This window comes from Rheinheimera sp. (assembly GCF_037442345.1).
Lineage (GTDB): Bacteria > Pseudomonadota > Gammaproteobacteria > Enterobacterales > Alteromonadaceae > Pararheinheimera.
The window spans coordinates 21,717-137,059 of sequence record NZ_JBBIQL010000007.1 but is presented as its reverse complement, the minus strand read 5'-3'; the positions used below and the strand labels follow the sequence as shown (position 1 = coordinate 137,059).

Sequence of the window (115,343 nt, the reverse complement as noted above, 5' to 3'; positions counted from 1 at the left end):
GGTAAAACGCCAGAGCGGAAAGCGCTGTGCCAGATACAGCAGCTCTTCGCCTGTACCGACACCAACACAAAGCAGATGCGCCTGTTCAGGCAGTTGCAACAGGCACTGCTCTGCCAGGAAAAACAGCGCTGATTGCAGTGGCGCCAGCCGCAGCCACTGCTGATCGTACCGACTGGCTTGCTGCTCAAAAACCGCTTTTAATTGTTCAGCATCCATCAGGCATGCTCCGCGGCCTGATACTGCAACATCAGGTACCGGTGAGCCGCTCCCCCCGCCAACACCCCTGCCGCTGAAGCCAGCGTGGCGTTGTGCATTGGGCTGCTATTGTCACCGGCGACAAAAACTCCTGGCACCGAGCTGTGTTTCATCTCATCAGCAACAACAACAGGCCCGGTCATTCCGGCCTCAACAGCCAGCCCCAACTGCTCCGCCAGTTGATGGCCAAAGCTGGTTTTTGGCGCCAGATAAACAGCGGCCGCCGCCAGACGCCGTCCGTCGGCCAGCAGCACAGCGTCAATCTGCACCCCTGCGCCTTCCACCGCCACGACGGGGCTGCGTTCAATCTGTACACCGCGTTTTTCCAGCATCATCATTTGTTCGGCATCCGGTTCAAACTGGCCTTGGGTGCAATACATGGTCGGGCCCCAATCCGGCAGTATCGCCGCCTGATGCACCGAATGGGGAGAACTGGCGATGACCACAGCTGGTTGATTACGCAGCTCGTAACCATGGCAATAGGGGCAATGGATCGCCGTTTTGCCCCAGCGTTCAGCCAGACCAGGAATAGCAGGTAAGGTATCCGTCACCCCAGTCGCCAACACCAGGCTTTTCGATGACCAGCTTTGGCCCTCAGCGCTTTCCACTGAAAACCCCCTGGCGGTTTTCTCCGCCCGTACAGCGCGCCCCCACACCCGTTCGACGGTCGGGTAGGCCAGCAGTGGTGTCCAGGCACGCTGCAGGATCTCAGCAGGGCTGACGCCGTCCAGTGTAAAAAAACCATGCGAGTGAGTGGAAAAACGATTGCGCGGCTCCCCTGCATCCAGCACCACAACAGACCGTTGCCCACGCGCCAGCTGCATTGCTGCCGACAAACCGGCAAAGCTGCCTCCAATAACCAGACAATCCAGCATAGTTCCGTACCTCTGTGACGACTTAACTTACGATACATTATAAGTTACATAAAAAATCAAATTCAACTCATGAAACATTATTTGTTTCATGAAAATTCAGCGTACACTAGGCAAAGATCCAACCAGCATCAGAAAAAGATGAGAAAAGACAGCCGTTTATCCCGCATGTTGCATGTATTGGTGCATATGCATTACCAGCAACAACCCGCTACATCCGAGCAGATCGCCCAGATGCTGCACACCAATCCTGTGGTGGTACGCCGTACTATGGCCAGTTTAAAAGCTCAGGGTTATGTCAGTTCCGGCAAAGGCCATGGTGGCGGCTGGACACTGGCCAAACCGCTGGCAGAAATCAGTCTGTTGGATATTCACAGAAGTCTGAAAGAAGGCTCATTATTTACCATAGGGCTGACCGATGAGCACAATAACTGCGCAATAGAACAGGCCGTCAATGCCGCAATTGATGATGTATTGCAGGACGCCGAACGCCTGGTATTGCAGCGCTTCAGCGAAGTGATGCTGGACCAGCTGGCTGCAGGTTTTCCCGGGCCGGCGTCAGCGCAGTAAAAAAAACCTTGGTATTAACGGGTCGGCAGACCTGCAGCCAGATACAGACGGTCTATCCACTGCATTTGTTGCAGTGCATCCTGGCCGCCGGTTAAAGGAGTCGCGCTGCCTCGCAGGCAATCCAGCCAGTGTTTCAGCTGGTAGTAGTAAGTGCTTTCGCCTTCCAGCTGCTCTGTCTGGCTTTGGCCATTGAGCTCCAGACGAATCTGATGGCCCTGATGAGGCGCCACCAGATTAAAGACTTCCAGCTTGCCCTGTGAGCCCTGCAGCTCCAGGTAAGCTTCATGCTGACGGCTTAAATGTTCGGCCATGGAGCAGCCGAGGTAAATCTGCTCACCCGCCGGCCCCAGCAAACGGGCACTGAAACTTTCATCCACACCTTGGGTGTGGCAGATGGCGGCAGCCTGCTTTAGCTGCAGCTCATTGCCCAGTAACTGACGCACCCAGTGCAGCGGGTAACAGCCCAAGTCCATCAGGGCCCCCCCCCCAACGCCAGCTGGTGCCGCAGTGAACCCGCGGTTTCAGCAATACGCACCGAAAAGTTGCTGCGTACTGTCAACAGAGGCCCTAACACACCGGATTGCAGCAGTTGCTGCACCTTGAAAAACACCGGATGGAAGCGGTAGTGGTAGCCTTCCAGCAACAGCTGACCACTTTGTTCCGCTGCCGCCAGCATAGCGCGTACTTGCGCCGCATTGAGTGCAAAAGGCTTTTCGCAGAGCACTGATTTTCCTGCAGCCAGGGCTTTTATACTCCATTCAGCATGGGCGGATGCTGGCAGCGCGTTGTAGATCAGATCGATATCGTCACGGTCCAGCAGCGCCTGATAACTGCCTTCCCAGGCAGCTAACTGGTATTGCTGTGCATAAGCCTGGGCTTTGGCTGCGCTGGACGCGCCGACCGCCCGCACTTCTACTTCACTGGCCAGCAGCGCAGCCGGCTGCAATATGGCTTTTTCTGCAATGCGTGATGCGCCTAATAATCCAATCCGCAGCCTGGTCATGGGTTACGCCTCCAGTGGCAGTAGTAAAGTCAGTTGATAATGATGCCCGGCCTGAGGTTTTGTCAGCCTTAACTCTGGCAATTGATGTCCATCCTGCCACAGTTGCGCCTTGGTCAAACCAGCCTCGCGGCGGATATGCAGTTGAATTTCAGCCCCACGGAATTGCCGTGTCACCTGTGCCGCTGGCCAGTGTGCCGGCAGTTGTGGCTCAATACGCAAATCGTCGCCGTCCCCTGTTAAGCCAAACAAGCCTTCAATCAGGCAGCGATACACCCAATGCACTGTGCCTGTATTAAACAGCTGACTGGAACGGCCAGCGGTGCGGGGCAACTGCTGATAAGCGCCACGGTAGTAATTCGGAATAAACACAGGCAATTGGCCACGTTGGCGCTGATCCGCCTCGTCATCAGACGGCAACATCTGCCGCAGCACCTGATAAGCACGGTCCGCCTCGCCGGCCTGGTACAAGGCGTACAGATAAAATGCAGCGGCATGGTTGTACACCGAACCGTTTTCGGCTGACCCCGGGTATTTCTGCGTGACCCGGCCCACATCTTCCCGCATACCGGTATAAGCTGGCGCCAGCATTTGCGGACCATATGGGGTATGCAATTGCTCGGCCACTGCAGCCAGTAATTGTTGCTGTTGCTCTGGACTGGCCGCGCCACTTAATAAGGCCCAGCTTTGTGGGTTCAGGTAAATACGGCCTTCGTTGTCTTTACGGACGCCAAACACCAGATTGTCATCGGTAATGCCACGGCCATACCACTGACCATCCCACAGATGCGTATTCACCGCCTGGTTAAAGGCATCGGCCTGTTGCTGATACTGCTGTGCCAGCTGCTGTTCCCCCTGCTTCTCGCAGACCTGTGCCCATAACTTCATCGCGTAAGCCGCCGCCAGACTGAGCCAGCCGGACACACCTTTGCCTTTGTAGCCCACCATATTCATCGGATCGCACCAGTCGCCCTGGTCGATGTAACTCAGGTTGCGTGCATCTTTTTTCAGCCAGAGCCAGCCCATAGCCCGGCAGATGTGCTCAAACACCGTGCTTTGTTCGCTGCTGTCTTTGTAGGGCAGACGCTGCTGCAAAATGCCATAGTCATTGGTTTCGTCCAGATAGGCTTGCAGACAGACCGGCAGCCAGATGCACTGGTCTGCATGCGGTACCTGATTGATGTATTTCAACTCAGCGTCTTTGTGCAGCAAAATACCATCCGGCATTTCACCGCTCTGGTGCTGCTGCGCCAAGGCGGTCAAAAAAGCATTGCGGGCAACAGTCGGCGCCAGATAAGCCATGCCCATATTATCCTGCAGGTAGTTGCGGGTTTGCGGGTCTGTGGTCAGGCGGTTGACGTCGCCATGGTAATAGACCTGACGCGCCAGCCAGTGGTTGACAAAATTATCCAGGCCAGCGTCCGGCGTCTGAATTTGCAATGCTGGCTGCAAGCGGTTCATCCAGTTCTGATACTGCTCCACGGCCCGACTGAAACCCTGAGCACAACCAAACAGCTGCTGACGGATGGCCGCCACTTCGGCTTCATCGTAAGCAGGGCCGAAGGCAAAACGGTACTGCTGCTGTTGCCCGCCCGCCAGTTCCAGCCGGTACTGCATGGCACAGACCGGGGTTTCATAGTCGGCGTCAGAACAGCTCAACTCTGCCTGTTGCAGTGCCGAAGGCGCATGCAAACCTCCTTCGCCTTCAAACAGCTGCTGCTGGGTTTCCCAGGCGACTGGCGCCTGTTCGGCCAACAAGAAGGTTTTGTCTTTAAAGTACTTATTCTTAAAGTAATCCGGGTACTTCTGATAGGGCGTGACCGACGAGCACAGCACCGCCTGCAGCTCAGGCCGATAACGTGCACTCTGGTTCATCCAGGACATATAACCCACTGGGAAATAGGGGTACAGACTCAAGCGGCGCGGTCGACTGCCGGTATTTTTCACCGACAAAGCCCACAGTTCCAGCGGCCGATCTGCACTTAACGTCAGCCGCCAGTCCACTTCAATTGCACCGGCCAGCGTCAGTTGCCAGGCAATATCCGTTTTGCCGGCTGAAAACACAAACCGCTCGGCGTAGCGGCGCACCGGCTCATGGGGGACCGACCAAATCTCCCCACTGTCTTCGTCTTTGATATAGACAAAACGGCCGGGGTGGTGCGCGTAATAGGGTTGCTCCGGTTGCATAAAGGTTTTCGCTTCCAGATTCGGCGCATGCGCATATTTGGCCGGCTCCGGCTGCATAAACTGGGCTGTGGCATAACCGCGGCAGTTCAGCTGGATCATCAGCTGTGAATTCCATAAAAAGGCCCCCGCCTGTGGCATGGCGGTTGGACTGAATAATTCATAGCGCTGCCCGTCAGCGCTGGGGCTCATGAGTGGAGTCGTCATAGGTTTCATTCTGTGGGTCCGACCGCCGGTGCGGTTAGTTTTCGTTGTTCAAGTTCATGTTGCATCTGCAACAACTGCGATTCGGTCAGCGGGTAAAACCACATCACGGCCGCGGCCAACAGGGCCACCACCCCAGGGATCACCGAAATCATCAGCAGGATGCCCAGCTGCGAACCGGCATTTTGCTCAGTATTGGCCACATACCCCATCAGCGACAGCAGCCAGCCAATACTGGCCGAAGCGATGGCGCCACCCAGCTTTTGCGAAAAGGTCGCCGCCGAGAAGGTCATGGCCGTCGCCCGGCGGCCAGTGCGCCATTCGTTGTAATCGGCGGTGTCGGCATACATGGAAAAAGCCAGCGGTGACTTAGGGCCCAGCACAAAACCTATGGCCAGGTTCACGGCAAAAATCAGCCCTATCTGATCCGCCGGCACAAAAACCAGGCTGATCGACAACAGACCGGCCAGTGCCATTAACAGCATCATCAGTTGTTTTTTTGGCAGAAAGCGGGTCATTAACGGGGTCGAAGCCGCTCCTAACGCCAGTGCCAGCATATAAGACGACAAGAACTCGCCAACCAGCTCAGGCCGCATCACATAGTATTTAAAGTAATAAACGCCACTGGCGGCCCGCATGGTGATGGTGATCATAATCACCAGCGCCAGTACAAAAAGCACCAGCCAGGGTTTGTTGGCCGCCAGATCGGCCAAATCCTGTTTTATTGGATGGCGCTCAGTTTTCACCGGCTGGATCCGCTCGCAACTGGCGGCAAAGGTCCAGAGGAACAGCAGCGCTGCCGCCACTCCAAACACTGCCATGGTCAGTTGCCAGCCCAGCGCTTCATCGCCCTGCCCCAGCCAGACCACCAGCTTGGGCGTGAGATAAGTCACCAGAATGCCGCCGGTAAAACCACCAATAAAACGGAAACTGACCAGGGTGGTGCGATCCTGACTGTTATTGGTCATCACACCGGACAACGCCGAATACGGAATATTGATGGCTGTGTAAATCAGCATCAGCAGACTGTAGGTGGCATAAGCCCACACCAGTTTGCCGTCAGCGTCTAAATCCGGTGTGCTGTAAGTCAGCACCCCGGCGCCAGCCAGCGGTAAGGCCAGCCACAGCAGGTAAGGCCTGAATTTACCAAAGCGGGTTTGGGTCCGGTCAGCCAGAGCCCCCATTAAGGGGTCGGTAAAAGCGTCGATCACCTTGGTGATCAGCATCATGGTGCCAGCTGCGGCGGCCGAGATACCAAAGACGTCGGTGTAGAAGATCAGTAAAAAGGCTGAGATATTGGCCCAATAAAAGTTAAAGCCTATATCACCGGCACCGTAGCCCAGCTTTTCCAGCCAGCCAGGTTGCTTGTTGATTGCTGTCACCCTGTCTCTCTTTTGTTATGTTGTTAGCTTGTACCATTGCACTTATCACAAAGCGCAACTCCATGATTGCGTTATCAGCCAATCAGTCTGCCCAGCACCTGTTGCAGCAATTGCTCCCTGCTTTGGCTGATATCCAGGATCAGCACATCGGCTTCCTGCTCTGGTTCCTGCATGGTGGCCAGCTGACTGGCCAACATGGACTCCGGCATAAAGTGGTTTTTCCGTTCAGCCAGACGCTGCGACAACAACTCAGCCGAGCCTTTCAGATAGACAAACAGCGGTGCCCAGGCGGCGGCACGGATCTGTTCACGCTGCGTTTTAATCAAACCAGAGTAGCTCAGCACTACAGGCTTTTGCTGCTGTTGATACTGTTTTAACACGTTACACAGGCGGTCCACCCACTGCTGGCGAAGCGCTGCCGCCAAAGGCTGGCCTGCGGCCATCATTTGTTTGCCTTCGGCAGAATGAAAGTCATCGCCTTCCAGGCATTGCCAGCCCAACCGCTCTGCCAGCAGCCGCGCCATAGTGGATTTGCCACTGCCTGCGACCCCCATCAGTACCAGGCTCTGATAACAAGTCTGTTGCTGCATCAAAAATTAAGCTCAAAAATGACGTGCCAAGAGCTTAATTCAGACAAAATGTTAGCGCAACCATTTTGACCATTTCTTTGCTTTCCGTTAAGGTGAATCCGGAACAGCAAGGCAGGATTGCATGAACAGAAAACCCAACCTTAAAGATGTGGCCCAACTGGCCGGAGTCAGCGCCATTACCGTCTCCAGGGTGTTAACCAATCCGGAAAAAGTCTCGGATAAACTGCGGCATCAGGTGGAAACTGCGATTGAACAATTGGGTTATATCCGCAACCACGCCGCCAGCGCACTGGCGTCTAACCGTTCCGGGGTGCTGGCGGTGATTATTCCGTCTTTATCCAACATTGTGTTTAACGAAGTGCTGCAAGGCGTATACAGCGCTGTGAAACAGCACCAGTTGCAGGTGATCCTGGGGGATTGCCATTACTCGCCGCTGGAAGAAGAAAAACTGATTGCCACCCTGCTCAGCCAGTCGCCTGAAGGCATGATCCTGACCGGTACAGACCAGACCGACTATGCCAAACGTTTACTGAAAAACGCCGGTATTCCGGTGGTGCAGCTGATGGAGCTGACCGAACAGCCGATTGATTTAAATATTGGCTTTTCGCATCTGGCCGCCGGACGCGATATGACCCGCCATCTGCTTGAGCAGGGTTACCGTAAACTGGGCTTTATCGGGGCCCGGATGGACCCACGCACCCAGCAACGGCTGACCGGCTTTAAACAGGCGGTTGCCGCCTGGCCTGATGCCTGCCAGACCTATGTAATCACCACGCCACAATCCTCGTCCATCAAATTAGGCGGACAATTGCTGCAGGCCGTTTTGGCTGAATCGGCCGGTCAGTGTGATGCTGTGTTTTGCTGCAACGACGATTTAGCCTTGGGTGCTTTATTTGAAAGCAAACGGATGAATTTGCGGGTGCCGCAGGATTTGGCGATTTGCGGCTTTAATGATCTGGAAGCCTCGGCTCTGGTGGAACCAGGCATCAGCTCTGTTGCCTCACCACGCTTTGACATGGGCAAACAGGCGGTTGAGCTGCTGGTGGCCCGCAATAAAGGCGAAGCCGTGCCAGAAGCGCCCATTGACGTGGGCTATCAGATTATCCGCCGCGCTTCCACCTGAGATCAGGTTCATTCTTTGCCCTCAGGCAAAAAAAAGCACTCCGGCTGGAGTGCAAAACAAGGGCAAAAGCCGCTCCGGTGAAGGAGCGGCAGGCAGGAATTAATCGAAACTGACGCTGAAGCGCACCCCAAAAGTCCGTGGCGACTGCCACATAAAGTTGGGTACTGCATCGCCATGAGTCCGGCCCTGATCGCTTTTAATGTCACGGTCTGTCACATTGTTCACAAAGGCTTCCGCACTCCAGTTGCCGTCTGATGGCTGGTAGTTCAGGCTCAAATCCAGCTTGGCGTAGGCATCCTGGCGGTCAATATCTGCCGCATAAGGCAGGTTGCGGAATCCCTCAGGGCGGTCACCACGGTTGGCCGGGTCAAACCAGACTTCTGACGAGTAGCTGACACGGGCACGTGGTGTTACAGTGGCGCCGCTGTCCAGGCCGACAAAGTGCTCGTAGCTGACAGAGCCGGAAAACTCAGGCGCCAGCACCAGGTGGTTACCACTGAAATCCAGCAGATTCGGCTGCGAAGGCATACCGGCAGACGGGTTAAAGGCGATACCACCGGCACCGTACTTGGAATCTGTGGTCAGGAACTCATCGTAAGTAGCGTCCAGAACAGAGCCGGCAAAGCTCAGCTCGCCATTGGCGCTGACCAGGTACTTGGCTTCCAGCTCCAGACCATTGATGGTGGCTTTACCCGCATTGGTTTTACGCAGCAAATCAGCTCCCGTCGCGGTCACCACGTTACTGGTGACCTGCAGATCGGTGTATTCGGTGGAGAACAAGGCACCAAAAAGTTGCAGGCTGCCGTCAAGGAACAAGCCTTTCATGCCCAGTTCAATGCTGGTGTTTTCTTCTGGCGCCACATAGGCATTGGTGCCTGCCGCTTCGTTATTGTTGGCTGCAATAATGGCGTCCAGATCGGCTTTGGTGAAAGGACCAGTGCCGGTGTATTTGTTGCCGTCCTGGATAGTGCCGGATTTAAAGCCGGTGGCGACCGAGCCATAGAACATGATGTCTTTATTCATGTCCCATTCTAAGCGCGCCATCCCGGTGGTTTTTGACCATTCAGGGCTGGTGTCGTTGTAGGTATCCACCCAGCATTGTCCCGGCTGAACCAGATATTTGTTTGGCGCCAGGCCCCCCAGCAGGTTATCCGGGTCCAGCAGGCCAACATAATCCGTGTTTGGCTCCATGGTTTCCGTACCTTTTTTCACCGGACACATAATATTGCGTCCGCCCTTGTCCCAACGTTTGTCATTGGTGTACCGTAGGCCAGCACTCACTCGCCAGTCGTCGGTCAGTTTAAAGGTGCTTTGGGCATACAGGCTGTTCGAGCGTAAACCGCGGTCTGGCTGGCGATAGGTCGACCACAGGTTCGGGTTGGGTGTAGTGCCACCTTCATAATCCACGTCCGGGTGCACTATGTCGAAAATAGTTTTGTTGCTTTCATCAAAGAAGAAATAACCCACCATCCACTGCCAGCGGGCGCTGTCTTCGTTTTTCAGCTGCAACTCGTGCTGCACGGCTTCGTGGGTGCAGTCAACACAACCACCCCATTCGTATTTGGTCAGGCTCCAGGTGCGGTCCCATAAGGATTCACGGGAAGAGTCTGTATAACCACCGATATAAGATAATTCCAGTTCGTTTTCAAACACATAGTTAATACGGGTGCGGACAGAATCAATAACAAAGTCATTAAAGCCTGGCACCTGCACATAAGAGCTGCGGTCGTCGCCTCCCGTCAGGGTTGGAATATGGCCAGTGCCCTGATCGGTAAAGTGTTCGTAAGATAAAGACCAGTCCAGTTGGTCAGTTGGCTGGTAATAGGTGCTGAAACGGGCAGCAGCCAAATCGGTCGAGCCGTACTTTTCACCCATGGCTGACCCCGGCAGAAAATCCACCACGCCGTCCGATTGATCCGTCGCAGCGGCAACTCGAAACGCCAGAGTCTCAGACACCGGGACATTCACCATGGCGCGCACGGCTTTGCGGTCATAATTGCCCAGCGTTATTTCAGCATTGCCTTCAAAACCATCCAGACGGGCTTTGGCGGTGTGCAGGTTCACCACACCTCCTGTGGCGTTACGGCCAAATAATGTGCCTTGCGGACCACGCAGTACTTCGGCGCCTTCTAAGTCAAACATCAGCGCCGATGCGCCCTGCGAACGGGCTGAGTAGACACCATCCACATGGAAAGCCACCGCCGGGTCACCACTTTCGGTCTGATCAGAGGACCCTATACCACGGATATACACCATTGGGGTGTTCTGGGTACCGTTTTGCGCAATTTGCAGGCTGGGAACAGCGCCCTGCAAGTCATCCAGCTGGATCACGTGGTTCTTATCCAGCGCTTTTTGATCATAAGCCGTGACCGCCAGCGGAGTCTCTCTTAAGGTCGTGGTCCTTTTGGTGGCAGTCACCTGGATCACTTCAATTTCACGCTCAGCAGCGGCCTGTTGTTCCGCCTGAGCTGAGGCCATACACGCCAGGGCTGCACTGATCAGCAGCGCCGCCTGCGTTGGTCTGAATTCTTTCACTTTTGTCACCTTACCCCGGTCTTTATTAGCGTGATAGCGCTAACACCTGTTGATTTATTTAGAATTTTTAACTGATTTTCTGCATCGCCACTCACAAAACCCAGCCAATACAAGCCTGAAACGTTCAAAAAACCAGCAGAGGTTAAATACCCGGCAATAAATTAACCGACACAAAATGATTGCGCAACCATTTTATATCTGGCGACAATAGAATTGCGGAAGCATATGGATTAACGCTATGAAAAACCTGGATAGCAGCGATGTGTAGTGATTTCTAAAAAACTGATCAATCTGGTAGCGCTATCAAAAACTGCCCGGCTACGTTGCTGCAGCCGGGTTCAGCCTTAGACAACCGCCTGCTCTGCCTGCAGCGCCCGGCGTTTTTGCAGGAACAGCCGGTCCAGTGTCATAAAGACCACTGGGGTCGTCAGCAATGTCAACACCTGGCTGAACGCCAGGCCGCCCACCACAGCCACACCCAGCGGTACCCGCAATTCAGAACCAGTCCCAAAACCCAAGGTCAGTGGCACAGCCCCCAGAATAGCGGCCAGGGTCGTCATCATAATGGGTCTGAACCGCACCAGGCAGGCCTGATGAATGGCCTCTTTGGCCGACAGCCCCTGTTCACGCTGCGCTGCCAGCGCGAAATCGACCATCAGAATGCCGTTTTTCTTCACTATGCCTATCAGCAGAATAATGCCAATCAACGCCATAATGGAGAAGTCCAGCCCCCAGAACCACAACAGTAAAATGGCGCCAATGGCCGCCGAAGGCAGTGTCGACAAAATAGTCAGCGGATGCACAAAGCTTTCGTACAGCACCCCCAGAATAATGTACACCGCCAGCAAAGCCGTCAGGATCAGCAAGGGCTGACTGGCCAAGGACTCCTGAAATGCCTGGGCTGCGCCCTGAAAACTGCCCAGCACAGAGGCCGGCATCGCCAGTTCTGTCCTGGCCTGCTCCAGCGCCTGTACCGCATCGCCCAGTGCGACACCAGCGGCCAGGTTAAACGAGATATTGGCGGACGGCTGCAGCCCATGGTGGTTAATCACCACAGGGCCAGCTTCGGCCGGCAGCACTTTGGCAAAGGCCAATAAAGGCACCAGCTCACCGGTACGGGGAGAGCGCAAATGGAAGTAATCCAGGCTTTGTGCTGTGCCGCGCTGATCCGGGCTCAGTTCCAGTATCACTTTGTATTGGTTAGTCTCAGTCTGGTATTCATTGATCTGACGCTGACCAAAAGCGTCATACAGCGCCTGGTCTAAATCCGCCGCGCTAAAGCCAAGGCGGGCCGCTTCCTGACGGTCTAAATCCAGCCGGACAATATTGGCGTCCCACTGCAAATCATTCGACAGGTCCGTAAAGATCGGGTTTTGCCGCAGCTTGCTGGTCAGTGCGTGGGTCCACTGTGCCAGCTCGTCGCTGTCCAGCGCTTTGAGTACGTACTGGTATTGAGCACGGGAGCCTCGGCCGCCGAGATTAATATCCTGCGCTGAACGTAAAAACACCTGTAAGCCCGGAATTTGACTGAACTGCGGCCTTAAGCGATCGATAATGGCATTGGCATCCGCCTCCCTGTCGTCCGGATCACTTAACACTATCCAGACCCGGCCTGAGCCATTGGATGCATTGCCGCCCACCAGATGATTAAAGCCTGTCACATCCGGGTCGTTGCGCAGTATCTGCTCCAGCTGTTTGTGTTTGGCCAGCATGTCCTCATACGGAATATCAGAAGCTGCCTGCGTAGTGCCAATAATAAAACCAGTGTCCTGCAGCGGGAAAAATCCCTTCGGAATGGCAATAAAACTGCCGACACTGCCCGCAATCGTCAGGAAAAACACTGCCAGCATGGTTTTAGGGTGGTCCAGCGCCCAGCTCAGCACTCTGTCATAGTGGCCGATCAGCCGGTCAAACAGCCCGGGGTTGTCACTGTGATGCGGCGCTTTGTCCATAAACAATGAGGCTAAAGTCGGTGCCAGCGTTAAGCAAACCAGCACGGAAATTAAAATGGCCGCCGCCGCGGTTAACGAGAACTCGAGGAACAAGCGGCCAATAATACCGCCCATAAACAGCAGCGGGATAAAAGCCGCAATCAACGACACGCTGATCGAAATTACGGTAAAGCCAATTTCCTCAGCACCACGCAGCGCCGCTTCTTTTTTGCTGTAGCCCAGCTCCAGATAACGATGGATGTTTTCAATCACCACTATGGCGTCATCCACGATAAAACCAACGGCTATCACAATGGCCACCAGCGTCAGGTTGTTCAGACTGAAGCCCGCCACATACATCACAGCGCAGGTGGCAATCAGCGAAATCAACAGGACAGCGGTCACGATCAGGGTGGCCGACCACTGGCGTAAAAACACCGCCATCACGCCAATCACCAGCACCACGGCAATAGCCAGCGTCAGCTCCACTTCATGCAAAGACGCGCGAATGGTGCGGGTTCTGTCGTTAAACACCTCCACTTTGACATCCGCTGGTAAGGCGGCGGTCAGCTGCGGCAAGGCGGCGGTGATCCTATCCGCTGTCGCAACAATATTGGCACCAGGCTGCCGGCGGATAATCAGCGCCACGCCGGACTCGCCATTCGGCGAAATCTCGACATAATCGTCTTCAGCACCGGCTTTCACCACCGCTAAATCCCGCAGGTACACCGGTGCGCCATTCTGATAAGTGACAATCAGGTTGGCATACTCTTCTGCACTGAACACCTGATCATTGACCGACAAGGTGGACACTTTGCTGTTGCCGTACAAGGCCCCTTTGGGTTGGTTGACACTGGCTTGTTGCACCGCAGCACGAATATCGGCCAGTGTGATACCGGCAGCCGCCAGCACTTCAGGCCTGGCCTGAATACGAATGGCCGGTTTTTGCTGACCGCCAATAAAAACTTCACCCACGCCGTTAATCTGGGTCAGTTGCCGCGCCAGCACGGTTTCGGCCAGATCGCTTACCTGGGTACGGGACAAGGTGGCCGAGGTCACACCAATAATCAGAATGGGGCTGTCGGCCGGGTTGGCTTTACGCCAGGTCGGCGCATTGGGCATATCGGGCAGGCGGCCCTGCGCCTGGTTCAGCGCCGCCTGAACTTCCTGCGCGGCCGCATCAATGTCTTTTTCCAGCACAAACTGCAGCGTAATGCTGACCGAGCCCAAGGCACTGCTGGACGTCATTTCGGCAATACCGGGCACAGCGCTGAGCGCCACTTCCAGCGGCGTTGCCACCGCCGAGGCCATAGTCTCAGCGCTGGCACCGGGTAAACGCGCATTCACTTCAATGGTCGGGAAATCCGCTTCAGGCAAAGGCGCCACCGATAAACGCGGAAAGGCCAGCAAGCCCAGCAGAACTAATGCCAAAGCCAGCAGCACTGTGCCTATCGGATGCGCCATACACCAGGCAAACACGCCTCTGGCTTTCATGGCTGCTGCTCCTTGCTGGCCGCCAGGCGAGGCTCGGCAGTCACCGCCAGTTCAGCACCCGGTTTTAGCCGGTTTTGGCCGTCAACCACCACCTGCTGGCCGGCCTGCAACCCTGAAACAACCGCCAGATCCTGCTCCTGCAACACCAGTTGCACAGGCTGCGTTTTGGCTTTGCCCTGCTCATTCAGCCAGACATAAGGCCCGTCCGGCCCCTGTACCAGTGCACGCAGCGGGACTGTCAGTGCACCTGGCAATTTCTCTTGTTGCAGCGCCACCACCACCGTCTGCTCAGGCCATAACTTGTGGTCTGGATTGGCAAAATCAGCTTTGACACGCACTGTGCCTGTGCCTGCAGCGACTTTGTTGTCCACCACCTGCAACAGCCCCTGAGCCAACAGCTCAGCACCATCCTGCAGAAAAGCCTGGACCGGAACCTGCTGTTGTTGCCTTGTTTGCTGCATCAGTTGCTGCAGCTGGGGCAGCCTGGACTGCGGCAACGCTATTTCGACACTGATAGGGTCCAGCTGTACCACCGAAAACAGGCCAAGGCTGTCGCCGGACCGCACATAGTTACCGGCATCCACATTGCGGATGCCCACCTGGCCTGTGACCGGGGAGCTGATGCGGGTAAAAGACAATTGCACTTGCTGCGCCTGAATCGCCGCTTCAACACTGCGCAACTGGGCTTCCTGTTGCTGCACCAGCGCCTTTTGTTGATCCAGCACTTGCTGTGAAATGGCCTGGGTTGTGCTCAGGTTCAGAAAACGCTGCAGGTCCAGCCTGGCCGACTCCAACTGAGCTTTGATGACCCCATGCTGCGCTTTGGCTTGAGCCAGCGCAGCCTTTATAGCCCGGTCATCCAGCACCGCCAGCAGATCGCCTTTGTTCACCATCTGGCCTTCTTTGACCAGGATGTCCAGCAGCACCCCATCCACCTGAGGACGAATATCCACACTTTGTTTTGGTTTGACCCGGCCTATGCCACGGATCCAAACCTGCATATCCTGCTGTTGCACCAGCGCCGTCCGCACCGGCACTTTAGGCACTTGTTGTGCCTGAACACCACTGATGCCAAGCAGCGCTGCCAGCAGGATCACAGCTCCATTTATCTTCATTCTCCAGCCTTTATTGTGCATTGCCTGAACCTTGGGCCGGTTTTGACCTCAAGGTCACAAAAACCAGCTATGTTTTATTTACTTTATGTTAACCAATAAGGGGTTTAAGGATGAACCCATCGCTGGTTTGCCTGTGCTTTGTTCTAATCAGTTGGCGTTTGGCTGCAGCAGCCTGTTCAGACATTGAAGTCAGACTGAACATGCTGGAGCAACAACTGAAACAAGGTTATCGCCTGAACGAATTACCAAAATTACAGCGACAACAACAACTTTTGTCGAGCCGTCTGCAAAATTGTCTCGACCAGCAGCAGGCGAAATCAGTCCAAAGCAAAAATACCCCCCCGGCAAAATCCGGCGATCTGTCGCAGCTGGCGAAAGGCCGGGCTTTTTCCAGCAGTCACTTGTTGCTGACTGCACCTTATCAGGGTGAACAACAGCAAGCCTGGCTGAAGTTTTACCGCGAGCCCGCACTGTGTTATGGCGTGCGGGACACAGCGCAAATTGCCTGGTGTGCAGAGCAGCGGCAGCAGGCAAAGCTGCAATTTGACCGACAATGGCAGCAAAAACTCGCGAAATCCCCACCCAAATGATAAGCTCCGACCAGTTAGAATATGGAGCAGAACATGAACGCATTACGCAAAGCCAACTGGCAATTATGGTGGTTTGGGTTTCGTTACATTCCCCTGATTGGCTTTTGCAGACCCAGGATTATTGAACTGGATGACCAACGCACCGTGATCCGGATGCCGCATCACCGCCGTACCAAAAACCATCTTGGCAGTATTTATTTCGGCGCTTTGGCCATAGGCGCCGATTTAGCCGGCGCCTTTCTGGTGTTTCACAAAGCCCGCCAGCGTGGCTTGTCGATCCATTTTGCCTTTAAAGACGTGAAAGGTGAGTTTTTAAAACGGCCTGAAGCCGATGTGCATTTTGTCAGCAATGACGGCGCCTTAATCGACCAGATGATTGAGCAGTCGCTGCAAAGCGGTGAACGGGTGAATCAGACGGTCACTATTCATGTGACCTGCCCTTCGCTGCATGGCGACGAAGTGATGGCCCGCTTTGAGCTGACCCTGTCGATTAAAGCGAAAAAACGCTGAGTGGTTGGCAGTCACACCGCTCAGCGCTAAAATCGCCTTTTGGCTACAACAGCAGACAGCGTCATGCAGGACTTACCAGGTAATCTCTTTATTATTTCGGCACCAAGCGGCGCCGGCAAATCCACGCTGATTAACGCGTTATTAAAAAAGCACGCCGATATGCAGCTCAGCATTTCGCATACCACCAGAGCGCCACGCCCTGGTGAGACCAATGGCGTACAGTACCATTTCACCGACGTCCCCAGCTTTCAACAGCTGATTGAACAGCAACAGTTTCTCGAGTGGGCCGAAGTATTTGGCAATTATTATGGCACCTCGAAAAGCGCCATCAGCGACCAGCTGGCCCGTGGCATTGATGTATTCCTGGATATTGACTGGCAAGGTGCCCGTCAGATGAAAGCGCAGCTGCCTTTTATCAGCAGCATTTTTATTCTGCCGCCAAGCGTTGCCGCACTGGAGCAGCGCCTGAACCAACGTGGACAGGACAGCGCTGAAGTGATAGCGGGCCGGATGGCTCAGGCCCGGGCAGAAATAAGCCATGCTGACGAGTACGATTACTGGATAGTCAACGACAATCTGCAGCAGGCCATTGCTGAATTTGAAGCGGTGATCCTGAGCCATCGCCTGCGCAAAGCCAAACAGGTGCAACGCCAGAGCGCGCTGCTGACGGGCCTGTTGGCGAATCCGGCCAAATAGAGTAGACTATGCGGTCTTAATTTGAACCTATATCACTGGAGTGGCTGATGGCTCGCGTAACAGTTGAAGATGCAGTAAATAAAATTGGTAACCGCTTTGATTTGATCCTGGTCGCCGCACGCCGTGCCCGCCAGCTGTCAGTGGAAGGCAAAGAGCCAATGGTGGATCCGGAAAACGACAAAGCCACTGTGATCGCCCTGCGTGAAATCGAAAAAGACCTGATCACGGAAGACATCCTGAACCAACAGGAACGTCGTGACCAGCTGCAGCAGGAAGCCTCTGAAATGGCTGCCGTTGCCGCCATCATCGGTTCAGACGACTAAGACCGCCTCTCCCGTGCCAACGGCGCCCTGCCGTTGGCAACTGCTCTAAATCCACGTATATTCAAAGAGCACGCCCATGCGTGGTGGTCTGGGGAGTTCTGAATGTATTTGTTTGAAGGCCTGAAGCAGCAAATCAGCGCGTATTTGCCACCGGAGCAAGTGGCTCAGGTGCAGCAGGCTTATGTGGTTGCGCGTGATGCGCACGCCCCGCAAATCCGCTCCAGCGGCGAGCCTTATATTACTCATCCTGTCGCAGTCACCAGCATTCTGGCGGATATGCGCATGGACCATGAAACCCTGATGGCCGCCTTGCTGCATGATGTGATTGAAGACACACCGGTCAGCAAAGACGAATTGGCCCGTCAGTTTGGTGCCACTGTGGCTGAGCTGGTGCAAGGGGTCAGTAAGCTTGATAAGGTCAAATTCAAGGACTTAAAAGAATTTGAAGTGACCAACCTGCAGAAAATGTTTATGGCGATGACCCAGGACATCCGGGTGATCCTGATTAAACTGGCCGACCGCACTCACAATATGCGTACCATAGGTGCCCTGAAGCCGGAGAAACGCCGCCGCATTGCCCGCGAAACCCTGGAGCTGTACGCCCCTATCGCCAACCGCCTGGGTATTCACCATATTAAAAATGAGCTGGAAAACTGGGGCTTTAAAGCTTTATACCCTATGCGTTACCGGGCGCTGGAAACCGCGGTCAAACAGGCGCGCGGCAACCGCAAAGAAATTATCGAGAAAATCCAGAACGAAATTGAACAGCGTATTCGTGACGCAGGCATTGAAGCTGAAGTGGCAGGCCGGGAAAAACACCTGTACAGCATCTACCGCAAAATGAAAAGCAAAGAGCTGATGTTTAACGACGTGATGGACATTTATGGCTTTCGCGTGCTGATCAACAGCATCGACAACTGCTACCGGGTGCTGGGCGTGGTGCACAATCTGTTCAAACCCATTGAAAGCCGCTTTAAAGACTATATTGCTATCCCCAAACAAAACGGTTATCAGTCGTTACATACCTCTTTGATCGGCCCACACGGTATTCCGGTGGAAATTCAGATGCGCACCCGCGAAATGGATGAAATGGCGGACAAAGGGGTGGCTGCACACTGGTCCTACAAAGGCGCCGGAGAGACACAAAACACCACAGCACAAATTCGGGCTCAGCGCTGGATGCAAAGCCTGCTCGAACTGCAACAAAGTTCGGGCAACACTTATGAGTTTGTGGAAAATGTTAAGTCTGAATTGTACCCGGACGAGCTCTATGTGTTTACGCCCAAAGGCAAAATTGTGGAGCTCCCTATTGGGGCCAATGCAGTGGATTTTGCCTACACAGTGCATACCGACATTGGCAACCGTTGTGTCGGAGCCAGGGTTGACCGCAAGCCTTACCCGCTGAACAAGCCACTGGAAACCGGCCAGACGGTCGAAATTATTACCAGCCCTGGCGGTAAACCCAACGCCAACTGGCTGAACCATGTGGTGACCAGCCGCGCCATTTTAGGTATACGTAACTACCTGAAAAAACAACAAATCAGCGAAGCCATTACCTTAGGTCGCCGCTTGCTGACGTCCGCTTTGGGTGACACTAAACTCGAATCCATTCCCATGGAGCGTATTGAACAGGTGCTGCAGAGCACCACACAAAAATCGCTGGACGAGCTGTTGGTGGAAATTGGTCTGGGCAACCAACTGCCTATCGCCATAGCCCGGCGCTTGTTGGGAGGCTTTGAATCCGGTGATGAACAGGCACTGCCACTGGCCCCAACCGACAAACCGAAAGCGCTGATCATTGGCTCTGAAGGCATGTTAGTCACCTTTGCCAAATGCTGCCGCCCTATCCCGGGGGATGACGTCGCCGCCAACGCCACGCCAGGCAAAGGCCTGAACGTACACCGCGTGGAATGCCGCAATATTCGTGGTTGGGAAAAAGAGCCGGGTAAATACTTCCCGGTGCGCTGGGACAAAACCGGTGATAAACAATTTCTGGCGGATATCCGCGTCTTTATCGTCAACAAGCAAGGCATGCTGGCCAAACTAACCACTGTGATTGCGTCACAGGATTCCAATATTCAGGACTTAGCCACAGACGACAGAGACACCGGCGAGTATGTGATCAAAATAACCCTGTCCGTCCGCGACCGCATTCATCTGGCCAATGTGATGCGTAAAATCCGGGTATTGCCGGATGTGATTAAAGTATACAGAAGGAAGTAACCACAGATGTCTAAAGTCATCATCAGTACAGACAAAGCTCCTGCCGCTATTGGCACCTACAGCCAGGCAGTCAAAATTGGCACCACAGTTTATCTGTCCGGTCAAATCCCGCTGGTACCGGAAAGTATGCACATGGTATCTGACGATTTTGCCGCTCAGGCCCAGCAAGTGTTCCAGAACCTGGCCGCCGTCTGTCAGGCGGCAGGCGGCAGCCTGAATGATATGGTCAAAGTGACTATCTTCCTGACTGATTTAAGCAAGTTCGCCACCGTCAATGAAATTATGAGTCAGCATTTCAGTGCGCCCTACCCGGCCCGCGCTGCAGTGCAGGTCAGCGCTCTGCCCCGGGGCGCCCAGATCGAAATTGACGGCGTGATGGAAGTTCCTTCAACCAATTAGGTGTGTCTATGTGGTCCAGGCTGCTCGCGTCGCTGTTATTGCTCAGCCACTCTGTGTGGGCAGAACAGGTGCACCCCACGCTGACCTGGTGTCTGGACCACTTTCCGCGTTTTCATGCCTATGAAGATGGCAAGGCCCCTTATGGCCCTTCGGTCGATTTGATGCAGGAACTGGCGAAACGTGCCGGTTTTACCCTGAAATTTACCGCCAGAACCCCGTCTGCCCGCTGTTTTCGTCAGATGGAAACCGGTGACGTCGATCTGATGAGCAACCTGAACTACACCGACGAACGCGCCACTACGATGTGGCTGTTTCCTTACAATGAACGTATCGCTGAATCCCTGTATTTGCTCGGGTCTGACAGCAGAGCCATCCAGGCGCTGAACCAGCTGGTCACTTTGCGTATTGCCACGGTGCGCAATTACACTTACCACCCCAGCCTGATGAAAATGATGAGCGAATCGTCCCGCCATGTTGAAATTGACAGCATCGCCACCGGCTTTGAAATGCTGTTGCGGGGCCGCGTCGATGGCCTGGTGGTTCCAACCCAAAGTTCATTGGACGTGATTGCGCAGAAGCAGGAGCTGCATTTTAAATTTCGCCGCGCCCCTGTCGATTTTTCGGTAGTCGAAAAACGTTACATTAATATTGGCCTGTCCAGAAAGAGCCCTCATTTACAGCTCAAACCACAAATCGAAGCTGCTATCGCTGCGATGGTGGCAGACGGCACTGTCAAACGGCTATACGCCTTTGATCCGCTGACCCAAGGCCCGACCTACCTGGTCGAACCCTGATGCGCCATCTTTGGTTGCTTCTGCTGCTGGTCAGCGGCCCGCTGCCAGCCAGGGATCTGCTCTGGTGTCTGGATAATGCACCGGGCCGGCATCAGTTTGATGGCGCTGAACCCAAAGGGCCCGTCGTTGATCAGGTACGGAAGTTCGTTGCGGCGGCCGGTTTTGGTGTGAGCTTTACTCCCCCAACTCCGTTATCCCGTTGTCTGCGACTGATGCAACAAGGCCAGGTCGATTTAATAGCCCGCTTAAATTATTCGGATGAACGGGCCCGTATGATGCACCTGCTTCCTTATGGCCAGGCCCAACCAGAATGGTTGTACCAACCTAAGCAGGCTAAAGCCATTCAGTCGCGTCAGGAGTTGCTCCACTACAGACTGGGTGTAGTGCGTGGCGCGGTTTACAGTGCCCCTTTACTGCAGGATTTACCCTCGCTGAAAACCACGGAAGTGAGTTCGCTGGAACAAGGGTTTGCCATGTTGGCTGCAGGCAGGCTGGATGCGATGGTGGCGACCAAAGCCCAAGCCAGAGATTTGCTGGCGGCCAAACCAGACCTGGCGTTGCAGGTGAAAGCCGCGCCATTGCAACTGGCCACGCAGGTGCATGGCGCCATTTACCTCGGCCTGTCCCGTCAGCGTCTGACCGAAGAAGAACGTGCCGCTATCCAGCGTGCGAGCGTCCGCCCATAAGCCAATTTCACAGCGCTGATTGTCCAAGCCAAGCCTGAACAGGTAAACTGAAGCCATTCAGTGAGTTATCAGGCTTTATTTTGACGGTTACCGCTTTGGATGCTGTCGCTATCCATCAACTCAAAGGCGTAGGTGCGAAAAATGCCGAACTGCTGCACAAGCTGGGTATCCAGAGCGTGCAGGATTTGTTATTTCACCTGCCGTTGCGTTACGAAGACCGCACCCGGATTTATCCCATCGCCCATCTGTTGCCAGGTATGCAGGCCACTGTGCTGGGCGAAGTGCTGTCCAGTGATGTGATCTTTGGTAAAAGACGCAGCTGGCTGGTCAGCATCCGTGATGGCAGCGGTATTCTGACCTTACGCTTTTTCCATTTCAGTGCAGCACAGAAAAATGCGGTCAGCCCAGGTGTGCTGCTGCGCTGTTATGGGGAAGTCAAACGCGGCAACCGCGGTGTGGAAATGATGCACCCGGAGTACAAGGTACAGAAAGACAGCACTGAGCCCGATATGGCGGAAAGCCTCACACCGGTTTACCCCACCACCGAAGGCTTAAAACAAGCCAGTTGGCGCGCCCTGACCGAACAGGCGCTGCAGTACCTGCAACGCAGCAGCCCGGTCGAATATCTGGCCCCAGTGCTGGGCGCCCAGGCCTGGTCACTGGCCGACGCTTTACGCTATCTGCACAGGCCCCCCCCTGATGCGTCCTTAACCCTGCTGGAGCAAGGCCAGCATCCGGCCCAACAACGGCTGATTTTTGAAGAACTGGTGGCGCAGCAGTTGTCGATGCTGCAAATTCGTAAGCAAAGCCGTCAGCAACCAGCCCGCTCCTTTCAGATCAAGATCAGTCTGGAACAACAGCTGCTGGCACAACTGCCCTTTGCGCCAACCAAAGCGCAGCAACGCGTGGTGCAGGAAATTCGTGCCGATTTAGCCCAGCAAGCCCCTATGCTGCGGCTGGTGCAGGGCGACGTTGGCTCAGGTAAAACCCTGGTGGCCGCCTTGTCGGCGCTGACAGTGTTGGGTCAGGGCGCGCAGGTGGCCCTGATGGCGCCAACCGAACTCTTGGCGGAACAGCATGCCAGCACCTTCAGGCGCTGGTTGGAACCCCTGGGGTTTCAGGTGGCCTGGTTATCCGGCAAAAGCACGGCCAAACAAAAGAAACTGCAGCAGGACAGGGTGGCCAGCGGTGAAGCCAACATGGTCATAGGCACCCATGCGTTGTTTCAGCAACAGGTTGAGTTTCATACCCTGGCACTGGTGATTATTGATGAACAGCATCGTTTTGGTGTGCATCAACGGCTGGAGCTGCGCGAAAAAGGCACCACGACCGGCTTTTCCCCACACCAGCTGGTGATGACCGCCACCCCTATACCCCGGACCCTGGCAATGACAGCTTATGCAGACCTCGACACCTCCATCATTGACGAACTGCCTCCGGGCCGGACGCCAGTGACCACAGTGGCCATTCCGGACAGCAGGCGTGCTGAAGTGACAGAGCGGGTACGTCAGGCCGTGCAGCAGGAAGGCCGGCAAGCCTATTGGGTCTGTACCCTGATTGACGAATCAGAGCAGCTGCAGTGCCAGGCCGCCGAAATTACCGCAGTGGAGCTGGCCGAAGCCCTGCCAGAACTGAAAGTGGGTTTGGTGCATGGCCGCTTAAAACCGGCGGAGAAACAGCAGGTGATGGATGCCTTTAAACAAGGCGGACTGGACCTGCTGGTGGCCACCACTGTGATTGAAGTAGGGGTGGATGTCCCCAACGCCAGCCTGATGATTATTGAAAACCCGGAGCGGCTGGGTCTGGCCCAGCTGCACCAGTTGCGTGGCCGGGTGGGCCGTGGCAATGCGGTATCGCATTGTGTACTGCTGTACCACGCACCGCTGTCCGCTACAGCTCAGGCCCGGCTGGCGGTGTTGCGGGAGAGCAATGATGGTTTTGTGATAGCGCAAAAAGATCTGGAGATCCGTGGCCCCGGTGAATTGCTGGGTACCCGTCAGACCGGCCAGGTGAACTACCGCATCGCGGATCTCAGCCGGGATGCCGACCTGATCCCTGGCGCCCAGCAAGCTGCGGTGCAGTTGCAGCAGCAGTACCCACAGCATATAGCCCCTTTGGTGCGGCGCTGGCTGGGTTACAAAGAAATTTACGCTCAGGCCTGATCACTGGGCTTAGCTTTGATAGGCTTACAGCAGAACTGCCATTGCGGGAGTAAAGTGATGTTTCAGATTAAAGGCCTTGATCATCTGGTCCTGCGGGTGCGGCAGTTGCAGCCCATGTTGGCGTTTTACCAGCAGCTGGGCTGCAGCCTGGAACGGGTGGAAGCTGAGCAGGGCCTGTATCAGCTGCGTGCCGGAGCCCAACTGATTGACCTGGTACCGGTTGACCAACCGTTAGGGGCTGCAGGCGGCGCAGCTCCCGGTGTTACAGGGCGGAATCTGGACCATTTTTGCCTGCAAATTCAGCCTTTTGAACCTGAAGCTATTCAGGCCTGGTGCCAGGCCCGGCAGATCCCCTGCTCCACTGTCGCCGAACGTTACGGCAGCCTGGGCTTTGGCCCCTCTTTGTATATTCAGGACCCGGAAGGCAACAGCATCGAACTAAAAGCCGGCGCCTGAGCCCAGAGTTAAGCCTGCGGCTTTTTCTTTTTTAGCTGCAGCACGGCATCTGCACTGTACAGCAGCAACGCAGCCCAGATAAAACCAAAAGTCACCAGCTTGCTGTCGGTCAGGGGTTCGTTATACAGCCAGACGCCAAACACAAACATAAAACTTGGGCCTATGTACTGAAAGAATCCCATAGTGGACAGCTGTAGCCGTTTGGCGGCAGCGATAAAACACAGCAGCGGCACCGTGGTGACCAGACCGGCTGCCATCAGTACCAGATTCAGGGTCCAGCTGTTTTGGCTGAAATCAGCCGCACTGCTGTTGGCAAACTGCCACCAGTACCACAGCGCCAAAGGGGCCAGTAACAGCGATTCCACAAACAAACCGGTAATGGCATCCACCGCCAGTTTTTTGCGAAACAAGCCATAGAGTGCAAAGGTACCGGCCAGCACCAGCGCAATCCAGGGCACAGAACCAAAGGTGAGCAGCTGGATCAACACCCCCGTGACAGCCAGCGACAACGCCAGCCACTGAAAGCGGCGCAACCGCTCACCAAGAAACACCATGCCCAGCAACACATTGAGCAGCGGGTTAATGTAATAGCCCAGACTGGCATCCAGCATATGGTGGTTATTGACCGCCCAGATAAACAACCCCCAGTTGGCACCGAGGATCAGGGCTGTGCCAAGCAGTGCCAAAACCAGCTTGGGTTGTTTCAGCACCGCCAGCACTTTGTCGCTCTGACGCATGGCCCAGACAATCAGTACCAGCAGCACTAAAGACCAGACTATACGGTGCACCAGAATTTCTTCGGCAGGCACAAAATCAATTTGTTTGAAGTACAGAGGCGCCAGGCCCCATAAGGTGTAGGCAGTGGCGGCAAAAGTGCCGCCAATTTTCTGCGCCGGACTAAAAGACATGAACTTTACTCAACAGAGCGACTTAAAGGTCCGTATTGTACTGAAGCACAGCGTCACACCACAGCAGAAAAAACCGGTTCTGGCCGGAAACACTGTGTTTTTGCCTGAATTGCTACAAGAGCTTTTGCCAATAGCCCACATCCAGCCATTGCCCGAATTTATAACCCACCTGACTGAAGTGGGCAACTTTGGCAAAACCGCATTTTTCATGCAGCTGCACACTTTGCCGGTTGGGTAAGGTAATGCCGCCCATCACGGTGCGAAACCCCAGCTCCTTCAGGCGTGCCAGCAACGCCATATACAACTGGCTGCCATAACCGCGGCCAGACAGATCTGCTTTTAAATACACTGTACTTTCGGCAGAAAAACGGTAAGCACTGCGCAGCCGCCATGGGCTGGCATAGGCATACCCCAGTACCTCGCCTTGTTCCAGCAACACCAGCCAGGGAAAACCGGCCTGCTGCACTTCGGCAATACGTTCCGTCATCTGAGCTTCGTTTACCTGCTCTTCTTCAAAGGTGACGCTGGTGTTCAGTACATAGTGGTTGTATATGGCGGCAATAGCAGCGGCGTCGCGAGCCGCAGCATTTCTCAGTTCGGTGCTTTGGGTGATCACAGTGTTTGTCCTTGGTCAGTGGAACACAGGGGCTGAGGTGAGCATAGTCAGCCATTTATGCATCAGACAACGTCTGGCTGGTTTTTGCAGAGTAACAGGCGTGAAACTGGCAGCAAGAATCACAGATCGAGGTAGCATCTTGCCCGGCCTTTTGCAGAGCAAAAGGCGTTCGCCCGGCAGCAAGAATCACAGATCGAGGTAGCATCCTGCCCGGCCCCTCGCAGAGCTCGGGGCGTGAAACTGGCGGAACGCAACATTGGTTGCGTTCCGAAAGACCAGCATCCTGCCCGGCCCCTCGCAGAGCTCGGGGCGTGAAACTGGCGGAACGCAACATTGGTTGCGTTCCGAAAGACCAGTATCTTGCCCGGCCCCTCGCAGAGCTCGGGGCGTGAAACTGGCGGAACGCAACATTGGTTGCGTTCCGAAAGACCAGTTTCACCCCACCATATAGGTGCCGGTGCCTAGGGCGAGGTGGGTGCCGGATTCGTTGTGCAGTTCCATCCGGCAGACGCAGACTTTATTGCCGCTGCGGATCACCACGGCACTGGCGATAAATTCTTCACCCCGGCCTGGGCGCAGGTAATCGGTGCGGATGTCGATGGTGCTCATTTTGCCGAGTTTTTCCTGCAGCTCAGCGGCCGGTACCTCACCCAAACGGCTTAAAGCGCTGGACACAGCCATCAGGCCCCCAACCACATCCAGCACTGAGGCGATCACGCCCCCATGCAGAATTTGCTGCACCGGGTTACCGACCAAATCCTGTTTAAAAGCAAAACGCACTTCAGCCCTCGCTTCATCAAAACCTGTGACTTTCAGACCCAGCAACTGGTTAAAAGGCATCTGGTCAAACACCTGGGCTATATAAGGCAATAACTGTTCAGGCTGCATCCATCAATTCCAACTGGTAAGAGGAGATTCACTTTAGCCAATACCAGGCGGTGAAACAAGCGAACAAAACCAGCTAACACAGCGCCGCAGAATTTCAGTACAATGCCCGCCTTTGCAGCACAACACCACAGCATGTCCGACACCGATTTATACAATCTGCTCAAACAAGCTTTTGGCTACAGCCAGTTCCGCTCTGGCCAGCTCGAGGTCATTCAGGCTTGCCTGAGCGGCCAGGATTGTTTTGTGCTGATGCCAACAGGTGGTGGTAAATCCTTGTGTTATCAGCTACCTGCGCTGTTGTTGCCACAGGTCACTGTGGTGGTGTCCCCTTTGATGTCGCTGATGAAAGATCAGGTGGATGCGCTGAAAGCCAACGGCATTGCGGCGGAGTTTCTCAATAGCAGCATCAGCCGCGAACAGATGCTGGACGTGTTAAACCGGTTGCGTTACGGCGAGTTAAAGCTGCTGTATCTGGCACCTGAGCGTTTGTTGCAGCAGGATTTTATGCAACGGCTGCAGGAGGTTGGCGTCAGTTTATTTGCCATCGACGAAGCGCATTGTATTTCGCAGTGGGGCCATGATTTCCGGCCGCACTACACAGCGCTGGCTCAACTGAAACAGCAGTTTCCTCAGGTGCCTGTGATGGCGCTGACCGCCACCGCCGATCCGGCCACCCAAAAAGACATCCGCCAGCAGTTGCAACTGCAACAGCCTTTTATTTCAGTGGGCAGCTTTGACAGACCCAATATCCGTTACACAGTGCAGGAAAAGTTCAGCGCGCTGAACCAGTTGGTCAGTTACCTGAAAACTCAGGAACAGCACAGCGGTATTGTCTACTGCAACTCACGGAAAAAAGTCGATGATCTGGCGCAGCAGCTGAAAGACAAAGGTTTTGCCGCCGGTGCTTATCACGCCGGGCTGAGCCATGAAGAACGCATGCAGATCCAGGACGCTTTTAAACGCGATGAGCTGCAGCTGATTGTCGCCACTGTGGCTTTTGGCATGGGTGTGAATAAATCCAATATCCGTTATGTGGTGCATTATGAACTGCCCCGCAGCATTGAAGCTTATTATCAGGAAACCGGCCGCGCTGGCCGCGACGGCGTCGCCGCGGAAGCCCTGATGCTGGTCGACCCGGCCGATATTGGCCGGATGCGCAACTGGATAGCTCAGGATCAAAGCAGCCAGACCGAAGTGGTGCTGCAACGTTTTAACCAAATGGCCGCTTTTGCCGAAGCCCAGACCTGTCGCCGCCTGGTGCTGCTGAATTATTTTGGCGAAGCCAGCCATCAGCCCTGCGGCAACTGCGATATCTGCCTCGACCCGCCGCAACGTTTTGACGGCACCGAACTGGCGCAAAAGGCCCTGTCCTGTGTGTACCGGGTCGGCCAGAGTTTTGGCATGAACCATGTGATCGATGTACTGCGCGGCAGCCATAACCAACGTATCAGCGAGCTGGGTCACGATCAGTTATCCACTTATGGCCTGGGCAAAGAGCAATCACATGACTACTGGCTCAGTATTCTGCGCCAGCTGGTGCATTGTGGTTTGCTGCAGCAGGACATCAGCCAGCATTCGGTGCTGAAATTATTGCCAGCCGCCCGGCCTGTACTGCGCAGCGAACAGCCATTGCAGCTGGCGGTGCCCCGGCTGGTGCCAGGCAAAAGCCAAAACAAAACCAGCCTCAACCTGCTGTACGACAAAGCCTTGTTTGCCCGCCTTAAAGCGCTGCGCAAACAACTGGCAGAAAAAGCCGATGTTCCACCTTTTGTGGTGTTTTCCGACGCCAGCCTGATGGAAATGGCCCAGCAGTGCCCCACCACAGCGCCGGAGTTTCTGGCGATCAGTGGGGTCGGCCAGACCAAGCTGGCCCGTTATGGATCTGAATTCCTCGACTGTATTGCTGATTATTTAGCTGGCGACTAAGAGACAGGACAGACCCAGCTGGCCTTATCGCAGGCACTGAAAATCCAGATGCCCATGCCGGCTATTTAGCGGCTGACTGAGCCGGCAGGCTGGCAAAATACGCTGCCAGGTTGGCAATATCCGCGTCGGTTAAGCCATTGGCCATAGGTGACATCACCGCATGCTTCCGGCCACCGTCCCGGTAAGCAGTAATAGCCAGCTGCAGGTACTTTTCTTTTTGCCCGGCCAGGTTCGGGTAATCCGGCATCATCGACACACCGTCCGCCCCATGGCAGGCGGCACAGACCGCGGCCTTGGCCTGACCTGCGGCTTTATCCTGCGCCAAAGCGGTAAAAGGAGCCTGCCACAGTACCAACGCCAACAGAATGACTGCATTTTTTTGCATACTTACCCTCCTCGGGTCCTTTGTTGTTGTTTGCTTTTCCACCATTAAAGTGGCAAGTGCTTGTTTATACAAGTGAGTTACCGCAGAAAAGCCGTTTTTGCCGACAAAAACCTTGAGCCTGCGCCGCTGCAGCGAGACAATACAAAGCCTTGAGCGGGAGAAACCAATGCCTGTGCAGTTACAAAATACCTTTACCGAACAGCTGGGCGATTTAGGCAGCCCTGTGGCAGTGACGCCTTTTGCCGCCCCCAGGTTGCTGTTACACAGCCCTGAAACCGCCAGCTTGTTAGGTTTTTCCGCCGATTTCTTTTTACAGCCCGACGCCGCCGATTATTTGTCAGGAAAGAAGCTGCTGCCCGGCAGTCAGCCTTTTGCGCAGAAATACACAGGCCACCAATTCGGCCAGTACAACCCGGATTTGGGCGATGGCCGGGGCTTATTATTGGGTGATGTGCAAGGCTCGGACGGCCAGCGTTATGAGCTGCATTTAAAAGGTGCAGGCCGCACGCCTTATTCGCGTTTTGGTGATGGCCGAGCCGTGTTGCGCTCCAGCATCCGTGAGTTTTTAGCGTCCGAAGCGATGCACCACCTGGGTATTCCAACCAGCAGGGCTCTGAGCCTGGTCGGCAGCACCGAAGCTGTACAGCGCGAAACCACAGAACAAGGCGCCATGATGATTCGGGTTTGCCCCAGTCATATCCGCTTTGGCCATTTTGAGTACTGCTTTTACCAGGGCGGCGAACAGGCGCTGCAGCGGCTGGTCGATTTTTGTATCAGCCAGTATTTCCCCGACTGCGCCCACGCCAGTAACCCGGCGCAAGCACTGCTGCAGCAGATTGTGTTGCGCACGGCCCGTTTAATAGCGCAGTGGCAGGCGGTAGGGTTTAACCATGGCGTGATGAATACCGACAATATGTCAATTCTCGGCATCACCTTCGACTATGGTCCTTACGCCTTTTTAGACGACTATCAACCGGGTTATATCTGCAACCACTCGGATCACAGCGGCCGTTATGCCTTTGACGAACAACCCGGAGTGGCGCTGTGGAACCTGAACGCGCTGGCCCATGCCTTTTCGCCTTTGGTGCCGGCGGATGCGCTGCGCCAGACCTTAAGCCTGTACGAAGCTGAACTGGTCAGCTGTTATATGCAACTGATGGCGAAGAAACTCGGATTGGACAGTTACCGCGAAACAGACCGGGCCCTGATAGGCCGCTGGCTGGCATTGCTGCAAAGCCAAAAACAGGACTACAGCCTGTCGATGCGCCGGTTGGCTCAGTTTAGTGCCGACAGCCAGGCCACAGTGCTGCGTGACCATATGCTGGATACCGCTGCGTTTGATCAATGGGCCAATGACTACCGGGCGCGGCTGGCGGACAATGCCCTGGCGGAGGCGGCCAGAGTGCAGCAAATTGAACAACACAATCCGCTTTATGTGCTGCGCAACTACCTGGCTCAACAGGCCATCAGCGCGGCTGAACAAGGCAACAGCCAGCCGCTGACTGAGCTTTTTACTGTGCTGAAACAGCCCTATACCGAACAGCCGGGCAAAGCGGCTTTCGCCGCCCCTCCCCCCGACTGGGGCAAGTCGATGGAAATTTCTTGCAGTAGTTAACCCCATGAGAAAAAACAGTTTTATTGTGCAATACCCGCAGTTAGATGCACAGATTTACCTGACACCTTTACAGCCACTGCGGTTCGAACACTGGCTGCAGTGCAAAGGCTGGTTCGCTGGCACTGCCATCAGCCCCCTTGCGCTGCAGTACGGTGCTGATTTGGTCGAACTGCAACTGCGTTATGCAGGTGAAGCTTTTACCCTGCATTTCGAAGATAACAGCGAAAGCTGTTGGGTCAGCGCTGACAGTGCGGCGGCAGCCATGCTATTGTCTGAATTAGCCAATCTATTCAGACAGTTGGAACTGACGGGGTTTTAATTGAACAAAAGCTGGGTCGTATTTTTCAGCCTGTTAGCAGGGCTAGCGCTGGTGTCACCCTGTCAGGCCTTTTTTGCCGAGCTGACCAAGTTTGACAAACAGCAGCCCCAGCTGGACCTGAGCCCCAGCCTCTACATGCAACAAACCGACACAGAAACCCGGCTGGAAGAGCTGGTGTCGGATCCGGAGCGGCACCACGGTTTTCGGCTATTAAGTGAAACCGGCCTGAGCCAAATCAGCACCCAACAGGCGGTCTGGTTATTTGCCCGGCTGGCCTATCAGGGCCAAAGCCCGGCTGACACCATTCTGCACTACGACTTTCCGCTGGCCGATCAGGTCGAAGTCTACAGTTATGACCGCAGCCGCAATGAAATTCAGTTGTTGCACCGCACCGGCTCACAAGTGCCGTTTCTGGAGCGGGGGCTGCCTTACCGCAGTTTTGCTTTTGCTTTTCATTTTGAACCCGGCCAGGAAGTGGATGTGTTTATCCGGGTGCTGGACGCCGGCATAGTGCCGCTGCAACTGGTGCTTTGGCAACAACAGGATTTTGTGCTGGATCAGCTGTACAAAAACATTCTGGACGGCTTGTTGTGTGGTGTATTGCTGCTGATGGCCTTTTATAAATTGTTTCTGTTTGCCGCCAGCCGCGAAGCCATTTATCTGTATTTTTCCGGTTTCTTTTTTGGCAGTGCTTTGGTGCTGGCCATTCTGAATGGTCTGGCCTTTGCACTGTTATGGCCTGGTTATCCGGAAATTAACCAGGCCATATTGTACGTCGCCACAGGTGGCACACTGGCCTGTTTAAGTCTGTTCAGCTGGGCGGTCATCCAGAAACCGCAGTTTTTGCTGGGCCGTTTCAGTTTCGCCTTATGCCTGTGCAGCGCGTTGTTGTTGTTGTTCAGCCCGCTGTATTTGTCGAATACCGACAGGTACTGGCTACTGCTGGCCAGCATTGGTTTTTCTGTGCTGGTGAATCTGTGTTTTGCCTGCTGGTATGCACTGCGTGGAGGCCGTGCCGCCCAGGCCTTTGCACTTGGCTGGTTTTTATTTTTTGGCTGTATTTTATTGCTGGCGCTGTCGCAAACCGGTTACCTGCCGGCCAAACAATCCTGGCAGGCTCTGTTACTGATGGCCGTCACCGGCAGTATGGCGCTGATGAGTTATAACCTGCTGAAGCAGCAACGGGATCTGCAAGTTGCCCCTGTGCTCAACCCGCAACTCAGACAACTGCAGCAGTACCATGATATTTTCCACAACGCCGTGGAGGGAATGTTCACCTCCACCACCGATGGTCAATTGATCAACGCCAACAGTGCCTTGCTGAGAATCCTGGGGTACGACTCATTGGCGCAGATGAAAGCCGATGTCAGCCGCAGCAGTATGAGCCGCTATTATGCCAACCCGGCCGACCGGCAACGTATGCTGCAACAACTGCAGCATGACGGTAATAAGAACTTTGAAATTAAAGGGTTGCGGGCTGACGGCACCCCATTTTGGGCACTGATGTCGGCGCGTTTGTCTGTGCACGACCAAGACCAGACGCCTTACGTGCATGGCTCTATCATTGATATCACCGAACAGAAACGTAATACAGAGCAGCTGGATTATCTGGCCAACCATGACAGCCTCACCTCGCAGTACAACAGGCACTACCTGATGGGGCAACTGCAGCTGCAGCTGGGGCAACCCTCCAGTGCAGTGCTCCTCTACCTGGACATTGACCAGTTTAAGCTGGTCAACACCACCTGTGACCATACCGCAGGTGATGCCCTGCTGTGTCAGCTCAGTAACCAGCTGCTGCGGGTATTGGCCGGGCGTGGCGTGTTGGCCCGGCTGGAGAGCGACGAATTTGCGGTATTGTTGCCAGGCCAAAACAGCCAACAGGCCTTTGCAGTGGCTTATCAGTTGCTGGATAGCGCCAAAGAATACCGTTTTATCTGGCAGGACAGCGTCTTTAACGTCAGCCTGAGTATTGGCATGGCGGAAAAACTGCCGGATGAAGCCAATGTGGAACACTGGCTGAAACGCGCGGACGCCGCCAGCTTCGTTGCCAAAGAAAAAGGCCGTAACCGTATTCATTTGTTTAATCCGGACGATGATGAGCTGAAAAAGCACCAAAAAGAGGTGTTATGGCTGAAACAGCTGCGCCAGGCGCTGGCACAGGATCAGTTTGTTTTGTATAGCCAGCAGGTGCAGGCGCTGCAACATCAGGACAAAGGCCTGCATTATGAATTGCTGCTGCGCATGCAGCTGGATGATGGCAGCCTGATCCCACCCGGCAGTTTTTTAACTTCGGCCGAACGCTACGGCCTGATGCCACAAATTGACCGTTGGGTGCTGAAACAGTATTTCCGCTGGTTGTGCAGCCAGCCGGCACATCTGGAGCAGTTGTGGCTCTGCAATATCAACCTGTCCGGCGCTTCCTTAACCGACCCTTTGTTTAAAGCCTATGTGCTGGAACTGTTTCAGAGTTACCGCATTCCGTACCATAAAATTTGCTTTGAAGTGACCGAAAGCATGGCCATCCTGAACCTGCAGCATACGCTGGATTTTATGGCCAGCCTGCGCGCCTGTGGCTGCCGTTTTGCTCTGGACGACTTTGGCTCCGGCTTTTCATCCTATTCCTACCTGAAAAACCTGCCGGTCGATTTTGTCAAAATTGACGGCAACTTTGTGCGTGACCTGCTGCAAGATCCCTTTGATCGCGCCATAGTGCAATCCATTCATGACATAGCCACAGTCATGGATATTCAGACAGTGGCTGAGTTTGTGGAAAGCCCGGAAATAGCTAAACATCTGACCGATATGGGAATTAACTTCGGTCAGGGTTATGGCATCGCCAAACCCCAGCCTTTGTACACAAACGACAAGGCGCCCCCCAGGTAGATTGGCATTGCTGCGCGGCGACAAATCTGTGTGACTGGGGCGAGCTGGAGCTGTCAATAAAGCTGCAGCGCCAAGAACGACGGGGGAAGTATATTTTCAATGCCCTCTTGCGGCCAAGAATTCGCCCTCATTACAATAGCGCCCACCCCAGTTCCGGGGTCCTTTCTTCGGAGAATTTATGCAGCGGCTGCGTGGTTTAGCGGAGCAGCTCGGCGTTGTGTACCAGCAGATCAGTGACACCTACAGCACTTATCAGCGTCAGCGCGAGTTGTTTTGTCGTAGTGGTTGTGGTGAATGTTGTCTGCACCCCGGTATTGAAGCCTCGGTGCTGGAAATGCTGCCCCTGGCAATCAGGTTGTATGACGAAGGCACAGCAGAGCAAACGCTGGAAGCCTTACAACAACATGAAAAACCAGGTTGTTTTTTTTATCAGCGCTTTTCCGAAGACGGTAAACAAGGCCAGTGTGGTGTTTACCAGCAGCGTCCGGCTATTTGCCGTTTATTTGGCGCTGCAGGTTATACAGGCCGTGAGGGCCAGGTGGAGCTGTCGGTGTGCAAAGTGATTAAAGCTGACCACCCACAGGCCTTAAAAGACAGCCTGATTGCGCTGGAGTCCGACCCTCCGCCTATGATCCGCAACGGCAAAGAGCAGGTGCGGCAAATCGATTACGAGCTGGGTGGCCGCAACCTGCCTATCAACGACGCCATGGTGCAGGCGCTGGAAAAAGTGCTGTTTGAAGGCTATTACGCCAGTATGGCCGAACCTGAACCTGTGATCCCTTTGGACGACCCGCTGGATTACGCCAGGCCGGCCTGAGTGATTTCGTCATCAAAAAGCAGCCTTCAGGCTGCTTTTTTTGGTTCTTTTTCCGGTGCAACAGGTGGTGCTGTATCTGCAGCTTTGCCCGACTCAGGCGGGCTTGCAGCAGGCTTCGCGGCAGGTACTGGCGCCGCTTTTTTTAGTGGCACAAAAGCGGCCACATTGGCATGAGGGATCAACATCACCTGCTTTTCGTAATACAACACCAAATAGCCACTGGTGCGGCTAATCAGCTGTACCGGCTGTAGCATCCGGGTTTCCTTGCCACCCGGGTTCATCGGGTAAATCAGACTCAGGCTGAATTCTGGGTTGGCTTTGTCCTGGATCTCCTGATAAATCTGCTGAGCTGCAACCAACCCGGAAAAGTAAAGATACGCCATACCACCGAAGACAGCTGACAACCACATGGGTATCCACCTGGTCATGCGCTGGGTCCATTCCATGGCCTAGGCATAACCGCCCCACCACTGACGGCATTTTTTATCCAGCACAATCAGTGAGAAATACAGCAGGAAAAATAACGCTGATATCACCAGAGAACGCGGATTCACGATGGCGGCAAGTAAAAAATCCGTCAGTTCCAGGTAAGGCAAAATACTGAAATCAAAACGGCTGAGCAGCTCAACGGTTAAAAACAACCCCAATGAACTTGCCAGTAAATAAAATAAGGTGAGCGCCAGGCTGGGATGCTTCAGCAACAGGTGCCGGCTAAAACCGAGCATATTTTTCAGACTTTGTTCAGCCCGGACAGAATGCGGGTAAAGTGGCTGCTCATCCGGCAGGTTTTCAGCAGATGCCACCGCTGAATTTTCGGCTAATTGAACTTCTGACACCTGAGTTTCCAATCCTTGTTCACTGTGAACTGTACTTTAATGGATTGGCTGCTTGAGTGACAAATTTTTAACTTTCATCCTGATATTCTTTGTCACCACTGATGAGTCCGCTTCGCCCACGCTGCTGCAACAGTTGCCGCGCATAGCTGGTGGCGGTGTCGATATGGCCAAAATACAACGGCTTATGGCTGCTGTCGTATTTAAAGTCCAGCAGCTGTTGCTGCACCTCGTTTAAGCCGACAAAACAGCGCAGCACACAGGCATGCTGGTCTTCCCAGCCGATAAACTGCTGCATTTGCGCCAGTGCATCTGGCGTCGCCAGCGCCCAGTGCTGCATATCCATCACCCGCACCCAGGGTTTGCCACCAAAGGCCTGCACCTGCTGCTGTACCTGACGGATCAGCTCTGTGGTAACGGCCTGTGTCCAGGCGCCCTGAATACGGCAAATCAGCACCTGCTGCTGCCATTCCAGTTGCAGCGCCTCTGATAACTCTTTGTCTGTCATAGACTCCCCTTCGGCTGGTGAAAGTTAATCGTCTATACCTGTATGGCTTAAACCATAGCGTTCCAGTTTTTTTAATAAACCCTGACGGGAAATACCCAGGGTACGGGCGGCCTGGCTTTTATTGCCTGCATGCTGCTGTAAGGCCTGCTGAATTAAGCGGATTTCCAGTGCTTTTACCTGCTCATCCAACCCACCCAGCATGGCGCTGTCCAATAATTCAGTGTGATCGGCCGCCCCCTGACCGTCCAGATGCAGCAACTGAATATCGGACAGCCGGATCACGCCCTGCTGGGCAATAGCCGCCACACTTTCCAGTGTATTTTTCAGCTCCCGCACATTACCCGGCCAGTGCTTTTGCAAAAACCACTGCATGGCACCGGTTTCCAGTTGAAACGCCTGCCCCTGCTGCTCCTTCAGCTGCTCGAGAAAAAACCGGATCAACAGCGGAATATCTTCGCGGCGCTGGTCCAGCGCCACAGTTTCCATCGTGACCCCTTTAATACGGTAGTAGAGATCTTCACGGAACTTTCCTTGCCGGACCAAATCGGGCAGGTTGGCGTTGGTGGCAGAAATCAGCCGGATATCAATATGTTGCATCTCGCGCCCACCCACAGGGTAATAACTGCCCTCCTGCAGTACCCGCAGTAGTTTGACCTGCATGGGCAGCGGCATTTCGCCTATTTCATCCAGAAACAGGGTGCCACCGTCGGCCAGCTTCAGCAGGCCCTGGCGGTCTTTGTCTGCGCCGGTAAAAGCCCCTTTGACATAACCAAACAGCTCACTTTCCAGCAATTCAGCCGGAATAGCACCGCAATGCACCGACACAAAAGCTTTGTCGGCTCTGTTACTCAGCTGATGCAGCGCTTTGGAAATCACCTCTTTGCCGGTGCCCGACGGCCCCGTCACCAGCACCCGCACCTCAGTCGGCGCAATACGCTGTACCAGGGTGCGGATACTTTCCATATGGCCGGAATGCCCGGCCAGGCTGGGCAGAGGGCTGCTGAGGGGCGCCGCCTGACGCAGTTGCAGCAGCTCTTTTTCCAGCTGATGTTTGGTCACTGCACGTTTGACCACCACCGCCAATAAATCCGGATCTATGGGCTTGGCAATAAAGTCCCAAGCCCCCTGACTGATCGCTTTCAGGGCCAGATCCCGTTCGGCATGGCCGGTCAGAATAATCACAGGCCGACTGGCCAGCTGCGGCACCAGGTTCAGCGTCTGTTGTGGGTCAAAATGCGGTGGCAGCGCTAAATCCAGCAGAATTAAATCGGCATCAAACAGCCCCAGCTGAACCATAGCGTCATCCACGCTGGCGGTGCTGACCACCTGATAACCCTGTTGCTGTAAAAATCGTTCGGCCAGCAACCGGAACGCTGGTTCATCGTCCACTATCAGCACTTTGGCCGCTACATCTTTGCCTTTAACCAGCATCGGCAGGCTCCTTTGGTAAACTGAATTCAAATGTCACAGCCCAGCCCAAATCGGCTCTGTGGCTGATCTGGCCTTTATGGGCATCCATAATACGTTTAATAATGGCCAGCCCCAGGCCACTGCCGCCGGCTCTTTTGCTGATAAAAGGCCGGAACAGCTGGGCAGAAACCGCCGGGTCCAGTGCAGGCCCGTTGTTATGCAGCCGCAGCCTGACCTGCCCCGGCAGTTCAAGCGCTTCAATGCAGAGTTTTGCATCCGGCTGGTTACGTAAAAAGGCATGAGCATTGTCCAGCAGGTTCAGCAGCACCTGCTGCAGACGGTGGGGGTCGGCCCAAAGCCATAGTTCAGCCGGAACCTGTAAACTCAGCTGCACCTGCTGCCAGTCCAGTTGCTGCAGCAGGCTTTCTATCAGAGGCCGCAGCGGCACCTGGCTATAATTCAGCTCCAGCCGGCCTGAGTACACCAGCATGTCAGAAATCAGCCGGTCAGCCCGCTTCAACTGCTGCTGGATATGACCACGCAGCTCCGCATCCACACCGGCAGACGCCATCGAAATAATATTCAGCGGGTTGCGCAGTTCATGCGCCATAGAAGCCGCCAGCGCGCCCATTTCCACCAGATGTTGCGACGATAAACGCTGCTTTTCCGTGTCGGCCAGCTGCAGGCTTTGCTGCAAAGTGGCACAGCGGCTTTGCAGCAGGGATGCAAACACCTGCACGACCAGCCGCAGCCCTGGCGTCAGCTCCTCATCGCCCGTGACCAGACACTGCCAGTGCCCCTGCTGCTGCGTTGCCGTCAGTCGCAAATCGCCGTCACCGGCCTGCACCCTGTCCAGCTGCACCAGCACGGCTTTTCCCAGTTGGCTGGTCAGCAGTTGCTGGGCTGTGCCGGCCAGTTGTTGCCAGTCAGCCGCGCTGGCCAGCTGCAACTGCCAGCGCTGCAGTATGTGTTGGTCCAGCCGGGCTCCGGGGTAGATCAACCGCTCAGCCAGACGGGCCACAGGCCGGTAACAGGCGGCGGTCAACAGCAACACCAGGCTGGAATAAAGCCAGAGCTGCCAGACAGGCACTGTCGCCAGCGTCTGCATCCCCAGCTGACCAAACACAGTGCTGATCAGTGCTATGACCAGCAGCAACAGCAGGCTCATCACCAGCCAGAGCAAAGCCCGGTTGGCTATCGCATTGGCCGCCAGCATCTGATAACGCACCACCCCATACACCAGCAGCACCGGGTATGTGGGCAACAGCAACATAGGGTACGGAAACCAGTCCAGACCAAAAGACGGGAACACGAAACTGGTGGCCAGCAGTAAACCCCAGCCACCCGCCAGAAACATGGCACCAATAGAGCGTTTTTTATTGCCACTGTGATGACGCCAGCCGTACCAAAGCACCGCATGAGCAGCAACGCCAAGCAGCACTGTGTACAGCAGGTTCAGCCAGCCGTAGCCACTGAACACAAAGACCACAGGCAAGACCGCGCCCGGTACCAGTTCACTGGCACCAAGACTCAGGCTGAGCAGGATCACCAGCACAGAGGCAAAATACAACCAGCCAATCGCCGCCGACAGTCGTTCCAGCCAGGGCCTGTCCGGCGACCCCTGCCGCACAAACTGAATGGCAAAATGCAGAAAAAAGGTCGGCATCAAGGGATTGGCCAGCAGCAGGCTGCTGCCAAGCACAGGTTGCTGACGCAACACAAAAATATGGCCCAGACACCAGAGTGCCATCATGGCGCCAAAACCAGCCAGCCCAGCCAATAACCGCTGGTAGCGCGAATGCCACCATAACCAGCCAGCCATCAGTGCAGCACAGGCGGCCGTCAGCAGCATCATCAGTTCAAAAACCAGTACCAGCCCCATCTAAATCGTCAACCTTATTGACATGCCGCTCCTTTTAAATCGTAAATCATGTTTACACTCATTTCAAACAACTTAAAAAAACCAAATAAAAACAATAAATTAATTTTAGAAAAGTTTTGGCCTGATTTTCGCAATCCCCAGGAGTGATTTGCTAAAGCTGTCAACGGAGAAGATAAATGCCCGACCTGTCGTTACTTATGGCCGAATTTGTAGTGCTTGGCAGCCTGCTGCTGTGCTGCTTAGCCCCAGGCCTGCTTGCCAGCCACTTACGGAAGGACACTTAAGATGGAATTGGATGTTGCGCTGCTGTCCAGGCTGCAATTCGCTTTTACCGTCAGCTTTCACATTATTTTCCCGTCTATCACCATTGGCCTGGCAACCCTGATTGCGATTTGGGAAGCTTTGTGGCTGAAAACCGGTAATCCGCAGTATCTGCAACTGGCCAAATTCTGGATTAAACCTTTTGCTATCACTTTTGGTATGGGGGTGGTGTCCGGCATCGTTTTGTCCTACGAATTTGGCACCAATTTCAGTAAGTTCTCCGAACTGGCCGGCGCCGTACTTGGCCCCTTGATGGCTTATGAAGTACTGACCGCCTTTTTCCTTGAAGCCGGTTTCCTCGGCGTGATGCTGTTTGGCTGGCAACGCGTCAGTGCCAAAATGCACTTTTTCGCCACTGTCACAGTCGCCATCGGCACCTGGATTTCAGCGTTCTGGATTATTGCCGCCAACTCCTGGATGCAAACCCCGCAGGGCCACCAATGGGTCGACGGCAAACTGGAAGTTGCCAGCTGGCTGGAGGTCATTTTTAATCCGTCCATGCCCTACCGGCTCAGCCATATGCTACTGGCGGCCTTGATCACCGCAACTTTTGTCGTCATGGCCACCCACGCCTGGTACTTAAAACGCGGTGAACATCAGGAGTTTGGCCGTAAGGGCTTGTCGATGATGCTGTGGTTTGCCTTGGTACTCACCCCGCTGCAGGCCTGGGTCGGCGACTTGCATGGCCTGAATGTGAAAGAGCATCAGCCCATCAAACTGGCGGCCATGGAAGGGATTTGGCCGGAATCAGAGACCAGTGTGCCACTGCTGCTGTTTGCGCTGCCCGATATGAAAAACGAAACCAATCACGCTGAAATTGCCCTGCCTGGGGTGGCCAGCCTGATCCTGACCCACAGCTGGCATGGCGAGCTGCAGGGGCTGAAATCGGTGCCCGCCGCCGACAGGCCCAATGTGCCACTGGTGTTTTTTTCGTTCCGCATCATGGTGGGCATTGGCGTGCTGATGATAGGCGTGGCGTTGCTCGGCAATTACCTGCGCTATCGCGGCACTCTGTATCAGGCCCACTGGTTTTTAACACCTGTCAGTTGGCTGGCGCCAGCAGGTGTGATTGCCGTATTGGCCGGCTGGTATGTGGTGGAAATAGGCCGGCAACCCTGGCTGGTCTACGGCCTGATCCGCACCAGCGACGTGGTCAGCCCCTTACCGGCTGAACGGGTGCTGTTTTCACTGACGCTCTTTGTGCTGGCTTACAGCCTGCTGTTTGGCGTTTACCTGTATTTTATGCGCAAGCTGATCAAAAAAGGCCCGGCGCCGCTGGAGCTGTTGCAACAACAGCGCATCGGGGTAAAAGCCTCCGGGTATGCCTTGTCTTTTACCAAACAACTGGCTGATGAGTCCGAAGGAGCGCGCTAATGGAACTGTCACTGAGCTTACCTTTGTTTTATTTCCTGCTGCTGGGCTTTGCGGTGCTGATGTACGTGCTGCTGGACGGTTTTGATTTAGGCATCGGCATTTTGTACCCCTGGTTTAATTCTGACGCCGAACATGACCATCTGATGCGTTCGGTGTCCCATGTCTGGGACGGCAATGAAACCTGGCTGGTGTTTGGTGGGGTGATTTTGTTTGGCGCCTTTCCGGCCGCTTATGCCGCTATCGCCTCCCAGTTCTACCTGCCAATAGTGCTGATGCTGCTGGGCCTGATTTTCCGCGGCGTCGCCTTTGAATACCGCTTTAAATCCGACAGCTCCAGACGCTGGTGGAATACCGCTTTTGCCGCTGGCTCCAGCCTGGCCGCTTTTTGCCAGGGCCTGATGCTGGGCACCTTGGTACAAGGCTCGGCAGACAGCCTGTTAAACCAGTCCAGCCTGAACTGGCTGAGCCCATTTAGTCTGTTTTGTGGTTTTGCCGTGATGGCGGGTTACGCCTTGCTCGCCTGCTGTTACCTGGTGATGAAAAGCCGTGGTGAGCTGCAGCAAAAAGCGGCCCGTTATGGCCAGCGCCTGTTGCTGGCTGTGATGTTGTCGATGCTGCTGGTCAGTCTCTGGACTGTGCTGATTGAAGCAGATATCCGGCAACGCTGGTTTGGCGGCTGGCATGGGTTGTGGTTTGTGCCTCTCCCTTTGTTGTCCGTGCTGGCCGCCCGTTTATTGTTTCGTGACCTGGGCCGGGTGCAACGCCAACTGGTGGCAGCACAAGTGGTGCACAGCCGCCATGAAGACCGGCCTTTCTGGCTGGCTGCCAGTCTGTTTCTGTTCGCCTTTGCTGGCCTGGTGGTCAGCATATTCCCTTACCTGTTGCCACGGCAGCTCGATTACCTGCAGGCCGCTGCGCCAGACTCCAGCCTGCAGTTTATGTTGCCGGGGATTTTTATTTTCGTGCCGCTGATCTGCGCTTACACCTTCTGGGGTTACCGCATTTTCGCCGGTAAAGTGGAAGATTTTCAGGAGGGCTACTGATGCCAGACTCCATCCGGAAATCCCGCCAGCAATGGCTGTGGTTTGTCGCGTTTTATCTGCTGGGTGTCTCATGCCTCTCAGCGCTGGCTTTTCTGCTGAAATGGGGAGTAAGTTTCCTCTAAGCGTTTAAAAATCAACCTTTTTTCGGTGAAATCCGGCCGCTATCTTTGATCTGCCACAATAAATTGGCCGATCAGCAGCCGGATATTTTTTCATTTTTTTCATTTTTCCGGTTGCTTTTAAAAAATCACTGCTGCTATAGTCAGGTCAGGACCAAGCAGTTTTGGTCATTTCCGGGTGCGAAAAATGAGATTGCTGAGTTTTATCGCTGCATTGTTTTACCTGAGTTTGCTGAGCCCTTCAGCAGGCTATTCTGCATCAAGCAGTTGGGTAGACGTGCGCGAAAGCAACAAAATCAGCCTGCATGCCCTGATCGCTCCCGCCTCCTCCTCTCATCAGGCCACTGACAGCACAGAGAATTCTTCTGATCCGGACAAAACCTTAGCCTTGTGGCGCAGTTTTGAATTTCCGTCTGGTTCAGCTGCCCGCTCTCAGTCAACCGAAAGCCCTGTTTTTAGCGAGCGGATCCGGCCGTACGCCAGCCGCGCACCACCTGCACACCTCGTTTAATTAGCAACGTTTTGAATTTGTTAAATTAAATTTTAAGGTTTTGTGGCCTCTGCACAAAGCCTATCGAGGTTAGCATGAGAAAGTTAAATTTATTTGCCGTAGAAACTGCCGATCATTTAGTGCAGCCTGCCGAATTCGCCGACACCAGCCTGGACACAGCGGCGCTGGAATTTGTCACAGATTTCAAACACAACAGCCCGATGATGATCGACGCCGAAACCTGTGCAGTGGAAGCAGAAGACATGATGAAACACGAACACAGCAAGCTGAAACTGGTGATCGACGCGAATCAGGAAATGATTGGGTTAATCAGCTTCGAGCAGCTGTCTATTCAGAATGTGCTGCAGCGCATGGGCAAAGGCATTAACCGCAAAGACCTGACGGTTGCAGACTTAATGTTGCCACGCAGTGAGGTCAAGGCACTGGCTTACCAACAACTGCAACACTGCAGCATTGGTGATGTGCTGCACACCTTACAGAGCCACGGTGAGCAATACTGTCTGGTGATTGACACCGACTCCCATCATATCCGGGGTTTGATGTCAGCCGCTGATATTGCCAGCCGTCTGCATGTGCCGGTGCATATTGAAAAGACGCCGACCTTTTTGAATATTTTCGACAGGGTTTATGCCTGATTGATTGACGTGTAACGTTTTTCTTCCTGCCCCCGTCTGCAGTCATTCCCAGCGGACGGGGTTTTTGAAAGCCGCCACAGAGCATAGGTGACTCCAAGACCTCCCCTCTGCTGCCTTGCAGTTTATGGCGGCCTTTTCGGCCTCTCAAGTTTTCCTCCAGACCGCAGATATAAAGTCATATTCCCGCACAGAGCGCCTGAACATGACAGAAAATCGCCGCTTACAACGAATGCGTGACCTTGGAGTACGGCTGCACGAACTCAGACTGGTCTCAACCTCTGCTCAGCAATCCTATGCGACTCTGGCGCTGAACTTCCTTTTTCGTGAACATCAGTTGGAGCGCCCAAGCGGTGTACCTCTGGAAGTCACCCTGCAAAAGCTGGCCTCTGGTCTGGCACAAAAGTACGATTTACCTGTGCGGCCAGACCCGGACAAAATCATTGACTATTTCTGCCGCCAGTATCAGGTGCACTGAGTTTACCCCTCTGAAAACAGCGCCTGATACTGGGCAGGTAAACGGCTCAGAGACTTCAGCTGAATGCGCCGGTAAAATACTTCGGCCGCTTCACTTTGCAACTGAAGCTTCCCCTGCATCAAAGGCTGTACCTGACCTTGCTCGTCGCGATACCTGGAGTTACGCAGCACCATCACCACCTGACCATTGACGATGTGCAGGCTTTGACCTTCAAAACAAATCAGCTCCAGCGTATTCCACTGCCCATCCGGTAACTCGTGGTTGTCTTTACGCAGCACAAAGCCCTGGTTTTTTTCACCGGCCCCTACAGCCAGAAAGGGCTGCCGCTCATCGGCCACTGCGTTCATGATCGACTCTGGTAAAAAGGCCCGGATATCTATTGCTGAACTGGCCTGGCTCCAGTAATCACCCGTATGGCCCTGCATAATCTGGAACTCCTGCGACAACATCCAGGAGCGCCAGTACTCTTTACCGTGCTCACCCACCGCATGGTACAGAATGCCACTGTCTTTTAATAACTGCAGGCGCGGCGGCCATTTCAGTTCGCCCCACCGAAACTGCAGGCTCAGATGGTAATTGCGGTACTGCTGTTTGCTGGTCAGCGCACCATAAATTTCACCACTGACCCGCAACACGGGTTCGCCCTGCTGCTGTTGTACGGTAAATACCTTGAACCTGTCATTGCCGGTATTGAGCCCAATAGGGGCAATAGGCTGGCCTTGCGCATCTTTTGGTATGTCGCCCTGGTAACCAGGCTGATGGCGATAACTCAGGTAGGTATCCCACTGACTCAGCTGCGGGTCCAATAATTGTTGCCAGTCCGACGCCGCTAAGTGCGGGGCCACCACCAGCATCCACAGGGAGATCCAACGCATATTCTGCTTCCTGCTTATAATGAAAGGGCTTTCATTGTACAGAAAATCATCAGCACAACAAGCCAAACCAGTGGAGCTCAGAATCAGCTTTTGGCGCTAAAACAACAGCTTGTGACGACAGCCTTCTGTGGTAGCCTGAATGCCTTTCGTAGTGAGGTTTTATGCGTTCTCATCTGGACTGGTTTCGTCATGCCATCTGTTATGAACTGGGTGCCGTGGGCCTGCGCACCTTGTGCACAGTTGCTGTGGCCCAGATTGGTCTGGGCCTGGCCACAGGTTTTTCCCTGCTCAGCACCCTGACAGTATTTTTGCTGACCCTGAGCCATACCAGAGCCTTCGACTATTGCCTGCTGCGCCTGACCGGCAGCCTGCATAAAAGCCGCCGTGCCCGCATTTGGCATTGCCTGAGTTACGAGCTGGCTGGTGTGCTGATCAGTATTCCTCTGACTCTATGGTTACTGGGTTTTAGCTGGCAACAGGCGCTGCTGCGTGAGCTGTTGATGTTTGTTGCCTTTACGCTCTATACCTACCTGTTTAATCTGGGGTATGACAAAGTGTTTCCAACAGCAGAAGCCTCCCAATGCTGAGTTTATCCATCCGCCAGTACAGCCCGCAGCTGCAAAGCCATCAGCATGAATTTACCCAATTGGTACTGCCGTTGACCGGGGTACTGAAACTGGCCATGCCCACAGCTATGGTGCTGCTGCACCCAGGTGAAGTGGTGTTTATTGCACCAGGCACTGAACATGGCTTTGCGGCGCAGAATTTAAGCCGCTTTCTGGTGCTGGATTTAGCCGAAGCGCCGCCACAGTTTCGCGCCTATTTTGGCCAGACCATGATGCTGCCCGCACCAATCACCAGTTACCTGACCACGTTGGAACAACTGCTGCTGGAGCCGTCACCGCTATTGCCCCAAGCGGGTCAGCTCTTGCTGGACCTGTTATGCCAGTACCAGTTGCAGCCCAGGCTGGACCAACGGCTGCAACGCGCCATGCTTTATATGCAACAACACCTGGGCGCACCGCTCGATTTAGCCCTGTTGGCTGATCAAGCCCACCTGAGCCTGAGCCAGTTTAAGCAGCTGTTCCGCCAACAACTGCAGCAAACCCCAGGGGACTATCTGACCAAGCTTCGGATGCAGCAGGCCCGGCAACTGCTGCAATTTTCTGATCTGCCGGTGCAGCGCATTGCCAGACTCTGTGGTTACAATTCTGCTTCTGCTTTCAGTGCCCGCTTTCGCCAGCAGTATCAGCAAAACCCGCAGCAGTTCAGACAAGCACCCATAAATACCCCAAAATGAAACATAGAAAAACACAAAAACATCCCTCATATAAATACAAAAAATCAGCAGATCCACTTAATGAACTTATGAAAACTCGTTGATAACCATACCCACTTAAGGTATAAAAATAAATCATTGTTTGGAAAGGTCATTATAAACACATTGACATTCAATTAGATAAAACTGATTTAACCTTATAATCGACTCACACAATAAAATTCATGACCATTCAGTATAAATTGAACCAACAATTTTAATGGTGGTTAGTCTGGTAATTTTTTATCAACTAGGAGTTTTTATGTCTGAAATATCTCGGCGACAATTTACAAAATTAACCGTTGCAAGCTTGGCTTCTGGCTACGCTTTACTCAATCCAGCCGTACCAGCTTTTGCAACAACAATTAATGGTATTGAGATAGATCCAGCTTTTAACGGCGGGTCAGGTTTCTTCGACAATCTAATCAATGTGAGCCAGTTTGGGGCAATACCTGACTCACAAAATGACCAGTCCGCACAGTTGCAAGCAGCCTTTGACGCCGCAGCTTCTAGTGGAGCAACCTTGGTCATAGATAAAGTGTATTGGATTTCTCCAAAGCTAAGAAGCTATAGCGCAACTGAAAGCCGCTGGGTTGGCATTCACATACCAAGTAACTGCAAAGCAATATGGATAGGTTCCGGAGCGTTTAAAGTTTTACCGGTTTCAGACTCCCAAGGTGGTGGCACGTATTATCCTTTAAATTTCTATGGTTCGCAGAATATAACGCTTTATAAACCCACTGTGTACGGCGACAGATTTTCCCACCTAGGAACTCAAGGAGAAAGTGGCAACAACTTTAATATTGTGTGCTGCTCAAATGTAAAATTATTCAAACCATTATCTATAGATTCTTGGGGAGACGGTTATTATATCGGCCTTGAATATTGGGGCGAAAAAACAAACCATGCAACAAACATTACCCTTACTGCTCCAAGATCAGTCAATGCAGGCCGCAATGGGATTTCGTTAGTCTCAGGACAACAAATAAACATACTACAGCCTGTCAATGAAGGTTCTCCCAGGACAGGGCCTGGGGCTGGCATTGACATTGAGTTTGAAAGCGGCAACAACCAACCCATCTGCAGTGGTGTTGTAATTGATTCTCCTGTTTCAAGAGGTCGAACTACCGGCTTATTACTCTTTAATGCCTTCACAAATGCACAGAATTATGCCGTGGATTTAGACATCAGAATTACAGGTACCGCACTAGATGAAGGAAGCGGCGTGAGCTTTGCCTTTAATAGTTATACCCACGGCAACGGTATAGTGTACGTAAATTCACTTAAGTCTATTGGTTCTGGCGAAACCCCCATGTATATTGAATGGTTAGATCACGGCCCTCGCTTAGTTGTAGATTACGTAAACATCCAAGACGGTAACGTTAACGCCTCAGCTGCCAACTATGGTTTTGGTATGCATATCAGGTTACAAAATGCACCAGTTCCGGCATATACAAGTAGCGGGCAGTTAAAATCTTTAGGAAACTTTGTTATTAATGAATTTTCTGTCACAGATTCCCGCCCTCAGAAGAAGATATTTTACCCATTTAAATTATCTTCTGTAGCGGGCATTCCATTAAATAATGTATACATTAACTGTCTATACTCACCAAGTGTCCTAAACCCGGCAATTTTATATACTGGAATCAATGAAAGCTGCTTTATCAGTCTGTATGCTCAGGTTGTCTATTATGATCTGCCGCATCGCTTAGCCTATGCCAGTGAACTAGATATGTTTGCGACAACTCAAGATGGAATTACTCTTAAACTGGATAGTACAATAAAAACTGCATCAACCTATACTAAAAAAACTGATAATGGTTGGCCGATCATCATCGTAGCACCGCCAGGGCAGTACATTCGCGAAGGAGGGCAGTATTTTACCTCATACAGCTCTAATCAATATAATGCTTCGATCAGCATAGATGATGTCGCGGGTGAGAAAGTTGTTACATCAAAAGTAGGAACATGGACTTCGACCTCTGCATACTGACAGAGTATGCAGCATGTAGGAAACCAGCGGCCAGTTGGTTTCCTTCAATATTAGTAAAGTTATTAATAGAAGCTTCTGCTTATTTTGCTGCCCCATCAGTTAAATACAGAAGCTCCACAGCACCACGCTTTTGCAGGGTGACATAAAGTACATCCGGGTTCTGGCTGTCAAACGTGACATTGGTGGGAAATTCACCTTTCAGGCGGTATTCGCGCAGCAGCTCGCCTTGTGGGCTGACTTTGGCGACTGTTCCTTTGCCATAGCGGGCGATCAGCAGGTTCCCCTCTTGGTCGCAGCGCATGCCATCCAGACCAAAGTCGTCAAATTCAATCAGCAGACGTTTGTTGCCTGGGTTGAGTTCCTTATCCAGGTCATAGACCCAAACCCGGCGCTGCGCGCTTTCGTTGATATAAAGCCGGGTCTGATCCGGGCTGATTTCAATGCCATTGGTGGTGCCCATACCGGTTTCCATCAGTTGGGCCTGACCATTCAGGCCAATGCGCCAAAACTGGCCCTGGCGGTTAACCCAATCGGGGTCCGACGCGAAAATAACGCCGTTGTCGGCAATGGTCAGGTCATTGGGCTGAAACATCCGGGGGTCGTGGCTGTGTAACCTCAGCTGTTTGCCGTCGTAACGCCAGATGTTATGGCCTGTGTAGTCGGCAATAAACATCTGGCCTTTGGCATCAAAACGTATGCCATTACCAATGCTGCCTTGAGGCAGAGACAGGTACAGCTGGGCTTTACCGTCGCGGCTGACTTTACCTACAGTGCCTTCCGAGCCCAAATTCACCGCATACAGGTTGCCTGCCGGGTCCATCGCCGGGCCTTCAATGGTGGCGTAAAATACTCCGTCTCCCACAAAATCCGTACTGTCGCGTTCCACCGGTGCCGATGAAACCACCACGGTCGCCAGCACCGTATTCAGCCATAACGTCATTCAGTCCTCCTTGATACTCTGGGAAAATTGCAGCACTGAGCCCGGGTCATACTGCCGTTTCAGGCGCTGCAGCCTGGGGTAGTGGTCCGCATAATAAGCCTGTGGCCAGTTCGACAAGAGCGGGTCCGTGTAGTTCAGATAAGCACCACCTGTGCTCCAGGGGGCCATAGTGCGGCGCATCTGCCCCATCCACAGATCGGCCTGCTGCAGTTGTTTTTCCTCGGTACCGACGGGCCGGCTGACCAGATACTGGGCGCAAAAATCAGCGGCTCTGTGGGCAAAGGCGGTGTCATCATGCGCCAGGTCCCGAATAGCACCCCCCATCAGTGTCAGCAGAATGCCGCCACTGTGGCCCTGTTGCTGCCGTTGCCGCACCGCATCCAGCAGGGCATCCAGCCCGGCTTTTGGCATAGCGCCACGAAAAAAGTCGGAACTGCCAGCCATCGCCACCCGGCGCAACCTCGCCTGATCCGACTGATGTGGCAATTTGCACTGCCCCATTTCAAGGCCTGCGCAGTCACTGAGCATATATTCGGCGTAATCATGCAATACCACGTCCTGCTCAAAAGGCTGTGCAGGCAAACGCCGCAGCCAGGTCGCCCATTGCTGCTGCAATTCTTTGGTCGCTCCCAGACTGCTGACCCGGATTTGCAGCACAGGGGCTTTGCGTTGATCTTCTGTCCACCAAAAGGCGGCTTGCGACCAGAGTTCCCGTGGCAGTTGCCGGCTCCAGTGTTGCCACAGGTTCAGTACCGGCAAGGCCTGATCAAACTGAAAATAGGCATGACAGCTCAGCACTTCCGCCACAGGAAAAGTACGGAATTTAAGCCGGGTAACAACACCAAACTGGCCACCGCCACCGCCGCGCAGGCCCCAGAATAACTCGGGGTTTTGTTGCTCTGAGCAGCGCAACAGCACGCCGTCCACAGTAACCAGTTCAGCTTCCAGCAAGGCATCGCAGGTCAGGCCGTATTTGCGGTCAGCCATGCCCATACCGCCGCCCAGCGTCAGGCCACTGATGCCAACGCCAACACAACTGCCCGCAGGAATAGAGCGGCCTTGCTGGCTGAGCTGAAAATACACGTCGCCCAGTTTGGCTCCCGCACCAACCCATGCCGTTTCGCCTTGCAGTTCAATCTGATCCATCAGTGCAACGTCGAGCAAAATGCCTGGGGTGCAGGAATAACCTGCGTAGTTATGGCCACCGCAACGGCCAACCAACGGCAGCTGGAATTGCCGGGCAAAAACCAGCACCAGCTGCACATCGGCAGCCAGCTTTGGCCTGGCGATCAGGGCTGGTTGGATGGCGTCAAACCGCGAGTTGGCCGCTTTGGCAAAGCGGCTGAATAAAGCATTGGCCGGGAACAACAATTGCCCTTGAAAACTGCGCTGCAAGGCTTGCCAGTCCGCCGCTTCAGGCAAGGCCGGTTTGAGCTGGCAGCCTGCCAGTTGCAACCCTGCTGTTGCCGTTAGCCAGGCCGCACTTTGGCTGAAAAATTCTCGTCTGTGCACTGTCCGCGCCCGTTATTTTTGTAATGCCGCGCACCTTATCACAAAAAACTTTATTGGTCTGATTCACACCGGCAGAGCTTTGCAATGCCAGGTCCCGGCTTATCGCCGGCGGCGGTGGACGACCCGCACTGTATGCGTCTGTTCGTTCAAAGGCCAGAGTGCCAGAGGTCCTCAAGATGCTGGACTCAATCGACTGCACTGCCTGGGCTGGCGCCTGGTTGAATACAGTGATCACTCTCAGCCCGGTTCACTGGAAGTACATCGCGGCAATATGATAATTCTGATAAATATGAAAAGATGTTTTTTGGCGTTCTGAAAAAATACTGCCACAATAGAAGGGTTTAGCCACTATCTCTTACAGAGCACAGTTATGAAATCAACCTTATTCCGCATGAAGTTAACTGCTGTTGGTTTTGCTTTGGCTGCCAGTGGACAGGCAGCTGCTTTCGACTGGGATATCTATGGAAAAATTGATCTGCAAGGGCTGTACACCGAAAACGACTTGTACCGTTACGCCGATGAAGGCTGGCAAATTGAAGCCCCATTAAGCCGCATTGGCGCCAAAGCCAAACAGGCATTTAATGACGAATTCAACCTTGTGGCCGTATTTGAGTACCAGCTTAATGGTCTGGACCAGGCGAACCGGGATGACAAATTTGGTCTGCGAAACGCCTATGTAGGCTTTGCCGGCAAAAGCTGGGGCGAACTGGTGTTTGGTAAAAACGACACCCGCTTTAAAAAGTCTGAGGGCAAAATTGACCTGTTTAACGAAACACTGAACGATATGGCGCAGCTGACGCCAGGCCAGGACCGGCTGGAAAATGTCGTGGTTTACACCAGCCCTGTGCTGTCGGGCCTGCAGTTTTCCGCCACCTATCAAACCGGTGTCAGTGACGAAGAATCCGGAGGTTATGACTGGACCTTAAGTTATGGCGACCCTGGCTTTAAAAGCTACAGCTACTATGTGGCGTACAGTCAGGCTCACGAGCTGAATAACCTGGATGCTCAGCGGGTGCTGGTGCATGCCAAGCTGGCGGAAGTGGCAGGCGGCCTGTTGTCCGGCGGTCTGATGTTCCAGCACAGTGAACACCAGACCCGGCCATTAAAAGGCGATGCGCTACTGGCTGAACTGGCCTTTGACCGGGAGCAGTTTACCTACAAGCTGCAATGGCAAAAAGATGACAGTAAAACCCGTCATCCCGAAGAAGGCCGGCTCTGGTCGGCCGGGCTGGAATATGGCTACAGCAAAGAACTGGCGGTCTACACCATGGTCTCTGTGTTGGACTTCGAAAGCCAGGACGACAATTCAGCCGCCTTGGGGCTGCGTTACACCTTTTAACGCGGCCCCGCTCAGGGCCGTTTAAAACCAATACGGAAGCCGCCCCAGTGGCGGCCCCGCACCCGGATTGGTACTGACAGATCGTGCAGAATCTCCCCTGTATCCCTTTTATACGTCTGTAACAACATCGATTCGGTATTGCTGCCACACCGGCTGCCAGTTCTGTCGCTGAAAATACGTTTGGTGCGGTTTTGCAGTAAGTCTTTCTGATAATCACCGGTCAACGGCTGGCTGTATTTTTTATTGTGAGTCGGAAAATAACCTTTTTTATCCACAGCCCCGGCATAAAGCACAGACGCATGGCGCGTTAAAATTGGCTCCTGAATAGCGGGTAACTGCTGATCGGTAAAGCTGTCATAAGGCGTGTGGTATTTCGGCGGATTGGTATTGGCAATCTCGGTATAGTGCTCGCTGAACAGCTGGTTTTCCGTCAACTGACCGCTCTGCAGCGCCTGCTCAAACACAGCAACAATACTGGCGGCTGCCTGTTCGGCTTCCTGCAAAATAGGCGCATAAAAACTGTGGCTGGATACAGTGCTGAGTTCGCGGTAAATCGATTCGGTTTCCACCGATAAATCTATGGCTTGCGCAGCGACTGTTTTACCTTTTTGTTCAACGGCCGACAAGGACTGATGGATAGCCTGCATGGCCTGATCAATCTGCGTGCTGTTCTGTTCAAGGCCGGTGCTGACCTGTTCTATCTGTTGCAAGGATGCAGACACCTGGCTGACTTCATCATTAATGCCGCTGAAGCCGGCAGCAACAGACCCCAGTTGCTGCTGCACTGAGCCACTTAAGCTGACCAGTTTCTGCATCAGCAGCGCATTCTGCTCTGTCTGTTGACGGATATCGGCCAGCATGGCGGCAATATCGGCGGTCGCTTCGGAGGTTTTGCCAGCCAGAGCCCGCACTTCGTCGGCCACCACGGCAAAGCCTCTGCCCTGTTCCCCCGCCCTTGCCGCCTCAATAGCCGCATTCAGCGCCAATAAGTTGGTCTGGTTGGCCACACCGGTAATCACCTCAGTAATACGCTGAATGCTGTCGGCACTGCTTTTCAGCCGCTCCAGTTCAGTGGCAGCATGGCCCACTGCCTGTGTCAGTTCACTGATGGTGGAAACCCCTTGCTGCAAACTGACATCAGCCTGTTCACAGGCGTCAGCCGTATGGCTCAGGCTACGGCTGATCTGTTGCAGGTTGTCGGTCAGGCGGGCACTGCTGTCAGCCAGCTGTGCCGTGGCTTCACTGATCCGGCTGGTATCGTCATTACTGCCCTGAATATCTTTGATCAGGCCATCGATATAAAACGACACTTCGGCCGAACCAATCGCCATTTTTGAGGTGGCGGCGGTAATGGCATCGGCTTTGTCGCTAAAAGACGGAGTAGCCAGAACCGGCGCCCCGGAGTCAGGTTTCAGGCGGTTAAGCAACAGAGGGGCCAAAACAGCAGTGGTCAGTACTGCCAGTAACCAGACCGGCCAGTGCAACCACCACCAGAGCAGTTGCCCGGCTAAAAAAGCCAATAACACCAGCACTGACTTTGTGTTCATGTCTACCCCGCAGTCTTTTTCTAATTATAGAAAAACCAGTGTTTTACTTTTCTACAGCGGGTGTCAAACACTGGCTCTGATACCAAGACTAAAGTCTAACTCTGTCCGCTCTGGCGTACCGGCAGACCAGCGTCCTGCCAGGCCGACATGCCACCGGCAATCGAATACACCTCGTGAAAGCCCATGCGGTGTAACGACTCAGCCGCCAGCGCCGAACGGGCGCCTGAGCGGCAAATCAGATACAAAGGTTGTTTGGCCAGTTCGGTCAGCGCCTGCACCGCATCTTTTTCTGTGGCCACCGCCGGGTGGCTGTGCAGCTGCATTTCCAGCACACCACGGGGCATGCTGACGGCATTGGGAATATGGCCTGCGGCAAACTCAGCAGGTTCCCGTACATCAATGACTCTGGGGTCGGTGGTTTTTACCAAAGCGGCCAGTTGTTCGACCGACAGTTCCTGAATTTTTGCTTTGGCTTCGGCAGCCAGCTGTGCTCCGGTTTTCATAAGTCTATCCTGTTGTTTTGGCTGGTTTTACTATAGCCCACGCCGCGATGGTGGCTCAACCGGCCGGGACGCCTGAAACCAAGCGTCAGACTGACGGCGTTGCTGCCAGTTCATCCCCGTGACCGCTGCGGCGACCACAGTGGCCAGTTGTGAACGCAGCCGGCGGATAGTGGCGCTATCATCAGGGTAAGTTCTGTTCGTCAGCAGTACCAGGTAAGTGCCACTTTGCGGGTCGAGCCAGAAGCTGGTGCCTGTATAGCCGGTATGGCCAACAGAACCGGGCGGAAACAGCTCACCCCGCGCTGACGAATAAGCCGAATGCATATCCAGCCCCAAGCCGCGGGCCTGCGGGCCGCTTTTACTGGGTAACCAATAAGGGCTCACCATCAGCTGCGCACTGGCGGGCGACAAGACCGCTGTCGATTGGCCTTGCAGCCCCTGTTGCAGCATTTGCAGCCAAAGCGCCAGATCGGCCGCTGTGCCAAACAAGCCGGCATGGCCAGCAACCCCGGCCAGCCGCTGCGCTGTCGGATCATGCACTATGCCCTGCAGTTGTTGCACTTCGGCAGGCAACCACTGATAAGCCGGATGGCTGCTGCGCAGCGCTGTAGGTGCGGTACGCTTCAGCCGTTTTTCAGCAGGTGGGCACCAGGGCTGACACAGCCGCTGGTACGCGGTCTCTTGCATCTTTAATGGTGCGAACACCCACTGCTGCATCAGTTCAGCCAGAGGTAACGCACCGGCCCGTTCGGCAATCAATCCCAGCAACACAAAGCCAATATCAGAATACACAAACTGGCCCGGCGCCTGAGTTAACCGCAAAGCCGCCAGCTGTGTTGCCAGCCCTTGTGAGCCTGTCCAGTGGGTCTGCAGATCAAAACTTGCCGGTAAACCTGAGCTATGGGTCAGTAAATCCCGGATAGAAATGGCTTGCACGGTGGGCTCCGTCAGTTCTGGCAGATACTGGCCTATGGCGTCACTCAGGCTCAGCTTGCCAAGCTCCTGCAGCCGCAGAATAAGGGTTGCGGTAAAAGGCTTGGTTAAAGAGGCCCAGTCATACAAGGTGTCTGGCTGCACTTCTGCGCTTGCTGCGGTACTGAAACGGCCAAAAGCTTTGTGATACAGCACCTGCTCGCCTTGCCCTACCAGCAGTACGGCACCAGGCGTCTGTCCGGCAGCAACAGCCTGTTGCATCAGGCTATCCAGTGGGGTTAACCGACCGGCATCCAGACCGGGCTGCGCCCACAACGGCACACTGAAAAACAACAGCAGGCAGTAACGTCTCAACATGAAGTGGTCCGGCAAACAGCAGATAGCCCCACTTTAAGGGAAAGTGCGCTGAGCTGCCAGCCTGGGCCTGAGCGTCAAAGCTGACGCAACGGATGGTCAGCAGGAACGCCAAGCAAATCCAGCATCTGCCAGTCCGGGGTTTTGGGTCGGGCCGGCGGCACTACCAGAGTGGTGATCTGGTTGAGTTGGGCTTGGTCTAAATCCTGCAGCAAAATTGATTCAATTCGGGGTTGCCAGATAGGTAAGTCGGCCGCTTCGTACAACAGCACTGGATGATCGGCCGGGTACAGCTGCAACAGCCGTTGTTGCAACGCCTGTGTGCCCGCCTGGTTTTGCTCCAGCCGTTTTAAGCTGAAATCTCCCGCTATCGCCACCTGCCATAAAATCAGGTAAGCCGAGGTGTCGATATCACGGCGGTAAAACAAAAACTGACTGGCTTCAAACTGAGCGCTGCCCTGCGCCATAGGATCAATGCCCAAATCAGCATAGAGGCAGGCGTCGGCTGAAATACCAGCCTCCATTTTGGCCTGATAACCCAAAGCCGTTAAACGCCGGATCACCTCATGCGGCGGCCAGCTGGCCACCCCTGGGTGACCATAACAGGCCCAGACCACCTGTTTGCCTTGTTGCACAGCCGCCATCACTGCCGCCATCATGGCCTCATAGCTGACGAGCCTGGATTGACCGGGCTGGTAAAAGGGCTGTAAATCGACCAGATTCGGATTAATTTTCTGCAGAAAACCGGCCAGGTAATGGCTGTTGCTATGGAAAAACACCAGATCTGCCGCGGCCAATCTGGCCCGTGCCAGCTCAGTGAGCTGGCTGCCAAGCATAATACCCAGGCCAATACAAAACAGCTGGCCTTCAGATTTCATAGCCGGGTTCCATCGCAAAACTCTGACAGCTGTTACGGCCTGCAGCCTTGGCCATATATAAAGCCTCATCCGCCTGCTGCAGCAACTGGTCAAAACTTTGGCCCGGCACAGCAGCCGCCACACCAAAACTGGCAGTGACCTGCACCTTGTCCCCTTTCAGGCTGAACTTGCGCCCGGCAATATGACAACGGCAGGCTTCGGCCAGCTTTAACGCATGGTCAAGGTCACAGCCGGGCAAAAAGACAGCAAACTCTTCACCGCCCATCCGGGCTATTACATCCTGTTTTCGTAGCACCGACTGACAGAGTTTGGCAACCTGACGCAACACATAATCACCGCTGGCGTGGCCATACTGGTCATTCAGCTGTTTGAAGTGGTCAATATCCAGCATAATCAGGCTTTGCTGTTCCGCCTGACGCCTGTTGTGCAGCTGAGAAGTCACCTGCTCGGTAAAATGCCGCCGGTTTAACAAGTGAGTCAGATAGTCTGTGGTGGCCAGACGATGTAAAGCCCGACGTTTACCATTGACCACATACAAGGCTAAAAGCAATAGGGTCACCAACGCCATACCGGCAAAAATAGCCACTAATTTTTCATTGGTTTGCACTTCGCGTTCCAGCCGTAACAACTCATTTTGATTCTTCAGCAGCGCCAGTGTGTTTTCGCTTTCCAGCAAATTGGTTTGTGCCTGGTGATACGCAATATTTCTGGCTTTGTAGTCATCAAAATAAGCCTGTTGCACTTGGCTGTACTCCTGATACGCCATCAGCGATTGTGCTACCTTACCTTCACTCTGATAAAGTTTCGCCAGTAATAACAACGATTTATTGCCAATGTCCAGGTCTTTCAACTGATGCGCCTGTTGTTGGACCATGAGCAAAAGCTGCTCAGCATCCAAAGGTCGGTTTTGTTGAATGTGAACTTGAGCTAACAAAAATCGTGCCTGCAAAATTGCAGGAGGAAACCCAATGTGTTCAAGTTCGCTCAGCAAAGCAGTCAATTCAACAGGCGACGAAGACTGTCCTGTCTTTAGCCTATGCTCCGACAGATAAAGAGCCAGGCTTGCAGACATCAGGCGTTCGTTGGCGTTTTGGCACGCAGTTCTGGCCTTTTCCTCTATCGCCAGGTCTTTAAAGTCGCCCAGCTTTAGCTGAACATGGATGTTCAACACTTGAGCAATACATTTTTGCCGGCTGTCTACAGCATACCGCTGCAGATTATCCACAAACTGAGCCGCTCTCTGATAAGCTCCTGCGCTGACATGCAGCTGCACAGCCACAGTGTAGATATTGGTCAGCAGTTCCTGATCATCTATCCGACCAACCAGCTGTAAGCTGTTAAACAAATAGCCATAAGCCGCTTCATAGTCTTTAAGTGTTTCCTGAATATTGGCCAATAACAGATTTGCGCGAATTCGTTCTGCCGGAAACGGGCTGGACGTCAGAGGAAGCATTAAGTCAACCGCCTCATCCAACTGGCCTTTAATCGCCTTTAAATATGCTTTCAAATAAAGCAGGTGATGTTGTTGTTGTGCTGACAGGAAAGCCAGCTTGCTGTCTAAATCACTGACCAACTGCTCAGCCAAAACTGGATTAGAGGTTCTTAATTGTTGAGCCGCGTGCAACTGCTGCTCCGGTGAGTCGTATTGTTCAGCAAAAACTGGCCCGCAGAGTATCAACAGGCCGGCAAAGAAGAGAGTTCTGGCGAATACAAAACACATTAAGGAATGTGATAGAACATAACAGCCTTGACCGATTTGCCAGTCAACTGCTCTACCTGGGCTTTATCGCCTGACAGCACTGCGTCTATTTCATTTTGAGCCAAACCGTAAGCTTGCATAGTGCCTGCAGCGTCTGCGACATATTGTTGCTGAAGGTCGGTATTGGTAGCCAGTTCTTCAATAAATTGGGCGAGCTTTGACATCTTTTACTCCATATTGACAGCAAATCACGACAAGAATGCCGCTTTACCCAGCATACTTCTGAACCTGTTACTGTGACAATATGAAATTAATGATAATCCGATGAATTTAACTGCCAAACAGCTCCAACAGATCGGTTGCGTTGCCCTGCCAGGCCTGCTGCTGGCCAAAAGCAAACAGCTGGTCAGCCAGCCCTTGCTTGTAGCTTTGTAATTGCTGCACTTTTTCTTCCACTGTATGGGCGGTGATCAGTTTATACACAAACACCTGTTTGTCCTGGCCGATGCGATAAGCCCGGTCTGTGGCCTGTTGCTCCGCCGCCGGGTTCCACCAGGGGTCGTAGTGGATCACGGTATCCGCTGCCGTCAGGTTCAGGCCCGTGCCACCGGCTTTTAAACTGATCAGAAACACTGAGTGCTCACCCAGCTGGAAGGCGTCAATCTGTTCCTGCCGCTTTTTGGTCTGGCCTGTCAGTTTGCTGTAACTGATGCCCAGGTACACCAGTTCCTGCTCAATCAGGCTGAGCATCGAGGAAAACTGACTAAAGATCAGAATTTTCCGGCCTTCGTCGACCATTTCCGGCAAGGTGTCGCGCAGCCATTCCAGCTTGGCGTTGTGCTGCACCGACTGCGCCTGTTCAATAGGCACCAGCCGGGCGTCACAGCAGGCCTGGCGCAGTTTCAGCAAGGCGTCCAGGTACTCCATCTGGCTGGCGGCCACCCCTTTGCGGGCGAACAGCTCCCGCACTTTGGTTTCCATCACCAGCCGGATGCTTTCGTACAGATTGCGCTGGTCGCTTTCCAGCTCCAGCAGTTGCAGAATTTCAATTTTGTCCGGCAGCTCAGTGGCTACCTGTTTTTTCGTGCGGCGCAAAATAAAAGGCGCAATGCGGGCACGCAGCGCGGCGGCCCGTTCGGCATCGGCCGATTTTTCAATCGGCTTGCGGTACACCTGCTGGAAATGCGCTTCGGTGCCAAGCAGCCCCGGCAGCACAAAATCAAACAAGGCCTTCAGTTCACCCAGATGGTTTTCCAGCGGTGTGCCAGTCAGCGCCAGCCGGAAACCGGCTTTGAGCTGACGCACCAGCTGCGAGGCCTGACTGGCCGAGTTTTTAATATGCTGGGCTTCATCCAGCACCACTGCACTGAACTCCTGATGCAGATACAAAGCCGCGTCGCGCACCAGCAACGGGTAGCTGGTGACAATCAGATCGTGGTCGGCCAGCTGTTCAAAATACTGCTGCCGCTTGGGGCCATACAAGGTCAGCACCTTTAATTCCGGGGCAAAACGGCGGGCTTCGTTTTGCCAGTTGCCAAGCAGGCTGGTCGGGCAAACAATCAGCGCCGGCTGCTGCAACTGGCCCTGCTGTTTCTGGTGCAGTAAAAATGCCAGGGTCTGCAGGGTTTTACCCAGGCCCATATCATCGGCCAGCACACCGGCCAGGCCAAACCGCTGCAAAAACACCAGCCAGTTCAGGCCCTGTTGCTGATAAGGCCGCAGTGTTGCCAGCAAGCCTGCGGGCACCGCCACCTCTTCAATGCCCTGAAAATGCTGCAACTGACTGACCAAAGTCTGCAAGCGGCTGGCATTGAGGTAATTGATGTGTTCGGCGCCGGGTTCCGGCAATAAGACGGCTTTGTAGGCTGGTAATTCCAGTTCCAGCGGCGGCTTTTTCAGGTTCAACAGTTCCACTATGGTGTCGATCACCGGCTGGATCAGGCTGAATGGCAAGGCCACTTTGCCTTGCGGCAGGCTGAGCCACAGGGTGTCCTGCGCATTGGGTAAGCCATAACTGCGCAGCCACTGGCTGATCAAGGGCAACAATGGCAGCTGCTGACCGTCCACATCCACCTGTATCGCCAGTCCAAAACCACCATTGGCTTTGTCACTCAGTTCCACATAAGGTTTGGCGTCCAGCACCGCCTGGTTAAAGGCGCGGTCCTGCTCCACCAGCCAGCCTTGTTGGCGCAGCTCAGGCAAAGCATTGAGTAACGGCTGCCACAACAAAGGGTTATCCGGGCCGTCACCACAATCAAACCAGGCAAAAGGCTGATCTTTGTCCGCCACGGCGCGCAGACCGTACTGAGTGAGCTGGTTCAGCACCGCGGTTTCCAGCGTGCGGTCGCGACGGATAAACAAGGTGGTGTCGCCTTGTTGCAACTGGGTCTGCGCTTGCTGCAGCGCCAGCGGCAAACGGAAATCGCCGTATTGCATCAGCAGCTTCGCGACAGCCTGCGCTGGTTTTTGCCGCTGAGTCTGTAATTGCAACTGCAGCACAGGCTGCGCTTTGGGCTCCAGTTTCTGAATGGCACTGGCATCCGGTACCGGCAGTGGCATGGCCGGAAACAGCTGCTGCAGTTGTTTCAGGCTGTCTTCCAGCACGGCAGCAGGCACGGGAGGTAAACGCATCAACAGCTTCAGTTCACGGCCAGACAAAGGCGACTGCAAATGGCCAAGCTCATTATTTAACGCATCCAGATAACAGGGCGGCTCGGTAAATACCAGTTCCAGCTCGCCATCGGCGTGCGGCTGCTGCAACAATTGCCAACCCACTTTGGTTTTCAGCCAGCGTAACTGCAGCTCTTTCGGCTCACGCCACTGCAGTTCACGCCGCTCTTCATCCAGCACAGCCCGGCCTGTTGCCAGCACCTGCTGCAACACCTGATACCCCCATTCATCTTCCAGCACCGCATGGCGCTTGGCGTCAAAGGCAAAAAACTGCTGCAATAACCTATAGTCCGCTTCCGGCATCCAGGCTGGCCTCGCCTGCCCTAATAATTCGCCCGGGCTGATAATTTTGCCTTTGCTGTAATTGCCATTGGCGGACTGTTTCACCCGCTTGGGCGCCAGTTGCAGGCCCACAGGAGCAGGCCTTAACTCGTACAACACCAAATCGTCGCTGTGCTCTTCGGCTTGCTGTTGCTGCCGGGCGTCATGAAACCACTGGTTCAGCAGCTTCAACGGTTGCTGCTGACTTTTTTGTGCCTGTTGTTCCAGTTGATGGCGTAATTTCAATAAAGCGGCCAGCACATGTTTGCAACGGGGCCCTTCCGGGCAGGTGCAGGAATCGGTCAATTGCCACTGACCGGCGTCATCCTGGCTCAATACCAGCAGTTGCTTAAAGGGGCTGAAACCATCCCCCCAGACCTGGGCACGGATTTGCGAAAAATCCGGCTCGTAGTCCAGTTGCACCACTTTGCCGGCCAGAAAATAAGCACGGGCCTTATGAAAAGTGGCTGGGTGAAACCATAACTGCAACTGTTCCTGCGACAGCGGAAACTCAAACTCAAGCGACATAACGGCGAATTTTTCTGACACAAAATGGGCGTTATGCTACCTCAAATCCATACGCCGCCATAGCACTGCGCACAGAAGAACAGGTCACCAAGTTGTCATCAAGTTGCCATTTTTTCGACACAAATACGCCATACCCTGAAGTTTTACAATGAATTTCAATTACTTCAGGAGCTGACTCACGATGTTAAAACGTACCTTGATGACTATTTCCCTGCTGGCTGCATTAAGCGGTTGTGTGCTGGAAGGTGATGATGGCGCCACAGGCGCTACAGGCCCTGCAGGCAGCAACGGCCAGGACGGTGCGGATGGCGCCGATGGTGCCGACGGTTCCAATGGTCAGGATGGCAAAGATTCGCCACGGGATTTAAGCCTGGAAGTGGTTGGCCGTTTTAACACTGGGATTTATGGCCGTGCGGCCGCAGAAATTGTGCAGTTCCATAAAAGCTCCGCTTCAGTGTTTGCCGTTAACGCGGCGGAAAATAAAATTGAAGTCATTCAGCTGACCAACCTGCCGACAGCGGGTGTAGGCAATGGTATTACCGATAACAGCTTAACTTCTGTGCCTTTTACCTTCCCAACCTCAGTCACAGTAAAAGACAGCCTGGGCAATGATAAGACCCTGGCCTTAGGCGGCGCCAACTCCATTGCCATTCATAACGACTTGCTGGCTATTGCCGTAGCCGCACCGAATAAAACCGACAACGGCGCTGTGTTGTTTTACAGCTTAAGTGCCACAGGTGCCGGTACTTTTGTCAAAGCGGTGGAAGCAGGTGCTCTGCCAGATATGCTGACCTTTACGCCGGATGGCAGCAAAGTGGTGGTCGCCAATGAAGGCGAACCCGACACCGATTACCTGGCAGACCCGGAAGGCAGTATTTCGGTGATTGCCCTCAGCAATGGGGTGCCGGCGGATCGCGCCAGCAGCATCAATCTGACCAGCAATATGGTGTTCAGCTCTGGCCTGCTCAAAGCAGCCGACTACGACACAGACGCCGAGCGCCGTGCACTGCTGAGCAAAGCCGGGGTGAAATTTGCTGGCCCTGCCGGCACCACTGTGGCGCAGGATTTAGAACCTGAGTACATCACGGTGTCTGCCGACGGCAAAACCGCCTGGGTCTCCATTCAGGAAGCCAACGCCATAGGCCTGATTGACCTGGAAAAAGGCACTATTGAAGTCAAAGCGCTGGGCTTTAAAGACTGGGGTACCACGCCAATCGACTACACCAACGAAGACAAACAACCGGCCATGCGCACTCTGCCGGGCGTGTATGGCATGTACCAGCCGGATACGCTGGCGTCTTACCAGTGGCAAGGCGCAACTTTTGTAGTGTCCGCCAACGAAGGCGATTCGCGGGATTGGGAAGCCTACTCAGAAGATATCCGGGTGGCAGACGTGATCAGCACCAGTAAACTGAACAAAAGCTTCACCCCGGCGTTGCAGGCGCTGTACGACGAAACCGGCGGCAAAAATGGTTTAGGCCGCCTGAAAGTGACAGCTGCCCTGGTCGACCCGGATAACGACGGTGTAGTCGACAAGTTGTACGCCTACGGTGCCCGCTCCTTCTCAATCTGGGATCAGAAAGGCAACCTGGTGTTTGATTCAGGCGCTGATTTTGAACGTATTGGCGCTGCTGTACTGGGCAATGACTTTAACAATGCACACACCGAAAACAGTGGCGACAACCGCTCTGACGACAAAGGCGGTGAGCCGGAAGCTGTGGATGTCGGCACCATCAATGGCCGCACTTACGCCTTTGTGGCTCAGGAGCGCACCAGCGATCTCTTTGTGTACGACGTGACCAACCCCTTCAAAACCAGCTTTGTCACTCATTATGTGAACCGTGACTTTGACACTGAGTTTGAAATGGACGATGAACTGGCCAACCCGTGCGATACGGCCGAAGGCATGGATTGTACAGAAGTGCCACAAAGCGGCGATTTAGGCCCGGAAAGTGTCAAGTTTGTCTCTGCCAGCAACAGCCCGAATGGCAACCCGCTGCTGATTATTGGCAACGAAGTGTCCGGTTCTGTCACTGTGTATCAGGTGACTGAGCTGTAATTTCCTGTTGGGGTCAGAGCATGACTCTGACCCCAACACTTTAATCGTCCGGTCCCAGCGTGGTCATCACCAGGTGCTTACGCATCTCTTTCAGCACTACGCCTTTTTTCAGCATCAGGCCGCTGAATTTTTTCTGCCATGCCAATAACTGTGGTTGCGCCTGTTCCAAAGCCGCATCATCACTGAACTGTAAACGAACCAATAAAGAGCCGGGGAAAGCTTCATATTCCAGACTGAACCAGCATTGCACCAGGCCGGCTAATTCCGTCAGCGCCTGTTGCTCCAGACTGGTCACCGCCGCCATCACGGCCGCTTGTTGTTTTTGCTGTACTGCAGAGAGTTTTTTCATAACTGTTCAGACCGATACCAAAATGGCGTCAGTCTACCCCAGGGTATGAAAGACTTACATCTGGCAGGTAAATTTTACTGTTTTTGCGACAGCGGTGCTTCAGTCAGCATTCAGCCTGACTATAGATAATTGCTTATAGATCAGCGCGTTAAAGCTCATTTTTTAACCTGGCACAGGTTTCGCTTAGTGAGTGGAGTCTCATTGGTTGTGCCAAGGCACGAAGGAGCAGGTATGTTAGGCTGGGCTTTCACTTTTTTGATTGTGGCCATTATTGCAGGAGTGCTGGGGTTCGGCGGCATCGCCGGTACAGCCGCCTGGATTGCCAAGCTGATCTTTGTCATATTTGTAGTGCTGCTGCTGATTTCAGTGCTCAGCGGTGCACTGCGGGGAAAAACACCAAAACTTTAACACCGGGCGCAGAGGCCCGGGCCAAAACGAAGAGGACCAGAAGATGATGAAAGCAAAGAAGCACTTGCCATTCGTATTAGCCGCTACATTGGCCACCTTGGTTGCAGCCTGCAGTGATGACAGTGCCAAACAAGCCGAAGAAAAAGCAGAAGAACTGAAAACGCAACTGGCAGAAAAAGCCGAGCAGGCTGAAGACAAGGCCGCAGAGCTCAAAGCAGACCTGACAGAAAAAGCGGAACAGGCCAGTGATGCCGCCGCTGAGCTGAAAGATGACCTGGTGGAAAAAGCCGAAGACGCTGGCGACAAAGCGGAAGAAACAGTGGAAGCGGCAGCACAGAAGCTGGAAGAAGCCTGTGAAGACCTGAAAGAGAAAGCCGACAGCAAAGATAAAAATTGCTGATAAGTGGCTGGTTACACCAAGGGCAGCTCAGGCTGCCCTTTTGTTTGCAGTTAACTGGCCTGCTGGTACTTTTCCAGTTTGTTGTACAAGGTTTTAATGCTGATCCCCAGTTGTTCTGCGGTGTCGGTTTTATTGCCCAAATTGCGCTCCAGCGCCGCCAGAATGGCGGCTTTTTCCAGTTGCTCCAGCGGCATTACCGGCACGCCGGGCGCGCTGGCCACAGAAACTGCAGCCGGAAACAGGTGCTCAGTATCCAGCTCGTTGTCGGCCAGAATAAAAGCACGCTCAATCGCATGTTTCAGCTCCCGTACATTGCCCGGCCAGTCGTGTTGTAAAATAGCCTGCTCAGCGGCGGCTGACAGCCGTTTCTGTTGCTGCTCTCTGCTATTGCAATAGGCCAGAAAATGCCTGGCCAGGCCAGTAATATCACCCTGGCGCTGCCTGAGTGGCGGCACATGCAACGGAAATTGCGCCAATCGGAAATACAAATCTTCCCTGAGCAGGCCATCGGCAATAGCCTGTTGTGGATCTCTGTTGGTCGCCGCCACCACCCGCACCTGGGCCGGCCCGGCTTGGCTGCTGCCAACAGGCCGGTATTCGCCGGTCTCCAGCACCCGCAGCAGTTTCACCTGCTGTTCCAGCGGCATTTCCGTCACTTCATCAAGAAACAAGGTGCCATTTTGGGCTTGGGCGAAAACCCCCTGATGATCCCGCAAGGCCCCAGTGAAGGCGCCTTTGACATGACCAAATAACTCACTGTCGACCAGTTCGGGGCTCAGCGCACCGCAGTTAATCGCCACAAAGGGCTGATCCGCCCTGCGGCTGGCCAGATGCAAGGTATTGGCCACCAGCTCTTTGCCAGCCCCACTTTCACCAATAATCAGCACGTTACTTTGGCTTTGCGCCACTTTACGCAAGGTGCGGTACAGCTGCAGCATCACCGCCGACGAGCCCACCAACAAACCGAATTGATCCAGTTCGCTGCACAACGGCTTTCGTTTCACCGCTGCAGTGCTGAACTGTTGTTTAAAGTCCTGCAGCAGATCCAGCAATACGGGTAAATCCAGAGGGTGACGAAGATGGTAACAGGCGCCTTTGCGCATCAGTTGGTCCAGTGCCGGGTCTGGAGCCCCCTGGCTGATAAAAATAAACTCTGTGCTGCTGAGTAGCCCGCTTTGGGGCAACAACCGGTATTGCCCGGCTTCCGACTGATGGTATTCAATCAGCGCCAGATCACAGGCGCTGGCCTGCAGCTGATCAACCCAAGGCAGGCTCTTGTCACTTTGACAGAGCACAAAAGCACGGGCTCGCTCAGAGCACAACAATTGCTGCTGTAACTCCGCATTATGCAGATGCAAAAACAAACGGGCCTGGTTCATTGCAACACCTCTTTGTTTGGTTCCAGCCAGCGGTGCTGGCTGTAAATTTAACAGGGTGCCCGGTAAGACTTACCGGTAAAACAACGGCTTAGAACCGGAGCCAGGCGTAAAAGTACAACTAAATCATTAGATTACATTCTGGTACATGAATTGATAATGAACTGCTGATCCTCAGGTAACAGGAGTGTCGAGATGCAGTCTCAATTAACCTACACCAGCCCGGCTGAACGTCCCCACCACTTGCCCGCTTTACAGCAGCTGCTGAATGCAGCCGAACATTATTTCCGGCATCAGGCCAGACACAACCAAAGCAGCAACCTGCGCCGCCAGCTCACCCTGCTGCAGCAGTTACATCAGCATACGGTGTTGTTGCTGCCTGCGGCACCAGAGGCTGCCGCCCCCCAGGACAGCCGGATTGTGGCACTGCGGCAGTTTTATCTGGCTACAGAGCAGGAAATCAATAGTCCGGCAGCACTGGCACAACTGAGGCTACAACTGAACAAGCAGTTGCAGTGGCAAAAAAAGCTGTTACGAAGCCAGCAGCTGGGCCCTTGTCATACCGTGCTGCTGCATTTTACCGCCAGCCTGCAAATGGCCGCTGACCAGTTGGCGTTGCGTCTGCATCACTGAAACTTTTACCTGCAGCACAGGGAAAATTTACAGACAAAAAATTAACAGAAAACAAATCAGCCAATTAAATCATTAAAATTCAACAACTTAAATATTGGCATTGTTCTGGCACTAGCGACAGGGTCTCACTACAAAGGAGCGACATGATGAAAACCACTCAATTAACTCTGATGAGCCTGGCTTTGGTTTCAGCGTCTGCTTTGGCTGCCAATACCTGGGAAGATAAAGCCAAAGACGCCTGGATTGATGGTAAAGCGGAAACCACTTTATTGCTGAACGGCAACCTGAACTCCTTTACCATCAATACAGACGTGAAGGACGGCAAAGTGACCTTAACAGGTGAAGTAGAAAATGCGGTCGACAAAGCCCTGGCAGCTGAACTGATTGAAGGTCTGGATGGTGTGACCGAAGTGGAAAATCTGCTGGCGGTTAAGCCTGGCCAGCCGAAAAACCAGCAGAATCAAACGACGGGCAGTGCGTTAACAGACGCCAAAATTGCCACAGTGGTGAAAACCAGCCTGCTGTTTGAAGCCGAAACCAGCGGCACCACCATTGATGTCGATGTGAAAAACAGCGTGGTGACGCTGAGCGGTGAAGTGAAATCTGAAGCGGAACGCGACCTGGCGGTGGCCAAGGCGAAAAACACCAAAGACGTGACAGATGTAGTGGATAACCTGACCGTCGTCAAAGGCTGATTCTGCCTTTACGGACAAGAGCCGGCTACCCGCCGGCTCTTTTGGCATATTCAGCAGCCTGACAAGCAGCCGCTAATTTTTGGCAGCCGTCACGTGAATAAATACCGGGTTGCTGTAAAACCATAAATCAGACCAGGGGTTTTCGCCTTTGGCATCGGCTTCCGGTTCCAGTTCCTTTTTGTTGTTGGTGCCACGCAAACGCACATACTGGCTGGTGTTAACTTTACCCAGCGGCAATTCAAACTGGCTGTAACCGTCCTGAATGCGCCAGTCGGCCGGGTAAAAACGCCTGGCAACTTTGGTCTGCGACGCTTCGTCGCTGTTGCGCTCTGCGGCCGGGCCTGCGATCTCCCCCTGAATCACATCCACTCTTTGTACTTCCGGGTTAAAACCGCCGCCGTTGTTGCGGTTGGGGTCACGAAAACGCACGCGCAGCACCAGCTCATCATCAGGTGTGACTGTAAGTGTCTGACCCGCTGAGGCGGTTCTGGCTGAGCCTTTTACTGCCACGTCAACAAAAAGCGCATCGATTAAGTCGCCGGTCGTGACAAACACTTGCCCGGCTTTGAGTGCCGCAAAAATACTGTCGTAGTTTTTATCGGCGTACACATAGGTTTTGGCGTATTGGCCAGGCCAGAAGTCAGCCCAGCCGTCTGTGTAATGGCCATGACTGTCGGACACACCTGTCACCCACCAGTGCCGGCCTTCGCTGAGTAAACTATCCCAGACCCCACCTAAACGGGCTGTCATCTGGTCATAGCCGCCCATAGTCGGATAATCCGGGTACTCACCCCGAATCGCATTCAGGTCTGCACTGCCGTCGGGATTTAACGTCGCCGCCTGATGACCTTCAGCGCCTGTCATGCCTATGACCACATCAGGTGCCTTGTCCTGCCAGTCGCGCAGTTGCGCTGGGGTCACTTTATTGTACTGCCGAAAACCACTGGCTAAACGCGCCGGATGATTCACCAAAAGCAGTGGTTTATCCGGCAACTCATTCATGGCTTTTAAGGCTTGCAGCATAAAGGCATCTTCAGCTTTTTCCGGCCCTGGTGGTACACCCTGACGGCCATTGTAGCGGCTTTCGATTTGGTACAGCTGCTCTGCTTCGCTGGGTCTGTGCGGCATAATCAAACTGGCATGGCGACCACCTGGGCTATGGCCCGGCACATCAAACTCCATACCGTAAAACTGTAAAATCTGCGGTAACGCCTTACGGGAAGCCACCAGCTCAGGGTACGCCTGTTCCAGTGCCAGTTTGGCACGGTTTGGACCGCCGTGGTCTGTCACCACCATCCAGCTTAAGCCATAGTGCGAAGCCATTTGGGCATTCAGTGGAATCGAATATTTCGCATCGCCACCTAAAACAGGCGCAGGCGGAAACACCGAGTTATCCCATTTCACGCTGTAATGGGTATGCACATGGTGGTCACCGGCCAGCCAGCTTTTGCCTTGTTCAGTCTTAGCTACCGGCTGAACCTGTTGGCAGGACGCCATCAGCAAAGTCGCGATACCAGCCAGACCAATCTGCTTTTTATTCACTACCAAAGTTGTCACTCACTACACCTTACATCTAAGAAAGGCCACCGTAGAGGCGGGGTTTACCCCGCCCGTTTCGAATTAAAAACAAAACCGCAGCAAGGCCAGCCGTAGGGGCGGGGCTTGCCCCGCCCGTTTCGAATTAAAAACAAAACCGCAGCAAGACCAGCCGTAGGGGCGGGGCTTGCCCCGCCCGTCTCGAATGTAAGCCAAAGCTGCAGCTTCAAGTACGAGGCGTCGCCAAAGTAATTGATGGTGCAGCAAGGCGACAAGCACTTGAGGCCCCAGGAGCATAGTCAACCTATGTGACTGGGGCGAGAGTGCGCAGTCAACAAAGCTGCAGCTTCAAGTACCAAGGCGTCGCCAAAGTAATTGATGGTGCAGCAAGGCGGCAAGCACTTGAGACCCCAGGAGCATAGTCAACCTATGTGACTGGGGCGAAAGAGCGCAGTCAACAAAGCTGCAGCTTCAAGTACGAAGGCGACCGTTAGAACTGTACTGTTACCCCAGCCATATAAGTCCTGCCACTAAAGGTGGTGTTATAGGCTCGGTCGCTGGAGTCACTGTACAACTCATCCCGCACATTGGTCAGGTTGATCGCTTCCAGGTTCAGTTTAATGCTGTCACTTAAGCGATAAAAGGCGGAGAAATCCAGGTTTGTGCTGGCATGGTAGCCCCGCTCATCGTCGTCAATCGAGCCACTTTCCACCGCCGTAATGTAGTCGCTGCGGTAAGTAGCTGCCACGCGGGCGCCCCACTGTTCAGTTTCGTAATACAGCGTGAAGTTGTAGCTTTGTTTGGATAAACCCGGAAAGGCTTTGATTTGATCTTCGCCTGAGTTCTCCACGTTCCGATACAAAGTCTTACCGTCTGCCCAGGTGTAGTTGGCAATGACACCTAAGTGATTAAAAGGCGCTGGCAGGAAATCCAGATCACGCTGCATCGCCAGTTCAAAACCTTTGATGGTGGACGAATCGGAGTTTTGTGGCGACGACACATTAAAAATGTCGTTGACCGTTTTGCCTTTTGGTAATAACTCAGCCGGCAAGCCCAGTTCGCTGTACACAATCTGCTGGGTTTCAGTCACGATAAAGTTATCAATGTCTTTGTAAAACAAGGCCGCCGACAACAGACCTACGTCTTCAAAATACCATTCCAACGCCGTATCCAGGTTGTCCGACTCAAAAGGTTGCAGGTGCGGGTTCCCCACGGAAATCTGGCCTATGTCATTTTCGCCCAAGGAGGTTTGGCTGACATTGGCCGAAAACGCCATAGCGCCTAAGGAAGGACGGGTCATGTTTTTACTCAGGCCAGTACGCCAAATCACATCTTCCGCGAACTCGTAAGCAATATTCAGGCTTGGCAAATAGTCTGAATAATCGCGCACCATTTCGGTTGGAATGCCTTTGGACAAGCCTTTTGAAGTCAGCTCTGTGGTGAAGTAACGCACGCCTATATTGGCACGCAGCGGCATACCGGCCACATCGTATTCAGTGTCGTACACCAGATAAGCCGCCTGAGTTTCTTCGGCTAAATCATAAGCCGAACTTTCCACTGTGTAGGCCTCAGTTAAGGCAAAATCGGTCAGGCCATAAAAGGCCTGCAAGGCGGCCATATCACCTTCCAGCCAGCTGACATCAGGATGGCCGTTAAACAGCTGCACCTGCTCTGCGGTTAAGGTTTTTACACCCTGATTGAGTGGAGTGGCTTTATTGGTGGGGAAATCCTGCGCCACCCGCTCAAAACCAGAGTTGGTGAACTTTTTATAGTTGGCACCAAATTTCAGGCTGGAGCTGTCGGTTAAACCGTAGTCAAAATCCAGTTTGGCGTTGTCAAAGTCGGAGTAAATAAAGTTCGACTGAAAGTACAAATCTTTGACCGTGTAACCCTCCAGAGCGGCCACATCAAAACTGGGCGAATAGCTGTGGCCGTAGAAGGCATCCTGAGTAAAGTCAGTAATAATGTTCACTTTTTTACTGGCTTCAATATTCAGTTTGTTCACACGCGGCTGCTCGTAGTCGGAAGAACTGTGACCGACCATCGCACTCATTTTCAAATTGTCGCTCAGGGTCCAGTCGGCCGTTAAGCTGATTTGATTAAACACCGACTCGTTGTAATCCTGCCGGTGCTCATTGCGCCAGGTGGCATTTTTATAGTCGGCATACACCACTTCTTTGCTGCCGTTGTTGTCGCGCCAGACCAGGCTGTTCACAGTGGAGTTATCTTTGACTGCCATATGATGCTCAGACAGCTGGTTTTCCAGTTTGCCGTGCATCAAATCCAGCACCAGGCTGAAGTCTGTGCTGGGTTTGTACTGCAACGCCGCCGTCACCCCTAAACGGTTTTGATCGTTTTCCCACACCGAATAACGGTGACCACGCGGAAACCATAACTCGCCCGAATTCAGCAGCGCCTGCAATTCAGTATTGCTGGCATCGGCCGCTTTTTTGCCGGTTTCACGGCGCCAGCGGGTGGTGTTGGTGCCGTATTCGTTGGTGGCTCTGTCGCTGTAGGCCACTGACACTAACGCGCCAACATCTGACCAGGTATTGGATATCAAAGCCGCGATACGAGGGTCTGTGCTGTCGGTATTGGTATTAGTACCAAGTTGAGCAGAGACTGCTGCCTGAGCACCATCGTAATCAAAAGGTTTGGCCGTACGTAAATTGACAGTACCGGCAATGCCCCCTTCTTCCTGATCGGCAGAAAAGGATTTTTTCACATCAATCTGGTTAAACAGCTCAGAGGCAAAAATATTAAAGTCAAAAGCACGGGTACGGGACACCCCACCGCGCGCATCCATTGGCGAAGACGAAGTGCCTAACGCTTCCATGCCATTGACCTGCACCCGGGTAAAATCAGGGCCTAAACCACGCAGAGAAATCTGCCGGCCTTCACCGCCTTCACGGGTAATAGTGACACCGGGCACACGTTGCAGTGAGTCGGCCAGGTTCAGATCAGGAAAGTCGGCAATATCTTCCGCCACTATCGAATCCTGCGCGATCATCGCTTCACGCTTTAAGTCTTTGGCTTTGATAATAGAGCTGCGAAAGCCTTTCACTTCAATCACTTCTGTTTCTGCGGCTGTGGTGTCTGCAGCAGCTTGCGCCAGAACGGCAGCGCTGTAAAAAGCCGGCAGTGCAGCCAGCACGGCCAGAGCCAGATGACTCTTGCGAAGATTCGTCTTCATCATTAATCCATTCTTCCTGGTTAGTTAAGCTGATTAAGTCAATCTGCCAGGCGTAAATGCGCGGCAGTCCCCCTAAAGAGCAACCAGCAGGGATTTATGGACAGAAAATTTTATGAAGGTTTTTTTACGCTGATTGGGGTGGAGCCAAATTGCACAGGCCACAACTGAAACAGAACTCTTCTGGCGCCGCAGCTGCGGCCTTGAGAGAAGCGGGTTTCAGGCCCGCCCCACTGAGTTATTGGATCTCAAATAACTCCACATCAAAAATCAGCGTGGAGCCAGGCGGGATTTTGCCTGCGCTGCGGTTGCCGTAGCCCAGATTGGACGGAATATAAAAACGGAATTTATCGCCCGTTTTCATTAACTGCACCCCTTCGGTCCAGCCCGGAATCACGCGGTTCAGTGGGAAAGAAATGGTTTCGCCACGCTCGACCGAGGAGTCGAATACGGTGCCGTCGATCAAGGTGCCGTGGTAATGCACCCGCACTGTGCTGCTGGCGGTTGGATGGCTGTCGCCGCTGCCACTGTGCAACACTTCATACTGCAGGCCTGAAGCTGTGGTTTTGACGCCGTCTTTTTTCGCGTTTTCCGCTAAAAAGGCACTGCCTTTTTCCTGGTTCAGCGCGGCGGCTTTTTGGTTGTGGCTGCTGTTGTAGAAGTAAAAAGCGATACAGGCAATAACGAGGATAATTAACGCAATTTTCATAGTGGGTCCGGTTCTTCACGAAATAAAGGCCATCTTAGGACGCTTGCCGCTTTTGGTCAAAACCTGAAGCCAGAACGCAAAAAGCTGCAGTTCAAATAAAAGAGGCGTCGCCACAGTAATTGGTGTGGCAGCAAGGCCAGCCGGGGCGGGGCTTGCCCCGCCCGTCTCGAATTTAAACCAAAGCTGCAGCTTCAAGTACGAGGCGTAACTTAAAACTCCGCCGTCAGCCCAATCATATAAGTGCGGCCACTGAAAGTTGTGTTGTAGGCTCGGTCACTGGAGTCACTGTAGGATTCATCCCGCAGGTTGGTCAGGTTAATCCCTTCGATATTCAGTTTCAGCTGGTCACTGAGCCGGTAAAAGGCAGAGAAGTCCAGCGTAGTGCTGGCATGGTAACCCCGTTCGTCATCATCGGCCGAGCCGCTTTCCACGGCAGTGATGTAACGGCTGCGGTGCGCTGCCGCGACCCGGGCCCCCCACTGTGCCGATTCGTAATAGAGCGTAACGTTGTAGCTTTGTTTCGATAATCCTGGCAAGGCTTTGATTTCATCTTTGCCTGAGTTCTGCACATTGCGGTACAGGGTTTCTCCGTCCGCCCAGGTGTAATTAGCCATCAGGCCCAACTGGTGAAATGGTGCAGGTAAAAAGTCGAAGTCCCGTTGCAGCGCCAGCTCCACCCCTTTGATGCTGGAGGAACCGGCATTTTGTGGCGATGACAGGTTAAAGATATCGTTGACGGTTTTGCCTTTGGGTAACAATTCAGCGGGCAGGCCCAGTTCGCTGTACCGCACCTGCTGCGTCCCGGTCACAATAAAGTTGTGAATGTCTTTATAAAACAGCGCCACAGACGCCAGCCCACCCCCGGCCAAGTAATATTCCAGCGCCATATCGAGGTTATCCGCCTCAAAAGCATTCAGGTTCGGATTTCCCCGGCTCACCTGCCCATAATCCGCCTCACTCTGCGAGGTCTGGCTGACGGTGGCCGACAAGGACATATCAGTCAGCGAAGGCCGGGTGATATTCTGGCTCAGACCGGCGCGCCAAATCAGATGATCCGTCAGTTCATAGGCCAGGTTCAGGCTTGGCAGGTAATCGGCATAACGCCGCTGCAGGCTGACCAGCTCGCTGGCCGGATACCCTTGTGAGCGCAGCTCTGTGCTGAAATAACGCAGGCCCAGGTCCATCTTCAGCACATTCCCGGCCAGCAGGCCCTGGTAGTGCGGCATCAGATAAAAGGCCTGGGTCTGTTCAGTCAGGTCGTAGGCAGAGTTTTTCATCAGGTGCTGATCCGTCAGCACAAAATGCTGCAAACCGTAAAATGACAAAATGCGGTTTAAGTCCCCCACCAGCCAGCTTTGGTCCGGATGTCCGCTAAACAGCCGCACCCTGTCGGCCGTCAATGTCTTTACGCCCTGATTCTGCGGCGTCGCCACATGGTTCGGAAAGTCCTGCGCCACCCGTTCATACCCTGAGTTGCTGAACTTCTTATAGTTTGCGCCAAAACTCAGGGCCGTCTGGTCGGTCAGCCGGTACCGCAGGTTCAGCTTCGCAGTGTCAAAATCTGAATAAATAAAGTTCGACTGAAAGTACAGATCTTTGACTCTGTAGCCGTCCAGACTGGTCAGATCAAAATCCGGCGAATAGCTGCGGCCGTAAAATGCATCCTGGGTAAAGTCGGTGATGATATTCACAGTTTTACTGGCTTCAATATTCAGCTTCTTCACCCACGGCTGTTCGTAATCGGAAGCGCTGTGCCCCAGCATCCCACTCAGTTGCCAGTCGTCATTCAATCGCCAGTCGGCAGTCAGGCTCAGTTGGTTAAACACCGACTCGTTGTAATCCTGCCGGTTCTCGTTGCGCCAGCTGGCATTCTGGTAGTCGGCATAGACCACTTCTTTGTCGCCCGTGTGATGACCAGAGCTGTCGCGCCACACCAGGCTGTTGACGGTTGTGTTGTCTTTGACCGCCATATGGTGTTCCGACAGTTCGTTCTTCAGCGTGCCATGCATCAGGTCCAGCACCAGGCTGAAGTCATCGCCGGGTTTGTAGTGCAGTGCTGCGGTTATCCCCAACCTGTTTTGGTCATTCTCCCAGACTGAATAGCGGTGGCCGCGCGGGAACCACAGTTCGCCTGAATCCAGCAGCGCCTGCAATGCCGTGTCGCCTGCATCAGCGGCTTTTTTGCCGGTTTCGCGACGCCAGCGTGTGGTATTGCTGCCGTATTCTTTGGTGGCTCTGTTGCTGTATGCCACCGACAGCAAAGCGCCCAAATCCGCCCAGCTGTCTGACAACAGCAGAGCCAGCCGTGGATCCGTGCTGTGGGTCGCGCTGTTGCTGCCAAGCTGAGCCGACACCACAGCCCTGGGCCCCTGATAGTCAAAAGGCCGCGCGGTGCGTAAGTTCACTGTACCGGCAATGCCACCTTCGTCCTGCCTGGCCGAATACGATTTCGTCACGTCAATCTGCTGGAACAGCTCGGACGCAAAAATATTAAAGTCAAAGGCGCGCGAGCGTGACACCGCGCCACGCGAATCCATAGGCGAAGACGAGGTGCCCAGCACTTCCATGCCATTCAGCTGCACCCTGGTGAAATCAGGCCCCAACCCCCGTAAAGAAATCTGCCGGCCTTCACCGGCTTCCCGGCTAATGCTGACCCCAGGCACCCGCTGTAATGAGTCCGCCAGGTTCAAATCCGGAAAATCCGCTATGTCTTTTGCAACCAGTGAGTCCTGTACCCCCAGAGCCTGGCGCTTTAACACCAGCCGCTCTGGCCATAACAGGGGGTCGGTGCTGGCGTCGGACAGATGACCGCTGCCACGGATGGCAATTACCTCCACCTCAGGTTTTGTGGTGCTGACTGTGGTTGTCGGTGCGGCAGCTTCTGGTACCTTAGGTGTTGGTCTGGCTTTGATCAGCCAGCCCTGAGCCCTGGGTACCGCCTGCAGCGGCTGTTCGCGCAACAGCTCAGCCAGTAGCTGCTCCGGCAGAAAACGGCCCTGAATGGCCGGGGCCTGCAAGCCTGACACTAAGACAGGGTCAAACAACAGTGGTTGGTTCACCTGACGGGCAAACTGCAATAAAGCGGCCCCAAGCGGCTGAGCGGGTAAATCAAAGTCCTGTGGCCGGGCTGGACTGGCTGGTTCTGCCAGCACACTCAGGCTCACAGCGGCTGTGAATGCAAGCCAGGGATGGATCAGCCTGAACATCCGCTTCATCTGACGTCAGGGTGAGCGCACCAGCCGCACACCCTGAGCAGACCTTTCCAGTTGCAAATCATAGGTTTGCTGTAAGGCTTGCAGGGTCTGGCTGATGTTGGCCAGCTCAAAACGGCCGGCTACCCGTAGCTGCCTCAGCTCCGGTGCAGCGCTGATTTCTGTGTTGCCCGAACGGTTCAGCCGGTGCAGCAGGTAGGCCAATGACTCGTTTTCAATTTCAATCCAGCCAGAACGCCAGTCCACCAGCTGCTGCAGGTCCACTTTGCGCACCTCTGACAACTGCTGGTTACTGATGCGCACCTGCTCACCTGCTTTGAGCAACAAATTAGGGCCGGCCGCACTGGCCTGCACCTGCACTGCACCTTCATACACAGTGATGTCGATTAAATCCGGGTCCTGATCGATATTAAATTCGGTGCCAACAGCCACCACACTGGCCTGCCCAAGCCGCACTTCAAAAGGCCGTTGTTTGTCTTTTTCCACCGAAAAATAAGCCGCGCCCAACCCCTGCACCACCTGACGCCTGGCGGAGCTGAAATTGACGGTCAGCTGGGTGTCGGGGGCCATCTCCAGCACAGAACCATCCGCCAGCTGCTGCTGAGCACTTTCGGCTTTGGCGGTATGCAGCTCATAAGGTGTGACGGCCGGTTGCCGGGCCAGGCTCCAATAACCACCGGCCAGCAGCACCATAGCAAAAGTGGCCGCAGTGGCCAGGCCGAACTGTGGCCAGGCCCTGCGCAGGCGGCCCGGACTGCGGGACTGGTAACGGGCCAACACCTGGTTTAAGGCCGGGTCGTTCCAGGTTTCTACCATCGCAATCAGTACAGTTCTGTGTTTAGGATCTGCGCCCAGCCAATGGCTGAAACGTCTTTTGCTCAGGCTGTCCAGTTCACCCGCTGAGAGTTTTTCCAGCCAAGCGGCGGCCTGCTCATAGACGTCCTGCTCTGTTCGTTGGTAATCAGTCAAGTCTGCTACTCATCTGCGGTGTTGATCAATCAGGCGCTGGATATCTGCCAGTGCCCTGCTGACATGTTTCGACACTGCATCATCACTAATCTGCATCAATCTGGCAATTTCGCTGCGGCTTTTGCCTTCCATCCGGTACCACACAAAAGCCTGCCGCCGCTGTGAAGGCATTTGTTGCAGCGCCTGTTCCAGCAAAGCCAGTGTTTGTTGGGAGCTGACCTGCTCCTCCGGGTTGGCGCTCTGGCAGATCAGTTCATCGACAGATTCTGCCGCCGTGGTTTTCAGCCGCATCAGCATATGGCGGGCCACGGTAAAAGCATAAGCCAGCGGATTTTGAATAGGCCGCTGCCGCGCCTGCTCCAACACCCTGGTAATGGATTCCTGAAAAATATCGGCAGCATCGGCCCTGCTGGCATGCCGCTCCAGATAACGCGCCAAAGACCCGGAGTTCTCCAACTCCTGGTTCAGCTGAGGCTCCGGCTTTTCTGCAGTAGACATAAAGGCTCTGATTTTCCAGTGTTCGCCATACCTTAGCTGAGGCGTATGACAATAGTTTTACAATCAACCCTGCCTTTTAGGAGACAACTTAAAATAGCGGCAAGCCACCACAGCTGCTGTAAGATGGCAGACCGTAAGGCCAGAAGCTCTGTCTGACCTGATACACACTTCCAGACAACAGCGGTCAGGATCAGAACAGGTCCAGGCAGGAACAAATCAGTGGCAACTGAACAGCTTCTTTGTCTGCGTAAACATCAGATGTATATCATTTTCACGTTCAAACATGGCGGCTAGCTGACGCAAATCTTTATAACCCGAATTTTGCTCTCTCTTCGCCACTTCAACCATAAAAGCAGGTTCGAGTTGTTTAAGAACATTCAACACTATTGCTCTGACCATATGCTCAGTCACAATAGTTTTCACCTCAATGTATCCATTCTTTTTCATAGTTTGCCTGAACAGCTCAGTTGAAAAGCCCTGGCAATCTGTTACATCGGACGAATAAACAGTCTGGTCGACAACCCCATGAGACAGCTCATGTGCAACCAGCTCAATAATGCGTCCCTGAGGACCAAAATCTACCTTATTCCCACTAGTGGAGGTTGGTCCTATCAACGAATAGGCCACATCACCGACTTTGATAAAGAACCCCCCGTCATGCAGAAGCGGATGTAAAAGCACTGTTACATCCTGTGGAAACCGGTTGAATTTTGTTCTTAAAGCCGCTTTAGTTTTTTTAATTAAAGAGGCATGAAGTGCATGGTCGATGTCAAAATTACCAGGTAAAACAACCAACTGATTGATAAGCCCATGACTTAGTTCATCCGACAAAGACGATACAAAATCAGCAAACAACTTTTCTTTATCAGCCGGGAGCCGGACTTCTGAGGCGGGTACTGAAGCTATTTGGTTCAGCTCACAGTTCAATGAAAGGAAGTATGCTGGTAATGTGCTGAATTTAAATCCATTTCCAGTGAGGCCACGAAATTTATCCAATGTTTTTGCGTCAAATTTTACAGTCTTGTATTTGGCTTTGAGTGGTATATCGTATTGATTGTTAAGAAAATATCCGGTTTGCAACTGCAACGCGAACAGTAAATCTAATCGCAAGTCACTTTGACCTGCTTGGTCACCCTGACAAAGTGGATTGGAAAATACAGAAAAGCTGAATAACAGAAAAATAACGCTGATTACTTTCAAAAGGTCACCCTAACGTTTTCCCGGCTCAGCTCACTACAATAAACAACTGAGTACAAAAAACAAACACCTTTAGAGTGAATCACTTACTGCACTGGCCAACTAAATATACTGGTGAAACACCTCCCAGATAAAACTAACAATACTGCCCGGCCACCCAACCTGAGGCCCAGGCCCACTGGAAGTTGTAGCCGCCGAGCCAGCCGGTGACGTCTACGACTTCGCCGATAAAATACAGGCCAGCTTGTTTTTTTGCTTCCATGGTTTTGGACGATAACTCGTTGGTGTCAACGCCGCCTAAGGTCACTTCGGCGGTGCGGTAGCCTTCGGTGCCGTTGGGTTTAAACACGTAATGGGTCAGGCTGTCGGCCAGCTTTTGCAGCGCTTTGCCCTGCAGGGCTTTGATTGGCTGATTGTGAAAAACTTTCAGTTCCAGCAGCTTTTCCACCAGCCGTTTTGGCAACAGGCGTGACAAGATGGTTTTTAATTCCTGCTCCGGATGCTTTTGTTGCTGCTCCAGCAAAAAGGCGTGCAGGTCCTGTTGCGGTGCCAGGTTAATAATCAGGTCATCACCGGGTTGCCAGAAACTGGAAATTTGCAGAATAGCCGGGCCACTTAAACCGCGGTGGGTAAACAACATATCTTCCGGAAACACCACCCCGTTGGCTTCAGCGGTCACCGGCAGCGACACGCCGCTGATTTCTTCAAACACCGCCTTATCGGCCGGTTGCCAGGTCAGTGGCACTAAACCGGCACGCACCGGCCATACCTTCAGGCCAAACTGTTCCGCCAGCTGAAAACCAAAAGCGGTGGCGCCTAAATTGGGCAGGCTCAGGCCGCCGGTCGCCACCACCAGGCTCTGACAGCGGCGCGACACTGCGGCTGTGTCCAGCTGATAACCCCCCTCGTCCAACGCCTTCACGGCGATGATCTCCTGCTGCAAGGCTATCTGCACCCCGGCTTTGTCACACTCCTGCTGCAGCATATCAACAATGTCTTTGGCGCTGTCATCACAAAACAGCTGGCCCAGGGTTTTCTCGTGGTAGGCAATGCCGTACTGCTGCACCAGCGCAATAAAATCCCATTGGGTGTAACGGCTGAGCGCCGATTTACAAAAATGCGGGTTATTGGACAGGTAATTGGCCGGGCTGGCGTAGATATTGGTGAAGTTACAACGGCCGCCGCCGGACATCAGGATTTTGCGGCCTATGCGTTTGCCGTTGTCCAGCACCAGGGTTTTACGGCCACGTTTCGCCGCTTCAATGGCACAAAATAAACCGGCCGCACCTGCGCCCAGCACAATCACATCAAATTCCTGCACCACTGTCTGCCTTAATCTTGGTTTGAAGAGCCATGCTCTGTCGGGTGTTGCGTTAACTCATAGCCCAACATCAGGGCCTGGAAATCGGTTTCCTGCCAGTGAAACTGCGGCAGTTGCTGCTGTTCTTTGCGTAAACTGCGCAGCAGACGCGCCAGAGTCGCAGCTTTCCAGTGCTGACCGCCACGCTGAGCGCATTTATCAAAATCAATCAGGTAAAAACGGCCGTCGGCCAGCAGAATATTGTGGCAATTTAAATCCGAATGCCAGATTTGCTCTGTGTGAAAGGCCCGGATCATGGCGCCAACCTGCTGCCACTCTGCTGTGCTTAACGCGCGCTGCTGCAGCAACTGGCTTAAATCCACAGCCCCTTCAATACGTTGCAGCAAGATATCGGCGCTGTAGCCCAAACCACGGCGCTGAAATAAGGCCAAGCCGGGCAAAGGCACAGGCAAACCAGCCTGATGCATCTGGCGCAATAAACGAAACTCTGCCATGGCCCGGCTTTGTGCTACAGGCACAGGCCAGAACCAGTCTTTGTTCAGTTTACCGACCAGCCCACCACGGTAGTAATGCCGCAGCACCCATTCTGTGCCAGCCGCTTTGACAAACCAGACGGTATGGCGCCCCTTGCTGCTGCCCACCACCGCCTGCTGTTGTTGCCAGAATTGTGGCCTTAAACAGTCCGCGGAAATTTGCGCCGGTTTTCCTGAAAATCCGGCGGTTGAAAGTTCGGAGGAAAAACCAGTATCAGCCCATAACACCGATGAACTTTTTTCTTCAGATACAAAATCTTGCAGCGCCAGCAATTGCTGAGTGCGCAGTAACAACCGGGCAACAGCTCCCTGCTGCTGGCAGAACAATTGATAACCGGCCTGTCCCAGCTGTTCAGCCAGCCCTGGCTGCTGTTGCCATTGCATTAACGCAGTGGAAATGGCGCTGGCATCGGCAGCAAATTGCACCGCCTGTTGTTTTTTCAGGGCACTGAACAGCACGGCAAAGTTAAACACATAAGGACCGCTCAGCACAGGTTTGGCGAAGGCCATCGCTTCCAGTGGGTTGTGCCCCCCACGCTCAATCAGGCTGCCGCCGATAAAAACCCAGTCGGCCAGCTGGTACCAGCTTAAAAGTTCGCCCATGGAATCCGCCAGCCAGACCGTGGTGTCGGCCTGTGGCCACTGCTGCAGGCTGCGACGGCAATACCTCAGCCCCGCCTGTTCAATCAGAGTGGCGACGCTGTCAAACCGCTCTTTATGCCGCGGCACCAGCACCAGCAAAAGTTCAGGGATCTGCGCTTTTAGCTCTCGACAGGCCTGCAGCAGCACTTCATCTTCGCCGGCATGGGTACTGGCCGCCACCCAAACTTTCCGGCCTGCAAGCTGTGGTTTCAGTTGTGCCGCCAATGCGGTGCTGTGCGGCGGGATCTGCAGGTCAAACTTAATATTGCCGGCGTTTTCTACCCGGGCCGCCCCCAGCGCTTTAAAGCGCCGGGCACTGTTTCTGTCCTGTGTCTGAACCAGACTTATCCGCGCCAGCAAACCCGCCGTCAGCCAGTAGAAACGGCGGTAACCTTTGGCCGAACGGGCCGACAGGCGGGCATTCACCAGTTGCACCGGAATGCCCAGCTCAAAACAGGCCTGTAACAAGTTCGGCCACAGCTCAGTTTCCATCACCATCACCAGCCTGGGCGACAGCGCTTTCAGCCAGCGCTTGGTCAGCCAGGGGTAATCAAAGGGCAAGTAGGCATGCTGCAGCTGACCAGGCGCAAAGGACTGAATGGCTTCTGAGGCTGTGGGGGTCGTACAGCTGACCAGCAGCGGCAGCTTTAAGCTGGCAAGTAATTGGTTCACCAGCGGTTTGGCGGCATTAAACTCACCCACTGATACGGTATGCAGCAACACGCCGCCTTTTGCCGCGCCCGCAGGCACCACCAAACCAAAACGCTCGGCAAAACGACGGCGATAGGCCGGGTCTTTGCGTGAGCGCAGCAGCAAATACAGCAGCAACAGCGGCGTCAGCAGCACCACCAGCAGGTTATAGAGCCAGCGCAGCAGCGCAAATCTCATGCTTTGGCCTTATGTGCTTTGGCTTCTGCCACCAGGGTAGTCAGCGCAGCGTATTTATGAAAGGCATACTGCGCCAACACAATGGCCATCAGCAAACCGCGCCAGCCATCCAGAAAACCACCGCGCAGCAGGTACTGCTGGATAAAATCGGTAAAAAAGCGCAACACCGCAAACCCCAGGTTAGCGCTTTTGCCACGGGCAAATTTGTCTTGTGCCCCTAACCAGGCGTACTTCAGGTGTTTTTCCTGGCAATGCAGATAGCTGCGCCAGCTGTGATGAATAATGGCGCCTTTCAGCACCCGGATAGTCTCATAAGGTAACAACAGAGTTTCATGCACCTGCCGGTCTTTAAAAGCGGCACCGGTTTTCAGAAAAAGTTTGCCTTGTGGTGTGGAATAACGGCCACGTTTGAGCAGCTTGCCAAAGAAGTAAGTGTGCCAGGGCATTTTAATAAAGTTGGCTTTTAGGTCGGGTTCCGACAACACGGCATCAATTTCGGCTTTCAACGGCTCGGTAATAATTTCGTCGGCATCAATACTCAGCACCCAGTCGTGCTCGCAATACGCCAGAGCACGGTTGCGCTGTGGGCCAAAGCCAGGCCAGTCGGTTTGGTAGACGGTATCGGCGTACTGCCGGGCTATCTCTAAGGTACGGTCTTTACTGCCGGAGTCCAGCACGATCAACTGGTCGACCCAGCCTTTTAGCGGCTTCAGACAAGCCTCAATGCGGTCTTCTTCGTTGCAACAAATCACAAAACAGGAAATTTTACGCCGCGCCATGGTCAGCCTCCTGCTCAGGCTGCAGCCGAACCTGCTGCACATCACCGGATTTATGGTGTTTGCGAATTTGCGCCAGCTGCCAGCGGTATTTCAGGTTGCGGAAAAACGAGGTACCGCCCTTCCGGCTGCCTCCACTCATTTTGTCGATTTCGCTGTCAAAACGGCTGGCCGACCATAAGCGGTACGGCAGAATGGAATAGACACTCAGGTTCAGCTCTGGGTAAAACTGCAGGTCCACATCGACCGGGCGGAAAAACTTCGGTCGGCTCAGCAGTTTTTTCGCACCACTTAAGGTCAGTGCGTACCCTGTGGTGCAGTTGGGTACTTTGGCAAAGTTCACCAGCTGGTAGCCGTCACCAATGTCCAGTTTATCGTCGCCTTCACCACCGCGGTCATCCGCCAGTTTAATCATATCCCAGTTCCGTAACTGGCTGATTTTTTTCAGCAAAGCAGGAAACTCCGGTTCCAGATCTATGTCATCTTCCAGAATAAAGGCCAGCTCAATATTCTCGTCAGCCATTCGTTGCCACAAAGTACGGTGGCTTAAATAGCAACCAATTTCACCGGGCGACAAAGGGCGGCGGAATTTTTGCTGGTTTAGCGCCACGTCGTAGCAGGCTGCCACGTCAGCGGCAGACAGCTGTTTGCCATACACAGCGCTGAAACGTTCAGCAGTTAAACCGAGTTTCGCCAGTTGGGCTGTAGCCGACTGATAACGCTCCGGGTTGGAATCTAAGTTAATAAGCCAAATCGGCGCCTGTGGCTGTGTGCTCATGAATTGCCTTTGCTGAACGTCCCAAATGACGCAGGATCTTACCCCACATCAGCGGAGGAGCAAAAATCTTTCCTGTCCGGAACTGAGGCGGCGGCTGAAAAAGTGCTTTAGTGCCGGTAAATATCCGTTAAAATGCAAACAATTCCGTCAGCAAGAGACTGTTATGTCAGAGTTTAAACAGAGTTTTATCGCCAGTTTACAACGTCACCGTGATGCGTTCGCGACCGTAGAACAGTATGCCGACCAGGCCTTACAGCTGCTGGCCGCCGTGCAGGATTGTCTGGCGGCTGGCGGCAAAGTGGTCTGGATGGGCAACGGTGGCAGTGCGGCTGACAGCCAGCATTTAGCCGCTGAGTTTATGGTGCGCTACAAAGCGGAACGTGGCCCGCTGGCGTCCATTGCACTGACGACCGACACCTCTATTCTGACCGCGCACGCCAATGACTACCACTTCGATACGGTATTTGAACGCCAGGTGCGTGGCATCGTAAGGCCTCAGGATGTGGTGATCGGCCTGACCACCTCCGGCAAAAGCCCGAACATTAATCTGGCCCTGAAAGCAGCCAATGAACTGGGGGCCTTTACCGTTGCCCTGACTGGCCGTGACGGTGGTCTGGTGAAAGACATTGCCAAACTGCCAATTATTGTGAAAAGCGACGAAACAGCGCGCATTCAGGAAGTGCATATGTTTATCGGCCACTGGCTCTGTGAAGCGCTGGATATTGCCATTTTGGCTGAACAAGGCGCTTAAGCCATGATCAATCTGGCGCTGCTGCAGCAGCTTTCCAAAGCGTCGGTTCTGGTGGTCGGTGACGTGATGCTGGACCGTTATTTTAACGGTGACTCACAGCGCATTTCGCCAGAGGCTCCTGTGCCTGTGGTGAAGATCAGTAAAATTGAAGACAAAGCCGGTGGTGCCGCCAACGTGGCGCGCAATATTGCCCATCTGGACGGCAAAGTGGGTTTGTTGGGCATTATCGGCCAGGACAGTGCAGGTGACAGTCTGTTGCAGCTGCTTGAAAGCGAACATATTGAATCGCAACTGGTGCGCCAGCACAGCCGACCTACCATTGCCAAAATGCGGGTGGTGTCCCGCCAGCAGCAAATAGTGCGGTTGGATCAGGAAGAAAGCTTCAGTGCCGACGATGCCACTGCTTTGGCTGAAAAATTCGCCGCTGTGCTGCCGCTTTATGATGTAGTGGTGTTCAGTGATTACGCCAAAGGTTCGTTGCAGCAGGTGCAGGCGATGATCCGCCAGGCCAAGGCCGCCGGTAAAACGGTGCTGGTCGACCCGAAACAAGCGGATTTAACAGTGTACGCCGGGGCCGATATCATCACTCCCAACCTGGCCGAATTCCGGCTGGCCGGTGGCCAGTCCGGCTCTGAACAACAGATGTTGGAATCCGCCCGCGCCTTTATGCAAAAAGCTGAACTGGGTGCCATTCTGCTGACTCGCAGCGAACAGGGCATGAGCCTGATCACCGCCAGCGAACACCACCACTTTCCGGCCCAGGTGCTGGAAGTCAGTGATGTGACAGGTGCAGGGGATACGGTGATTGCCACATTGGCAGTGATGCTGAGCGCAGGCTTCAGCCTGCCGGAAGCGACAGAACTGTCGAACCTGGCGGCAGGCATTGTGGTGGGCAAAGTGGGTGCCGCTACCGTGTCACCGGAAGAGCTGGCGCAGAAGCTGAACAAACATTTATTCCGTCAGGGTGAGCATTATCAGACGCCTTACGACAAAGTGCTGCAGCACATCGAGTTTGCCAAAAAAGCCGGCGAACGTATTGTGTTTACCAACGGTTGCTTCGACATTCTGCATGCCGGCCATGTGCGTTATCTGGCGCAGGCCAAAGCTCTGGGCGATCGTTTAGTGGTGGGGTTGAACTCAGACGCCTCAGTGGCCCGCTTAAAAGGGCCGCAGCGCCCGATTAACAGCCTGGAAGACCGGGCCACTGTGCTGTCCAGCCTGGCCAGTGTCGACTGGGTGGTGCCTTTTGGCGACAATGCCGCAGAAAACGACACCCCGTTGCACTTGATCCAGCAGGTAAAACCCGACGTGCTGGTCAAAGGCGGCGACTATTCCATTGACACCATAGTGGGCGCTGACTTTGTGTTGCAAAACGGCGGCGAAGTGCAGGTGTTGACCTTTGTTGACGGCCGCTCCACCAGTAAAGTGATCCGTAAAATACAGGACTTAAGCTAAGTGCGCTCTATCTGCATTCTGCGGTTATCCGCCATCGGCGACGTGGTCAATGCCTGCGCAGTGGTACAGGCCATTCAACGCCAGTACCCCCAAGCGGCCATCACCTGGGTGATTGGCAAAGTTGAAGCCAGACTGCTCGAAGGTTTACCAGGCGTACGTCTGGTGGTGTTTGATAAAAAGCAGGGCCGCCAGGCTTACCTGAAGTTAAAACGTGATTTGCAAGGTGAAGTATTCGATTGCCTGCTGCATATGCAACTGGCATTTCGAGCCAACCTGGCCTCACTGTGCATTAACGCCAAACGCAAAATTGGCTTTGACTGGCACAGCAGCAAAGAGCTGCATTCACTCTTTATGTCGGAACGTATTGAAGCGGCGCCACGTGGCCATGTGCTGGATGGCTTTCGTCAGTTTGCCAAAGCCATAGGTGTGGAATTCGGCCAGCCAATGTGGCAGTTACCCATCAGTGCCGACGACTTCAAGTTCGCCGCCAAAAAGCTCGACTGGCTGCCGTCGCCGAAAATGATGGCGATCTGCCCTGCCGCCTCCAATCCGGACCGTAACTGGCTGCCGGAACGTTATGCTGCAGTGGCCGACTATGCTGCCCGCCGTGGTTTCAGCATAGTGCTGTGTGGGGGTTCCAGCGCCATTGAACAACAGCTGTCGATGGACATTAAGCGTTATGCCAGCACTGAAATACTGGATTTAACCGGCCAGACCAGCCTGAAACAATTGCTGGCCGTGCTCAAATCTGTGTCTTTGGTGCTGGCGCCGGATACGGGCCCGACCCATATGGCTGTGGCCGTCGGCACACCGGTCATCGGCCTGTACGCTCACAGCAACCCGGACCGCACCGGCCCCTACCACTTTCGCGATTATGTGGTGGAGGTGTACCACCAGAACCTGCTGAACCAGACCGGCAAACTGGCGTCGGAGCTGAAATGGGGCACCCGGGTGAAAGGGGCAGATCTGATGCAACAAATCACGGTAGAACAAGTGCAGCAGATGTTTGACAAGCTGGTGCGGGAACACAGGTTATGAGTCAGCCGACCCGCAAAGCGGCCTTTCTGGACAGAGACGGTGTGATTAATATTGATCATGGTTATGTCAGCAGCCCGGACCAGTTTGAATTTATCCATGGTGTGTTTGACACCTGCCGTTTACTGCAACAGCAGGGTTATCTGCTGATTGTGGTGACCAACCAGTCAGGTATTGGTCGCGGTTATTACACTGAACAGCAGTTTCATCAGCTCACCGACTGGATGAAACAGCAGTTTGCGGACCATGGGGTGCAAATAGATGCCCTGTATTTTTGCCCGCATCACCCGGACAACGCGCTGCCGCCATATCAGCTGGACTGCAACTGCCGCAAACCCAAACCAGGCATGTTGCAACAGGCCATTGCCGACTTTGGCATCAACCCGGCACAAAGCCTGATGCTGGGCGACAAAGCGGCCGATATGCAGGCCGCCGCTGCGGCCGGTGTAGGCCGCAAAATTCTGGTGTTATCCGGCCAGCAGCTAAGTGACGAAGATAAACAACTGGCCGATGAAGTCTGGCCTTCCATTGCTGCAGCCAGCACTCTGCTTTAACCAGGGCTTGTTGACGTTTCGAGATTAAATTTTGTTCGCTCTGGCGGTGTTCTGAACGCGAAACGAGGAGCGAAGTTTAGTTATTCTAAATGAACGACGAGTGACAAAGTGCAGGGCGCCGCCAGACGAACCCGAGGGGCAGGTGAAAACCCGCCCTTACCAACACTCCTTACGATGCGCCGCTTACAGCAGCGCCAGCATCACTTCGGCTTTACTGACTTCAAATTGTTTGGGCTCATCGACCTGCAGCTGTGTCACCACGCCGTCGTCCACCAGCATGGCGTAACGGCGTGAACGCAGGCCTCCAAAATCACCTGTGTCTGCCGCCAGGCCAATGGCCTGAGCAAACTTACCGGCGCCGTCGGCCAGCATCAGAATATCGCCAGCGTTATGCGCCTTGCCCCAGGCATCCATCACATAAGCGTCGTTCACCGACAGACAAATAATACGGTCCACCCCTTTGTCATAGAACTGTTGTTGCAGCTCCACAAAACCCGGCAAATGGGCTGCGCTGCAAGTGGGGGTAAAAGCGCCTGGCACCGCAAACAGCACCACTTTTTCGCCTTTAAACAACTCGGCCGTGCTTTGCGTCACCACCCCATTGTCGGTTAAACGCTGAAACTGTACATCCGGTAATAGTTCACCTGGCTGAATCATGACTTACTCCTTTGTCTTCAGGACTGCACCCTGTTGGTTGCAGCCAATAAATTGCTGATTTCATTATCTGCCCGGATAAAGGGCCCAACTTTAGCCCAGACTTCAGCCGGCGCTAAAAAGGTTTTACTGCCCACCACACAAAACAAACCCGGGCAACGGTTACTGAAACTATAGGCGGTATCCCACTGCTCATAAGGGTGCGATTCATGCACGAGCAAACGCTGAGGGTATGGCGCTGTGCCGGCAATCACGTGGTACTGCTCCAGCAGCCCCAGCTTGCGGGCACAGAGGTAATACAGCGAATACTCTGTCCATTTCAGCATCAGAATACGATGCGGCAACCAGTTAAGCGGTGACGACGGAATATGCAGCTGACCAAGGAAATCGACCCAGTGTTTGCCGTGCAAACGGGTGATTTCCTGCTGCAGCTTTTTCGCCAGTTCTACCGACAGCATGGCCGGAGTCACCGTCATCCCCACCGCCGGGTCACCGACATTCGGGTTCATTTTTAAAATACGGGCGGACGACTTCCACCACTTGGGGTGCTGGGCGCGGAATTCGTATTGCAGTAAGGCTTTGCCTTCAGGCAACAGGGTCTCTTTGCTGATGGCTTTCAGGCAAATGGCATCAGCGTCAAAAGTCAGGTAGAACTTGGCCTGCATTTTAGAGGCGATGGCCAGTTTCACCACCTGTTGTTTGCGCCAGCCGCGCATTTTCGGGTAGTTGGCCAGTTCTGGCACCAGTTCATTTTCGGACAACACCTTAATGCCCAAGTGCGCCCAACGGGCAAAAGCCTGCTCAACAATGCCCACTTCGTCGGCGGGCACCACCACATAAAACTCACTGAATAAACCGGGTTCAGCAAAACGGTCCAGCGAGCTGAATAAAATATGGGCGCGGTTCAGATCATCCACCCCATAACTGCCTGTCACTTTCAGCGGCAGTACTGCGCCAATGGTCATGCTGTCTTCCTTCTCCTGTGGCTTAGAGTGCAGCTTTCACATACACATCAAATCTGTTGTTTTTGCCTTCCACCTGCATAGTGGGTTTTTGCCCGGCCAGAAAGCTGGCATACCCCGGGCGTTTTACCACGACACGTTTTTGCGCCAGCTGCCAGGCCAAAGGCCAGAGCGCATCGGCGTCTTCATCCGTCCCCACCACCTGATGAAAGGCCTGCATTTCTTTTTTCACCAGCGCCGATTTCTCCCGCGCCGGAAACATCGGGTCCAGGTAGACCACGTCAGGGGCCGGCAGTTCAGTTAAAGCCTGCTGCGACGGTGCAAATACCAGCTGCATGCGCTCTGGTAACCAGTCGGCGGTGTCCGGGTGCCTGGCTGCCCGGCGCAGGCCATCCGCCAACAAAGCTGCGACGGCCGGATTACGCTCGACCAAAATGACCCTGGCGCCACAACTGGCCAGCACCAACGCGTCCCGTCCCAAACCTGCCGTGGCATCCACCACGCTCAGGCCGGATTTTTTATTCAGCCCCACCGCTTTGGCAATGGCTTCGCTTTTCCCACCACCATGTTTACGCCGCCAGGCCGCAGTGCCGCTGCAAAAGTCCACCAGCACGTCGCCTTGTTTTGGCAATTCGGTATGACGCAACACCAAAGCCTCGCCATTCCAGCACAGGTACCATCCATCAGAATCAGACTGGACGGCCAGACCATAGTCTTGCTGAAGCTGCTGGCGCAAAGCGGCCGGAAATTCGGCGGATGGGGAAATTGCAATCGACATAAACAAACCAGTGACAAAAATGGCCTTTAGTCTAACGCAGAGCCTGAGGTCTGGGCCAGCAGGCTCTGCAACAATCTCAGGGGTGTGCAGTCATTTGATCTTGTAACGCTTTAATCAACTTACCCGCAGCCTGTTCAGCGTCCAGTTGCTGCTGCATCTGCAGCTGCGCATGGTCAGATAACCACCACCCCAAAGGGACATCACTCAGGCTGGGTGGCAAACGAAACACCAGGCTGTTCTGCAGCACAGAGCCCTGTTCTGGCTGGTACTTGAAGTAAGGCATAACAACAGCGCTTTGATTTTGAGCGACCAACAGCTGAGTGAGTGCACTGTAGCCCTGGCCCTGGCGCGCCGACAACAACCCCTGCAGCGGTGCCGTCAGCTCGTTCGCGACCATACTGCTGGTGTTGTCGGGTGCAGTTCTTTGCAGGTTGAGAATGTTTGGCTCCAGCGCCGGATCATTGCTGATCACCAGCGCTATCGGCACCAATTGCTGGCCATCCGGCTTTTTATCAAAAGCCCCCCTCTGTGCCAGCCGCGCGATCAATTGGCGGGTGACGGTAGCCCCGAAATTATCCAGATACCCACCGTCAATTATATGCGTTTTCGCCGACCAGCTGACTGCTGTGTCGCCGGTGCGCAAATCGTAGTTGATGGAACCGGCTGGCGTGACAAAAGGAAAACGGGCGGCATTGAGTGCTGCAGTGCTTAAACGCAGATCACAACTCAAACCTGTAGGGCTGCGGCAGCCCATCAGTTGGTAAACATCATAGCTTGCGGGAAAATCCTCCGCATCGACCGGAAAAGGCGCCGTCACCACAATAGCCCCGGCTTCCTGATGTGACCCCAGACTCAGCAACAAAGGCAACCAGGGGCGTTTTGTATCCTGGGCGGAAGGCCGGTAAAACTGCTGCAATGGCTGACTAAGACCAGCATCCCCCGCCACTGTAAATACGCTGGCAAAGCCCCTCTCCCAGGAACGCTCCAGTGCTTGCGCCCTGTCTTGCTGGTAAGGGTCAAACTGCAACGGCAAAAAGCGGAACAATAAATCGTTGTATAAAAACGAGGTGGTCACAGGCGTCAGGTAATCCTGGCCGACCGCTTGCTGCAGCTGTTGCTGCAATAACGCGCCATTCACCTGGTTTTGTTGTTGCTCGGCCAAAGCAGCGGCATAAAAGCTGTTGCCCACCGAACCGCCAGACACCCCGGCCAATGAAAATACATGAGCAGAAAAACCCGGGATTTGCTTTTCCAGCTCAGACATCACCAGGCCTGTCCAGTAAGACGCCCTTAAACCACCGCCTTCACTGGCGACAAAAAACACCGGCACCAGCCCAGGTCCTGCCTGATGTTGCTCCAGCTTCTGGCTGAAATCCTTCCAGGCCGCCGCTAAATCGGGGTAAGCATAAGAAGCTGAAGCGGCTGGGGTTGGGCACTGCAGTGCAGCGTCTGCACCGGCCGCGGTCAGGCAACGGCGAATCCCATGATTGTCGGTCGGCAGCACCGCACTGATCGCCAGTGCCGCCGCAACAGCCAGACTCAGTACAGGCACTGGTGGTTGCAGAATGACGCCAACCACCGGCCAGTTCCAGCACCAGCGGGTGACAAAATACACACCAAAGGTCATGCCGCAAAGCAGACTGCCCAAGCCAATAAACAAGGTATTGAAGGCCCCCAGCAGTGCCGCTGTTTGTGGCAAAAAGAAAATGGAAAAAAGCGCCATCAGCGCAGTAAAACCCAGACTAAGCCATTGCCAGCTGCGGGTCTGGTCTAAACCTGTCTGGCTCAGCAGCGCCGCGTGCCGCCAGCTTTTTCGGCTGAGTACCAGCACCAAAGCCAACAGGGCCACCAGCACGCCTAAAAATGCCGTGCCATACAACCCCCGGCTCACTCCCGTGACAAACAACAGCACTCCAGGTGCAACCGAATAGACTCTGGGTAACCAGAGGGCAGTTTGTGCACTGATAAACGCTGTGGGCCTGTGCTGTTCATCCCCCTGATAACCAGTGATCCAACGCTCTGTCTGCTGAAAAATATAACGGGCCGACCACCAGCTCATCAGCGAGAACCACAACAAAGCCGCTGCAGCGGACAAGGCGATTTGAGGGGAAGCCCAACGCAACTCGGCATTGAGCTGAGTGACAATATCCTGAGTCTGACCAATCAGACTGACCATGGCCCACATCAGCAGGATCAAAGTCAGGGTAAAAGCCGTTGCAGCAAAACCACTCAACCAGCTGCGGATGGCCGCCGACAAAGCCGGCTGATGATGTGCCAATACCATTGCAAGTTCCTTTTAATTAAACAAAACAACTTACTGTAGCTGAGATTCTAAAAAAGGAACAGGCTGGGGTCAGAGTCGTACTCTGACCCCAGGAGGGGGTTACAACTTGCGGATATTGTCGGCGCTGTCGCGGTCGATCAGGTGCACCAGCGGATCCACACCGACATAAAGCGGTTTGCTGTCGAGAATAATCTGCAGCTGGTTATCACCGGACACCAGACGGTGCTTCTGCAGATACAGGGTTTCACCTGCAGCTGCGGCTTTGTCCGGGTCGGCGCTGAAGGCACCAAGGTCCACCAGTTCGTCCAGTGGCTGCTCGGTTTGGTTGCCTTTGTCATCGGCGACCAGCTTTTGCGCATACAGCGTCAGGTCCAGCACAAATTTGCCATCGTCCCGCGCTGTGACCTTAGCGTCTTTCACCCGCAGGTCGTACAGGGTGATTTGGGTAAAGAGGTCGTTGATAAAGGCCTGTTCGTCCGCACTGGTATTCAGACTTAAATAGGTCACCAGGTCCAGTGTGGTCGGGAATGGGTCGTTGCGCAGCCGGTAACGCTCATTAAAGGCCTGCAGGTTGGCATTCAGCCGCTCTGCACCCAGCCGGTCTTTAATTGCCATCATTACCACAGAACCTTTCTGGTAATGAATGTACGACTGGTTTTCGGCCCGCAGCAGCGGCATTTCACCAATACGCTCTGCCGAGCGGCCCTGCAGATAACGGTCCAGTTCATATTTGACAAACTGACGGATTTTATCGGCGCCGTATTTCTGCTCCATCACCATCAGCGCTGAGTACTGCGACAAGCTTTCTGAGATCACCGCACTGCCCTGCACATCAGCCGCCCCGACCTGATGGCCCCACCATTGGTGCGCCACCTCATGGGCGGTCACGTAATAGACAGGGTCTATATTGTCCGGGTCGCGCAGGTCGGTAATAAACCCAATGCGCTCCGAATACGGCACTGTGTTGGCAAAACTCTGGGCAAAACTGCGGTAACCCGGAAACTCCATAATGCGCATTTGTTTATGCTGGTACGGGCCAAACACCTTGCTGAAGTAGTCGATGGAATCGCGCACTGACTCCATCATGCGGTCGACGTTCCAGCCGTGGGCCGGGTGGTAATACACCTCAATGCTGATGCCATTGTACTCTTGCTTTTTCACCGCATAACGGCCCGACACAAAGGCGTAGAAGTTCACCATTGGCTGGTCCATTTCATAACGGAAGTACTGACGGCCGTCCTGCTGCCATTGCTTTTGCAGGTAACCTGGGGTCAGCGCTATCTGATCAGCTTCAGTGGAAATAGTGGCGGCAAACTGAATAAAGTCACCGTCCTGACCAAAGAAGTTCTGCCGGTAGAACCTGCTGTCTTCCAGCTTATTGGCCCGCTCATTTGGCTGCAGGCCACGCTTTTGCCGTTCGTGCCGGTCCTGCAGCTCATAGTCTTCCTGGTAACCAAAGGTTGGCAACAGCGCCCTGTTATTAATAAAGGTGCCGTTTTCCACCACAGACGGGTCAAAACCGGTTTCGCGAATGCCCACCACTTGGCGCACCAGCTCAATTTCACCGCTGATGCTCTGGCCCGGCGCAATAGCAGGGGTAAAGCTGAGCCAGCTGGTTCTGAACCTGTCATCGCGCTCACTCAGGCTGGCGCCAGCAATACGGATACTCAGCTGTTCGGTATTCTCCGGCCAGTTCACCAGCACTTTTTCGATGGGCTTTTTGGATTTGTTTTGCCAGCTCAGCTGCACCTTGGCTTTGACTTTGTTTTCTGAAGGGTATAAATCCACCGCCGCATCGACCGCTGTAGTAACCGGAATGGGCCAGCCGGCGTACTGGATTAATTCTTTCTCATAATCGGCTTGCAGGTCTTGCTGCTGGTCAGCCGTTTGGTAGCTGTTCAGCACCGTGGTTTGATAAAACAGGAAGCTGCCGCTGCTCACTGCCACCAACAGCGAAGCAGCAATCAGGCTTTTGCCTGTCGCACCCAGCTGGTACCCCAAAATGCGCACGCGCTGTTTCAGGCTTTGCATCGGGCCGCGGTGGTACAAACCGTAACCCAACACAAAAAACACCAGGCTAATCGCGCCCCAGTACAGCATGTACCAGCTGTGGCTTTCCAGCGTCGAGCCATACTGGTTCAGATCCGAAAACGCCACTGAAGGCGAGGTGCCAAAATTCAGCAAACTGTGGCCTAAGCCCCAGTTGGACAGCACCAGCGACAGCATAAAGTAGCCGACAAAGAGCCCCATACCGACAAACTTGTTCGGGCTTAGTACTTGCAGGAAAAACGCCAGCACCACAGTCAACAAAGCTGGCAACCAGAAGAAATAGCCCAGGCGGATGGCGTACTGTGACAACTCAAACTCGGTAATACCCTGGACAGCCTGAAACACCACTGTGACGGCCGTACCCAGCACAAACAACAGCAGCATGACCGCGCCGACCGCCAGCAATTTGGCCAACCAGAAGGTCAGGTTGGGTACCGGCATGGTGTCGATAATATCGCCCATGCCTGAGTTGCGTTCACGCCAGATCACTTCGGCGCTGTAATACACAGTGACCAGCACCACCAGGAGCCCGAGCGAGCCGGAGATATGCTCGACCATACGCTGAGTCACAGGCCAGTTCGAGGTGCCATACCAGTCAAAATCACCAAACAAGGGGCCAATCAGCTGCGCCATCGCTATCAGACCGAGGATCACAAAGGGTGCAGTGAACAAGACCTGGCGCATTTCAAAACGGATGCGGCACCACAAGGCCGTCGCTCCGCCCCACTGGCTGGCTTTTTGCTGCAACTGAGCCACCGACACCACAGGCGTTGGCAGCACTTTGCCTTTGGCTTTTTTCAGATCTTTTTTCGCCAGGCCAGGCAAACGGAATAAACCGGCAGCCGCCAGCAATGCCAGGGAAATCAACAGCCATAAGCCGCGGTTTTGCAGCAACACACCGCTCAGCTCAATCAACTGACTGTTCTTTTCCTGAATGGTCCAATAGCGGGTCAGATCCAGGAAAGTACGGATGCCAAAAGGGTCCAATAAAGCGGCCAGGCTGCGGTATTCCGGCATACGGGCAAAAGTGCCCGACACCGCATAAAGCACCAGCATTACCACAGCCATCAGGTACAGCGGCATTAAAGAGCGGAATTTGGTCGCCGCCGCATAAAACAGCGCCGACAACACAAAAAGCCCGGGCACCGACAGCACCACAAAGTTATACAGGTAGAAGTACAGGTTGGTCGGGCCAAAGCGGCTGGCGTCGACCCAAGGCATCAGGCTGCCCAATAAAATGCCAATGGGCACACTCAGGTACACCAGCAGTACCACCAGATAACTGCCAAAAAAGCGGCCAAACTGGTACGAAAATGCCTGCAGTGGTTTGGTGTAAATCAGCTCTTCCATTTGGTGCTGGGCATTACGCACAGCGCCACTGCCGACAAAGTTCACCACAGCAAACATCGCAAACAGACTCAGGATCACCAGCGTTTGCGCAATGGCGAAGGGGCTGTTTTTCAACACTTCGCCACCGCCGCCAATCACAATATTGTCGGAGGTGACCGAAAAGAAACTGCTTAAAAACAGCAGCAGGCTGACCACATAAAAAGACGGCTGACGCAAAAAATAGCGCAGCTCAAAACGCAGCATGGAGACAAACATAAGGCCCCCTTAAGCCGCTTGTTGCTGGCGGTGGCTGGCCAGAGTAGAGAAATACACATCTTCCAGGCCGGCCGGCGTGGCCACAAACCCCTCAGGCGCGGTGTCAGCATACACATGCAGCACAGTGCGACCTGCAAACAGCCGTTTGGCTATTACTGGCAGCTGTTGCTCCAGCTCGGCCGCTTCTGCGGCAGACACCGTTTTGCTCCAGATTTTGCCCTGGATCTGGTCAATTAATTGAGCCGGGCTGCCCTGCTGCAGTATTTGCCCGCTGGCGAGCACCGCCATGGCCGGGCACAACTCGGCCACGTCATCCACTATATGGGTGGATAAAATAATGACTTTTTGTTCACCCAGACTGACCAGCAGGTTGTGGAAGCGGTTGCGTTCTTCCGGGTCCAGGCCCGCTGTGGGTTCATCGACAATCAGTAAATCCGGATCGCCCAGCAGCGCCTGGGCAATACCAAAACGCTGACGCATCCCACCAGAGAAACCGCTGACCGCTTTGTCTTTGTGCTGGAATAAGTTGGTGTGCGCCAGCAGGCTGTCCACCAGTTCTTTGCGTGGTTTTTTCTGGTGAAAACCTTTGAGCACCGCCAGATGATCCAGCAAATCAAAAGCACTGATGCGTGGGTACACACTAAAATCCTGCGGCAGATAACCCAGGGTTTTACGCAACGACTGCGGGTCGTTCAGCACATCGATGCCATTAAAGTGGATAGAGCCGGTGTCGGGTTGCTGCAGGGTTGCAATAGTGCGCATCAGCGAGGATTTGCCGGCACCGTTGGGGCCCAGCAGGCCAAACATGCCTTTGCTGATCGACAGGTTTACATTGTTCAGCGCTTTGACGCCGTTGTCGTAGGTTTTGGTTAAGCCTTTGATTTCTAACCCTGAGGTGGCCATAAGAAGCTCCGTGTTGTCGCCAATAAAACAGTCAAAGTAACACGGAGCCCACCCAAATTTAAAACAAAAATGTAACAAAAAGCCGCCTCTGGTGGCGGCTAGCGTCCGAAACACAATATTAGCTTAGCCGGAACATTGGGCCTTATCTGCAGATCGCAGAGATGATTGCAGCCTGGCCAGATCGTTTTTGTCAGATTGGAAGTAATACAGGCTGGACTCCAGGCTGGCGAAATACGCTAAAGAGCAGGTAGCAAACCTAAGCTGCGCTTGCTGCGCCGAGGCTAAATCTGTTGCCTGCACAGCGACATTGGCCAGATTGATCTCGGCGGCAACACCTTGCATATGGGAAGCCCTGACAAAACTTAACCCCAGGTGCAGGCTAAGCAAGCCTGTAATTACCGACCCGGCAACCCCCCCATAAATAAACCATTTATAATTATTCCTCATATCATCGATCCCCATCGATAGTATAATACTCACAAAACCTACCCTGAGAAACCATCCCAAAAGGATACGTACCTGTATACACTACACTGCACTTGTATGATATAGATGAACCCGGTTTGCGCCCATAATATCCACCACCATAAGAGTTTGATGCCCCACCTCGCTGTTCATAGGCTTTAACCACTGGATTACCCAAATCATCTACAGCAGTGTCCCATACGAAAACACCTGGAACACTAGAGAAAGGTGTAATAACATCGTATTCAACTTTAGAGCCATCAGGAAAATTTAACACGATTGAAATAGGTTTAATCTTAAACAAAAAATTTAGCGCCGCTCTTCTTGCATACAAAAAAATTCTGGGGGCAACTACAGCAACCCTTATTCTTTCATGAAGCAAGGCCTGCTGTGTACTATCATTAATTAGATCTTCTACAGAACCACTTATATCACCAGTCACTGGAAATGGGGTTCCGCCTTGAACTGCCACAAATTTCGCGTCGGGAGAAACGCTGGAAGAGGAAATATCATAACCAGCGCCCTGCGCATGCCAAGCAGGTACATAGTCCCAAGCTATTGTTGTCTGCAATTCATTTCTAAATGAATTATAGTCGTTAACAACTTGCTGGAACTCTATTGGACTCTGAACACTTTCAATCAATGTTTTATTAATTTCCCTATCATACTCCACTATGTAAGTATAAAATAAAGAGGACCTCAAATTAACCACCACTACCGTCCTAACATCATAAACATGCATATGACTTGGTAAAGGAGCATTTTTTGCTGCAACCCTGAACGCTCCTTCAACAGCACATGATTCACAATTAACTATCTCGTACCCCAAACTCAAATAATCATCTTCATTTGCCGATACAAAAAGTGAAAACACAAGAAAAAAACAGCGCAGAAAACTTCATACTCACTCCATTTTAAATTTAATGAAAAACCAAATAGAGACTAGTATCAAAAAAATCAATCAAGAAGAAAACAAATAAAAAATTAAAAAACACAACAAAAATTCAACAACCAAAATGAATATCTATCAAAAAAAACACTCAATGAAATAAGATAGATTAATCGCTTCCAACAAGAGAAAACAACACACTCCATTGGGCACCACAGAAAAGCTGAATTTCGTTTCACTTTAAGAAATGAATAAAAATACAAAAATATGAATTATTTATAAAACAGGAACAATATGATGTGGCGCTACCGAGGTTGGCGAACTCCAACCCAGGCTTGCAAATTTAAGTGATCAACCCGACATGGTTATCGCCCACACTCATTGAGATCACTTTACTGATCTCCTGATGACTGCGGCCGGATTGCTCACGCCACAAATTAAACTGCTGTTGGATGGCTTTGAGGTTTTTCTGGCTGGTCAGCCCGCCTTCAACCAGGCCGGAGCTGCGCAGGTAAGCTTCCACATCCTGGCTCAGGATAAAGGTATCTTTGCCGAGAAAACGCAGGCCATAAGCGCCGACATTGCCGCCGAGCCGGTTGCCATGTTGCTTCAGGTAAGCCCACAGCCCTATGGTGTCCGTGTCGGGCCACTGCGCTAAAAACTGACCAAAACTACCGTATTGCTGAGCAACCTCATTGATCATTAAAGCATTGTCGCGTATCGCAAAGACTTTGGTGGCATTGCGGATAATACGGGGGTCTGTGGCTTTTTCGGCCAGCATCTCATCACTCATCAGCAGAATTTTCGCCGGCTCAAAACCAAAAAACAGCTGCTGAAACTCTGGCCACTTCTTTTCCACCACAGACCAGACAAAACCGGACTGAAAGATTTTTTTACTGAATTCGCTCAGCACCTGCGCATCACTCAGCTGCGCCAGCTCAGCTGCAGAACGCGGTTTGCTCAGCAAGGCTTCCAGTGCAGCGGTGCCACCTTTACGTTCAGCCGCTCTGTGGTAAATCAGCTCAAACTGTTCAACAAAAGCCATCATTTCTCCTCAGATTGAATCGGCCGACGGGCCCAACACACAATAGCCATTGGCCCATTCCACCTGCTTCGGCGGCACTATGGCACAGTCTGACATCATGCCGGATTCTTTAAACCAGCGTTGCTGCAGGCTTTTATAGAGTTCGGCCTGTTTTAACAAAGTGGCCTCGTCTGTGCTGAATACCGAATACGCCACATAAGTTTCAGGGCCGCCGCAGGCTTTTTGTCCCAAGGCCAGCACCCGGCACTGCTGTGGACTCTCGGCTTTGGCGTCGCCAATCAGACGGAAAATTTCAGCGCGTTGCTGCTGAATTTGTGTTTTCAGATCCATAGTGCCCCCTTGTGTCATCCGCTGAGTGGGTTCAGCGGCAACAGCCTGCTGCAAGCCCAGGCTGACCAACGCCAGTATACTCAACACTTTGTTCATCATACCCTCGCTGTCAGGCAGCTATGCCCATATGCCGCAATAAAGCCGCATTGGACGGTTCACGACCCCGGAAGGCTTTAAACAGCTCCATCGGCTCGGCACTGCCGCCTTGTTCCAAAATGCAGTGCAGAAAATCTGCGCCCGCCTGAGTACTGAATATGCCTTCTTCTTCAAAACGGCCAAAGGCGTCAGCCGACAGCACTTCTGCCCATAAATAACTGTAATAACCGGCCGCATAACCACCGGCAAAAATATGGCTGAAACCATGCTGGAAACGGTTAAAACGGGGGGGCACTATCACCGCGACTTGCTGGCGCACTTCATCCAGTAACTCTTGCACCCGGCCCCCCAGCTCTGGCTGGTACTCCGCATGCAGGCGGAAATCAAACAATGCAAATTCCAGCTGACGCACTAAAAACATCGCTGACTGGAAGTTTTTCGCCGCCAGCATTTTGTCCAGCATATCCTGCGGCAGCGGTTCGCCGGTCTCGTAATGGCCGGAAATCAGCGCCAGCGCTTCGGGCTGCCAGCACCAGTTTTCCAGAAACTGGCTGGGTAACTCCACCGCATCCCAGGCCACACCATGAATACCGGCCACAGCGCTGGCGTCCACTTTGGTCAGCATATGGTGAATACCATGGCCAAACTCATGAAACAAAGTGACTACTTCATCATGGGTAAATAAGGCCGGTTTGCCACCGACGGGTTTATTGAAGTTACAGGTCAGGTAGGCCACAGGGCGCTGCAGGCTGCCATCGGCCAGCCAGCGCCGGCCCTGGCAATCATCCATCCAGGCACCACCGCGTTTTTTCGCCCTGGCATATAAATCCAGGTAAAAACTGCCTCGCAGCTCGCCGCTCTGGTCGAAAATGTCATAAAACTTCACATCCGGGTGCCAGACATCGACACCGTCACGGGCTTTTACTTCAATCCCAAATAATTTGTTCAGCACCGCAAACAGGCCTGGCACCACTTTCGTTTCCGGGAAATAAGGCCGCAGCGCTTCGTCAGAAATGGCGTATTTGGCCTGTTTTAATTTCTCGGAATAGTAGGTGATATCCCAGGCATTCAGCCTGTCAACACCAAACTCGGTTTTGGCAAAAGCCTGCAACTCGGCTAAATCCTGCGCCGCCTGTGGTTTGGCGCGGCGCGCTAAATCGCTCAGGAATTCCAGCACCTGGGCCGGGCTTTCCGCCATTTTGGTGGCCAGGGATTCTTCGGCGGCGTTGTTAAAGTCCAGCAGCTGCGCCAGTTCGTGACGCAGCGCCAAGGTTTCTTCAATAATGGCCGTGTTGTCAAACTGACCTGCGGTCGGGCCCTGGTCTGAGGCGCGGGTGCAGTAAGCCTGGTACAGCTCTGCGCGTAAGTCGGCGTTGTCGGCGTACGTCAGCACAGCGATATAGCTTGGGAACTCCAGCGTAAAGACCCAGCCGCTCAGTTCACGCTGCGCCGCCGCTTCAGCAGCCGCCAACCGGGCATCTTCCGGCAAACCGGCCAGCAGGGTTTCATCTTCCACATGCTTAAACCAGGCCTGAGTGGCGTCCAGGGTGTTATTGGAAAAAGTGGAACCCAGTTCAGACAAGCGGCTTTGAATTTCGCCATAACGCTGCTTTTTCTCATCCGCCAGGCCAATGCCGGATAACTTAAAGTCACGCAAAGCGTTTTGAATCACTTTCTGCTGCGCTTTGCTTAAACTTCTGTACTCAGCACTTTTGGATAACGCCAGATAGGCCTGATACAAACCTTCGTGCTGGCCCACCCAGGTGCCAAAGTCAGACAACAGCGGCAGACAGCTTTCATAAGCTTCCCGCAGCTCCGGGCTGTTTTTCACCGAATTAAGGTGCGACACCGGCGACCAGAATTTATTTAATTCGTCACTGTTGTGTTCCTGCGCCACAATCAGGTTTTGCCATGTCGGATTACGTTGTTGTACTACAGCATCAATATCGGCTGTACAGGCCGCAATGAGCTGTTCAACGCGCGGTTTAATCTGGCTGGGGTCAATTTGGCTGAAAACGGGTAAATCCTGGGTCATGAGCAATCTCGTTCTAATCAAGGCACTGAAGTGGTTTAGTTGGAGTATTGGGGCTATTCGCTGATTCTCAAGCCAAACCCGCTGAGGTCAGCGTTTTTCTTGCCTCAGCAAAAAAACAGAGCGCCGGTGCGCTCTGTTTGCAAGGGAAGGTAGCCAAGTTACAGGCCCTTCCTTGGGTCACTGCAGCTTACGACCAGGAGAATGGATTAGGCCGCTTTACGGCGAAAACCCCGACCTGCCATAGCCAGCACCAGCAACAAGCTCCAGATGCCAAAAGCGCCAGACGACTTCGGTGTCACAGTGGTGGTGACCTGGTTATTTTGTACTGTCACGGCCACAACTGCCGTACTGCTCAACTCACCATCAGAGACAGTGACTTCAAAGCTGTAGTTGCCTGCCGCTACAGAACTCAGCGTCAGTTTGGCACCAGCGGCCGTGGTTGTCAGAACACTGCCTGCGGTTTGTTTCCAGCTATAGCTCAGCGTATCACCATCCGGATCCATACTGCCTGACGCATCCAGCGTAATACTGTTGCCAGCGGTGCCTGTCACATTGCTGCTGGCCACTTTGGCCACGGGGGCATCATTGATCGGAGTCACGGTCAGTTCAAAACTGGTACTGGTTTTGTCGTCTGGTTGTTCCAAATCAGCGACCGTTACAGTCACTGTAGTTGTGCCTGTGAAATCAGCATCCGGTTTCAGACTAAAGGTCGCACCCGATTGATGACCATCCACAGTGGCAGTCACGTGTTCACCACTGACCGTGATGCTGTTCGCACCATTGTTTTCATCGGCGTACAGCACCTGGATACCGGTTAATTCACCATCTTCCACCACTGTCGCATTGCGGATCACTCCCAGAGTCAGGTTACCCGGTACTGTCAGACTATGGCTCATCTGAATATCTTCCATACCTTCAACCTGACTAACAGCGTGCAGGGTTAAGTCTTTGCCTATGGCTGAGTGTGCCACAGTAGCATTCAGCGTCACTTCAAATTGTGACGATTCTGGACCTACATAGTTGTAACACAGTACTTTGCCAACACTTAACTTGCTGTCTAAGTCATCAAACGCGTATTCAGAACCCAGATAACCTTCCAGCGGCCCGAAAGCAGTTCTGGCACCGATATAACCCTGAACCCCAACAGAACCCCGGTTATCACCGGCAAATTCCAGCTGGTTGTAGGCCATGATCATTTCGTATTCGCCTTTACCGAAGCGGGTTTGATTATTGAAAATCAACTCAAACTCGAACCTGTCCTCTTTTTCGCCGTAAACAGCTTCCCAGTTGTCGTCCATACCCAGGTACGGCATAGTGCGCATGCCATCCCATTCAACAATGGCCCAGCCGCTTTGCGTGCTTGCCAGCGTAATACCAGAGTCCCAGGCGAAAGGTGTGGCAGATGCATCCATAGTGAATGGATTGCCTCCCCAACCACGCCATAAGGTACCAATGGCCTGATCCGGGAAACCGTCATACGGGAAGGGGTAATGCATAGGAAAGAAATACGGCGCGCCATCAAATGTTACGTTACCGTTACCTCGTACAAACATTGCCGCAGAAGGGGCCTGTTGGTTGTTGTACAAAGTGAAGGCGCCGCCATCGTTAAACAGCAGGTTGTACGGGATCATGGTGCCATTACGCAGATCACCAGGTGCATCTCCGAAGCTTGGGCCAAAACCAAAACTACTCAGGTTGACATAGCGGTCGTTGCCCTGACCAAAGTCAGGCACCCGACACATCTCATCTTCGTCACTGCTGCTGATCTGATAGGCGGGTTTCAGTTTTTCGGTGTCCGGTTGTGTGCCTTTCAGTGTCAGCACTCCGTTCTCCAGGATCATTGCAGTCACAATGCTGTCATCACTGACGGACACATTGTCTGGTGTCAGCTCCAGGCCAGCTGGGATGGTGGCTGTTAAGGTAAAGTCCCGGTCCGAACCAGTTAAGTTCGGCAGTGCATTCAGCGTCAATGTCACAGGCTGACCTACTCTGACGGTTGTTTTGTCTGCGCTCAGGCTGACATCATCCACACCACGGTTCAGTTTAAATGGCACAAATCCGACGTTGCCCGCATTGACGGCCGAAGTGCCGATATCGAAGCCTGTGTAGTACAAATCGCCATTTTCCATATCAGGCATGGACCAATTGATTTGTGCAGTCACAGGGGTTTTACCATCACTCTGCGCCGGCACCGACACGTTGATGTCCGTCGCTTCCTGATTGGACACAACAGCATAGGTGTATTCGAAACTGTCAGTACCTGGCGTCATGTAGTCATTGGCGTTATACAACACAGCAAAGTACTTACCGGGCTCAGGGTCGTTCACATTACAGTAGTTGTTGTAAGCCACATGCCAGGATACACAAAGCATTTCTGTATCCTGGTCCATTTTGCCGTTGTTGTTGAAGTCTTTCCCTAAGTACACAATGACATTACCGAAGTTGTACGAATCTTCGTTACTGGATGCAGTACGGCGCAGGTTTTCAACGACCAGTCGTTTGCTGTTTGCCGGAACGTCAATCCAGAAACTGTGGGTCGCTTCATCCAGTTTGTTGTCGTCTATATCTCCTTCAGCCAATGGCCAGGGGAAGGTGAAGTCATCATCTTTTGGTAAGGTGATGCTGTAACGCTCCGCCTTTACCGGCGCATAAGTTCGGGTCACCCCCTGCGTCATCACAGGTACAGGGATGTTTTTCAGACTGTAACTGCTCTGGTTGCGATGTGCCGTCAGACTCACGCGCTCAGGTAACCCCCCGTTGTCATATTGGAACACTACAGGGAGCCGCATATCTGGCGCTTTGCCATTGTCTTCTTTAAACAGCAAATGTGAGTGCAGTTCAGCTTCAGAATTGCCTGCAACGTCCTGCGTGTTAGTGACGGAGGCCCGGAGCATAATGGTTTGAGTCTCGCCGGCTTTCAGGCTGAATTTCGCTGGTACTATTTCCAGCTTGACACCTTGTTGCACGTAGCGCTGCTCATCATAAGGTGACCAGTTTGTCACTTCGTCCGTTGATAAACTCCAGCTGCCGTCTTTGGTTGCAGTAAATGTTCGTACCCAGCTGCAGCTCGGTTTACAGCTGAAGTTCACCATTTCCGGCAAGTTCAGTTTGTGCACCAGACCGCCATTGGCTGGGTTAGCCGCCAGCATATTGTCGTAACTTTCGTCCATGAGCAGACCGGCATCAATCGCACTGGCCACATTGATCCGGCCGGTACCAGCCCGGTACACCTCGGCTTTAGGGTTCTTCTCCCACGGCTGACCTTTTTGAATAGCGTAAGTGACCACAGGTTCGGCGGTCAGTTGCAACGCCGATTGCTTCTGTGCCACTGTCCAGTCCGGATGAGCCTGGCTCAAGAGTGCCAATGCACCAGCCACATGAGGGGCTGCCATCGAGGTACCACTGTACACACCGTAATCTGCCGTCACTGGCGTTTCCCCCAGCCTTTCCGCGAAGGGACTCTCATCGTTGGTTGCGGCATAGATATCCACCCCTGGCGCAGTTACTGAAGGCACCAGGTGCTCAGGGTTTGCGATACCAGGCCCACGGGAAGAGAAATCCGCCAGTTTGTCTGCTTCCGCGTCATCAATGACCCGCCCAATGCTGGTTGCAGAAATGGTCAACTGATGTCCATTCAGGCTGTCACTACCCAACCAGTTGTTGAGACTGTTCCACCACTGGGCGCTGGAAATATGGATACCCGGCACTGCATAGACATCCGTCTTCACCACTGTGCCTTCGTCACCATAGTCAGACGCGTTATACAAAATAAAACCTTCAGCTCCACCTGCAGCCACATTGGATGATTTCTCAACCCGACCGTTGGTTCCGCGCTGGCAGGCCACAATAATGTTGGCCGGGTTATTGCTGGCATCCAGGTAGGGTGCGCCTTCACTGTTGGTCAGGTGATCAAAGGTTCCTGGTGCAAAAGGCTCAGTACACTGTTCATTACCAAAATCAGCAGCTTTGACCACGATGCCTGTTAACGCAGACTGGTTAATACCCCCACCACTGATAGCGTCAACCGGTGTGCTGCTGCCGCCATTAAAGTCCTGCAGCTGAGTGTCCACTTCGATAGTGCGGCCCGTGCTTGACGCTGCCACATTCAGTAACCAAGGGGAAACGTGGTCAATGTAGGTACCTAATTCCTGGTAACCGTCAGTCCCGGCATTCCCTGCCGATGCAGCGACAGCGATGCCCGCCTGATGCGCCCCTAAAAACGCCAGTTCGATCGAGTCCTCCCAGGGCGACGTGGTATTCATCACGTTGCCAATAGAGAAGTTAATAGCGTCAACACCGTCGCTGACTGCATCTTCAATGGCTGCGATCAACGCTTCGCCCGGACATCCTTCCAGTGGGTAACAGACTTGATATGAAATGATATTGGCATGAGGTGCCACACCGGACATCTCTGGGAATAAAGCCTCTTTGATGACGCGTCCGTCACTGGCCGCACTGATTTCCGGCACCACGTAATCGACATTTTTCAGCACGTTTCCTGCCGCAGTCGACGCCGTATGGGAACCATGACCGGACACATCTTCCCCCACAGCTGGATAAAGTCCATCATAGGTATCAGTGATCACTTTGTAACTGCGAACGCCAATCAGCTTGTCATTACAACGGCTGGTAAATTCATCCAGAGCACAGTCGCCAAGGTAATTACCCTGCCCCAAAGGATTCACATGGTCATAGCCATCCTGACCAATATCGGCAAAAGCCGGGTGATCGGTATTCACGCCAGTGTCGATGATACCGACAATAGTGCCTTCCCCTTTAAACGCCGTATTCTGGCTGGTCTGACCGGTCCAGACTTTATCCGCACTGATCCGCTTTGGGCCTATGTCGGTATGCAACTGGTACAACTTAGAGCGCTGTACGCTGACCACTTCGGGCAAAGCAGCAATTTTCTCGGCTTCATCCTGAGTCAGGGTCAGACTGAATCCATTCAGTGCATTTACAAAATGCTGACGAATGGCCTTCGTGCCAACCACCTGACTGATTTGGGTTAATGCGGTTTGTTGCTCCGCCAATAAAAACTGCTGATACTCCCTGACTGAGGCGGACGCTGGCTCGCCTTTTTCAAACAGACGTTGCTCAGGCTCTGCTTTGCTAAGCTGAGTTGCTTTCAGACCGTTGATCCCCCCCTGGTACTGGCTGACCGGGCTATGTCGCAGACGGATGATATAGACCTGCTCACCCAGGATGTCATTTTCCCGGACAAACTTGACCTTTTTCGGCTGCAACTGGACGTTCAGGCCGTCGTCTGTTTGTAAACTGTTTCTTGCAGCGCGGCTATGTTGCCGCTTTTTCAGTTGTTCTGCGCTGACCTTAACTGGTTGTAATGCATTGGCTGAAGCCTGATGGCCAGGCTGCGACGGTGTTTGCCCCGTGGCAGCATGAGCCACGACGATACCACTAAGTGCACCGGCCACAGCATAAGCAATGGTTTTTAGTTTCACTGGATTCTCCGACTTTTGAATTATTATCCTGAGCACCGGTTGTTTTTTCGGCGCCAATTTATCTAATCATTCGTTAAGTCAGGGCTGCGAAACATTTCATGTATCACTTTGTATCATGCAGCTAAAAGTCGAGATTTCGCAGTAAAGTCTTGCTAAGCTGGCTGCGTATTATTTCGGACGAATCTGATGAAGTTTTTGATTCAATTTTTCATTCTGTCACTTTGCAGCTTTTCGATGGCCAGGGGCGAGACCCAAAGTGTGGACAATCACCAGTGGCAATTTTCGTTATCGGCCGGACGAGGCGCTCTGACAACGCCTTTGGCCAACAGGGCCGATCTGAAAGGCTCTCTGCTGCCTGCAGTCAGCTATTACGGCGAGCGGTTCTTCTTCGAAAATAGTTATGTCGGTTACAGCCTGCTGGAACGGGAGAACTGGTATATCGACCTGGTAGGTTCGCTGAATGAAGATGGCATGTTTTTCGAACTGGATGGGGTGAACGAATTCGGCTGGTGGGATGCCATTGGCTTTCAACGCACCAGTTTTACTGGCGACCTGCCCGTCGAAGCGCAAGAACCATCCGGAGGTTCTCTGGGGACGTTACCAGGTACGGAGCAACTACCAGCCCATAGTTATCTGGATATAGGGCGGCATTTATCCTACATGGGGGGCGTCAGTCTGAATTGGCTGTCTGACTATGCCGACCTGCGTCTTAGCCTGCTAAAAGACATCAGTGGTATCCATCATGGCCAGGAGCGGCATCTGACTCTCCGCAAAAGCTACCAAATCGGTGCCTGGTCGTGGCAATGGCGAGCCGGGCTCACTCATAAAGATCAAAAGCTCAACAACTATTACTACAACCTTCGCCCTTACGAGCTGAATCAGACTCCGAGCGGGTTCCGGCTACAGGACAGCTGGCACTACTTTTATGGTATGACTCTCAGCTACCAATTGACGCCAGAGTGGGCCATGTTGGCGTACTGGCAAAAGAACGTACTGGACGACGAATTACTGCGCAGCCCTCTGGTAAAACGGGGTTACTACTATGGGCGATTCATCGGGGTGAGATACAGTTTTTGATGATGGTTCGTCCTGGTATTCTGATGTTCACTGTGCCCACATTACTCTTCCCTCTGGCGGTAAGGGCTCAGACACAGCTGCAACTTCAGCTGGTACCGCATATCTGTGTTGTGACCGAAAGGGAGCCGGAATGCAATACCGAAGTTAAACTGCTGATCACTGGCGGCGAACCCCAAGAAGTCTGTGTTCTTGACCATGACAATCGCCCGGACTGCAGGCAACATCAGCCTCCGGCACAAACCGAAATTAACCTGCAGATCCACACCAAAACCAATCTGGCAGTGCAAGTCACCAGCCGCCAGGGCCAACCGCTGGCCAAAACCCAATTGCAGTTAGTGCAATTTCAGGGCGCGTTAAAACGCCATAAACGTGGCTACCTGTGGAATATGTTGTAATGCACCAGCACAGCCAAATTCTGTTGATCGAAGACGACGCCGGATTAGCCTTGGGCATAGCTGAATACCTGAGTGAGCAGGGAGTGATGCTCAGCCATGCCCCGGATGCAGATTCCGCCTTACGCATTACTGGCAATTTCGACCTGATCTTATGTGACATTATGTTGCCGGACGGCAATGGCTTTGAGTTGTTGCCTTTACTGCAAAAACGCTGGACCTGCCCAGTAGTATTTCTGACCGCCCTCAGCAGTGCACAGGATCAAATTGAAGGGCTGGAAGCCGGCGCGGCAGACTATTTATGCAAGCCGATAGACCCGAGTTTGTTGCTTGCTAAGATACGCAGTTGTCTGAGAGCGAATCAAAGACTGCAGCAACCAAGCAGGCAAATTACCCTGCACGATCTGGTCATGGATCTTGGCCTGAATCAGGCCAGACTAGCCGGAAAACCCTTGCAGCTGACCAGCCTGGAATTTGATATTTTATGTTTTTTTATGACCCGCCCAGGCCTGATTGTCAGCAGAGAACTGCTGTTCCAGCACTTAGTTGGCCGCGAATACGACGGCCTGTGCCGCGCTATTGATATCCGTATCAGCCGCTTACGCAAGCATTTGGAACAACTGCAGGTGCAAGGCTTGTCGATCATTACCGTGCGTGGGCAGGGCTACCTGTTTAATTACCTGCCGCAGCAGCAACTCACCTGATGCGCTACCAGCCCTTTCAGGTCTCACTGCTATGAAAAGCCAGTTTATCCGCTTCTACCTGATGCTTGTACTGTCCTGCACCGCCTTACTTTGGGCCATTGGCAGCAGCTACCAATGGATCCAGCTGGACCCATGGAATTACCAACTGGACGCGTCCCCCTTATTTGACTTGCAGCAACAACAAGGGCGGCTTATTCAGCAAGTGCCTGCTGCCACTTTGCATTTTCCGACGGAACTGCGCAAAGAACTGCAGCAAGGTAAAGTGATTGCAGTGGCTATTTCAGAAGGGGATTACCTCTATTACCGTCAGAGCCAGCAAGCAGGCATGTTGGATCAATTAGGCCCATTGCCTGTATCAGAGAATTTGGATGACAACCTGACACTGTGGGTGAACGGAGCTTTGGCTGTATTATTTCTCGGCTTGTTATGGCCGGTGTTCCGTGATATCCGTCATTTGACCAAAGTTACCCGGCTTTTTGCGGTGAAACCAGATCCAATCCAAAGCAATATCCAACCTGGCTCCAGCCTCTACCCACTGGCGCAAAGCCTGGAACAAATGGCGAATCAAATCAGCCAGATGATTCAGCTGAATCAGGATATGTCGCGCACCATAGCTCATGAAACCCGCACGCCGCTGGCCAGGATGAAATTTACTTTAGGGCTGGCGTCAACCCAATTAGACCAGAAATACCAACAGCGCATGCTAGACGACATAGCTGAAATTGATGCCCTGGTCAGTAACTACCTCGATTTTTCCCAACTGGAATATGACCATAACAGACAGGCGCTGCTCGAACAGCCGATGGCAACGGTATTGAACGAGCTCGAGTCCAGGTTCGATATCTACCAACATCACATAGAGCTGGACTTTGAACCTGCGGTTGGCGATGCCTGTTTTCATTCCCCAGCCTTACTGCTGGCCGGTCAAAATTTATTAGCCAATGCACTGCGTTATGCCAAAAGCCGCATCCAGATTAGTTTTACTAAGCAAGATCAGCATTACTGCTTCCAGGTCTGTGACGATGGCCCTGGTATGGCCGAGCACCCAGATGTGCTGATGCGGTTATTCAGGCGCGGTGACAATAGTTCAGGATTTGGTTTGGGCCTGCATATAGTGCGTAAAGTGGCGGAATGGCATGGTGGCGAAGTCTGTATTCAAAGTTCGGCACAAGGCACTTGTGTCTGCCTGCGCTGGCCTGGATCCCGGCTCACGGCCAGTGCCGAACTGGAGCCCTGCAACAAGGACTGAGGGTCATTGCCCTTGAGTTCCGGCACTGCTGGCCTTATAACAGCTCAAACTGATGCCAAGGATCTAAAGCAGATGACCGAACACTTTGACTATATCGCCATTGGCGGCGGCAGCGGTGGTATTGCCAGCGCCAACAGAGCCGCCAGCCACGGCGCTAAATGCGCCATTATTGAAGCCAAATACCTGGGTGGCACCTGTGTCAATGTCGGTTGTGTGCCGAAAAAAGCCATGTGGTACGCCGGTCAGGTTGCCGACGCCATTAAATACGCACCGGATTACGGCATGGACCTGAGCATGCCGGAGCTGGACTGGGCCAAACTGGTAGAAAGCCGCCAGGCCTATATTTCCCGTATTCATGGCTCCTACGACCGGGTTTTGGCGAAAAACAATGTCACTATCATTCGCGGCTTTGCCCGCTTTGTTGACAAAAACACCGTGGAAGTTGACGGCAAACGCTACAGCGCGCCGCATATCAGTATCGCCACTGGCGGCCGGCCGCTGGTGCCGAACCTGCCAGGCGCCGAATTTGGCATCGACAGTGATGGCTTTTTTGCGCTGGCGCAGCAACCGAAACGGGTGGCAGTTGTGGGGGCCGGTTATATAGCGGTGGAAATTGCCGGTGTGATGCATGCCCTTGGCAGCCAAACCCATTTACTGGTACGCCGTGACAAGCCGCTGCGCAGCTTCGACCAGATGCTGTCCGACACTTTAGTTGAACTGATGGCCAAAGATGGCCCAAGCCTGCACCCGCACACCGAAGTGATTGCCGTTGAGAAAAATGCCGACGGCAGCCTGAGCGTTCAGCTCAATGGCGGTCGCTCACTCGAAGTGGATTGCCTGATTTGGGCCATAGGCCGGGTGCCAGCCACCGATCAGCTGCAGCTGGAAAACGCAGGTGTGCAGACCGATGCTCAGGGCTTTATTCCAACCGACGACTACCAGAACACCAATGTGCCAGGTATTTATGCGGTGGGCGACAACACCGGCCGTCTGGCCTTAACCCCGGTTGCTGTAGCGGCCGGGCGGCGTTTGGCTGAGCGGCTGTTTAATGGCAAAGCCGACAGCAAACTCGATTACAACACAGTGCCAACCGTGGTGTTCTCCCACCCACCTATCGGTACCATAGGCCTGACCGAAGACGAAGCCAAAGCCCAGTACGGCGACTCAGCGATCAAAGTGTACCGCAGCGAATTTGCCGCCATGTACACAGCTTTGACATCACACCGCCAGCCCACCCGGATGAAACTGGTCTGCGCCGGGCCAGAAGAAAAAGTAGTAGGTTTGCATGTGATAGGTTTTGCGGCGGATGAAATGCTGCAGGGTTTTGGGGTAGCGATCAAAATGGGCGCGACCAAAGCCGACTTTGACAACTGCGTGGCGATACACCCGACTTCGGCTGAAGAGTTTGTGACGATGCGCTGATCCAGCGTAGCGTTACTGAATGACCTTGAAAACAATCAGGGCACCAACAACGGTGCCCTGATTGTTTTGTGTCAGCCTTTAAAACGGGCGGCATCCAGAATAGCAAACAGGTGAACCAATGCGCCGATAATGGGCGGCACCACTAAAAACCACAACGCATACCCAGAGCCGACAATCACAAAAAACAAAATGGCTGCCAGCAACCGACCTTGCAGCAGTTGGCCCAACCCGGGAATAAACAACGTACATAACGCGGCTAATACATTGCCGCCAGAACCTTGGCCTGCCACAGCAGTTCTCCTTTTTTAATAAGTGTGTTTTCAGCAGCATACCAGAATTCATCTGAGCATTCAGAATGAGAAAAGCCAGCATCAGGCTGGCTTTTTTCGACATGTATCGACGGTTCAGAATCGGTAACGACCACCCAGGTACCAGGCATCCACTTTATTGGGTTCCATATCAATATACTGATACCCCAGTTGCACTGCCCATTGCCCGGATAACTGATAACTGACCTGCGCTGCCGCATAAGGGTCAGTGCCATCTAACTCTGATACCAGCCGGTCGGTTCCACGCTGACTTTCAATATCGGCCTGCCAGCCAAACAATCCAACCGGCAGTTCCACACTGAACTGTTCCGTTTGCCAGAGGGTCACTTTCACCCCCAAAGTCCAGCCATCCGCCAGCACCGGGCTGACCGCTTTGACCAGCTGATGGTAAGCCGCCGGGTCCAGCACTGTGGATGTCAGACCGACGGTCCCCTCACCCAGATCCAGATAACCAAGCTCAAAGGCCAGCAGGGAGGTCCACTGATAACCCAGGCTGGCCGCCATCAACTGGTCTTTATTGTCATAGCCTGAAATAGCACTGCCTGCGGGCAATTGTTTTTGCATCTCCCCGGCAGAATGTTCGGTTTCTCCCTGCCCCAGATTGGCCTGCAGATACCAGTCCGCTGCCTGCGATTTAAAGCTCAATAACGCCAGAGCACTTAACAACACCGCCAGACGCTGACGGCGCAGTGCCGCCACCATCACTAACAAACCCAACCACCATGCCGACATACTGCCTCCACCAGATTTGTTTTCGACAGTCACATCCCGGAACGCATTAACCTGCACACTCACTGTGCCTGTTGCTGAATCACCAAAACTGTCTGTCACAGTGTAGGTAATAGTGTCCACGCCATGAAACCCCACTTTGGGTGTGTAACGCAGACGCTGGTCGGCCTCAATACTGACCGTACCTTCCAACGCTGTCGCTGTATTGACCGTCAGTACATCCGCATCCGCATCGGTGTCATTGGTCAGTACCGCTATCAGTATTGGACTTCTGTCATCCGTAGATGCATTGTCGTTGACAGCGACTGGCGCATTGTTGCTAAACACAGTCACCACTAATTCGCTGCTCGCCGTGCCGCCTTTACCGTCGGTAATATTGTAAATCACGGTGTCAACACCAACAAAGTCTGGGTTTGGCGTATAACTCAGTTGTTGGTTAGCCAGAATGCTCACTGTACCAAAGCTGCTTATCGCTTGATTCACAGTTAACCTGTCCCCATCAGCATCCATATCATTCGTCAATACATCGACATCAACGCTGCTGTTCATTCTGACCACAACTTCATCCGCTGCGGCTACAGGCAAAGTGTTACCGTTGAGCTCAACAGCCACACCACCCGGGTCGACAATAGCGCCATTGGCGATGCCATCGGCATCGTTAGGGCCACCATCCTGCACCCGGACCTGCACACACCAGTGGCCTTCAGTTAAACCCGGCGTCCAGACGGCATCACCCGGCGGAGGACAGAAGCCACGTTCGCCCGCCGCACTGGATACGGAGTTATTGGCATTGCTGACAAAATCAACCCAACCTGTCACATCATTAAATTTACGGTACACCGCGTTGGCCGGCACTGGTAAACGTTGTGGTATCACCAGGCTGTAGCTTTGTCCCTGCTCTGGTAAACCATACGCAATAAAGTCAAAAATACCGCCAATATTCACCGCCACGTTGTCGATCTCAATGGCGTCTTTCGCAATTTGCAGACCACCGGCATCTGTTTCTGCAGCCACAGTACCCAAGCGTAAACAGACACCAGGGTCACCTTCAGCCACAAAGTCAGTCTGGCCCAGCAACTCGGTTGGCATCACGTTACATTCACTGATCGCATCCAGGTAATCCGGAATACCATCACCGTCCGAATCGGCAAAACCTTCCTGATCGTCAGGTATTAAGTCACCATCCGAATCGCCTGAGCCCAGAGTGGGCAGGTTTGGCCTGATCACAATAAAGACTCTGGACGTGGCGGATAAATTCGGTGTGCCGTTATCTGTCACCGTGTAACTGACCTGATACAAGCCTGGCCCTTGTTCGTCCGGATCAAAACTTAACTGCGTCTGATCGGACGTTACATTCTCCAGACGACCAAAGTCCCATGAGCCTGTGAGCTGATCCTGTGGATTGGCATCGGTCACAGTGGCCGTCACAGTCACCATCCCGTCGCCTTCGCTGATGGTCAGGCGGTTCAGGCCATTTTGCGTGACAACCAAAGAAACCACAGGGGCAATATTGGCTTCAGTCACCACTATTCTGCTGCTGCGTTTACTGCCACGGTTCACACTGCTGTCCAGTGTGATCAGGATGTCTTCAGGGGAGTCAGCCACACCATCATCCAGCAGATTAAAGCGGATACTGGTGCTTAACCCTGAGCTGATTTCAGCCACGCCTGACACCAGGGTATGGTCGTTCGGTCCGGCACTGCCGCTGACGCTGTAAGGCACCAGCACAGGGTAAACCGGTGAAGGACCATTGAGGATCACCTGAACTTCGACTTCATTGCCTTCGGTGGCTATCTGGTCTTTGCTCAGCGACACCAACGGATGCACACTGACTTTTTGTGCTTTGGTGGCGGTATTGCCGTCGGCATCTGTCGCTTGCCAGTAGACAATATGCTCACCCGGTGCAAAGAACAGGCTGCCGTTAATCAAGGACACCCGCAGGCGGCGGCCATTGCGGTCCACTGCTGTCGCTGTGCCTAACTGCACCCGGGTAAAGAGGGCTGTGGCGTTCACTTCTACATCTGCAGGCACAGTAATTACTGGCAGATTCGACGCATCACCGCCTTCAATAATCAGATTTACATCCGCGGTATCACGTCCGCCTTTGCCATCCGTCACTGTGTAACGCAGGCTGACAGGACCCACATACAAATCAGGCACAGTCAGAGTTAAACCTTCAGCATCAAAGGTCACTGTGCCGACTGAAGTAGATGCACCATCTATGGTCAGAGTATCTCCGTCCACATCAGAGTCGTTGCCAAGCACCGCCAGTTGATACTGATTGTTGCTGGTACGTTGCAGGCTGAAGCTGTCATCGGTTGCCATAGGGTTATCATTCACTGCTGTAACTTCAATGCTGATAGTGGCTGCGTCTGAACTTAACTCTGCATCTTTGGCGATATAACCAAGGCTGTCAGAACCGTTGAAGTCTTTTTCTGGTGTATAGACCAGTAAAGCGCCTTGCAAGGTGACAGTACCATGTTCAGGCTGAGCCACAATTTCATAAGTCAGCTCGTCCTGATCCGGATCCTGTGCAGTCAGCGTCAGACTCAGTGGAGTATCTTCAGCTGTAATTGCAGAGCTGCTCGCTACCTCTGGCGCATCGTTGGTATTGGTCACCGTCAGCGTAAAGGCTGGCAGGGACGCACTCAGCTCACCGTCCGATACTGAAATAACGATACCTGCAGTAGTTCCTACATCCGCATTGCCCGGAGTACCGGTTAACGCACCTGTCGCCGTATTAAAGGTTGCCCAGGCCGGTTTGTTGGCAATGCTGAAGGTCAGTGTTGTCGAGGCGTCCTCATCCGTTGCTGTGGGGACGAAGCTATAGGCGGCCCCCTGAGCTACTGTCACCGCGGGGACTCCGGTGATAGTAGGCGCATCGTTGGTGTTGGTCACCGTCAGCGTAAAGGCTGGCAGGGACGCACTCAGCTCACCGTCCGATA

At 53.5% G+C, this 115,343-nt stretch carries 95 protein-coding genes and 1 pseudogene (1 of these 96 only partly in view); 40 read left to right on the top strand and 56 right to left on the bottom strand.

The genetic code is table 11. From position 1 onward, the window contains the following. Both WKJ04_RS05845 and WKJ04_RS05840 read right to left on the bottom strand, forming a co-directional pair. On the bottom strand, positions 1 to 216 hold the beginning of the coding sequence (locus tag WKJ04_RS05845) for a class I SAM-dependent methyltransferase (RefSeq protein ID WP_337879560.1). Its footprint begins 483 nt before the window's first position; 216 of the gene's 699 nt are visible here — the first part of the coding sequence; the start codon lies at positions 214 to 216; its stop codon lies off the left edge, out of view. Continuing rightward, on the bottom strand, positions 216 to 1,130 hold the full coding sequence (locus WKJ04_RS05840) for an NAD(P)/FAD-dependent oxidoreductase (protein WP_337879559.1): 915 nt from the start codon (positions 1,128 to 1,130) through the stop codon (positions 216 to 218). The genes WKJ04_RS05845 and WKJ04_RS05840 overlap by 1 nt, the downstream gene beginning before the upstream one ends. Positions 1,131 to 1,268: 138 nt before the next feature. On the opposite strand from WKJ04_RS05840, the gene WKJ04_RS05835 reads away from it, so the two are divergent. Beyond that, positions 1,269 to 1,697 (top strand): Rrf2 family transcriptional regulator, encoded by a 429-nt coding sequence (locus WKJ04_RS05835; RefSeq protein WP_337879558.1) that lies wholly within the window; start codon positions 1,269 to 1,271, stop codon positions 1,695 to 1,697. 14 nt (positions 1,698 to 1,711) lie between these two features. On the opposite strand, the gene WKJ04_RS05830 is transcribed toward WKJ04_RS05835, so the two are convergent. The 5 genes from WKJ04_RS05830 to WKJ04_RS05810 all read right to left on the bottom strand — a co-directional run bounded on the left by WKJ04_RS05830 (position 1,712) and on the right by WKJ04_RS05810 (position 7,057). Next, the gene (locus WKJ04_RS05830) at positions 1,712 to 2,170 is read right to left on the bottom strand and encodes a Gfo/Idh/MocA family oxidoreductase (protein ID WP_337879557.1); all 459 of its coding nucleotides are present in this window, start codon (positions 2,168 to 2,170) and stop codon (positions 1,712 to 1,714) included. Further along, positions 2,170 to 2,700, bottom strand: a complete 531-nt coding sequence (locus WKJ04_RS05825) for a Gfo/Idh/MocA family oxidoreductase (protein ID WP_337879556.1) — start codon at positions 2,698 to 2,700, stop codon at positions 2,170 to 2,172. Before WKJ04_RS05825 ends, WKJ04_RS05830 begins: the two co-directional genes overlap by 1 nt. A gap of 3 nt (positions 2,701 to 2,703) precedes the next feature. Next, positions 2,704 to 5,088: an amylo-alpha-1,6-glucosidase gene (locus WKJ04_RS05820; RefSeq protein WP_337879555.1), complete on the bottom strand. Its 2,385-nt coding sequence runs from the start codon at positions 5,086 to 5,088 to the stop codon at positions 2,704 to 2,706. A 5-nt stretch (positions 5,089 to 5,093) separates the two neighbouring features. Beyond that, complete coding sequence (locus WKJ04_RS05815) at positions 5,094 to 6,467, bottom strand: MFS transporter (protein ID WP_337879554.1); 1,374 nt, start codon at positions 6,465 to 6,467, stop codon at positions 5,094 to 5,096. 74 nt (positions 6,468 to 6,541) lie between these two features. Further along, on the bottom strand, positions 6,542 to 7,057 hold the full coding sequence (locus WKJ04_RS05810) for a gluconokinase, GntK/IdnK-type (protein ID WP_337879553.1): 516 nt from the start codon (positions 7,055 to 7,057) through the stop codon (positions 6,542 to 6,544). 121 nt (positions 7,058 to 7,178) lie between these two features. Between WKJ04_RS05810 and WKJ04_RS05805 the strand changes: the two genes are divergently transcribed. Further along, positions 7,179 to 8,180, top strand: coding sequence for a LacI family DNA-binding transcriptional regulator (locus tag WKJ04_RS05805; protein WP_337879552.1), 1,002 nt, complete (start codon positions 7,179 to 7,181; stop codon positions 8,178 to 8,180). Between the two features lie 99 nt (positions 8,181 to 8,279). On the opposite strand, the gene WKJ04_RS05800 is transcribed toward WKJ04_RS05805, so the two are convergent. The 3 genes from WKJ04_RS05800 to WKJ04_RS05790 form a co-directional block, all read right to left on the bottom strand. Then, positions 8,280 to 10,715: a TonB-dependent receptor gene (locus tag WKJ04_RS05800; protein WP_337879551.1), complete on the bottom strand. Its 2,436-nt coding sequence runs from the start codon at positions 10,713 to 10,715 to the stop codon at positions 8,280 to 8,282. Positions 10,716 to 11,059: 344 nt separating this feature from the next. Further along, the gene (locus WKJ04_RS05795) at positions 11,060 to 14,140 is read right to left on the bottom strand and encodes an efflux RND transporter permease subunit (RefSeq protein WP_337879550.1); all 3,081 of its coding nucleotides are present in this window, start codon (positions 14,138 to 14,140) and stop codon (positions 11,060 to 11,062) included. Next, a complete protein-coding gene (locus tag WKJ04_RS05790; protein WP_337879549.1) occupies positions 14,137 to 15,255 on the bottom strand; it encodes an efflux RND transporter periplasmic adaptor subunit in 1,119 nt (372 codons plus the stop codon). Before WKJ04_RS05790 ends, WKJ04_RS05795 begins: the two co-directional genes overlap by 4 nt. A 110-nt stretch (positions 15,256 to 15,365) precedes the next feature. On the opposite strand from WKJ04_RS05790, the gene WKJ04_RS05785 reads away from it, so the two are divergent. The 10 genes from WKJ04_RS05785 (at position 15,366) to WKJ04_RS05740 (ending at position 24,094) form a co-directional block, all read left to right on the top strand. Then, positions 15,366 to 15,845 (top strand): hypothetical protein, encoded by a 480-nt coding sequence (locus WKJ04_RS05785; RefSeq protein ID WP_337879548.1) that lies wholly within the window; start codon positions 15,366 to 15,368, stop codon positions 15,843 to 15,845. Positions 15,846 to 15,878: 33 nt separating this feature from the next. Beyond that, entirely contained in the window at positions 15,879 to 16,355 is a 477-nt protein-coding gene (locus WKJ04_RS05780; protein WP_337879547.1) for a DUF4442 domain-containing protein, read from the top strand. Between the two features lie 63 nt (positions 16,356 to 16,418). Beyond that, the gene (gene gmk / locus WKJ04_RS05775; RefSeq protein WP_337879546.1) at positions 16,419 to 17,051 is read left to right on the top strand and encodes a guanylate kinase; all 633 of its coding nucleotides are present in this window, start codon (positions 16,419 to 16,421) and stop codon (positions 17,049 to 17,051) included. Positions 17,052 to 17,098: 47 nt separating this feature from the next. Continuing rightward, positions 17,099 to 17,374, top strand: a complete 276-nt coding sequence (gene rpoZ / locus WKJ04_RS05770) for a DNA-directed RNA polymerase subunit omega (RefSeq protein ID WP_337879545.1) — start codon at positions 17,099 to 17,101, stop codon at positions 17,372 to 17,374. Between the two features lie 102 nt (positions 17,375 to 17,476). Next, the gene (gene spoT, locus WKJ04_RS05765) at positions 17,477 to 19,597 is read left to right on the top strand and encodes a bifunctional GTP diphosphokinase/guanosine-3',5'-bis pyrophosphate 3'-pyrophosphohydrolase (protein WP_337842768.1); all 2,121 of its coding nucleotides are present in this window, start codon (positions 17,477 to 17,479) and stop codon (positions 19,595 to 19,597) included. 6 nt (positions 19,598 to 19,603) lie between these two features. Next, positions 19,604 to 19,996, top strand: coding sequence for a RidA family protein (locus tag WKJ04_RS05760; protein ID WP_337879544.1), 393 nt, complete (start codon positions 19,604 to 19,606; stop codon positions 19,994 to 19,996). Positions 19,997 to 20,004: 8 nt separating this feature from the next. Continuing rightward, positions 20,005 to 20,790, top strand: a complete 786-nt coding sequence (locus WKJ04_RS05755) for a transporter substrate-binding domain-containing protein (protein WP_337879543.1) — start codon at positions 20,005 to 20,007, stop codon at positions 20,788 to 20,790. Next, the gene (locus tag WKJ04_RS05750) at positions 20,790 to 21,476 is read left to right on the top strand and encodes a transporter substrate-binding domain-containing protein (RefSeq protein ID WP_337879542.1); all 687 of its coding nucleotides are present in this window, start codon (positions 20,790 to 20,792) and stop codon (positions 21,474 to 21,476) included. Before WKJ04_RS05755 ends, WKJ04_RS05750 begins: the two co-directional genes overlap by 1 nt. Before the next feature lie 80 nt (positions 21,477 to 21,556). Next, on the top strand, positions 21,557 to 23,638 hold the full coding sequence (gene recG / locus WKJ04_RS05745) for an ATP-dependent DNA helicase RecG (protein ID WP_337879541.1): 2,082 nt from the start codon (positions 21,557 to 21,559) through the stop codon (positions 23,636 to 23,638). Positions 23,639 to 23,695: 57 nt separating this feature from the next. Then, on the top strand, positions 23,696 to 24,094 hold the full coding sequence (locus WKJ04_RS05740; RefSeq protein WP_337879540.1) for a VOC family protein: 399 nt from the start codon (positions 23,696 to 23,698) through the stop codon (positions 24,092 to 24,094). Between the two features lie 8 nt (positions 24,095 to 24,102). Here WKJ04_RS05740 and rarD read toward each other — a convergent pair whose 3' ends face one another. The 3 genes from rarD to WKJ04_RS05725 form a co-directional block, all read right to left on the bottom strand. Beyond that, positions 24,103 to 25,002 carry an EamA family transporter RarD gene (gene rarD, locus WKJ04_RS05735; protein ID WP_337879539.1) on the bottom strand — a complete coding sequence of 300 codons (900 nt, stop codon included), beginning with the start codon at positions 25,000 to 25,002 and terminating at the stop codon, positions 24,103 to 24,105. Positions 25,003 to 25,114: 112 nt separating this feature from the next. Further along, a complete protein-coding gene (locus tag WKJ04_RS05730; protein WP_337879538.1) occupies positions 25,115 to 25,618 on the bottom strand; it encodes an arsinothricin resistance N-acetyltransferase ArsN1 family B in 504 nt (167 codons plus the stop codon). Positions 25,619 to 26,053: 435 nt separating this feature from the next. After that, positions 26,054 to 26,506, bottom strand: coding sequence for a thioesterase family protein (locus WKJ04_RS05725; protein ID WP_337879537.1), 453 nt, complete (start codon positions 26,504 to 26,506; stop codon positions 26,054 to 26,056). Between the two features lie 102 nt (positions 26,507 to 26,608). Between WKJ04_RS05725 and recQ the strand changes: the two genes are divergently transcribed. Further along, positions 26,609 to 28,432: a DNA helicase RecQ gene (gene recQ, locus WKJ04_RS05720; RefSeq protein ID WP_337879536.1), complete on the top strand. Its 1,824-nt coding sequence runs from the start codon at positions 26,609 to 26,611 to the stop codon at positions 28,430 to 28,432. A 61-nt stretch (positions 28,433 to 28,493) separates the two neighbouring features. Here the strand turns inward: recQ and WKJ04_RS05715 are convergent, their stop codons facing one another. Further along, on the bottom strand, positions 28,494 to 28,817 hold the full coding sequence (locus tag WKJ04_RS05715; protein WP_337879535.1) for a cytochrome c: 324 nt from the start codon (positions 28,815 to 28,817) through the stop codon (positions 28,494 to 28,496). 166 nt (positions 28,818 to 28,983) lie between these two features. Here WKJ04_RS05715 and WKJ04_RS05710 point away from each other — a divergent pair, with 166 nt between their 5' ends. The 4 genes from WKJ04_RS05710 to WKJ04_RS05695 all read left to right on the top strand — a co-directional run bounded on the left by WKJ04_RS05710 (position 28,984) and on the right by WKJ04_RS05695 (position 34,454). Beyond that, positions 28,984 to 30,432 (top strand): YdiU family protein, encoded by a 1,449-nt coding sequence (locus WKJ04_RS05710; protein WP_337879534.1) that lies wholly within the window; start codon positions 28,984 to 28,986, stop codon positions 30,430 to 30,432. Between the two features lie 4 nt (positions 30,433 to 30,436). Then, entirely contained in the window at positions 30,437 to 30,751 is a 315-nt protein-coding gene (locus WKJ04_RS05705) for a DUF3630 family protein (protein WP_337879533.1), read from the top strand. Further along, positions 30,752 to 33,637 (top strand): EAL domain-containing protein, encoded by a 2,886-nt coding sequence (locus WKJ04_RS05700; RefSeq protein ID WP_337879532.1) that lies wholly within the window; start codon positions 30,752 to 30,754, stop codon positions 33,635 to 33,637. 178 nt (positions 33,638 to 33,815) lie between these two features. Next, a complete protein-coding gene (locus WKJ04_RS05695; RefSeq protein WP_337879531.1) occupies positions 33,816 to 34,454 on the top strand; it encodes a YkgJ family cysteine cluster protein in 639 nt (212 codons plus the stop codon). Between the two features lie 26 nt (positions 34,455 to 34,480). Here WKJ04_RS05695 and WKJ04_RS05690 read toward each other — a convergent pair whose 3' ends face one another. The 5 genes from WKJ04_RS05690 to WKJ04_RS05670 form a co-directional block, all read right to left on the bottom strand. After that, a complete protein-coding gene (locus tag WKJ04_RS05690; protein WP_337879530.1) occupies positions 34,481 to 34,864 on the bottom strand; it encodes a hypothetical protein in 384 nt (127 codons plus the stop codon). A gap of 39 nt (positions 34,865 to 34,903) precedes the next feature. Continuing rightward, the gene (locus WKJ04_RS05685; RefSeq protein ID WP_337879529.1) at positions 34,904 to 35,290 is read right to left on the bottom strand and encodes a hypothetical protein; all 387 of its coding nucleotides are present in this window, start codon (positions 35,288 to 35,290) and stop codon (positions 34,904 to 34,906) included. 67 nt (positions 35,291 to 35,357) lie between these two features. After that, on the bottom strand, positions 35,358 to 35,795 hold the full coding sequence (locus WKJ04_RS05680; protein WP_337879528.1) for a hypothetical protein: 438 nt from the start codon (positions 35,793 to 35,795) through the stop codon (positions 35,358 to 35,360). A gap of 24 nt (positions 35,796 to 35,819) precedes the next feature. Beyond that, positions 35,820 to 37,226 (bottom strand): sigma-54 dependent transcriptional regulator, encoded by a 1,407-nt coding sequence (locus WKJ04_RS05675; protein WP_337879527.1) that lies wholly within the window; start codon positions 37,224 to 37,226, stop codon positions 35,820 to 35,822. Continuing rightward, positions 37,216 to 39,087 carry an ATP-binding protein gene (locus tag WKJ04_RS05670; protein WP_337879526.1) on the bottom strand — a complete coding sequence of 624 codons (1,872 nt, stop codon included), beginning with the start codon at positions 39,085 to 39,087 and terminating at the stop codon, positions 37,216 to 37,218. The genes WKJ04_RS05675 and WKJ04_RS05670 overlap by 11 nt, the downstream gene beginning before the upstream one ends. 285 nt (positions 39,088 to 39,372) lie before the next feature. Here WKJ04_RS05670 and WKJ04_RS05665 point away from each other — a divergent pair, with 285 nt between their 5' ends. The 5 genes from WKJ04_RS05665 to WKJ04_RS05645 all read left to right on the top strand — a co-directional run bounded on the left by WKJ04_RS05665 (position 39,373) and on the right by WKJ04_RS05645 (position 43,565). Further along, positions 39,373 to 40,782: a cytochrome ubiquinol oxidase subunit I gene (locus WKJ04_RS05665; protein ID WP_337879525.1), complete on the top strand. Its 1,410-nt coding sequence runs from the start codon at positions 39,373 to 39,375 to the stop codon at positions 40,780 to 40,782. Then, on the top strand, positions 40,782 to 41,825 hold the full coding sequence (gene cydB / locus WKJ04_RS05660; RefSeq protein WP_337879524.1) for a cytochrome d ubiquinol oxidase subunit II: 1,044 nt from the start codon (positions 40,782 to 40,784) through the stop codon (positions 41,823 to 41,825). The genes WKJ04_RS05665 and cydB overlap by 1 nt, the downstream gene beginning before the upstream one ends. Positions 41,826 to 42,131: 306 nt before the next feature. Continuing rightward, a complete protein-coding gene (locus tag WKJ04_RS05655; RefSeq protein ID WP_337879523.1) occupies positions 42,132 to 42,455 on the top strand; it encodes a hypothetical protein in 324 nt (107 codons plus the stop codon). 74 nt (positions 42,456 to 42,529) lie between these two features. Continuing rightward, complete coding sequence (locus WKJ04_RS05650; RefSeq protein WP_337879522.1) at positions 42,530 to 43,090, top strand: histidine kinase; 561 nt, start codon at positions 42,530 to 42,532, stop codon at positions 43,088 to 43,090. 202 nt (positions 43,091 to 43,292) lie between these two features. Further along, on the top strand, positions 43,293 to 43,565 hold the full coding sequence (locus tag WKJ04_RS05645; RefSeq protein WP_337879521.1) for a hypothetical protein: 273 nt from the start codon (positions 43,293 to 43,295) through the stop codon (positions 43,563 to 43,565). A gap of 2 nt (positions 43,566 to 43,567) precedes the next feature. On the opposite strand, the gene WKJ04_RS05640 is transcribed toward WKJ04_RS05645, so the two are convergent. Continuing rightward, positions 43,568 to 44,440 (bottom strand): DUF1080 domain-containing protein, encoded by an 873-nt coding sequence (locus WKJ04_RS05640; protein ID WP_337879520.1) that lies wholly within the window; start codon positions 44,438 to 44,440, stop codon positions 43,568 to 43,570. A gap of 161 nt (positions 44,441 to 44,601) precedes the next feature. Between WKJ04_RS05640 and WKJ04_RS05635 the strand changes: the two genes are divergently transcribed. The 3 genes from WKJ04_RS05635 to WKJ04_RS05625 all read left to right on the top strand — a co-directional run bounded on the left by WKJ04_RS05635 (position 44,602) and on the right by WKJ04_RS05625 (position 47,751). Further along, complete coding sequence (locus WKJ04_RS05635; RefSeq protein WP_337879519.1) at positions 44,602 to 45,027, top strand: chlorhexidine efflux transporter; 426 nt, start codon at positions 44,602 to 44,604, stop codon at positions 45,025 to 45,027. Then, positions 45,021 to 45,740 carry an AraC family transcriptional regulator gene (locus tag WKJ04_RS05630; protein ID WP_337879518.1) on the top strand — a complete coding sequence of 240 codons (720 nt, stop codon included), beginning with the start codon at positions 45,021 to 45,023 and terminating at the stop codon, positions 45,738 to 45,740. The genes WKJ04_RS05635 and WKJ04_RS05630 overlap by 7 nt, the downstream gene beginning before the upstream one ends. 280 nt (positions 45,741 to 46,020) lie before the next feature. After that, complete coding sequence (locus WKJ04_RS05625) at positions 46,021 to 47,751, top strand: hypothetical protein (RefSeq protein ID WP_337879517.1); 1,731 nt, start codon at positions 46,021 to 46,023, stop codon at positions 47,749 to 47,751. A gap of 79 nt (positions 47,752 to 47,830) precedes the next feature. Here WKJ04_RS05625 and WKJ04_RS05620 read toward each other — a convergent pair whose 3' ends face one another. Then, complete coding sequence (locus WKJ04_RS05620) at positions 47,831 to 48,691, bottom strand: SMP-30/gluconolactonase/LRE family protein (RefSeq protein ID WP_337879516.1); 861 nt, start codon at positions 48,689 to 48,691, stop codon at positions 47,831 to 47,833. Beyond that, positions 48,692 to 50,203: an FAD-binding oxidoreductase gene (locus WKJ04_RS05615; RefSeq protein WP_337879515.1), complete on the bottom strand. Its 1,512-nt coding sequence runs from the start codon at positions 50,201 to 50,203 to the stop codon at positions 48,692 to 48,694. Positions 50,204 to 50,573: 370 nt separating this feature from the next. Here WKJ04_RS05615 and WKJ04_RS05610 point away from each other — a divergent pair, with 370 nt between their 5' ends. After that, on the top strand, positions 50,574 to 51,542 hold the full coding sequence (locus WKJ04_RS05610; RefSeq protein ID WP_337879514.1) for a porin: 969 nt from the start codon (positions 50,574 to 50,576) through the stop codon (positions 51,540 to 51,542). 11 nt (positions 51,543 to 51,553) lie between these two features. Here WKJ04_RS05610 and WKJ04_RS05605 read toward each other — a convergent pair whose 3' ends face one another. The 7 genes from WKJ04_RS05605 to WKJ04_RS05575 form a co-directional block, all read right to left on the bottom strand. Next, positions 51,554 to 53,089 (bottom strand): methyl-accepting chemotaxis protein, encoded by a 1,536-nt coding sequence (locus tag WKJ04_RS05605; RefSeq protein WP_337879513.1) that lies wholly within the window; start codon positions 53,087 to 53,089, stop codon positions 51,554 to 51,556. A gap of 95 nt (positions 53,090 to 53,184) precedes the next feature. Then, entirely contained in the window at positions 53,185 to 53,592 is a 408-nt protein-coding gene (locus WKJ04_RS05600; RefSeq protein WP_337879512.1) for a rhodanese-like domain-containing protein, read from the bottom strand. Between the two features lie 30 nt (positions 53,593 to 53,622). Next, the gene (locus WKJ04_RS05595; RefSeq protein WP_337879511.1) at positions 53,623 to 54,882 is read right to left on the bottom strand and encodes a serine hydrolase domain-containing protein; all 1,260 of its coding nucleotides are present in this window, start codon (positions 54,880 to 54,882) and stop codon (positions 53,623 to 53,625) included. Positions 54,883 to 54,956: 74 nt separating this feature from the next. Beyond that, positions 54,957 to 55,757 carry an SAM-dependent methyltransferase gene (locus WKJ04_RS05590; RefSeq protein ID WP_337879510.1) on the bottom strand — a complete coding sequence of 267 codons (801 nt, stop codon included), beginning with the start codon at positions 55,755 to 55,757 and terminating at the stop codon, positions 54,957 to 54,959. Next, positions 55,747 to 57,381, bottom strand: a complete 1,635-nt coding sequence (locus WKJ04_RS05585; RefSeq protein WP_337879509.1) for a GGDEF domain-containing protein — start codon at positions 57,379 to 57,381, stop codon at positions 55,747 to 55,749. Before WKJ04_RS05585 ends, WKJ04_RS05590 begins: the two co-directional genes overlap by 11 nt. A 95-nt stretch (positions 57,382 to 57,476) precedes the next feature. Beyond that, positions 57,477 to 57,680, bottom strand: a complete 204-nt coding sequence (locus WKJ04_RS05580; RefSeq protein ID WP_337879508.1) for a hypothetical protein — start codon at positions 57,678 to 57,680, stop codon at positions 57,477 to 57,479. Between the two features lie 106 nt (positions 57,681 to 57,786). Continuing rightward, positions 57,787 to 60,975 carry a DEAD/DEAH box helicase gene (locus WKJ04_RS05575; RefSeq protein ID WP_337879507.1) on the bottom strand — a complete coding sequence of 1,063 codons (3,189 nt, stop codon included), beginning with the start codon at positions 60,973 to 60,975 and terminating at the stop codon, positions 57,787 to 57,789. 181 nt (positions 60,976 to 61,156) lie between these two features. Here WKJ04_RS05575 and WKJ04_RS05570 point away from each other — a divergent pair, with 181 nt between their 5' ends. Then, positions 61,157 to 63,034 carry a choice-of-anchor I family protein gene (locus tag WKJ04_RS05570; protein WP_337879506.1) on the top strand — a complete coding sequence of 626 codons (1,878 nt, stop codon included), beginning with the start codon at positions 61,157 to 61,159 and terminating at the stop codon, positions 63,032 to 63,034. A 40-nt stretch (positions 63,035 to 63,074) separates the two neighbouring features. Here the strand turns inward: WKJ04_RS05570 and WKJ04_RS05565 are convergent, their stop codons facing one another. Then, positions 63,075 to 63,383: a hypothetical protein gene (locus WKJ04_RS05565; protein ID WP_337879505.1), complete on the bottom strand. Its 309-nt coding sequence runs from the start codon at positions 63,381 to 63,383 to the stop codon at positions 63,075 to 63,077. A 231-nt stretch (positions 63,384 to 63,614) separates the two neighbouring features. On the opposite strand from WKJ04_RS05565, the gene WKJ04_RS05560 reads away from it, so the two are divergent. Together WKJ04_RS05560 and WKJ04_RS05555 are read left to right on the top strand one after the other, a co-directional pair. Continuing rightward, on the top strand, positions 63,615 to 63,791 hold the full coding sequence (locus WKJ04_RS05560) for a DUF1328 domain-containing protein (protein WP_337879504.1): 177 nt from the start codon (positions 63,615 to 63,617) through the stop codon (positions 63,789 to 63,791). A 43-nt stretch (positions 63,792 to 63,834) separates the two neighbouring features. After that, complete coding sequence (locus WKJ04_RS05555) at positions 63,835 to 64,191, top strand: hypothetical protein (protein WP_337879503.1); 357 nt, start codon at positions 63,835 to 63,837, stop codon at positions 64,189 to 64,191. Between the two features lie 50 nt (positions 64,192 to 64,241). Here WKJ04_RS05555 and WKJ04_RS05550 read toward each other — a convergent pair whose 3' ends face one another. Next, entirely contained in the window at positions 64,242 to 65,570 is a 1,329-nt protein-coding gene (locus WKJ04_RS05550) for a sigma-54 dependent transcriptional regulator (RefSeq protein WP_337879502.1), read from the bottom strand. 192 nt (positions 65,571 to 65,762) lie between these two features. Between WKJ04_RS05550 and WKJ04_RS05545 the strand changes: the two genes are divergently transcribed. Then, positions 65,763 to 66,200, top strand: coding sequence for a hypothetical protein (locus tag WKJ04_RS05545; protein ID WP_337879501.1), 438 nt, complete (start codon positions 65,763 to 65,765; stop codon positions 66,198 to 66,200). 146 nt (positions 66,201 to 66,346) lie between these two features. Continuing rightward, positions 66,347 to 66,895 carry a BON domain-containing protein gene (locus tag WKJ04_RS05540; protein WP_337879500.1) on the top strand — a complete coding sequence of 183 codons (549 nt, stop codon included), beginning with the start codon at positions 66,347 to 66,349 and terminating at the stop codon, positions 66,893 to 66,895. A 72-nt stretch (positions 66,896 to 66,967) separates the two neighbouring features. Here the strand turns inward: WKJ04_RS05540 and WKJ04_RS05535 are convergent, their stop codons facing one another. The 11 genes and pseudogenes from WKJ04_RS05535 to WKJ04_RS05485 form a co-directional block, all read right to left on the bottom strand. Next, positions 66,968 to 68,452 (bottom strand): phosphoesterase, encoded by a 1,485-nt coding sequence (locus tag WKJ04_RS05535; protein WP_337879499.1) that lies wholly within the window; start codon positions 68,450 to 68,452, stop codon positions 66,968 to 66,970. 469 nt (positions 68,453 to 68,921) lie between these two features. Next, on the bottom strand, positions 68,922 to 71,624 hold the full coding sequence (locus WKJ04_RS05530) for a TonB-dependent receptor (RefSeq protein ID WP_337879498.1): 2,703 nt from the start codon (positions 71,622 to 71,624) through the stop codon (positions 68,922 to 68,924). Positions 71,625 to 71,859: 235 nt separating this feature from the next. After that, positions 71,860 to 72,261 (bottom strand): annotated as a pseudogene (locus tag WKJ04_RS05525) (FKBP-type peptidyl-prolyl cis-trans isomerase); the annotation flags it as partial. 278 nt (positions 72,262 to 72,539) lie between these two features. Further along, positions 72,540 to 75,536: a TonB-dependent receptor gene (locus WKJ04_RS05520; RefSeq protein ID WP_337879497.1), complete on the bottom strand. Its 2,997-nt coding sequence runs from the start codon at positions 75,534 to 75,536 to the stop codon at positions 72,540 to 72,542. Between the two features lie 15 nt (positions 75,537 to 75,551). Further along, a complete protein-coding gene (locus WKJ04_RS05515) occupies positions 75,552 to 76,511 on the bottom strand; it encodes a FecR domain-containing protein (RefSeq protein WP_337879496.1) in 960 nt (319 codons plus the stop codon). A gap of 9 nt (positions 76,512 to 76,520) precedes the next feature. Then, positions 76,521 to 77,009, bottom strand: coding sequence for a sigma-70 family RNA polymerase sigma factor (locus tag WKJ04_RS05510; RefSeq protein WP_337879495.1), 489 nt, complete (start codon positions 77,007 to 77,009; stop codon positions 76,521 to 76,523). Positions 77,010 to 77,225: 216 nt separating this feature from the next. Continuing rightward, entirely contained in the window at positions 77,226 to 78,209 is a 984-nt protein-coding gene (locus WKJ04_RS05505; protein WP_337879494.1) for a DUF4932 domain-containing protein, read from the bottom strand. Positions 78,210 to 78,342: 133 nt separating this feature from the next. After that, complete coding sequence (locus WKJ04_RS05500; RefSeq protein WP_337879493.1) at positions 78,343 to 79,527, bottom strand: NAD(P)/FAD-dependent oxidoreductase; 1,185 nt, start codon at positions 79,525 to 79,527, stop codon at positions 78,343 to 78,345. Positions 79,528 to 79,538: 11 nt separating this feature from the next. Beyond that, the gene (waaA, locus tag WKJ04_RS05495; protein ID WP_337879492.1) at positions 79,539 to 81,590 is read right to left on the bottom strand and encodes a lipid IV(A) 3-deoxy-D-manno-octulosonic acid transferase; all 2,052 of its coding nucleotides are present in this window, start codon (positions 81,588 to 81,590) and stop codon (positions 79,539 to 79,541) included. Continuing rightward, positions 81,587 to 82,369: a glycosyltransferase family 2 protein gene (locus tag WKJ04_RS05490; protein ID WP_337879491.1), complete on the bottom strand. Its 783-nt coding sequence runs from the start codon at positions 82,367 to 82,369 to the stop codon at positions 81,587 to 81,589. The genes waaA and WKJ04_RS05490 overlap by 4 nt, the downstream gene beginning before the upstream one ends. Continuing rightward, positions 82,356 to 83,144: a glycosyltransferase family 25 protein gene (locus WKJ04_RS05485; RefSeq protein WP_337879490.1), complete on the bottom strand. Its 789-nt coding sequence runs from the start codon at positions 83,142 to 83,144 to the stop codon at positions 82,356 to 82,358. Before WKJ04_RS05485 ends, WKJ04_RS05490 begins: the two co-directional genes overlap by 14 nt. A gap of 163 nt (positions 83,145 to 83,307) precedes the next feature. Here WKJ04_RS05485 and WKJ04_RS05480 point away from each other — a divergent pair, with 163 nt between their 5' ends. From WKJ04_RS05480 to gmhB, 4 genes are read left to right on the top strand one after another with little or no spacing between them, the layout of a single operon-like run. Then, positions 83,308 to 83,895 (top strand): SIS domain-containing protein, encoded by a 588-nt coding sequence (locus tag WKJ04_RS05480; RefSeq protein WP_337879489.1) that lies wholly within the window; start codon positions 83,308 to 83,310, stop codon positions 83,893 to 83,895. A gap of 3 nt (positions 83,896 to 83,898) precedes the next feature. Next, positions 83,899 to 85,350, top strand: a complete 1,452-nt coding sequence (gene hldE, locus WKJ04_RS05475; protein ID WP_337879488.1) for a bifunctional D-glycero-beta-D-manno-heptose-7-phosphate kinase/D-glycero-beta-D-manno-heptose 1-phosphate adenylyltransferase HldE — start codon at positions 83,899 to 83,901, stop codon at positions 85,348 to 85,350. Then, complete coding sequence (locus WKJ04_RS05470) at positions 85,351 to 86,388, top strand: glycosyltransferase family 9 protein (protein WP_337879487.1); 1,038 nt, start codon at positions 85,351 to 85,353, stop codon at positions 86,386 to 86,388. It abuts the gene before it with no gap. After that, entirely contained in the window at positions 86,385 to 86,939 is a 555-nt protein-coding gene (gmhB, locus tag WKJ04_RS05465; RefSeq protein ID WP_337879486.1) for a D-glycero-beta-D-manno-heptose 1,7-bisphosphate 7-phosphatase, read from the top strand. The genes WKJ04_RS05470 and gmhB overlap by 4 nt, the downstream gene beginning before the upstream one ends. A 183-nt stretch (positions 86,940 to 87,122) precedes the next feature. On the opposite strand, the gene WKJ04_RS05460 is transcribed toward gmhB, so the two are convergent. The 12 genes from WKJ04_RS05460 to WKJ04_RS05405 form a co-directional block, all read right to left on the bottom strand. Further along, the gene (locus tag WKJ04_RS05460) at positions 87,123 to 87,596 is read right to left on the bottom strand and encodes a peroxiredoxin (RefSeq protein WP_337879485.1); all 474 of its coding nucleotides are present in this window, start codon (positions 87,594 to 87,596) and stop codon (positions 87,123 to 87,125) included. A 17-nt stretch (positions 87,597 to 87,613) separates the two neighbouring features. Then, a complete protein-coding gene (locus WKJ04_RS05455) occupies positions 87,614 to 88,558 on the bottom strand; it encodes a DUF6492 family protein (RefSeq protein ID WP_337879484.1) in 945 nt (314 codons plus the stop codon). A 22-nt stretch (positions 88,559 to 88,580) separates the two neighbouring features. Beyond that, complete coding sequence (locus WKJ04_RS05450) at positions 88,581 to 89,333, bottom strand: class I SAM-dependent methyltransferase (RefSeq protein ID WP_337879483.1); 753 nt, start codon at positions 89,331 to 89,333, stop codon at positions 88,581 to 88,583. Positions 89,334 to 89,409: 76 nt separating this feature from the next. After that, positions 89,410 to 91,617, bottom strand: coding sequence for a hypothetical protein (locus WKJ04_RS05445; protein WP_337879482.1), 2,208 nt, complete (start codon positions 91,615 to 91,617; stop codon positions 89,410 to 89,412). A 99-nt stretch (positions 91,618 to 91,716) separates the two neighbouring features. Beyond that, entirely contained in the window at positions 91,717 to 95,271 is a 3,555-nt protein-coding gene (locus tag WKJ04_RS05440) for a M1 family aminopeptidase (RefSeq protein WP_337879481.1), read from the bottom strand. 9 nt (positions 95,272 to 95,280) lie between these two features. Beyond that, entirely contained in the window at positions 95,281 to 96,174 is an 894-nt protein-coding gene (locus WKJ04_RS05435; protein ID WP_337879480.1) for an ABC transporter ATP-binding protein, read from the bottom strand. A gap of 123 nt (positions 96,175 to 96,297) precedes the next feature. Beyond that, positions 96,298 to 96,621, bottom strand: coding sequence for a hypothetical protein (locus WKJ04_RS05430; protein WP_337879479.1), 324 nt, complete (start codon positions 96,619 to 96,621; stop codon positions 96,298 to 96,300). A 1-nt stretch (position 96,622) separates the two neighbouring features. After that, a complete protein-coding gene (locus WKJ04_RS05425) occupies positions 96,623 to 97,474 on the bottom strand; it encodes a hypothetical protein (protein WP_337879478.1) in 852 nt (283 codons plus the stop codon). Positions 97,475 to 97,871: 397 nt separating this feature from the next. Continuing rightward, positions 97,872 to 98,573 carry a DNA-3-methyladenine glycosylase I gene (locus WKJ04_RS05420; protein ID WP_337879477.1) on the bottom strand — a complete coding sequence of 234 codons (702 nt, stop codon included), beginning with the start codon at positions 98,571 to 98,573 and terminating at the stop codon, positions 97,872 to 97,874. 9 nt (positions 98,574 to 98,582) lie between these two features. Further along, entirely contained in the window at positions 98,583 to 98,999 is a 417-nt protein-coding gene (locus WKJ04_RS05415; RefSeq protein ID WP_337879476.1) for a hypothetical protein, read from the bottom strand. A 13-nt stretch (positions 99,000 to 99,012) separates the two neighbouring features. Further along, positions 99,013 to 101,034 carry an oligopeptidase A gene (gene prlC, locus WKJ04_RS05410; RefSeq protein ID WP_337879475.1) on the bottom strand — a complete coding sequence of 674 codons (2,022 nt, stop codon included), beginning with the start codon at positions 101,032 to 101,034 and terminating at the stop codon, positions 99,013 to 99,015. Between the two features lie 206 nt (positions 101,035 to 101,240). Then, positions 101,241 to 106,496: a S8 family serine peptidase gene (locus WKJ04_RS05405; RefSeq protein WP_337879474.1), complete on the bottom strand. Its 5,256-nt coding sequence runs from the start codon at positions 106,494 to 106,496 to the stop codon at positions 101,241 to 101,243. Positions 106,497 to 106,682: 186 nt separating this feature from the next. Here WKJ04_RS05405 and WKJ04_RS05400 point away from each other — a divergent pair, with 186 nt between their 5' ends. The 5 genes from WKJ04_RS05400 (at position 106,683) to gorA (ending at position 111,340) form a co-directional block, all read left to right on the top strand. Further along, positions 106,683 to 107,573, top strand: a complete 891-nt coding sequence (locus WKJ04_RS05400; protein ID WP_337879473.1) for a MipA/OmpV family protein — start codon at positions 106,683 to 106,685, stop codon at positions 107,571 to 107,573. Further along, positions 107,573 to 107,968 (top strand): DUF3019 domain-containing protein, encoded by a 396-nt coding sequence (locus WKJ04_RS05395; RefSeq protein WP_337879472.1) that lies wholly within the window; start codon positions 107,573 to 107,575, stop codon positions 107,966 to 107,968. Before WKJ04_RS05400 ends, WKJ04_RS05395 begins: the two co-directional genes overlap by 1 nt. Continuing rightward, positions 107,968 to 108,669, top strand: a complete 702-nt coding sequence (locus WKJ04_RS05390; RefSeq protein ID WP_337879471.1) for a response regulator transcription factor — start codon at positions 107,968 to 107,970, stop codon at positions 108,667 to 108,669. Before WKJ04_RS05395 ends, WKJ04_RS05390 begins: the two co-directional genes overlap by 1 nt. A 31-nt stretch (positions 108,670 to 108,700) precedes the next feature. Then, entirely contained in the window at positions 108,701 to 109,918 is a 1,218-nt protein-coding gene (locus WKJ04_RS05385; RefSeq protein WP_337879470.1) for an ATP-binding protein, read from the top strand. Positions 109,919 to 109,990: 72 nt separating this feature from the next. After that, entirely contained in the window at positions 109,991 to 111,340 is a 1,350-nt protein-coding gene (gene gorA / locus WKJ04_RS05380) for a glutathione-disulfide reductase (protein WP_337879469.1), read from the top strand. A gap of 71 nt (positions 111,341 to 111,411) precedes the next feature. Here gorA and WKJ04_RS05375 read toward each other — a convergent pair whose 3' ends face one another. Together WKJ04_RS05375 and WKJ04_RS05370 are read right to left on the bottom strand one after the other, a co-directional pair. Beyond that, positions 111,412 to 111,630: a hypothetical protein gene (locus WKJ04_RS05375; RefSeq protein WP_337879468.1), complete on the bottom strand. Its 219-nt coding sequence runs from the start codon at positions 111,628 to 111,630 to the stop codon at positions 111,412 to 111,414. 114 nt (positions 111,631 to 111,744) lie between these two features. Beyond that, positions 111,745 to 115,343 (bottom strand): Ig-like domain-containing protein (locus WKJ04_RS05370; protein WP_337879467.1); only part of this gene is annotated, 3,599 nt, incomplete at its 5' end.

Excerpts from the sequence above, each read along its gene's own strand:
- WKJ04_RS05715 (WP_337879535.1), bottom strand. The coding sequence starts at position 28,817 with ATGCAAAAAAATGCAGTCATTCTGTTGGCGTTGGTACTGTGGCAGGCT.
- WKJ04_RS05645 (WP_337879521.1), top strand. The coding sequence starts at position 43,293 with ATGACAGAAAATCGCCGCTTACAACGAATGCGTGACCTTGGAGTACGG.
- WKJ04_RS05540 (WP_337879500.1), top strand. The coding sequence starts at position 66,347 with ATGAAAACCACTCAATTAACTCTGATGAGCCTGGCTTTGGTTTCAGCG.
- WKJ04_RS05635 (WP_337879519.1), top strand. The coding sequence starts at position 44,602 with ATGCGTTCTCATCTGGACTGGTTTCGTCATGCCATCTGTTATGAACTG.
- WKJ04_RS05695 (WP_337879531.1), top strand. The coding sequence starts at position 33,816 with ATGCAGCGGCTGCGTGGTTTAGCGGAGCAGCTCGGCGTTGTGTACCAG.
- gorA (WP_337879469.1), top strand. The coding sequence starts at position 109,991 with ATGACCGAACACTTTGACTATATCGCCATTGGCGGCGGCAGCGGTGGT.
- WKJ04_RS05625 (WP_337879517.1), top strand. The coding sequence starts at position 46,021 with ATGTCTGAAATATCTCGGCGACAATTTACAAAATTAACCGTTGCAAGC.
- rarD (WP_337879539.1), bottom strand. The coding sequence starts at position 25,002 with ATGTCTTTTAGTCCGGCGCAGAAAATTGGCGGCACTTTTGCCGCCACT.
- waaA (WP_337879492.1), bottom strand. The coding sequence starts at position 81,590 with ATGAGATTTGCGCTGCTGCGCTGGCTCTATAACCTGCTGGTGGTGCTG.
- WKJ04_RS05555 (WP_337879503.1), top strand. The coding sequence starts at position 63,835 with ATGATGAAAGCAAAGAAGCACTTGCCATTCGTATTAGCCGCTACATTG.
- spoT (WP_337842768.1), top strand. The coding sequence starts at position 17,477 with ATGTATTTGTTTGAAGGCCTGAAGCAGCAAATCAGCGCGTATTTGCCA.
- recQ (WP_337879536.1), top strand. The coding sequence starts at position 26,609 with ATGCCCGCCTTTGCAGCACAACACCACAGCATGTCCGACACCGATTTA.
- WKJ04_RS05805 (WP_337879552.1), top strand. The coding sequence starts at position 7,179 with ATGAACAGAAAACCCAACCTTAAAGATGTGGCCCAACTGGCCGGAGTC.
- WKJ04_RS05450 (WP_337879483.1), bottom strand. The coding sequence starts at position 89,333 with ATGTCGATTGCAATTTCCCCATCCGCCGAATTTCCGGCCGCTTTGCGC.
- WKJ04_RS05840 (WP_337879559.1), bottom strand. The coding sequence starts at position 1,130 with ATGCTGGATTGTCTGGTTATTGGAGGCAGCTTTGCCGGTTTGTCGGCA.
- WKJ04_RS05560 (WP_337879504.1), top strand. The coding sequence starts at position 63,615 with ATGTTAGGCTGGGCTTTCACTTTTTTGATTGTGGCCATTATTGCAGGA.
- WKJ04_RS05710 (WP_337879534.1), top strand. The coding sequence starts at position 28,984 with ATGCCTGTGCAGTTACAAAATACCTTTACCGAACAGCTGGGCGATTTA.
- prlC (WP_337879475.1), bottom strand. The coding sequence starts at position 101,034 with ATGACCCAGGATTTACCCGTTTTCAGCCAAATTGACCCCAGCCAGATT.
- WKJ04_RS05705 (WP_337879533.1), top strand. The coding sequence starts at position 30,437 with ATGAGAAAAAACAGTTTTATTGTGCAATACCCGCAGTTAGATGCACAG.
- WKJ04_RS05545 (WP_337879501.1), top strand. The coding sequence starts at position 65,763 with ATGCAGTCTCAATTAACCTACACCAGCCCGGCTGAACGTCCCCACCAC.
- WKJ04_RS05390 (WP_337879471.1), top strand. The coding sequence starts at position 107,968 with ATGCACCAGCACAGCCAAATTCTGTTGATCGAAGACGACGCCGGATTA.
- WKJ04_RS05395 (WP_337879472.1), top strand. The coding sequence starts at position 107,573 with ATGATGGTTCGTCCTGGTATTCTGATGTTCACTGTGCCCACATTACTC.
- WKJ04_RS05790 (WP_337879549.1), bottom strand. The coding sequence starts at position 15,255 with ATGAAGATAAATGGAGCTGTGATCCTGCTGGCAGCGCTGCTTGGCATC.
- WKJ04_RS05510 (WP_337879495.1), bottom strand. The coding sequence starts at position 77,009 with ATGTCTACTGCAGAAAAGCCGGAGCCTCAGCTGAACCAGGAGTTGGAG.
- WKJ04_RS05620 (WP_337879516.1), bottom strand. The coding sequence starts at position 48,691 with ATGACGTTATGGCTGAATACGGTGCTGGCGACCGTGGTGGTTTCATCG.
- WKJ04_RS05640 (WP_337879520.1), bottom strand. The coding sequence starts at position 44,440 with ATGCGTTGGATCTCCCTGTGGATGCTGGTGGTGGCCCCGCACTTAGCG.
- WKJ04_RS05670 (WP_337879526.1), bottom strand. The coding sequence starts at position 39,087 with ATGGGGCTGGTACTGGTTTTTGAACTGATGATGCTGCTGACGGCCGCC.
- WKJ04_RS05605 (WP_337879513.1), bottom strand. The coding sequence starts at position 53,089 with ATGAACACAAAGTCAGTGCTGGTGTTATTGGCTTTTTTAGCCGGGCAA.
- WKJ04_RS05595 (WP_337879511.1), bottom strand. The coding sequence starts at position 54,882 with ATGTTGAGACGTTACTGCCTGCTGTTGTTTTTCAGTGTGCCGTTGTGG.
- WKJ04_RS05675 (WP_337879527.1), bottom strand. The coding sequence starts at position 37,226 with ATGCTGGTTAAAGGCAAAGATGTAGCGGCCAAAGTGCTGATAGTGGAC.
- WKJ04_RS05485 (WP_337879490.1), bottom strand. The coding sequence starts at position 83,144 with ATGAGCACACAGCCACAGGCGCCGATTTGGCTTATTAACTTAGATTCC.
- cydB (WP_337879524.1), top strand. The coding sequence starts at position 40,782 with ATGGAACTGTCACTGAGCTTACCTTTGTTTTATTTCCTGCTGCTGGGC.
- hldE (WP_337879488.1), top strand. The coding sequence starts at position 83,899 with ATGATCAATCTGGCGCTGCTGCAGCAGCTTTCCAAAGCGTCGGTTCTG.
- WKJ04_RS05810 (WP_337879553.1), bottom strand. The coding sequence starts at position 7,057 with ATGCAGCAACAGACTTGTTATCAGAGCCTGGTACTGATGGGGGTCGCA.
- WKJ04_RS05600 (WP_337879512.1), bottom strand. The coding sequence starts at position 53,592 with ATGAAAACCGGAGCACAGCTGGCTGCCGAAGCCAAAGCAAAAATTCAG.
- WKJ04_RS05750 (WP_337879542.1), top strand. The coding sequence starts at position 20,790 with ATGCGCCATCTTTGGTTGCTTCTGCTGCTGGTCAGCGGCCCGCTGCCA.
- WKJ04_RS05610 (WP_337879514.1), top strand. The coding sequence starts at position 50,574 with ATGAAATCAACCTTATTCCGCATGAAGTTAACTGCTGTTGGTTTTGCT.
- WKJ04_RS05530 (WP_337879498.1), bottom strand. The coding sequence starts at position 71,624 with ATGAAGACGAATCTTCGCAAGAGTCATCTGGCTCTGGCCGTGCTGGCT.
- WKJ04_RS05420 (WP_337879477.1), bottom strand. The coding sequence starts at position 98,573 with ATGGCTTTTGTTGAACAGTTTGAGCTGATTTACCACAGAGCGGCTGAA.
- WKJ04_RS05385 (WP_337879470.1), top strand. The coding sequence starts at position 108,701 with ATGAAAAGCCAGTTTATCCGCTTCTACCTGATGCTTGTACTGTCCTGC.
- WKJ04_RS05780 (WP_337879547.1), top strand. The coding sequence starts at position 15,879 with ATGAACGCATTACGCAAAGCCAACTGGCAATTATGGTGGTTTGGGTTT.
- WKJ04_RS05630 (WP_337879518.1), top strand. The coding sequence starts at position 45,021 with ATGCTGAGTTTATCCATCCGCCAGTACAGCCCGCAGCTGCAAAGCCAT.
- WKJ04_RS05830 (WP_337879557.1), bottom strand. The coding sequence starts at position 2,170 with ATGGACTTGGGCTGTTACCCGCTGCACTGGGTGCGTCAGTTACTGGGC.
- WKJ04_RS05440 (WP_337879481.1), bottom strand. The coding sequence starts at position 95,271 with ATGTTTGTCTCCATGCTGCGTTTTGAGCTGCGCTATTTTTTGCGTCAG.
- WKJ04_RS05725 (WP_337879537.1), bottom strand. The coding sequence starts at position 26,506 with ATGCAGCCTGAACAGTTATTGCCTTATATAGCCCAGGTGTTTGACCAG.
- WKJ04_RS05550 (WP_337879502.1), bottom strand. The coding sequence starts at position 65,570 with ATGAACCAGGCCCGTTTGTTTTTGCATCTGCATAATGCGGAGTTACAG.
- WKJ04_RS05570 (WP_337879506.1), top strand. The coding sequence starts at position 61,157 with ATGTTAAAACGTACCTTGATGACTATTTCCCTGCTGGCTGCATTAAGC.
- WKJ04_RS05565 (WP_337879505.1), bottom strand. The coding sequence starts at position 63,383 with ATGAAAAAACTCTCTGCAGTACAGCAAAAACAACAAGCGGCCGTGATG.
- WKJ04_RS05665 (WP_337879525.1), top strand. The coding sequence starts at position 39,373 with ATGGAATTGGATGTTGCGCTGCTGTCCAGGCTGCAATTCGCTTTTACC.
- WKJ04_RS05455 (WP_337879484.1), bottom strand. The coding sequence starts at position 88,558 with ATGACCATTGGCGCAGTACTGCCGCTGAAAGTGACAGGCAGTTATGGG.
- WKJ04_RS05785 (WP_337879548.1), top strand. The coding sequence starts at position 15,366 with ATGAACCCATCGCTGGTTTGCCTGTGCTTTGTTCTAATCAGTTGGCGT.
- WKJ04_RS05820 (WP_337879555.1), bottom strand. The coding sequence starts at position 5,088 with ATGACGACTCCACTCATGAGCCCCAGCGCTGACGGGCAGCGCTATGAA.
- gmhB (WP_337879486.1), top strand. The coding sequence starts at position 86,385 with ATGAGTCAGCCGACCCGCAAAGCGGCCTTTCTGGACAGAGACGGTGTG.
- WKJ04_RS05755 (WP_337879543.1), top strand. The coding sequence starts at position 20,005 with ATGTGGTCCAGGCTGCTCGCGTCGCTGTTATTGCTCAGCCACTCTGTG.
- gmk (WP_337879546.1), top strand. The coding sequence starts at position 16,419 with ATGCAGGACTTACCAGGTAATCTCTTTATTATTTCGGCACCAAGCGGC.
- WKJ04_RS05590 (WP_337879510.1), bottom strand. The coding sequence starts at position 55,757 with ATGAAATCTGAAGGCCAGCTGTTTTGTATTGGCCTGGGTATTATGCTT.
- WKJ04_RS05400 (WP_337879473.1), top strand. The coding sequence starts at position 106,683 with ATGAAGTTTTTGATTCAATTTTTCATTCTGTCACTTTGCAGCTTTTCG.
- WKJ04_RS05575 (WP_337879507.1), bottom strand. The coding sequence starts at position 60,975 with ATGTCGCTTGAGTTTGAGTTTCCGCTGTCGCAGGAACAGTTGCAGTTA.
- WKJ04_RS05795 (WP_337879550.1), bottom strand. The coding sequence starts at position 14,140 with ATGAAAGCCAGAGGCGTGTTTGCCTGGTGTATGGCGCATCCGATAGGC.
- WKJ04_RS05650 (WP_337879522.1), top strand. The coding sequence starts at position 42,530 with ATGAGAAAGTTAAATTTATTTGCCGTAGAAACTGCCGATCATTTAGTG.
- WKJ04_RS05490 (WP_337879491.1), bottom strand. The coding sequence starts at position 82,369 with ATGGCGCGGCGTAAAATTTCCTGTTTTGTGATTTGTTGCAACGAAGAA.
- WKJ04_RS05680 (WP_337879528.1), bottom strand. The coding sequence starts at position 35,795 with ATGACAGACAAAGAGTTATCAGAGGCGCTGCAACTGGAATGGCAGCAG.
- WKJ04_RS05760 (WP_337879544.1), top strand. The coding sequence starts at position 19,604 with ATGTCTAAAGTCATCATCAGTACAGACAAAGCTCCTGCCGCTATTGGC.
- WKJ04_RS05460 (WP_337879485.1), bottom strand. The coding sequence starts at position 87,596 with ATGATTCAGCCAGGTGAACTATTACCGGATGTACAGTTTCAGCGTTTA.
- WKJ04_RS05740 (WP_337879540.1), top strand. The coding sequence starts at position 23,696 with ATGTTTCAGATTAAAGGCCTTGATCATCTGGTCCTGCGGGTGCGGCAG.
- WKJ04_RS05445 (WP_337879482.1), bottom strand. The coding sequence starts at position 91,617 with ATGGTATTGGCACATCATCAGCCGGCTTTGTCGGCGGCCATCCGCAGC.
- WKJ04_RS05835 (WP_337879558.1), top strand. The coding sequence starts at position 1,269 with ATGAGAAAAGACAGCCGTTTATCCCGCATGTTGCATGTATTGGTGCAT.
- WKJ04_RS05430 (WP_337879479.1), bottom strand. The coding sequence starts at position 96,621 with ATGAGGAATAATTATAAATGGTTTATTTATGGGGGGGTTGCCGGGTCG.
- WKJ04_RS05415 (WP_337879476.1), bottom strand. The coding sequence starts at position 98,999 with ATGAACAAAGTGTTGAGTATACTGGCGTTGGTCAGCCTGGGCTTGCAG.
- rpoZ (WP_337879545.1), top strand. The coding sequence starts at position 17,099 with ATGGCTCGCGTAACAGTTGAAGATGCAGTAAATAAAATTGGTAACCGC.
- WKJ04_RS05690 (WP_337879530.1), bottom strand. The coding sequence starts at position 34,864 with ATGTGGTTGTCAGCTGTCTTCGGTGGTATGGCGTATCTTTACTTTTCC.
- WKJ04_RS05520 (WP_337879497.1), bottom strand. The coding sequence starts at position 75,536 with ATGTTCAGGCTGATCCATCCCTGGCTTGCATTCACAGCCGCTGTGAGC.
- WKJ04_RS05655 (WP_337879523.1), top strand. The coding sequence starts at position 42,132 with ATGAGATTGCTGAGTTTTATCGCTGCATTGTTTTACCTGAGTTTGCTG.
- WKJ04_RS05580 (WP_337879508.1), bottom strand. The coding sequence starts at position 57,680 with ATGTCAAAGCTCGCCCAATTTATTGAAGAACTGGCTACCAATACCGAC.
- WKJ04_RS05435 (WP_337879480.1), bottom strand. The coding sequence starts at position 96,174 with ATGGCCACCTCAGGGTTAGAAATCAAAGGCTTAACCAAAACCTACGAC.
- WKJ04_RS05480 (WP_337879489.1), top strand. The coding sequence starts at position 83,308 with ATGTCAGAGTTTAAACAGAGTTTTATCGCCAGTTTACAACGTCACCGT.
- WKJ04_RS05825 (WP_337879556.1), bottom strand. The coding sequence starts at position 2,700 with ATGACCAGGCTGCGGATTGGATTATTAGGCGCATCACGCATTGCAGAA.